This window comes from Microbacterium ginsengisoli, from assembly GCF_000956535.1.
Lineage (GTDB): Bacteria > Actinomycetota > Actinomycetes > Actinomycetales > Microbacteriaceae > Microbacterium > Microbacterium ginsengisoli.
Genome location: NZ_JYIY01000079.1, coordinates 110161 through 222861, shown reverse-complemented (window position 1 = coordinate 222861; position 112701 = coordinate 110161). Strand labels below are relative to the sequence as shown.

The window sequence follows — 112701 nt, the reverse complement described above, 5'->3', positions numbered from 1 at the left end:
GACGTTGTGTTTGCTGAAGAGCCCGGATTCCTTGCGTTCGAAGATCGCCGGCCCGGCTTTGTGTCCGATGAGGTAGCCGACTTCACCGCCGATGAACGCCGCGAGGGCGATGAGCAGGGACACCACCCAGATGTTGAGCCCGAAGATGTCGTGGGTGTTGGTGAGCACACCCGCGATGATCAGCAGGGTGTCGCCGGGCAGCAGGAACCCGACGAGCAGGCCCGTCTCGGCGAACACGATGAAGCAGACGACGGCGAGAGCCCACGGACCTGCCTGGTTGATGATGTGGACAGGGTCGAGCCAGGGGATGAGCGCTGCGTGGTGCACGGGAAACCCGATCTAGACAGGGGACCTGCCGACGACAACGGCCGCCGGTCGTGCGGAAGGTGGGACTTGAACCCACACGCCCTCAGGCACAGGAACCTAAATCCTGCGTGTCTGCCAATTTCACCACTCCCGCGAGTGCGATCAGTCTAGTGAGCGGCATCCGCGCGGGAGCGGTGATCGGGAACGGTTCCCGGCGGTCTCGCGGCTAGCCGTCACGGGAGTCGTTCGTGGCTGGCGCGATCGGGTGCGGGCTGGGTCCGCGATGCGGCACGCGCCCCTACCTGGTCTCCTCCCCACGAGGGCGACTGTGGAGAGCGCTCCGCGCGCAGACGGCGCTCGTTGCCAGGATGCGTCGCATGAACCCGCCTCCGATCGCGACGCCGCCCACCGGCCGCGCCGTCGTGGTCGAGCGGGTGCGTGAGCGGCTGCGTTCCGACCGCACGGACGCGTCGCGGCATCCGGAGATCGTCGCGGACGTCGTGCGCGCCGAAGTGCGGCGCTTCAACGATCAGGCGCTCGCGCGCGGCGCGGCTCCCCTCGACGACGAGCACGCCGCGGTGCGTGCCGTGCTCGCCGCGGTGAGCGGATTCGGGGTGCTGCAGACCTATGTCGATGACCCGACGGTCGAGGAGATCTGGATCAACGCGCCCGACCGAGTGTTCATCGCGCGGGGAGGCCGCAGCGAGCGCGTCGCGCTGACGCTCACCGACGAAGGGGTGCGCGACCTCGTCGAGCGGATGCTGCACACCACCGGCCGCCGCGTCGACCTCAGTCAGCCGTTCGTCGACGCGTCGTTGCCCGACGGCAGCCGTCTGCACGTCGTGATCCCCGACATCACGCGGCGTCACTGGTCGGTGAACATCCGCAAGTTCCTTCCTTCCTTCGGCGGGCTCGGCGACCTCGTGGCGGCGGGCTCCCTCGACGCGGAGTGTGCCGACCTGCTGCACACGGCCATGCGGGCGGGACGCAGCATCCTTGTCTCCGGTGCCACCCATGCCGGGAAGACGACGCTCCTCGGGGCGCTGATCGCCGCGTGCGCGCCGCATCAGCGCATCGTCACGGTGGAGGAGACGTTCGAGCTCGCCGCCGAGATGCCCGACCTCGTGGCGATGCAGAGCCGCCAGCCGAGTCTCGAAGGCGGGGGAGAGGTCACGCTGCGGCGGCTCGTAAAAGAGGCGCTGCGTATGCGACCCGACCGGCTCGTCATCGGCGAGGTGCGCGACGCCGAGGCCCTCGACCTCGTGCTCGCCCTGAACACGGGCGTGCCGGCGGCGGCGACGATCCACGCGAACTCGGCGCGCGACGCGCTCGTGAAGCTCGCCGCGCTCCCGCTGCTGGCCGGCCGCAACATCGACCGAGACTTCCTGCTGCCCGCGATCGCGAGCTCCGTCGACCTCGTCGTGCACTGCCGGCAGGATGCCGCGGGCACGCGTCGCGTCGCGGAGATCGTCGCTCCGACGGGCCGGGTGGTCGACGGGGTGATCGAGGTGCGCCCCGTCGCGACAGGGTTCATGCCGACGGGGAGGACGGCATGAGCATTCTTCTCGGCCTCCTGCTCGGCGCGGGCGCGCTGCTCGTCGTATCGCCGTGGCTCTGGCCCCGCACGTCGTCGACGCGACCGACGCGACCGCTGTCGGCTCCGGCGCTCGACCGTCTTCTCGCCGAGGCGGGGTTCGCCGCGCGTCGGCGCCGTGCTGTCGTGCTGTCGGCGCTCGCGCTCGCCGCCGTCGCCGCGTCGGCGGCGCTGCTCCTGACGGGAGTGCCGGTGGTGGCGGCGGTGGCGGCGCTCGCCGCGGCGGGTGCGCCGTTCGCGTGGCTCCGGTCGCGCGCCCGGGGCCTGGTGCGCGCCCGCCGAGCGCTGTGGCCCGACGTCTGCGATCTGCTCGTCGCCTCCGTGCGCGCAGGAGTCGCGCTCCCTGACGCCGTCGCCGCGCTCGCCGCATCCGCGCCGGCCGCGCTGCGCGGGGCTTTCGCGTCGTATGCACGGGATGTCGCGGCATCCGGTCATTTCGACAGTGCGATGGCCCGTCTCAAGGCCGCTCTCTCCGACCCTGTCGCCGATCGCCTGGTCGAGGCCTTGCGCATGGCCCGACAGGTCGGTGGCACCGAGCTCGTGCCGGTGCTGCAGGCGCTCTCGCAGTCGATCCGCGCCGACGCTGCGGCGCGAGCCGAAGCCGAGGCGAGGCAGTCCTGGGTGCGGGCGGCAGCGGTGCTGGGCGTCTCGGCGCCGTGGGTGATCCTCGTGCTGCTCTCGCTCCGCGCCGAAGGGGCGGCGGCGTACGCGTCGCCCGGCGGGGTGGCCCTCGTCGTATTCGGCGCGGCGGCCTCGGTGCTCGCGTTCTGGCTGATGTCTCGGCTCGGGCGTCTCCCGGAGCCGCGGCGGTGGTTCGGATGACCGCCGCGTTGCTCCCGACCATGGCCGTGTCCGTGCTGCTCGGCGGGGCATTCTCCGCCGGCGTTCTGCTGATGTTCGCGGCGCTGCCGCAATGGGGCGCACCGCGTCTCGCCGATCGCATCCAGCCGTACGTGCGCCACGTCGCAGATCCTCGCGGGCTCACACCGCTCGACCCGGTGGCGACGCTCGGGAACTCGTGGACGGTGTGGCGGGCACGGATCGTCGGGGCGCTGGGCGGCGGTGAGGCCGTCGCCGCGCGCCTGGCCGCCGCGCGATGGGAGATCGATGTCGCGCGTTTCCGTGCCCGCCAACTCGGCTGGGCGCTCGCGGGGGCCGGCGTCGGCGCCGCTGTCGCGGTGGGGATCGTCATCGCCCGCTCCGGCACGGCTCTGCTGGTGGTGCTCCCGGTGCTGGCGGCTGCCGCCGGCGCGGTGCTGTGCGATGTCACTCTGACGACGGCGGCACGGCGCCGCCAGCACCGCATCCGGGAGGAGCTTCCGACGGTGCTGGAGTTCCTCGCACTCTGCCTTTCCGCAGGAGAGAGCCTGCTCGATGCGCTTCGCCGGGTGAGTGCGGTCGGCTCGGGCGAGCTGACGGCCGAGTTCGGGCGCGTGGTGGTGATGGTCGCATCCGGGATGCCCCTGGCCGCCGCTCTGCGCGAGCTGTCACGCGACGCGGCGGTGCCCGCTCTGTCGCGCGCGGTCGATCAGCTGACGTCGGCGCTCGACCGCGGCACACCGCTCGCGGGAGTGCTGGAGGCTCAAGCCGGCGACGCCCGCGAGGATGCCAAGCGGTCGCTGCTCGAGGCCGCCGGCCGCAAGGAGATCGCGATGCTGCTGCCGCTCGTCTTCGTGATCCTGCCGCTGTCGGTGCTGTTCGCGATCTTTCCGGGCATCGTCATGCTCCGGTTCGGGATGGGGTGACCGTGCCCTCCACGGTCGATGACGCGCGGATGTGGGATCCGCGCGGAAGGAGTGAGAGAGATGACGCGCATGTGGCGCCGCCTGCGGGCGGCCTGGGCGGGTGCCGTTCACGACGACACGGGCGACGTGCCCGGATGGGTGCTGATCACCCTCATGACGGCGGGACTCGTCGTGGTGATCTGGGCGCTCGCCGGCCCCGCGCTCGCCGAGCTGTTCCAGAACGCGATCGCCCGCGTCTCCGGATTCTGAGGCGGCGGCGTGACGACGAGGGATCCGCGGCGGCCGAGTTCGTCATGGTCGGGGCCCTCCTCACGGTACTGACGCTGGCGGTGCTGCAGTTCGCGCTGGCGGTGTACGTACGCAACGTCGTGCAGGACGCGGCATCCGAAGGAGCACACGTCGCCGCCCTCGCCGATGCCACGCCGGGAGACGGCGAGGCGCGCACCCGCGACGCCATCACGCGGGCCGTGGGTGGCGGGCTGATCGACGAGATCCGCGTGGCGACGTCGGCGGAGGCGGGGTTCCCGACGGTGCGGGTCACCGTGAGCGCGACCTTTCCCGTGATCGGCCTCGTCGGCATCCCCGGGGCGATGGAGGTGACCGGCGATGCGCCGCTCGAATCCTTCGACTGACCCCGATGACGGCTCGGCATCGATCGAGTTCCTCGTCGCCGGGCTGCTGCTGCTCGTTCCCGTGGTCTACCTGGTCGTGACCCTCGGGCTCGTGCAGTCGCATGCGTTCGGCGCGGATGCCGCGGCCCGCCACCTCGCTCGATCGATCGCCGTGGCCGACGGCGATATCGACGGCCACATCGCGCGGGTGGTGCAGACCACCGCCGCCGACTACGGCATCGACCCCGCCGACATCTCGGTGCGGGTCCGTTGCGCCCCGGCGGACGACGGATGCCCCGCCCCCGGCGTCGTGCTCACCGCGACCGTGCAGACGCGCGTGGCGCTGCCGCTCGTACCGCCCGTGTTCGGGTGGGAGGATCTCGCGGCCGTGCCGATCGAGGCCTCGGCAGTGCAGCTCGTGTCGGCGGGACCGGGACGATGAGCGGGCGGCGCGAAACCGATGACGAGGGGTCGATCCTCCCGCTCGTGCTCGGCTACGGGATGCTCGCGATCGCCCTGGTGCTGGTGTGCGCCGAGGCGACGGGTCTGTTCCTCGCGCAGAAGCGCTTGGACGGTGTCGCCGACGCGGCGGCGGTGGCCGCGGCATCCTCGTATGACATCCGGTTGGAGGGCGAGGGGGCGGTGATCGTGCTGCGTGGGGAAGACATCACCTCGGGTGCCGAGCGTGCGCTGGCCGCGACGGGGGCCGACGCCGTGCTCGTCGACGCGGTGACCGACGACGGTCGCTCAGCGCGGGTGACAGTGACGTCGATCTGGCGGTCGGTGCTGCTCTCGCCGTTCGTGCCGGCGGGGGTCGATCTCACCTCGACCGCCACGAGCCGCGTCGCGCTGCGGTGACCCGGGATGCCGCGATCACGTGTGCCGCGGGGCGGTTACGTACGCCCCGAGTGCACGCGGCAACGGCCGGCCGCCCGAAGGCGACCGGCCGTGACCTATTGAGACGAGGTCAGTTGAACTCGAGCGGATGCGTGCCGACGCGGCCCGAGCCGTCACCCGTGTCGAGCGCGTCGATCGCGGCGACCTCGTCGGCGGTCAGCTCGAAACCGAACACCTCGAAGTTCTCGGCCATGCGCTCCTTGCGGGTCGACTTCGGGAAGACCACGAAGCCGCGCTGCAGGTGCCAGCGGATGACCGCCTGCGCCGGGCTCACACCGTGCGCCTCGGCCGCCGCGACGACGGCCGGGTTCTCGAACAGCGGGTACTTGCCCTGGCCGAGCGGACCCCACGACTCGATGATCGTGCCGTGGTCGGCCGCCCACGCGAGCTCGTCGCGCTGCTGGTAGGCGGGGTGAAGCTCGATCTGGTCGACCGCCGGCACCACGCCGGTCTCGGCGACGAGGCGATCGAGGTGCTCGGGCAGGTGGTTCGAGACGCCGATCGAGCGAGACAGGCCCGCATCGCGGATCGCGATGAGCTTCTCCCACGCGTTCACGTAGGTGTTCTTCTCGGGCGTCGGCCAGTGCGTGAGATACAGGTCGACGTGGTCGAGCTGCAGCTTGTCGAGGCTCTCACGGATCGCGGCGAGCGGCTCGTCACCGGCCTGCCGGTCGTTCCAGAGCTTCGTGGTGATGAAGAGCTCGTCGCGAGGGATGCCGCTCGCCGCGATCGCGGCGCCGACGCCCTCCTCGTTCTTGTAGATCGCGGCGGTGTCGATGTGGCGGTAGCCCACCTCGAGGGCTTCGCTCACCGCCTTCTCGGCCTCGGCCGGCGGCACGAGGAACACGCCGAAGCCGAGCTGGGGGATGTCATAACCGGAGTTGAGGGTCACAGAGGGAACGGTCATCCCTCCAGCCTAGGAGCCCGGCGCGACATCGAGGCCGAGGGGGCGGATGCCGCGGCATCCGCCCCCTCGCAGGTCACAGGCGCTGGCCGCCCGACGCCTCGATGCGCTGCCCCGTGACCCACGCCAGGCGCGGGTCGAGCACGGCGGCGATCGCCCGGCCGACGTCGTCGGGCTCGCCGATGCGGCCGAGCGCCACCGTCGGCAGGATCATGCCGCGGTAGCCCTCGTCGTCACGGATGCCGCCGCCCGCGAAGTCGGTCGCGGTCGCCCCCGGCGCCACCGTGTTGACGGTGATGCCGCGCCGGCCGAGGTCCTTCGCGAGATACAGCGTCCACGTCTCGATCGCGGTCTTCATCGCGGCGTACACCGAATACGCCGAGTTGGCGGGATTGCGGGTAAGGCCGCTGGAGATGTTGACGATGCGGCCGCCGTCGGTGAGCAGAGGCTCGAGCTGCTGCGTGAGCAGCACGACCCCGGTGAAATGCACGGCGACCAGCGCGTCGATCGTCTCGTGCTCGATGCCGCCGAACGGTGTGCTGCCGGCGAACCCGGCGTTGTTCACCAGCCCGTCGAACGTCTCGCGTCCCCAGGTCGCCGCGAGCGTGGCGCGCAGGGTGTCGGCGAACGCGGCGAACGTCTCGGGTGCGGTCGTGTCGAGTTCCAGCGCCACCGCGCGCCGCCCGAGCGCCGCGATGTCGGACACGACGGATGCCGCGTCGCCGGCGCCCGATCGATAGGTGACGACGACGTCGTCGCCGGCGGCCGCGACGGCGAGGGCGGTGGCGCGGCCCAGGCCACGGGAACCGCCGGTGATGAGGATGATGCGTGAATCGGTCATGTCTCGATCGTCGGGCGGGGCGCGGCATCCGGGAAGGACTCGTCGATCGGGGGATCGGCGATCCCTTGCTCGCGCGCCGGGTCGCGGCGACCATGGGGGAGTGGACCGTGAACAGCTGGGCGACTTCCTGCGCCGCCGACGCGAGGCGCTGCAACCCGAGGACGTCGGGCTCGCGCGCAGCCCGCGCCGCCGCACGCCGGGGCTGCGTCGTGAAGAGGTCGCCCAGCTCGCGACGATGTCGACCGACTATCTGAACCGGCTCGAGCAGGGCCGCAGCCCCCAGCCGTCGGAGCAGATGCTCACCGCCCTCGCCCGCGCCCTGCGGCTGAGCGACGACGAGCGCGGCCACCTGTTCCGCCTCGCCGGGCACCCCGCGCCCGAGCGCACCGGCGGCAGCTCGCACGTCGCGCCGGCGATGCTGCGCATCCTCGACCGGCTGCGCGACACCCCCGCGCAGGTCGTGAACGAGTTCGGTGAGACCCTCGTGCAGACCGCGCCCGCAAAGGCGCTGCTCGGCGACGCGACGGCCCTCACCGGCCTCGCGCGAGTCACCGTCTACCGGTGGTTCGCGCAGCCCGCCTCGCGCGACGTCTACGCCCGCGACGACCACGACGAGCGCGCCCGCGCCTTCGTGGCCGAGCTGCGCAGTGCCTACGTGCGCTACGGCGACGACTCGCTCGCCGGTCGGGTCGTGCGTGCGCTCGACGACGAGAGCCCGGAGTTCCGGGCGCTGTGGGCCGAGCACGAGGTGCGCGAGAAGCATCCCGCCACGAAGCGCTTCGTGCACCCCGAGATCGGCACCTTCACACTCGACTGCCAGACGCTGCTCGACACAGACACGGGACAGCGACTGCTCGTGTTCACGGCGACCCCGGGCACCCCCGACGCCGAGAAGCTGGCGCTGCTCACCGTCATCGGCACGCAGTCGTTCGTCGAGACCCGCTGACTCCGAGTCGCTAGCCGCGTCGGCTCGTCCGCGCGTGCGGCACGAACCGGGGCACGTATCGGACGAACGCGAGCGCGCCGGCGAGACCGATGAGGCCGACGGCGCCGGTCGCGATCGCGAGGCTGCCGGCCGCGGCGATGATGCTCACGAGCACGGGAGCGGTCGCCCCGCCCGCATCGCTCAGCGTGCGCCACGACCCGAGGAACGGCGCGGGATCCGCGCGCGGTGCGACATCGGCCCCGAGGGTCAGCAGGATGCCGCTCGAGAGCCCGTTGCCGAGCCCCAGCACGATGCCGACGGCAAGGTACCAGCCGAGGCGTCCCGACACGTCGTGGGTGAAGGCGAGCACGAGGAATCCGCCCGCCATGAGCAGCATGGCCGGCAAGGCTGCCCACAACCGCCCGAAGCGGTCCATCACCTGCCCACTCGCGTAGAACAGGGCGAAGTCGATCGCGCCCGACACGCCCACGACGAGCGCGATGGTGCTGGCGTCCAGCCCGATCGACACGCCCCACAGCGGCAGCACCACCTGGCGGGCGGCGCGCACCGCCGACAGGGATGCCGCGGCCACCCCGAGGCGCGACAGCACGCCGCGGTGGCGCCACATCGTGCGGAACACGCCCTCCCGCTCGAGCGCGACGACCGGCTCCCCTCCCGGCGGGGCGACACGCTCGGGGTCGGGACCGAACAGCACGAGAACGACGAGCACCGCGAGGCATCCGGCGAAGAACCAGAGCGCCGCATGCTCGGTGCCGAAGACCGCGAGGAGCCCGGCGGCGATGAACGGACCGACGAAGATGCCGAGCCGGAAGGAGCCGCCGAGCAGCGACAGCGCCCGCGCACGGAAGTGCAGCGGCACCCGCGTCGTCATGAACGAATGGCGGGCGAGCCCGAACGCGGCCGCGCAGAAGCCGATCACGAATACCGCCGCCGCGAACACCGGCAGGCTCGGCGCGAACACGGTGCCCAGCACGCCCAGCATCGCGACGCCGCCGGCGATCGCCATCGTCACGCGCTCACCGGCGCGGGCGACGAGCCAGCCGGCGGGGAGATTGCCGACGAGCTGCCCCACCACCAGCGCGCTCGCGATGAAACCGGCACCCGCGACATCCGCCCCGAGGTTCGTCGCGATGACCGGCACGAGGGGGATGACCGCGCCCTCGCCGAGGGAGAAGAGGATGGTCGGCCCGTAGATCATGGGTGCGAGTCGGCCCAGCACCAGGCCCGCACGATCATCCATCGCTTCCACGTTAGTCTGGACTGTCATGCTCGAGCTCGATCTGTCCGCCGATATCCAGGCCATCCGCTCCACGTTCGCCGACATCACCGCCGTCGTCGACGTCGATGCGCTGCGCGCCGACATCTCTCGCCTGAGCGAGGAGGCCGGTGCACCCGACCTCTGGGACGACCCCGAGAAGGCGCAGAAGGTGACGAGCGCGCTCAGCCACCGTCAGGCCGACCTCGCCCGCATCGACGCGGTCGCCCGCCGCCTCGACGACCTCGAGGTGCTCGTCGAGCTCGCCAACGAGCTCGAGGACCAGGACTCGGCCGACGAGGCCCGCCGCGAGCTGAAGGACCTCGGGGAGGTCATCAGCCAGCTGGAGGTGCAGACCCTCCTCGACGGTGAGTACGACTCACGGTCGGCGGTCGTCACCATCCGCTCCGGCGCCGGCGGCGACGACGCCACCGACTTCGCCGAGATGCTCATGCGCATGTACCTGCGCTGGGCCGAGCGCCACAAGTACCCCGTCAAGGTGATGGACACCTCCTACGCCGAAGGCGCCGGCATCAAGTCGGCCACCTTTGAGGTCGACGCGCCCTACGCCTACGGCACCCTCTCGGTCGAGGCCGGCACCCACCGTCTCGCGCGCATCAGCCCGTTCGGCGGCGCCGACAAGCGACAGACGAGCTTCGCCGCGGTCGAGGTCATCCCGGTCATGGAGGAGGCCGTCGAGGTCGACGTCCCCGAGGGTGACATCCGCGTCGACGTGTTCCGCTCCTCGGGCCCCGGCGGGCAGTCGGTCAACACCACCGACTCCGCCGTGCGCATCACCCACCTCCCGACCGGCATCGTCGTCTCGATGCAGAACGAGAAGTCGCAGATCCAGAACCGCGCGGCGGCCATGCGCGTGCTGCAGACCCGGCTGCTGCTGCTCAAGCGCGAGGAGGAGGCGGCGAAGAAGAAGGAGCTCGCCGGCACCATCACGGCGAGCTGGGGCGACCAGATGCGCTCCTACTTCCTCTACGGTCAGCAGCTCGTGAAGGACCTCCGCACCGGCCACGAGGTCGGCAACCCCGCCGTGGTCTTCGACGGCGACCTCGACGGCTTCATCGCCGCCGGAATCCGTTGGCGCAAGCGCAAGGACGACGACGACTGACATCCGGTGAACGGATGTCGCGCCCCCGGGTGTCGCACCCGGATGCCGCGAGAGCCGCGCTTAGGCTGACACAGCCATGATCCGGTTCGAGAACGTCACCAAGCGGTATCGCGGCACCTCCAAGCCCGCCCTCAACGGCGTCGACTTCGAGGTGCAACGCGGCGAGTTCGTCTTCCTCGTGGGGGCGTCGGGATCGGGGAAGTCCTCGTGCCTGCGTCTGATCCTCCGCGAGGACATCCCCAGTCAGGGCCGTGTGGTCGTGCTCGGCAGGGATCTGCGACGGGTGGCGAGCCGCAAGGTCCCCTACTTCCGCCGCAACATCGGCTCGGTGTTCCAGGACTTCCGGCTGCTGCCGACCAAGACCGTCTTCCAGAACGTCGCGTTCAGCCTGCAGGTGATCGGATCCTCACGCGGATTCATCCACCAGGCGGTGCCCGAGGCGCTCGCGCTCGTGGGCCTCGCCGGCAAGGAGAAGCGCCTTCCGCACGAGCTGTCCGGTGGTGAGCAGCAGCGCGTCGCGATCGCCCGCGCCCTCGTGAACCGTCCCCAGGTGCTGCTGGCCGACGAGCCGACCGGAAACCTCGACCCCGCGACATCCGTCGACATCATGCAGCTGCTCGCCCGCATCAACGCGAGCGGAACCACTGTGCTCATGGCGACCCACGAGGCCGCGTTCGTCGACCAGATGCAGCGCCGCGTGATCGAGCTGCGCGGCGGCGAGATGGTGCGCGACGAGCGTCACGGCGGCTATGGCGACACCTCGTCGATCCCGCGACTGCAGCCGCAGCAGGAGCGCGGCGCGGCCGCCGTCGCTGCGTTGACCGAGGTCATCGAGCTGCAGAAGGAGATCGCCGCGGACTCCCAGGCGCCGGTTCCGCCGGTCGCCGCGCAGCCCGCGGTGGCGCCGCAGCCGGCGGCGCCCGACGCGGCGCCGGTCACCCCGCCGCAGGCGCCCGCTCCGCAGGCCGCGCCGACCGCCGCGCCGGCACCGGCAGCACCCCGCCCCACGGAGGCGGATGATCTTTCGCTCGACGCGCTGGGCGTCGCCGACCGTCTCGGGCTCGAGGGCCCGGGCGAGGAAGTGGGACCCACGCGATGAGGCTCGGACTCGTTCTCGGCGAGGCGTTCGGCGGGCTGCGCCGCAACGCCTCGATGGTGATCTCGGTCATCCTCGTGACCTTCGTGTCGCTGACCTTTGTCGGCGCCGCCATGCTCATGCAGTCGCAGATCGGCAAGCTGCGCTCGTTCTGGGTCGACCGCGCACAGGTCGCCGTCTACATGTGCTCGACAGTGTCCCAGGCGAAGAACTGCGCCCCCGGCACCGCGGCCACCGATGACCAGATCGCCGCCGTGAAGGCGACGCTCGACGGATCGACGCTCGCGCCGCTCATCAAGAACTACACGTTCCAGACGAGTCAGGAGGCCTACCAGAGCGCCATCCAGCAGCTCGGATCGCAGTACGCCTCGGTGATCAGCCCCGACCAGATCAATGCGACGTTCTGGATCAACCTCAAGGACCAGTCGCAGTCCGACGTGCTCGCCGAGCAGTTCTCCTCGACCGCGGGCGTCGAAGAGGTCGCCGATCAGATGCAGTACCTGCAGCCGCTGTTCTCGGCGCTGACGGTCGCGACCTACATCGCCGTCGGCATCGCCGTGCTCATGCTCATCGCCGCGGTACTGCTGATCTCTACGACCATTCGGCTGTCGGCGTTCGCCAGACGCCGGGAGATCGGCATCATGCGCCTCGTGGGAGCGTCGAACCGGTTCATCCAGACCCCCTTCGTGCTCGAGGGCGTGATCTCGGCGGTCATCGGGTCGGCGCTCGCGAGCGTCACGGTGTGGGCGGGCGTGCAGTTCGGCGTCGGCAGCTACCTGCAGCCGAGGGTGACGTTCATCACCTCCTGGGTCACGACGGACGACCTCTGGTACGTCATCCCGGCGATGATCGTGATCGGCGTGGTGCTCGCCGCTCTGTCGGCGGGATTCGCGATCCGGCGGTGGCTTCGCGCCTGATCCCGGCTCCGATAGACTGGAGGGCTCGCGTCGATCGGCGCGAGTATCCCGGAGGAGCAGGTCATGGTCAAGGAACGCGGGGAGAAGGTCGTCGCGACCAATCGTCGCGCGCGCCACGAGTACTCGATCGAGAAGACGTACGAGGCGGGCCTGGTGCTCACCGGCACCGAGGTGAAGTCGCTACGCCAGGGGCGCGCGAACCTCTCCGACGGGTACGCGTTCATCGAGCGCGGTGAGGCGTTCCTCGACGCGGTGACGATTCCCGAGTACTCGCAGGGCACCTGGAACAACCACTCCGCGAAGCGCTTGCGCAAGCTGCTGCTGCACAAGGACGAGATCGTGAAGCTCAGCCATGCGATCTCCGCCGGCGGCTACACGCTTGTGCCGCTCAAGCTCTACTTCTCTGACGGCCGCGCCAAGGTCGAGATCGCGGTCGCGAAGGGCAAGGCCGAGTACGACAAGCGCCAGACGCTGCGCGAGCGCCAGGACCGCCGTGAGGCCGAGCGCGCGATGCGCACCCGCAACCGCCTCGGCGACTGATCCTCAGACCTGGGCGGATGCCTCGGCCACGTCGGCCGCGGCATCCGTGAACGCCTGCTTCGGCACGAACACCAGCAGCACGGCGGCGACGAGCGCGGTGACGCCGCAGACGATCCACACGGTGAGGTAACCCGAGAAGGATGCCGCGGTCTGCCCGCCGCCCTCGGCGCCAAGGCTGCCCTGGAACAGTGCGATGCCGAACGCGCATGACGCGATGGCGCCACCGACGGTCTTCACGGAGTTGGTGAGACCCGTCGCGACGCCGGTCTGGGTGGCCGGCGCAGCGGATGCCGCGGCGGCGGGGAGGGCGGCGACGAGCGCGCCCGATCCGAGTCCCACGACGACCATGTTCATGACGACGTTCGCGTAGGCCGAGTGGAAGGGCACGAACAGCAGGAAGCCGACACCCACCAGCACTGCGGCGCCGATCAGCGTCACCCGCGGGGTGACGAGGCGTGAGATCGCAGGGAAGAGGAGCGCGCCGATGATCATGGCGATCAGGTAGATGCCGATGATGAGGCTCGTCTGGAAGCCGGTCGTGCCGAGGCCGAACCCTGCGACGGTCGGGTCGGTGCGCGCGAAGGTCGACAGCGGTGCCTGTGACCCGAGCACGCTCACGCCGAACAGGCCCGCTGTCAGGAACACGGGACCGAGCGCGGGGGAGCGGAACATGCGCACGTCGATGAGCGGGTCGTGATGGCGCAGTTCCCACAGGGCGAACGGCACGACCAGCGCGACGCCGATGAGCGTGACCCCCCACGAGAACAGATCTGTCGGGCCGTTGATGCGCAGCAGGCTCAGCCCGCCCGTGAACGAGAGCAACGCCAGAGAGATCAGCACGAGTCCGACGGTGTCGAGGCGGCCGCCGGTGGTCTCGGGCGATTCGCGCACACCGAACAGGACGACGAAGAAGCAGGCGACCACCGCGACGGCGGGGATCGCGAGCACCAGCTGCAGGGGCAGCGCGTCCACGAGCGCACCGCCGATGAGTGCGCCGGAGATCGCGCCGATCTCGAGCGCCGCGACGAGCAGGCCGGCCGCACGCGCGGTGAGCACAGCGCGCCCCTCTCGGCCGCGCGTGCGCGACCAGATGAGGGCGATCTCCAGCGGCAGCCAGACCACGTAGAAGCCCTGCAGCGCCCACGCCGCAAGGAAGACCGGGAACGAGTCGGTGAACGGAAGCGCCGCCGACGCGGCTGCGGTCAGTGCGGTCGAGATGAGCAGCATCCGCTTGTGTCCGACCATGTCGCCGAGCTTGGCGAAGGCGGGCACGACCAGCGCCGAGAGCATCAGCTGGGTTCCCTCGAGCCAGTTCACGTCGGCGTCGGGAATGGACAGATGCCGGGCGATGTCGGTGAGCATCGGGGTGTAGTAGCCCTGCAGCACGCCGCTCGTGAACTCGACGAAGGCCAGGAATCCGACGACGCCCGCCAGGGCGCCCAAGCTCACGCGCGCAGACATCGCGCTCCTTCCACAGGTCCGGGTGGGTTCACTGTATCGGCGGGTGCGCCGCGCCGTGGGCGTCACACGCGCGCCGCGGTGACGGCGGGGAATGGCAGGGGCGCGGCATCCGTTGTATTCTGAAACGCTCGGATGCCTCGCGCCTCCGATCGCCCGCAAGGGCATGGCAACTCCACAGTGCGACAGCGGCCCCTCACCGAGGGAACATGGGGATGATCGGTTTCGACATCGCCTGCGAATCTGCGAGAAGCGGGCCGAGGATGCAGGGTTATCTCGTGAACGCCCCCTGCGAACCAATAACTGCCAACAAGTCGCAGTCCGACTTCGCCCTCGCTGCCTGAGCAGCGAGCCCGAGTCCGTCAGTCCGTATGTGATTCCGATACGGGTCCTGGCGTCATCTAGGAATCTTGCTTCGTAACCTCGCCTGAGGGTTGCGAGGGACTCTTTCAGGATGAGTCCGTCGACGCAGGTGTCTGTGACAAGCGTCGGGACTGAGAACACGTCTGCACAGACTGCGCCCGGAGAAGGCGCAGAGACCCAGCGATGGACGGGGGTTCGATTCCCCCCATCTCCACCATCGCCGCTGTCGCACTGGGAGTGGCCGCCACTCAGAGGTCGAATGCCGCGAGCTTGCGTAACCCGACCTTCGGCGTCGCTGCGGGCTGTCATCGTGCCGATCGGCACCGTTTCCTCGACTAGCGTGGACACCGTGGGAGCGGGGTGGGTGCGTCGCGTGCTGGTCGTGGAGGACCAGGCGGCGCTGCGCACGCTCGCGTGCGAGCTGCTCACCCGCAACGGCTGGGATGCGACCGGCGCGGCATCCGCCGATGAGGCCATGCGACTGTTCGCCGAGGTCGATCCCGACGCCCTCGTGACCGACATCGACCTGGGCAGTCGTCCCAATGGCATCGACCTCGCCCAGACGCTCCACCGACTCGCTCCGCACCTCGGCATCGTCTTCCTCTCCAGCTACCCGCGCGCCGCCGCGGGCGCCGAGCCGCTCGGAGTGGCGGGTGCCGTGTTCGTCAGCAAAGACGCGCTCACCTCGCCCGCGGTGCTCTTCGAGGCGCTCGAGACGGCGCTGTCGACCCACCCGACACCGGCGCCGACCGTCGCAGCGCCCGTCGCCGACAAGCTCGGTACCCTCACGCGGCACCAGATCGACGTACTCGCGATGATCGCGCGCGGCTGGTCGAACGAGCAGATCGCCGAGGCATCCGGAGCAACGGTCCGCGCCGTCGAACGGTCGATCAGCCGCATCTTCGAGCGGATGCGCCTCACCGGCGATCCTGCTGTCACTCCCCGCGTCGCCGCGGCTGCCGCCTACATCTCCGCCTTCGGACCCGTGCGATGAGACGACTGGCGTCGGCCGTCGTCCACGTGGTCGGCGGCGGCGCCTACGTCTCGATCTGGACGCTCGCGGTCGCCGTCGCGCTCTCGCTCACCGTCGTGAGCCCCGCCGGCGACCTGCCGCCGGATGAGGCGTTCGACGGGTTCGTCGTGTCGCTCATCGGCGCGCTGGTCTTCGGCCTCCTCCTCGGGCTCGTCGCCGTCCTCGAACGGAACATCCCGACGCCACGGGGTCGTGCCACCGCCGTGCTCGCCGGCGTGGCCGTCGCTGCCGCCGCGCGACCGCTCGTGCAGGACGCGGCGCTGCGTGCCGCGGGATTCCCGGGCGACTCGGTCGAGGTTCTCGCGTTCCGCGTCGCCACGAACCTCATCGTGTGGCTCGTGACGCTGTCCGTCACGGCGCTCGTCGTCGACGCGATCCGTTCCCGCCGGCGCGTCAACGCGCTGCTTCGCTCGGTGCGGGCCGAGCTCGCCGCAGCGCAGCAGAGCACGGAGGCCTACGATCGTGCGGCCCGGGCGCTCGTCGTGCGCGTCGTCGACGACGCCCGCACCCGCCTCGCCCAATGGAACGACCCGCCCACTGTCGAGCAGGTGCGCGCCTTCGCAGCCGACGCAGCCCGCGCGGAAAGTCATGAACTGGCCGATCTCGCGGCGGCGGAGCCGCCCCGGATGCCCGGTGAGCTCGACGTGCGTCGCGCGCGACTGTTCGGCCTGCGCCTGCCGCCGGTCGGCCTCGTCGGCCTCGTCTACCTGGTCTTCATGCTTCCCTATGCGGTCCGGGCGGCGACCCCCGCGGTACTCGTGGTCGGCGCCGTGTTCCTCGTGATCGGATCGCTCGCCACCGACTACCTGCCCCGCCGCCTGTCGGTGCTCAGTGGCGGCAGAGCGCGCGCCGGAGTCTTCCTCGGAGTCTCCGTCCTCACCGGCTTCGCGCTGTCGCTCGCCTCGGTGCTCGGTGGACTGACCGGCATACGGGTGCTGATCCCCGCCCTCGCGTTCCCGTTGATCGCGTTCGCGTTCGCGATGCTCGCCGCCGTCGTGCACGCGCTGCAGGTCGAGCAGCGCCGCCTCTCCCACGCCGTGGCCTCCCAGCAGCGGGCGCTGCGCCGCGGCACCGCCCCCGCTCGGGCGGCGTTGACGGATGCCGCCCAGATCCTCCATCGCGACGTGCAGGCCCGCTGCGTGCTGCAGCTGCAGACGCCGAGCGCAGGCATCGCGGCCGACATCGACGAGCTGCTCGCGCAGGCCGCCGACGTGTTCGCGCGCCCGGCGCCGCCCGTCGGGGCGGAGGCCGTCGACCAGGTCATCGCCACCTGGGCGCACGTGATCGCCGTCGACGTGCGCATCGACGACGACGCCCGCGCCGCGCTCGACGGCGATGGCACGCTCGCGCGGGACGCCTACGACATCGTCGCCGAAGGGCTTCTCAACGCGGTCAAGCACGCCGACGCGCGTCGGGTGGGGGTGAGCGTCGACCTCACATCCACGGGTGCCGGGCGGATGCTGCGCCTCGCCGTGCGCTGCGAGGGCATCCTGCCGCGGGGGGCCGCGCTGCGCCCGGCGTCCCACGTGCGCTCCCTCGGCGCCGAGCTCGTACAGGTGGCAGACAGCGTGGTACTGCGGGCGCTTCTCGTGGTCGATCCGGGCGGATCGCGGCATCCTGTCGTGTCAGCCGTACATCCCGCCTGAGCGCCCGGAGAGGGCGGATAGCTTCGGGCTATCGCACCCCAGACCAACGCTCAAGGAGACCCCGTCATGTTGGACGCCACCACCATCACCGCCCCCGCCGGAACCTTCCGCGGCGCCACCGCCGCGAAGGTCACGTCGTGGCGGGGCATCCGCTACGCGGAGGCGCCGATCGGCCCGCTGCGCTGGCGCGACCCGGTGCCGGCCGCCCCGGTCGAGGGCGTCCTGGACGCGCTCGCCTACGGCCCGGTCTGCCCGCAGCCGGTGAACCCGTCGATCCCCCTCGGCACCGACATCGTGCAGAACGAGGACTGCCTCTCGCTCAACGTGTGGGCGCCCGCCGACGCCGCCGGCCCGCTGCCGGTGATGGTCTGGCTGCACGGCGGTGCGTACACGTTCGGTTCGTCGAGCCAGCCGCTGTTCGACGCGACGTCGATCGTGACGAGCGGCCAGGTCGTGATCGTGACGGTGAACTACCGCATCGGCGCGCTCGGCTTCCTCGACCTCAGCGAACTGCTGCCCGAGGGCGGCTTCGACCGCAATCTCGCCCTCAAGGACGTGCTGACGGCCCTCCGCTGGGTGCAGACGAACATCTCCGCCTTCGGCGGTGACGCGTCCCGCGTGACCGTGTTCGGCGAGTCCGCGGGGGGCGGCCTCGTCACCACGCTCCTTGCCGTGCCGTCCGCCGAGGGTCTCTTCCACCGCGCGATCGCCCAGTCGTCGCCGGCATCGAGCATGTACGGTCCGGGACGCGCCCGTGCCGTCGCGGAGCGCTTCGTCACCGAGGCGGGCCTCGACGGTGCCGCAGTGACGGCACTGCGCGAGCTGCCCGTCGAGGATGTCGTGCGGGTCGGCCAGGCCGTCTACGCCGCCGTCCCCTCGACCGACCCGGGCACACTCGCCTTCGCCCCGATCGTCGACGGCGACCTGCTGCCCGAGGCTCCCGTCGACGTGCTCAGCGAGGGCCGCGGCATCCCGGTTCCGCTCATCATCGGGACGAACAAGGACGAGGCGTCGCTGTTCAAGTTCATGAAGTCGCCGCTGATCCCGATCACGGACGACCGCATCCAGCAGATGTTCACGGACATGGCCGCCGACGACCCGTCCATCGACATGCCGCCGATCGAGCAGGTGCGCGGAGCCTACGAGCACGCCCGCCAGGGCGCGATCGGTCTCGGCATCGCCCGCGACATCGGCTTCCGCATGCCGACGCTGTGGGTGGCCGAAGGTCACAGCCGCGTGGCACCGACCTACCTCTACCGCTTCGACCACAGTGCGCCCTTCCTGCGCCTGATCGGTCTCGGCGCGACACACGCGACCGAGCTGCCCTACCTGTGGGGCAACCTCACGAGCGGCCCGAAGGACCCGACGTTCAAGCTCGGCGGCAAGCGCGCCGCGATCGAGATCTCCCAGCGCATGCAGGAGCGGTGGACCCGGTTCGCCTACGGCCAGGAGCCCACGGCCGACGGCGCGGTCGACTGGCCGCGCTACGACGCCGCCGCGCGCGACACCCTCGTGATCGAGCACACCGACTCGGTCGTTCCCGACCTCGACGCGGCCCTGCGCAGCGCCTGGGGCGACGAGGTGCTCTCGTTCAGCTGACCTGCGACACCACCGGCCGCCGCACCCGCGCGACCACCGCGACGACACCCTCGCCTGCGGCGGAGAGCACGAGTGCGGCGGCCGCGGCCGCGGTGACGATGAGGAATCCGGATGCCGCGCCCTGCGCGTCGATCCATGCCCCCGCGATCATCGACCCGAGCGGGATGCCGATGCCCGAGCCGATCGAGGGATAGGCGAGCAGCTCCGTGACCCGGTCGCGATCGACACGCGACTCCAGCAGGGCGAAGCCGGCGACCAGGAGCGGACCGACAAGCAGCCCGAACAGCAGCACGACCCCGATCAGCACGAGCCCCCGGGCGGCCAGCGGCAGCATGACGGCCGCGGCCGCCACCAGCGCGGTGAGCGCGAGCCACCGGGCCCGTGCCGACGGGCGCAGCGTCAACGCGCCGTAGACGATCGCACCGACGGTGTTGCCGAGGGCGAACGCCGCCATCAGTACGCCCGTGAGCCATGCGCCGCCGAGCTCGGCGGCCCATGCGACGGCAGTGATGTCGAACGCGCCGAACATCGCGCCGACGCCGATCCAGGCGACGACGAGCGGCAGGATGCCGAGGGGCGGCACGAGACGCGCGCGGCGCTCCCGGCCGCGCGGGATGGGCTGTGAGCGGGTGAGAACGCCGAGCCAGGCGAGTCCGACGGCACCGATGACGACGATCACCGCCAGGCCCGACGCGGGAGCCGCGGCGACCGCGATCACCGTCACGAGCGGCGGCGCGAGCACGTAGAGGATCTCGTCGACGATCGTCTCGATGGCGAATCCGCTCTGTCGATCGTCGCCGGCCAGGAGCGCGGTCCACCGCGCACGCACCGCGGGACCGACATCGAGGCAGCACACCCCGGCGATCGCCGCGAGCCCGAACCACGTCCACACCGGCCACCGCCACAGCACCGCGCCGGTGAGGAGGGCGGTGGACACGATCAGAGCCGCCGCGGACGCCAGCAGTGGCAGGCGCTGTCCCACGCGATCCATCGCGCGCGCCCACACGGGTCCCGCGAGCGACAGTCCCACGACGAACGTCGCGGCGATCGCACCGCCGAGCGCGTAGCTTCCGCTCGCGCCCGACTCGAGCAGGATCGCGCCGAGCGAGAGCGCTCCTCGGGGAAAGCGGGCGAGCAGCCCCGCGAGGGAGAACCACGGAGCGCCGGGGGCGATGAGCGCACGGCGATAGCGATCGAGGTCGATTGCGGTCATGACGACCCGGCCTGTTCTGGCCGGTCGAACTCGGGAGACTCCCTCGGGACAATCGCCGGCGTCGTCAGTCTAGGCACGCGCGCGAGGCCGTCGAGCGGGCGGGGAGGCGGCGGCATCCGGGTTTTCGATCAGGGTTACAGCGGCGACACATGAGCGAAACACCCGATCCCTAACTTGAGCGTTGTTGAGCGCATCAACATTCGCCCCGAAGACGCGGCGTCGCCACCCCTCGAGCGAAAGCGAGTCCGTCGTGACCACGGTCGCACCTCCCACCGGCTCCACCCCCCTCCCGCAGACCCGGGATCTCGTGTCGTTCACCGACGTCGAGATGAAGTTCCCCAACGGCACCGTCGCCCTCCACGGTGTCGACCTCTCCGTGCGCACCGGCGAGTTCCTCACCGTCGTCGGACCCTCCGGCTGCGGCAAATCGACGCTGCTGCGCATCGCCTCCGGACTCGAGACCGCCAGCCGCGGCACCGTCGACGTCAGCACCGACCGCATCGGCTACGTCTTCCAGGACGCCACCCTCCTCGCGTGGCGCAACGTGCAGCAGAACGTGGAGCTGCTCGCCGAGCTGAACAACCAGCCCATCCGCGTCCGCCGCCCCAAGGCTGATGCCGCGATCGACCTCGTCGGCCTCAAGGGGTTCGAGAAGCACCTGCCCAAGCAGCTCTCCGGCGGCATGCGGATGCGCGCTTCGCTCGCACGCTCGCTCACCCTCGACCCCGAGCTCTTCCTCTTCGACGAGCCGTTCGGTGCACTCGACGAGATCACCCGCGAGCGCCTGAACGACGAGCTCATCCAGCTGTTCATCGCCAAGGGCTTCGCGGGGATGTTCATCACCCACTCGGTGTCCGAGGCCGTGTACCTCTCCACGAAGGTGATCGTCATGTCGGGCCGGCCCGGCACCATCGTGAAGAGCTTCGATGTGCCGTTCGCCATGGCCGACCGCAACCCCGACATCCGATACACCCCCGACTTCGCCGAGCTCGTCGGCGAGGTGTCGCACGCGCTCCGAGAAGGGCACCGCTGATGTCCACGCCGTCCACCGAGACCTCCGCCGTGACCCCCGAGGCAGCAGTCGAGCCCACGGTCGCCGCCGCGCACCTCGATTCCGCCGTCGAACCCGCCACCGTCGGCCCCAGCCGCAAGGCGAAGCGCACGTTCGGTCAGAAGGTCAGGCGCACGATCCTGACCCTGCTCCCGCCGCTCGGCGTGTTCGTGCTCGTGATCGCCGGGTGGTACCTCCTCAACGCCATGCAGACGCCCCAGCGGCGATTCCTGCTGCCGACGCCGGGGGAGGTGTTCGTGATGGCCTTCGACCCGTCGGTGTCGGCGGACATCATCACCGGGCTCGCCCGCACCACCGGCGTGGCGATCGTGGGACTGCTCATCGCCTCGGCGCTCGGCATCGCATGGGCTACCTGCATGGCCCTGTGGAAGTGGGTCTACAACTCGACCTACCCCTACGCCGTGGTGCTGCAGACGATCCCGATCCTCGCGCTCGTCTCGCTGATCGGCATCTGGTTCGGCCAGGAGTTCGGCGCCCGTGTCGTGGTGTGCGTGATGATCGCGCTCTTCCCGATGGTGTCGAACACCCTCTTCGGTCTGCAGTCGCTCGACAAGTCCTACCACGAGCTGTTCAAGCTGCAGAAGGCCTCCAAGTGGACCGTGCTCTCCAAGCTCATGTTCCCCGGCGCGCTGCCGTCGATCTTCGTGGGCCTTCGCACCTCCGCCGGCCTGTCGGTCGTCGGCGCCATCGTCGGCGACATGTTCTTCCAGCGCGGCGAACCGGGCCTCGGCGCCCTCATGCAGCGTTACGTGCGCCTGCTGAACATGCCCCAGCTGTTCGACGCGCTGATCGTCTCCGCGCTCCTCGGCGTCGCCATGTTCATCATCTTCGGCGCCCTCTCCAAGCTCGTCGTCGGCCGTTGGTACGAGCCGACCACCTGAGCCCCCTCAACCTGCACCACTCCCGCATCGCACCATCCGTCTCACCCGAAAGAGAGATCACATGCACACACGCACCGTTGTTCGTGCGGGCGCGATCCTGAGCGCCGTGGCCATGGCCGCGGTTCTCGCGGCGTGTTCGTCGAGCACCACCACCGGTTCCAGCGCCGCGGCCTCTGCGGAGGCCGGCACGGTCGACCTCGCCGCGGCCGGCTGCCCGTCGACCATCGTCGTCCAGACCGACTGGTGGCCCGAGTCGGAGCACGGTCACCTGTACCAGATGCTCGGCGACGACGCGACCGTCGAGGCCGACAAGAAGGCCGTCGTCGGAACGCTCTACGCCGGCGGCAAGTCGACCGGTGTGAAGCTCGAGATCCGCGCCGGTGGCGCGGCGATCAACTTCAACAACGTCGCCACCCAGATGTACACCGACGACTCGATCACCTTCGGCTACGTCACCACCGACGACCAGATCGCCAACTCGGGCAAGGTGCCCACGAAGGCCTTCTTCGCGCCCCTCGACCAGAGCCCGATCATGGTCATGTGGGACCCGGCGACCTACCCGAACGTGACCGGTGTCAAGGACATCGGCGCGGCGCTCAAGTCGACCGGCGGCTCGTGGCTGTACTTCAGCGGATCGGCCTACATGGACTACCTGATCTCGCAGGGCTACGTCGACAAGGCCAACACCGACTCGAGCTACTCGGGTGCGCCCGACCAGTTCGTGGCCGCCGAGGGCAAGAGCGTCCAGCAGGGCTTCGCCTCCGCTGAGCCGTACATCTACCAGAACGAGGTCTCGGCCTGGGACAAGCCGGTCAAGTACTCGCTCATCTCGTCGACCGGTTGGGACCCCTACCAGTCGGAGATGGTCGCCAAGACCGGTGACTTCGACAAGCTGACCCCGTGCCTCAAGGCGTTCACGCCGGTGCTGCAGCAGGCCGAGGTCGACTACTTCGCCGACCCGTCGAAGGCCAACGCCCTCATCCAGAAGGCGATCGCCGGCTACAACGCGAGCTGGAGCTACAGCCCCGGTGTCGCGGACTACGCGGTCAAGACGATGCTCGCCGACAAGATCGTCTCCAACGGAGACAACTCCACCATCGGTGACTTCAACGACGCCCGCATGGCGGACTTCTTCACCAAGGCCTCCAAGATCTACACCGATCTGGGCACGAACATCGCGCCCGGCCTGAAGGCGACCGATCTGTACACCAACGAGTTCATCGACACCTCGATCGGACTCAAGTAACACCACCCGATGCCCCCGGCCCCGCGCCGGGGGCATCGGCGTGCCCCACCCGGTCCCCCCGCCGCCGACACGCGCGACCCGCACACAGAAGGATGCCCCGTGACCACGCGCTTCCATGAACTCACCGGCCCCCAGACGGCGACCGTGCTCACTCCGGCCTCGGTGCTGCTGGTGCCGATCGGCGCGATCGAGCACCACGGGCCCCACCTCCCACTGGTGACCGATGCGCTGATGGCGGAGGCCGCCGTCGAAGCCCTCGTGCCCCGCGCACGCGAGGCCGGCATCGATGCCTGGCAGCTGCCGACCCTGCAGATCGCGAAGTCCGACGAGCACTGCTGGGCGCCGGGCACGCTGTGGCTGAGCGGAGAGACACTCATGGACGTGCTCGTCGAGATCGGTCGCTCGATCACGACGACGCCCGCGCGCAAGGTCGTCTTCGTCAACGGCCACGGGGGCAACGTCGCCCTCCTGCAGGTGGCGAACCGCGAGCTGCGCCGACGGTTCGGCCTCCAGACGTTCTCGATGCCGGCCCTCGGCACCGCCGGTCGAACCTCCGACGATCCGACGCTCCCCGACGAGCACGGCCTCGGCATCCACGGCGGGTGGGCGGAGACATCCATCGTCATGCACCTGCGTCCCGACCTCGTGCACCCCGAGCTGTTCGCCCGTAACGTGCCGGAGTGGTTCGACGACTACGAGATGCTCGGGTTCAACGGCAAGCCGGTCTCCTTCGGCTGGCTCTCCGACGACTTCGGCCCGGCGGGCATCATCGGCGACCCCACAGCGGCGACGGCGGCGGCCGGAAAGGCGCTGTTCGACGAGGCGATCGAACGAGGTCTCGTCGCGCTCGGCGAGATCGACCGCTTCACGCTGCCCGAGCGCACGACCCTCATCTGAGTCGCCGTCGCCCGCCGCGCTGCTCCGCTCAGCGCGCGGCGCGCTCGGCGAGCAGGTGCGACATCCGTGCCGTGATGTCGTGCTCATCGGCGGTGACGAGCCGGTAGTCGCGGACGACGACGCGGCCCGCGACCACCACGTGGCGGGGGCGGCGTCCGGGCGAGGCCCAGAGCAGCCCGGCGATCGGGTCGGCGACGCCCGCGTCGGCGACGCCGCTGACGTCCCACACGCAGAAGTCGGCGGCGGCCCCGGGGGCGAGGTGTCCGAGCTCGGGTCGGCCCAGCCCGCGGGCCGACCCGCGCGTGGCCATGTCGATGACGGATGCCGCGGCGAGCGGCCTGCCCGTAAGGCCCGACACCTGCAGGGCCAGACGGGCGTCGGCGAGCAGGTGTCCGGCGTCGTTGGAGCCGCCGCCGCTCGTGCCGAGTCCCGTGGCGATGCCCGCGTCGAGGAGATCAGCGACCCGCGCGACTCCCCAGCCCATCGGCACGTCGCATCCGGGGGCGTGGGTCGCGGTGACACCGGCGGCCGCGATCCGGCGGCGCTCGTCGTCGGTGATGTCGACGAGGTGGGCGATCGTGACGTCGTCGGCGAGCCAGCCCCACTCCTCGAGCAGGTCGATCGGGCGGCGTCCGTAGCGATCGAGGGCGATCGCGACATCCACCTGCTCGTTCGCCTGCGTGCGGCGCCGCAGTCCCCACCGCGCGGCGACCGCGCCAAGGGCGGCGAAGGTCGCCTCGCCGTCGCTGTGCACGCCGGCAGGTCCGACCGCGTACTGCAGCATGCCATCGGCCGTCACGCCCCCGTCGTGACCGTCGGCGAGCAGTGAGGCCGCGATCGCCTCGGCGGAAGCGCCCGCCCAGTCGGCGTCGTCACGGGCCGACCCGCGCACATAGACGAGGCGTCCGCCGAGGCGGGCAGCGGACGTCGCGATCGCTCGCGCGATGTCGACGGTCTCCTCGATCGGCGCGCCGTGCGGCCAGTTCAGGTGATGGTCGGCGACGGTGGTGACGCCGCTCAGCAAGCCCTCCGCGACGGCCACCTCGGCGCAGACGCCGAAGAGCTCCGCATCCATGCCTGCGGCGGAATACGCCGCAGCCATCGCGGGCAGCCAGGCGGCCATCGGCACCCCGCGGGTGCCCGGCAGCGTGCGGAATCCGCTCTGCAGCAGGTGATGGTGGGCGTTGACGAGCCCGGCCGTGATGATCCCGCCATCGGCGTCGAGCGTGTCGACGGTGCGCAGATCGGATGCCTCCGCCACCCGCGCTCCCTGGATGACGAGGTCGCCGGTGCGCACCGTGTCTGCGTCGACGACGATGGCGCGTGCGCCGTGCACGCGCAGGGACGGAGCGGGCGGGAGGGTGGTCATCGGCGGACTCCGGAGGACGGGTGACGGGTGGGACGACGGTGCCCGTGGGGCATCCGACTCAGTGCATGATCATGCCGCCGGTGACGTTCACCGACTGGCCCGTCATGTAGCGCGAGGCGTCGCCCGCGAGGAACGCCGCGACGTCGGCGACGTCGTCGGGCGCGGCGCAGCGGCCGAGGGGCGAGCGCGACGACCACGCCGCCACCATCTCGGGGGTGCGGGTGTCGGCGCCCATCTCGGTGAGCACGTATCCGGGGCACAGGGCGTTCGCGGTGATGCCGTCGGAGCCGAACTCCTGGGCCGTCGCGCGGGTGAGCGCCACGACGGCGGCCTTGGAGGCGGCGTAGGCGCCCTCGAAGCCGCCGCCCGACTTCGCAGCCATGCTCGCAAGGTTGATGATGCGGCCGCCGCCTCCCGCGCGCATCGCGGGCACCGCCTCCTGCGTCGTGACGAGCATGGAGCGGGTGTTGATGACCTGGACGCGGTCCCAGTCGGCCGGGTCGGTCTCGAGCAGTCCGCCGCTGAGGAACACGCCCGCGTTGTTCACGAGCACGTCGAGACCGCCGAGCAGATCGATCGCCGCGCGCATCGTGGTGCGGGTGGAGGCGACATCCACGAGGTCGACGGCGAGAGAGGCGACCCCGAGATCTGCCGCGGTCTGGGCGATCGCGTCGGCGTCGCGGTCGAGCAGCACGACCTTCGCGCCCTCGGCCGCGATGCGCGCCGCGATCGCACGCCCGATGCCGCGGGCCGCGCCCGTCACGATCACACGCTTGCCGTCGAGGGTGCCCATCAGTTCGTCTCCGTTCCGCCGCCGAGCGCGCGGCCGATCGCGGCCACCGCCCGGGCGTACTCGATCTCGGTGCCGTCGTCGACGCCGCCCGAGAGGTCCACGCCGACGACGCCGTCGATCTCGAGGAACTCCCTCCCGAGCTCAATCGCCGCTGCCACGCCCTCGGCGACAGGATCCGGTGCGGCGAGGATGCGTTCGATGTAGCCCGGTGGCAGGGCGAGCTCGGTGAACGAGCGGATGAGGGCCGCGCTCGCGTGACTGAGGATGATGGGGAGGCACGGGATGAAGCCCGTCGTCACTCCCAGGTCGCGCGCGCGGCCGATGAAGGCCGCGACAAGCTCGGCGCCGCCCGAATGGTTGACGAAGCAGATCTCCGCGCCGGCGTGCTGCTTCTCGAGCAGACGTCCGGCGCGCTCGGCGATCGGCGGCGCCATCGGCGACTCGGCGACCGACACGAGGTGGCCCGCTCGATGCGCGAGCGAGGCGAGCTCGGTCGAGTCGAGGTCGAAGACGGGTCGAGCTTCCGGCCGGGAGCCGGTGAGGGTGTGGTCACCGGTCACGCAGTGCACACCGCCGACGCCCGCGTGGGCGAGGGCAGCGAGCTCGCCTTCGAGCGCCACCCGGTTGCGATCCCGGGTGTTCACGCCCGCCCACGAGACGAGGCCCGCCTCCTGCACGAGCCGGGCGCGGTAGGCCGGCGGGAACTGCACGCGCATCTGCCCGGCGTCACCGTGCAGCACCGCGTCGACTCCGCCGACGAGCTCGTGTGCACAGTCGACGATGGATGCCGCATCCACCGGCCGCGCCGGGAAGTCCGCCACGACGATCGGGCGTGTGGCGAGCAGTGCGCGCATGCGCGCCGCGCCCGCAGACGGCACCGGGTCCGGGAGGGGGGCTGCGGCGACCGTCGGCGGGGCCGCGGCATCCGGCCGCACCCCGGACCACGGGATCACGCCCGTGTGCAGGAACACGCAGGGATGCGGTGCGACCTCGCAGCGCCCGTCGAGACCCACTCCGCCGCACGGGCCGTAGGTCATCGACTTGGGGCAGTCGGCGACGGCCGCGGGGGCGTTCATCCGGCGCGCACCTCGACGGTCCAGGACTCGTCGGGCTGACGACGGTACTCGACGCGGCGAGACGCCGTGTCGTCGCGGCCGGCCCAGAACGTCAGGCGCGTGGGGCGCACGCGCTTGCCGGCCCACGACACGGGCGGCTCGAAGCCGTCGGCGTGCTCCTCCTGGAACGCCGCCCATGCGGCCACGCGCTCGGGAAGCGGTCGTCGCGCGAACTCGTGGGTGTTCTGCCACGCGAGCTGCTGCAGGTAGACGTTGCGGCGGCGGTAGGCGGCATCCTCTTCGCCCGGCGGCGGCGTCTCGGCGACGCCCTGCACCGTGATCTGATGCTTGTCGTCGAGCAGCGCGATGACGAGGGCGACCCGCGGATCGTTCTCCAGCTGGGCGAACTTGCGTGAGTTGGCGTCGGCGTGGAAGTACAGCCCGCCCGCATCGAACTCGGTGAGCAGCTGGGTGCGTCCGTCGGGGGCTCCGGTCTCGTCGACGGTGATCACCGTCATGATCGGACGCGCCGGGTCGTCGTTCGCCGGCAGCCAGGCTGTCAGCAGTTCGAACGGGTCGGTGGGCCAGTCGTCTCGCTCCGCGAGGTCGAACCAGCCGGTCACCAGGCGCCCGCCTCGTCGTCCGTGGTGTCGTCTGTGAGGGCGACGGAGGGCTTCGTGCCCGTGTCGACGTCGGGCTTGACGAGCTTTCCGGGGTTGAGGAGACCCTGCGGGTCTGTCGTCGCGGCCATCTCGCGGGCACGGTCGGGGAAGTAGTCCACGAACCACTGGTGGGGGTTGTGGTAGCCGACGCCGAGCGCGGCGAGCCGGTCGAAGCCGGCCAGCAGGTCCTCGGCCGTCGTGTACTTCGCGGCGAGCATGCCGATGGGCTTCGTCGCCTGCGCTTCGATGTGCAGCCAGCTCTCGCCGGGGTACACCTCATGCACCTCATCGATCCGGTCGACGAGCGCGTCACCGTTGACCTCGACGTGGAACCACGTGTTCGGGTAGCTCTTCTGCAGCCACTCGATCGCGTGGTTGTAGCTGGTCATCGACACCTTCATGGTGTGGTTGATGCCCTCTCGCACCGCTTCGACGGTGCCGCCGGCCGCCTCGACGAGACGGGTCGCCTCCTCGATCGAACGCACATCGAGGATGCCTCGCAGGCTCGCCTTCCCGGCGGGCAGCGCCTCGTCGGCCGGCAGCGCGTCGGCGAGCAGCGGCACGTCGCCGGAGACGAGTCGGGGAGTGGGCTCGAGGTCGCGGAACTCACGCACCAGCTGGAAGGCCGTGTGGTAGTCGTCGAAGCTCGCGTAGAACGCGCGCCACTCCTGCAGAGGCTCGAGCACCACTTCGGCGCGGGCGATGATCGCGACGACGCCGTAGTTGTGCAGGTACTTCTCGGCCTCGACGCCCTCGAAATGCACGAGCTCCGGCTCGGGGCTCGCGAACACGACGTCGATGGCGCGCACGAAGCCGTGCATGAGCACCCCGTGGGCGATCGAGCCGGTGCCGCCCGAGCCGCCCGAGAGGAAGCCGCCGAGGGTCGACTGCACCGTGGAGGGGTACATGAGCAGCTGCTGGCCGGCGCGGTTGGCGGCCTGCTCGATCTGGATCATCGGCGCGCCCGCTTCGGCGACGATGAAGCCATCGCCGACCTCGACGACCGCGCGGGCCTTGGTGGTGTCGAGCACGAGACCGCCGGCCATCGGGATGCCCTGGCCGTAGTTGCCGGTGCCCTTGCCGCGAGGCGTGATCGGCACCCTGTGGCGCACGGCGGCGGCGACGGTCTCGGCGATCTGCTGGGCCGATGCCGGGAACGCCACGAGCTGCGCGCGGCCGAGGGGGAGCTGCTCGCTGATCAGCGGCGAGAGATACGAGCCGTCGAGCGACGAGCGCTCGAGCACCTGCTCCTCGCGGGTGACGCCGGCGGCGCCGAGGATCTCGGCGAGCTCGGCCGCGAGGGCGTCGATGCGGGCCGCGTCGACAGCGGCGAGGGTGGTGGCAGACATGCGGTCAGCTTTCTCTTCTGATCAGCGGGTGAGAGAGGGGGATGCCGCGGCGACGCCTGCCGGCGCGATGTCGCGGTGGATCGTGGTGCGAGCGACGAGTCGCCCGGCGTGGATGACGAGACGGTCGGGGGAGCCCGAGGCGATCGCCTCGCCGAGGCTGTCGGCGCGCACGGCGAGCAGTTCGGCGCGTGCGCCGACGACGGGGCCCGCCTCGGGAAGCCACATCGCAGCGCGTGCCCCGGAGGTGATGGCGGTGAGGGCTTCGTCGAGGCTCAGGTGCCCGGCGGTGACGAGCAACGAGGCGGTCTCGAGCGCGTCGCCGCGGCCGACCGGGTTGAAGGGATCCCGCACGTTGTCGGCACCCGCTCCGAGCACGACTCCGGCGTCGAGGAGGGCCCGTGCGGCGGTGAGCCCGCGCGGGGTCGATACCGGGTGCTCCCAGCCCTGCAGGTAGAGGTTCGTGATCGGCAGCGTGATGATGCGCAGGTCCGCGGCGGCGACCGCGGCGACCACCTCGGCGAGCTCGTCGGCGGGGAGCGTGCCCAGTCGCACGCAGTGCCCGGCAGAACGCGGCTGCGACCATGCGGCCACCCGGTTGGCGTACGACACGATCGTGAGCGGGCCGTCGAGGGACTCGTCGGTGTGCAGATCGACCGGGGCGCCGCGCCGCTCGGCGATGTCGAGCGCGCGATGCAGCTCCGCATGCGGGTCGGTGGCGAGGTGGGGGGCTCCGCCGACGATGTCGACGCCGAGGTCGAGGGCGCCTTCGTACACGTCGTCGGGCACCCACTCGCCGCCGAGGGCGACGAGCTGGATGTCGATGAGTGCGGCGAGCTCGTCGCGCACCCGCACGAGTGCACGCACGCCCCGCAGCGGATCGTGGTCGGCGAACAGATCGACGTGAGTGCGGATGGCCGTCGTCCCCGCGGCGAGGTTCTCGAGCGCCTGGGCGCGGGCGCGGGCGGCGATGTCGTCCTCGGTCTGGCCGGCGGCGAACGCGCGCCATGACTCGATCGCGCGGACGAGATCGCCGGCGGGTGGCCGCGCGGCATCCCAGCTGCGGGCCTTGTCGAGGTGCGCGTGCGGTTCGGCGGGCGCCGTGACGACGAGATACCCCCGCAGGTCGAGGTCGGATGCCTCGTCGATCTCCGCGGCCGGATCGGCGGGGGTGACGGCGGCGACGAGCTCGCCGTCGAGGGTGATGTCGACGAGCGATCCGTCGGCGAGACGGGCCGAGCGCAGCACGCGCAGCGGACGCGGGAGTGACGACATGATTCCCCTCGGGAGAGGCCGATCGGGCAGGGCGGGATGTTGGTCCCACTTACAATCGGCACTGTAGGGAGGGCGCGTTTCGCGCATGTGACGCGTCCGTTTCTGCTCGCGAAACCGGCGCGGGCCCGCTCGCCGGGTGTGGTGTACTTTCTGGCGGAGCGGCACCCGCGCGGGTGCCGCTTGCTGTTCGGAGGTGTCAGTCATGGCGAAGAATGTCGCGGCCCCCACCTCGTCGCCGGTCGACGAGGTGACCGTGGCCTTGGGGGAGCGGATCCGCGCGATGCGGCATGCCCGGAGGCTCACTCTCGTCGAGCTCGCCTCGGCGTCGGAGCTCTCCCACCCGTTCCTCTCGCAGCTCGAGCGCGGACTCACCAGGCCCAGCATGGGCTCGCTCGAGCGCATCGCGCGGGCGCTCGGCACCAGCCAGGTCGAGCTGCTGTCGGTCGACCGGCCGGCGACGACGGGCGACGAGGTCGATGTCGTGCGGGCCGATGAGGGGTCGTCGGGCGCGTACGCCGAGGGCATCGCGCGCATGCTCGTCTCGGACCCTCGATCGTTCCACCCGATGGAGTTCCGTGCCGAGAACGTCGAGTTCGGCGACTTCTTCGACCACGACGAGGACGAATGGATGTTCGTTCTCGACGGCACGGTCGAGATCGACCTCGACCGGGAGGGGCGGCCCGATGTGCTCGCCCCGGGGGATTCGGTCTTCTACGCCGGCGGAACCCGGCACCGGTGGCGGTCGGCCGACGGCCGTGCCTACCGGCTCATCATCGTCAAGGAGCATCCCGCACGCCTATGAACCCGATCGCTTCCGATGTGGATGTCCGTGTCGTCTCCCGCACCGCGGTGAGCGACGATCTCGTCGTGCTCGAACTCGCCCCCCAGGGTGACGAGCCGCTTCCCGCCTGGGAGCCGGGAGCGCACGTCGACGTGCTGCAGCCGGGCGGCCTGGTGCGGCAGTACTCCCTCGTGGGTCCGGCCGGTGCGCAGCGGTGGCGGCTGGGAGTGCTGCGTGAGCCCGACAGTCGGGGCGGGTCGACCTGGATGCTCGACCAGGTCGCCGAGGGAACGGTTCTGCGCCTCGCCGGGCCTCGCAACCACTTCCGCTTCGATGCCGCCGCTCATCCGCGTGCGGTGTTCCTGGCGGGCGGCATCGGCATCACGCCGATCGCGGCGATGGCGGATGCCGCGGCATCCGCCGGCATCGACTACGAACTGCACTACGCGGGTCACGAGGGCCGCATGATCCTCGTCGACGAGCTGCGGGAACGGCACGGCGACCGGCTCGTGCTGCACGTGTCGGAGCGGGGCGGACGTCTGGATCTCGAGGTGCTCTTCGGAGCTCTCCGGGCAGACACCGGGGTGTGGTGCTGCGGACCGCTGCGCCTCGTGGATGCGGCAGAGCAGATCGCGGGCGCCCACGGGGTGGCGTTCGCAGCCGAGCGCTTCGAACCCGAGCCCTTGACGGCGCCGGTCTGGGACGGGCCGTTCGAGGTGGAGCTGGAGTACAGCGGGATGACCGTCGAGGTCGCGCCCGATCGGAGCGTCCTCGACGTTCTCGAGGAGTCGGGCGTGTTCGTGCTCTCGAGCTGCCGCGAGGGCACGTGCGGCACCTGCGAGACGCCGGTGATCTCCGGCGAGATCGATCATCGCGACTCGATCCTGTCGCCGTCCGAGCGCGAGCGAAGCGACGTCATGTACGTGTGCGTGTCGCGGGCCGCGTGCCCGCGCATCGTGCTCGGCCTCTGAGGGCGCCGGTGCGGGCCCGTGGTCAGGCGGTGGGGCGCTCGATGAGGAGCAGTCCCTGTTTGGTGTCCGAGAGGGTGATCCAGCCGTCGCCGAACTGGTAGGTGGTGCCGTACCCGTCCGCATCCGTCGCGATGGCGGTGTTCGCGTTCTCGGTGAGGTACGAGCCGCGGCTGTCCTCGACGGCGCGGAAGCCCTGGGCGAGCAGGTCGGTGCGCACGCTCGCCGCTTGCTCGGCGGAGATCGGCGCCCAACCGTAGATCTGCACGTGATCGCTGGCGATCGAGTAGTCGCCCCAGACGCACTGCAGGCCACCGGTGAGCACTGTGGACCCTGCGCGGAACGACTCCTGGCGGAAGGTCCAGCCCTGATCGGACAGGCTCTTCACGACGCTCGGGTCGAGGATGCCGTCACATGTTGCCGCGGCGGCGGTGGCGGTACCCGTCGGCACGGGGGTTGCGCTGGCCGTGCCGGTCGCGGCAGGGGTCGAGGCGACAGGATTCGACGGCGCGGGGCTCGCGGTCGCGGTGCATCCCGTGAGGGCGACGAGCGCGAGCGTCGTCGCGGTCAGCATCGTGGCACGTCGGGTCACGGAGCGGTCCCTTCGGCTCGGGCGACGGCGCCGAGGAACGCGTCGTGCAGTGCACCGTTGGTGGCCAGCACCGATCGGTCCGCGAGCGACGCGCTGCCGTCGATCGCGGTGACGCGTCCGCCGGCCTCGGCGATGATCGGGAACATCGGGGCGATGTCGTACTCCTTCACTCCGAACTCGGCGACGAACTCGAGCCGGCCCTCGGCGAGCAGCATGTACGGCCACGCGTCGCCGTAGCCTCGGTCACGCCACACGGTGCGGGTGAGGGCGACGAGCTGGTCGAGGCGCCCGACCTCGTCCCACTGCTGAATGCTCTGGAAGCTGATGCTCGCCTCGGCGAGCGTGTCGACCGACGAGACGCCGAGGCGACGCGGTCCGGCGTCGGTCGCCGTCCACGCGCCCGATCCGGTCGCGCCCCACCAGCGGCGCCCGAGGGCGGGCTGGCTGACGACGCCGACCTGCGGCACGCCGTCGACGGCCAGGGCGATGAGCGTCGCCCACATCGGGATTCCCTTGAGGTAGTTCGCGGTGCCGTCGATGGGGTCGATGATCCATTGGCGGTGGGTCGATCCTTCGGCGCCGTACTCCTCGCCGAAGATGCCGTCGTCGGGACGCTCACTGCCGAGGATCGCCCGGATCGCCCGCTCGGTCGCGAGGTCGGCCTCCGTCACGTGCGTCGCATCGGGCTTCACGTCGATCTCGAGGTCGGCGGCGTCGAAGCGCGCCATCGTGACGGCGTCGGCCGCGTCCGCGAGGCGCAGCGCGAGCGCCAGATCGGCGGCGAAGAGACCGGATGCCGCGGCATCCCGGGCGTCGGCGGCGTCGGGAGTCACGGGCGCGGCGGTCATGGCTCCAGCCTATCCGGCGGTTCTCGGCCCGATTCGCGGCGCGGGACGCGGGATGATAACGTTGACCCTCGGTTCGACCGCGAGCTTTCGCAGCGCGAACCATGCACCTCTAGCTCAATCGGCAGAGCAACTGACTCTTAATCAGTGGGTTCTGGGTTCGAGTCCCAGGGGGTGCACCGCAGAAGGGCCTCGGCACGCGACAGCGTCGCCGAGGCCCTTCGTCATTGCCCCTGTGGAGTGAGTCGGCACTGCGCACATCTGTCGGAAACACGAGGGAAACGGCCGTGTCTCCCGGGCGCGGAATGCTGGCGGCATGCCCGACTCTGCTGCATCCGCTCCCCGCCCGCTGCTCACGATCACCGATGCCGTCATCCTCTCGATGGTCGACGGCGAGGACTGGTTCCGCGGCTGGATCTCGGTGGGTGCCGACGGGCGCATCTCCGGCCTCGGGGTGGGTGACGCCCCGGCAGACGCCCTCACCGCCGCCGAGGTGGTGGATGCCGCCGGCGCCTTCGTCGCTCCCGGTTTCGTGTCGGCACACAGCCACATCTTCACGTCCGGCATGCGGGGAATGACCCCCGGTGATCCGCTCTACGGCTGGGTCGGCGTGCAGGCGCAGTTCATGTCGGGAACCGACGCCGACGACGTGTACTGGATGACGCTCCACGGTAGCCTCGACTTCCTCGTCAACGGCGTCACCTCGGCCTACAACTTCCTCTCGTCGCGGTTCCACAGCCGCTACGACGCGGCGAGCGACAGCCGCGTCATCCTCGCCGAGCTCGGCCCCGAGTACGTCTACCGGCAGGTGGATGCCGGCGCCGACGCGAACCTGCGCCTGGTCAACGCGGTGCGCATCGACTCCGAGCTGCAGAGCGCCGATCGTGCGCACGGGGTGTTCGCCGATGCGATGGACTACGTGCGCACCGCCATCCCGCGCGAGCTCGACCTCGGCGGCTCGGTGTTCGGCGCGCAGCAATGGAGTGACAGTCCCGAGACGGCCGCGCACGAGGCGGCGATGATGGACGCCCACGGGGTGAGCAACCAGGCGCACTTCCTCGAGACGAGCGAGGCGCTCGACCAGCAGCGCGAGAAGTTCGACTGGTACGAGCGCTCGGGAGCGCTGCGTCCCGGCTTCCTGTTCGGCCACTTCGTGCACCCCGACGAGCACATGTCCCGCACCGCCGCGGAGCGCGGCGCCGGCATGGTGTGGCAGCCCGCCTCCAACGGCCGGCTCGCCTCGGGCTTCGCCGACATCCCGCGCTACCGCGAACTGGGCATGCCGATCGGAGTGGGCCTCGACGACCAGTCGTGCACCGACATCTCCGACCCCTTCCAGAACATGCGCATCGGCATGTACGCGCAGCGTGCCCTGCACCGGGATGCCGCGATCATCATGCCGCGCGAGATGATCCGCATGCACACGCTCGGCGGTGCCGAGGCGCTGGGTGTGGGGGACCGCATCGGATCTCTCGCGGTGGGGAAGTTCGCCGACCTCGTGATCGTCGACCCGCGGCATCCCGACACCGGACCCGTCTGGGACCCGTTCGCCCACTACGCGTTCGCGTGCGGACTGCGAAACCTCACCCACGTGTACGTCGGTGGGCGGCTCGTCGCCCGTGACGGGGTGAGCACCCACCCGCTCGCGGCGACCGCGTCGCTCGAACTGCACGACCGCGTGCGGTCGGCCGCCGCCCGTGCGGGGCTGGCGGCCGACCTGGCGTGGTGATCGGGGGGATCAGGCGGCGTCGCCGATGAGCACCGCGGCGCCCTCTTCGGCCTCGTCCGCCTCGCGCACGTCGATGCGTGCGAGCTTCGGGCGTCCGACGAGGATCGCCCCGGCGGAGATCAGCACCGCGAGCGCGGCGACCCAGTAGGGCACCGACGCGTTCGCCGCGTGCCACAGGAACGCGGCGAGCGGCGGAGCGGCCGCGCCACCCAGGAACCGCACCGCGGAGTACGCCGACGACGCCACCGCGCGCGGCAGGTCGGTCGCCTCCATCACCGACTCGGTGAGCACGGTGTTCATGATGCCGAGCATCAGACCGCCCACGATGATGCACACGACCAGAGCGGTGGGGGAGGTCACGAGCACACCCGCGACGACCAGGTCGATCGCCAGGAGCGGCAGTGTGATGAGCATGGCGGTGCTGCGGGTCATCCGCTTGAGCATCAGGGGTGCGACCCAGACGCTCGTGATCGCGACGGCGATGCCCCACCCGAAGAAGGTGAACCCGATGCCCATCGCGCCGAACCCCAAGGGGAAGGGCGAGAAGGCGAGCAGCGTGAAGAACCCGATGTTGTAGAAGAGCGCCGCGACCGCGAGGATCGCCAGCGACGGGTTGCCGAGCGCCCGGAACGGCGCCGAGAACGCCACCGGCGTGCGCTTCTCACCCTTGGTGCGCAGCAGGATCGCGATCGCGACGAACGCCACCGCCATCAGCACCGAGACGCCGAAGAAGGGCCACTTCCAGCTCACCTCGCCGAGCAGGCCGCCGAGCAGCGGGCCGACAGCGATGCCGATGCCGAGCGCCGCCTCGTAGAGCATGATGGCCGCCCCCGAGCCGCCGGCCGCAGCGCCCACGATCGTGGCGAGGGCGGTCGAGATGAAGAGCGCGTTGCCGAGGCCCCAGCCCGCCCGGAAGCCGATGACCGCCTCGACCGACCCGCTGAGACCGGCGAAAAGGGCGAACACCACGATGAGCGCGAGACCGATCAGCAGGGTCGCCTTCGCTCCGATGCGGCTCGAGATCCAGCTCGTGACGAGCATCGCGAGAGCGGTCACGAGCAGATAGCTCGTGAACAGCAGCTCGGTCTGCACCGGTGTCGCCTGCAGCGACTCGGCGATCGCCGGGAGGATGGGGTCGACCAGGCCGATACCCATGAACGCGACCACGCAGGCGAAGGCGACCGCCCACACCTGCAGCGGCTGACGCAGAACGGATGCCCCGGTGCGCCCGCCGCTCATCGGGCCACCGCCAGCGAGACGGCCGTGCGATCGGCGAGGATCTGCGAGGCGCGACGGAGGGTCTCCCACTCGTCGTCGGCGAGGTCGGTGAACAGCGGTTCGATCGCCGCGACGAGGTCGGTACGCCAGCGATCGAGCGCCTCACGGCCGTCGGCGGTGAGGTCGACGACGGTCGCGCGCGAGTCCTCCGGGTCGCCGGCGCGGGTCACGAGGCCCTCGTCGACCAGCTGGCCGACGAGGCGGGTGACGACGGGCTGCGGCGTGCGCGCGAACTGCGCGAGCGCGCCGACGCGGAGCGCGCCCTCGCCGTTCAGCGCACTGAGCATGCGCCACTGCGCGGCCGGCACCTCGCTGCCGGTGCGGACGGCGGCGATGCGCGTGAGCGCGTGGGCGGCCGTCACGATCCTCTCGATATCCTTCGTGCGAGTCATACCGGAAGTATATACCCCGAGTATGTAATGCGGTTGACCCCCGAGGGGATCGGCGGAGCTTCACGCGCACCGCCTTGACATCGCGGCATCCGACTTCTTAGTCTCGCAATACCTGAATCAGCTTTCAGGAAGTCCTTCCAAGGGTGAAAGGCAATCACATGCGAGTTACGAAGAAGTTGCTCCTCGGGGCGGTGATCGCGAGCGCCGCCATCGGCCTCAGCGCATGCGCCCCCGGAACCGGCGCCGGGGCAGGCAGCACCGCCTCGGGTCCGTCGGAGGTCACCGTCGGCGTGATCACGAGCGAGACCGGAGCCCTCGCGGGCTACGGCAAGCAGTACCTGGACGGCTTCAAGGCCGGCCTGAACTACGCGACCGGCGGCACGAACACGATCGACGGCACCAAGATCACCGTCGACTACCGGGATGACGCGGGCAACCCCGACACCGCCGTCACCGCGGCGAAGGATCTGATCGGTCAAGGCGTCAACATCCTCGCGGGCTCGGCCTCGTCGGGCGTGGCGCTCAAGCTCGCCGACCAAGCCGCACAGAACAAGGTGCTGTTCATCTCGGGTCCCGCGGCCACCGATGCCATCACCGGCGCCAACAAGTACACGTTCCGCTCCGGCCGTGAGAGCGCGCAGGACGTCGCCACCGCCGGCACGTTCCTGCCCGACATCAGCGGCAAGAACGTCGTCGTCTTCGCTCAGAACAACGCGTTCGGGCAGGGCAACGTCGCCGCCGTCAAGGCGATCCTCGGGGCCAAGGGCGCGACCGTGACGCCCGTGCTCGTCGCCGAGGACGTGACCGAGTTCACCCCGTTCGCCCAACAGGTGCTCAGTGCCAAGCCCGACCTCGTCTTCGTCGCGTGGGCCGGCGCCACCACCGGCGCGATGTGGCAGTCGCTCAGCCAGCAGGGCGTGCTCGACCAGATCCCGGTCGTCACCGGGCTCGGCGATTCGTCCACGTTCAACGCCTACGGCGATGCGTCCACGAAGATCAAGTTCCTGAACCACTACTTCCCGGGCGCCCCGTCGAACGACGTGAACACCAAGATGATCGACCTCATCACGCAGGCCGGCGGCACGCCCGATCTGTTCAGCCCCGACGGCTTCAACGCGGCGCTGATGATCGTGCACGCCATCCAGCAGGGCAAGGGGGACGTCGATCAGATGATCTCGTCGCTCGAGGGCTACACCTTCGACGGTCCGAAGGGGAGCAACACCGTGCGCGCCGCCGACCACGCCCTGATCCAGGACATGTACCAGGTGAAGCTCGTCGCGAACGGCTCGTCGTTCACGCCCCAGCTGGTCGACACGGTCAAGGGCGCGGATGTCGCCCCCGCACCCGTGACGATGAAGTAGCCGGAGGCCGCATGTCCAGCTCCACCCCGCCCGCCCTCGAGATCGCCGGCCTCGGCCTGCAGATCGGTGGCGCGACGATCCTGAAGGACGTGGACCTCACGGTCCCGGCCGGCTCCTCCGTCGGGGTCATCGGCCCCAACGGAGCAGGGAAGACCACCCTGTTCAACGCCGTGTCCGGACTCGTCAAGCCCACGTCCGGCTCCATCCGCCTCCACGGCTCCGACGTCACGCGCACGTCGGTCCCGCGCCGAGCGCGGGCGGGGCTGGGGCGCACCTTCCAGACCTCGAGTCTGTTCCCGCGGCTGAGCGTTCTCGAGAACGTGCGCCTGGCCGCCCAGGCTCAGCTCGGCGGCAGCTACTCGCTGCTGCGCTTCCCCGGGCGAGCGGATGCCGCGACCCGCCGCGCACACGCCGCGCTCGAGGAGGTCGGTCTCGACCACAAGCTCGACGCCTTCGCCGGCGACATCTCGCACGGCGACAAGCGCAAACTCGAGATCGCCGTGCTGCTCGCGACCGACGCCGACGTGGTGCTCCTCGACGAGCCCATGGCCGGCGTCGGGTCCGGTGACGTGCCGGGCCTCGTCGACACCATCCGCCGCATGCAGAGCGAGAAGAACTGCACCGTGCTCATGGTCGAGCACCACATCGACGTGCTCCTCGGCTTCGTCGACAAGGTCGCCGTCATGTACTTCGGCAGCATCATCGCCTTCGACGACCCCGCCGAGATCATGGCGAACCCGGTCGTGCAGCAGGCCTACCTGGGGACGGCGGCATGAGCGCGGCATCCGAATCGATCCTCGAGGTCGCGAACCTGCGGGCGACGATCGGCGGCCAGCAGGTCGTCGAGGATGTCTCGTTCTCGGTGCCCGCGACCGGCATCACCGCGGTACTCGGCCGCAACGGCGTCGGCAAGACCTCGACGCTGCGTGCGATCCTCGGGCTGATCTCCCGCCGTGGGCAGGTGACGCTCGCGGGGGAGCGGATCGACGGGCTCTCCACCCATCGCATCGTGCAGCGGGGTGTGGGGTACGTGCCCGAGGACCGAGAGGTCTTCGCCGGCCTCACGGTGGCCGAGAACCTCGCCCTTGCAGAGCGGCAGCGCAACCCGCGCCGCGAATTCGTCGCCGAGCTGTTCCCCGACCTCGTCGCCCGCCGCAATCAGGCCGCCGGCACGCTCTCGGGCGGACAGCAGCAGATGGTCTCGGTCGCCCGGGCCCTGCTCAACGACAACCGCATCCTGCTGGTCGACGAGCCGACCAAGGGGCTCGCGCCGAAGATCGTGACAGAAGTGGCGGATGCCCTCGCAGAGGCGGCGCGCACGGTGCCCATCCTGCTCGTCGAGCAGAACCTCGAGGTGGTGCGCCGGCTCGCCGGACCCGCGATCGTCATCAGTGGCGGGCGCGTGGTGCACACCGGCACCGCCGCCGGCATCCTCGACGACCCCGACCTCACGCGACGGCTGCTCGGAGTGCATGCGGAGGTGACCGCATGAGCTCCCTCGTGCTCGTCCTGATCACGGGCGTCGGCCTCGGCGCCCTCTACTTCCTCATCGCCTCGGGCCTCAGCCTCATCTACGGGCTCATGCACGTGCTGAACTTCGCCCACGGAGCCTTCCTGACGCTCAGCGCGCTGGTCGGCTGGGAGGTCGCGCGCCGCATGGACACCTCGTCCTGGGGTGGCTTCCTGCTCTCGATCCTGGCGGGCGCTGTCGTCGGCGCCGTGTTCGCGGCGGTCACCGAGTTGGCGCTGATCCGCCCCCTCTACGAACGTCACATCGAACAGGTGCTGGTGACCGTCGGGCTCTCGTTCGCCGCCGTCGCCCTGTTCGAGGGCATCTGGGGAACCGATCCGATCTACATCAAGGGTCCCGAGTGGCTCGTGCAGACGACCGACGTGCTGGGAGCGCGCATCCCGAACACCTACTGGGTGCTGATGCTCGCCGCCGCGCTCGTGCTCGCCGCACTCGTCGTGTTCCTGCGGCGCACGCGGTACGGCATGATCATCCGCGCCGGCGTCGAGAACCGGCAGATGGTGACCGCGCTCGGCATCGACGTCCGTCACTCGTTCACGCTCGTCTTCGCCATCGGCGGGGCGGCTGCCGGCATCGGCGGCGTGCTCGCGGCGCAGTACACCGGATATGTCTCGGCTCAGCTCGGGCAGACTCTGCTCATCTTCGCGTTCATCGTCACGGTCATCGGCGGCCTCGGCTCGCTCGCGGGCGCGGCGATCGCGTCGGTGATCGTCGCTGTGCTGCAGCAGTTCGCGAACTTCTTCCTCGGCGGCACCGGCGACTTCATCGTGGTCGTGCTGCTCGCGGTCGTGCTGCTGGTGCGCCCGCGCGGACTCCTCGGGAGGGCGGCATGACCGCGGCATCCATCTCGCAGCCCCGCCCGGTGCGGCGCGCACTCGTGCCGGCGATCGTCGGCGTCGTCCTCGTCGCTGTGCTCGCCGTGCTGCCCCTGCTCGACCTGTCGATCCCCGGCATCCTCCCCGGGCCCACCTACACGGCGGGCAGTCTGCAGCTCATGGCCCTGTGCATGGTCTTCGCCGCTCTCGCGCTGTCGTACAACATGCTGCTCGGCACCGCGGGACTGCTCTCCTTCGGGCACGCCCTCTACTTCGGGGCGGGGGCGTACGGCCTCGGCATCGTGCTGCAGTACGCCGGTGTGCCGCTGTGGCCGGGCGTGCTGATCGCCCTGATCGGCGGCCTCGCGATCGCGGCGCTCACCGGCGCGATCAGCATGCGGGTGACGGGCATCCCGTTCGCGATGGTGACGCTGGCATTCGCCCAGGCAGGCTCCGTGCTCGTGCGCCGCAACCAGGAGGTCACCGGAGGCGAAGAGGGACTCGCCCTCCCGACCGGCTCGGTTCCGGATGCACTGCTCGGGGTCGCGAACACCCGAAACCTCTACTGGATCGCCCTCGTGGTGGTCGTGCTCGTCTATCTCGTCGCGCTCTGGGTCGACAGTTCGCGCCTCGGGCACCTCGCGCGAGCGGCGCGCGAGAACGACCAGAGGGTGCAGATCCTCGGACTGCGCCCCTACACCGCGAAACTCCTGGTGTTCGTCGTCGCCGCCGGATGCGCCGCGGCCGCCGGTGTCGCCTACATGCTCCTGCAGTCGGGCACTCAGCCGCGGGCGGTGTCGGCCGACCTCACGATCACGATCCTCGTGATGGTCGTGCTCGGCGGTGTCGGGTTCCGCTGGGGAGCGGTGATCGGTGGGGTGGTCTACACGCTCCTCGACCAGCGCCTCACAGTGCTCGCCCGCACCGACGCGATCGCCGGCCTTCCCGACGTGCTGCGCGTGCCGCTCTCCGAACCGCTGTTCCTGCTGGGCGTACTGTTCATCATCGTGGTGATGTTCCTGCCCGGTGGGATCGCCGGCACCGTCGACCAGCTCGCGCGGCGGCGACGTTCGGGGCGTCGCGCGACGCCCCTGACCGAGCTGGATGCCGCGGAGGACCGCGTCGAGGCGCGGGTATGAACGCCCTCGACCTGACGCCGCTCGTCGACGAGCCGCACACCGTCGCGCGCTGGGTGCGCGACCGGGCGCGGCTGTCGCCGGCGTCCACCGCGATCGATGACCGAGGGGTTCGCATCGACTACGCGACGCTCGCCGAGCGCGTCGCGGGGTTCGTCGAGGCGTTGCGTGCGGCGGGCTACGGTGCGGGCGACCGCGTCGCCACCGTGTCGGGCAACTCGATCGACCACGTCGTGGCGTTCTTCGGCTGCGCGTCGGTCGGCGCGGCATTCGTTCCGCTGTCGTGGCGGGCAGCCGCCGGTGAACTCGCCGCCCTGATCGCACGCGCGCGGCCGCAGCTGCTCCTCGTCGACGATGAGTACGCGGGGCTCGTCGCCGAGGCACGCACGCACCTGGACACGGTGCCGCCCGTCGCCGTGCTCGGCGGTCACACCTCCGAGCGGGTGTTGCCGCCGCGGCATCCCGACCACGGCGCGGCACCGCGCCCCCGCGGGGTGCGCGACGACGATCCGCTACTGGTCATCTTCACCTCCGGAAGCGAGGCGAGCCCGAAGGGGGTCGTGCTCACCCACGCCAACTGCTTCTGGAACAACCTCGCCCTCGCCGGCGCGATCGAGATCGCCGCCCACGACGTCGTGCTCACGATGCTCCCGCAGTTCCACATCGCGGCATGGAACGTGCAGCCGCTGCTCGCGTGGTGGGCGGGCGCGACCGTCGTGCTCGAGCGGTCCTTCCAGCCCTCGCGTGTGCTGCCGCTCATCGCCGACCGGGGTGTGACCGTCATGATGGGCGTGCCCACGCAGTACCGACTGCTCGCCGACGACCCGAGATTCGCGGCATCCGATCTGTCGTCCCTGCGCGTCGCGCAGGTCGGCGGCGCGACGATGCCCGCCGACCTCCACGCCACGTGGCGCGCGCGGGGGGTGCGTCTCGCCCAGGGCTACGGCCTCACCGAGGCCGGCCCCAACGTGCTCACCGTGCCGGGGGAGACAGACGACCTCGTCGGCACGGTCGGACGCCCCTATCGCCACGTCGACGTCGCTCTCATCGATCCCGAGACCGGCGACCTGCTCGACGGCGCCGCCACCGGCGAGCTGGTCGTGCAGGGGCCGAGCGTGACGCCCGGCTACCTCGATGACCCCGACGCGACGGCGCGGGCCTTCGTGGGTGGCTGGCTGCGCACCGGCGACCTCGCCGAGCGCGACGCGCGCGGCGTCTACCGCATCGTCGACCGGCGTAAGGAGATCTTCATCTCCGGTGGCGAGAACGTCGCCCCCGCGGAGGTCGAGGCGGCGCTGCGCACGCATCCGCTCGTCGTCGACGCGGCGGTGGTCCCCGTGCCCGACCGGGTGTGGGGAGAGCGCGGTGTCGCGTTCGTCACGCTCGCTCAGCGGGCAGTGGTCGGTGAGGACGAGCTCGACGCGCACGCCCGCGGCATCCTCTCCTCCGTCAAGGTTCCGGTGCGATTCGTCGTGGTCGACGAGCTGCCCCGGTCCGCGGTCGACAAGATCGCCCGTCGGCGGCTGCGCGAACGCGCCGCCGCCCTCGTCCTCGAGCCCCGGAGGATCGATGAACACTCCCGATGACGCCCTGACGGATGCCGCGGCCTCCCCGGTCTCCCAGGCGACCGGCCGGCCTCTCACCAAGCGCGGTGAGGCGACCCGGCGACGCATCCTCGAGGCCGCCGAGCAGGTGTTCGCCGACCTCGGCTACCACGAGGCATCCATCGTGAAGATCACCGAGCGCGCCGGAGTGGGCCTCGGTACCTTCTACCTCTACTTCGACTCGAAGCAGTCGATCTTCGAGGCGCTCGTGCTCGACCTCAACCAGCGGGTGCGCCACGCGATGGGGGAGGCGATGGTCGGGGCGCGGTCACGGCTCGAGGCGGAACACGCCGGGTTCGCGGGGTTCTTCCGCTTCACGGCCGACCACCCGGCGCTCTACCGGGTCGTGCGCGAGGCCGAGTTCGTCTCACCCGCGCTGCTGCGCCTGCACTACACGCGCATCGTCGACGGCTACGAGGCGGGCCTTCGCGCCGCCCAGCAGGACGGAGATGTCGATGCCGGGCTCGATCCGGCCGTGGCTGCCTGGGCGCTCATGGGCGCGGGAGAGCTGATCGGCATGCGGTACCTGCTGTGGGAGAGGGATGCCACGGGCGCGATGCCCGCGCAGATCCCGTCGGACGTGTTCGCGGCGATGACGCGGTTCATCGACAACGCTCTCGCGCCCCGCCCGTCGACCATCGGCGCGCCGGTCGTGCGCGCCACCGAGGAAGGAATCGAATCGTGAGCACCGATCTGGCAGGCAGACGCGCCGTCGTGACGGGAGGGGCGAGCGGCATCGGGTTCGCCTGCGCCTCGCAGTTCGCGGCCCGCGGCGCCACCGTCGTCATCGCGGACCTCAACGCCGAGGCCGCCGAGAAGGCGGCGGCGGCGATCGGGGGCGAGACGTGGGTCGTCGACCTCGGTGACACCGCGGCGCTCGACGCGCTCACCCTCGACGCCGACATCCTCGTGAACAACGCGGGAATCCAGCGCGTCGCCTCGATCGTCGATTTCGACCCTGACGCCTTCCGCCTCATCCAGCGCATCATGCTCGAGGCGCCGTTCCTCCTGATCCGCGCGGCGCTCCCCGGCATGTACGAGCGCGGCTGGGGCCGCATCGTCAACATCTCGAGCGTGCATGGGCTTCGTGCGAGCGCATTCAAGTCGGCGTACGTCGCCGCCAAGCACGGCCTCGAGGGTCTCTCGAAGGTGACGGCGCTCGAAGGGGCCGAGCACGGCGTCACCAGCAACTGCATCAATCCCGGATACGTGCGCACGCCGCTGGTCGAGAAGCAGATCGCCGACCAGGCGAAGGTGCACGGCATCCCCGAGGACGAGGTGGTCGAGAAGGTCATGCTGACCGAGGCCGCGATCAAGCAGCTCGTCGAGGCGGATGATGTCGCGTCGCTCGTGGGCTGGTTGGTCTCGGATGCCGCGGCGATGGTCACCGGTGCGTCGTACACCATGGACGGCGGATGGTCCGCACGATGAGCGCCCATGTCGCTCATCCCCTCGACGTGGCCGTCGAGGGCGGCACCCTTCACGCGATCGTCTGGGAGCCGGTGGACGAGGTTCTCGGCGAGGTCGTGCTCGTGCACGGCGTCACCTCGTCCCTGCACGCCTGGGACGATGTCGTGCCGCTGCTTCCCGGCTACCGGCTGATCGCCCCCGACCTGCGCGGACGCGGGGCGAGCAACGGCATCACGCATCCCGCCGGGATGGCGGCCCATGCCGCCGACCTGGCTGCGCTCCTCGACGCCGCCAACGTGACGAGCTCCGTGGTGATCGGCCACTCGATGGGCGCGTTCGTGTCGCTCGCGTTCGCCTACCTCTGCCCGGAGCGCGTGAGTCGCCTGCTGCTCATCGACGGCGGGCTGCCGCTCGACGTGCCCGCGGGGCTCGACACCGACACGCTCGTCGCGGCGATCCTGGGGCCGACGGCCGAACGGCTCTCCCGCCGCTTCGCGAGCGTCGACGACTATCTCGACTTCTGGCGGGTGCATCCCGCGTTCCGGGACGACTGGTCGGCGACCCTCGAGGACTACCTCGCCTACGACCTCGTCGATGACGGCGCCGGGATGCTGCGTCCCGCCACGAGCTACGAGATCACCGCCGCGGACACGCTCGACATGAACACCGGTGATGTGCTGCCGGCGGCTCTCGCCGCGCTCGCACATCCGACGCGGTTCCTGACGGTGCCGCGCGGCCTGCAGAACGAGGAGCCGGGGCTCTACGCCCCCGACTACCTGGAACGCCTGCTCCCGACCGTTCCCGGTGTCGTGCATTCCCGTGTCCCCGGTTTCAATCACTACACGATCGTGCTGTCCGGGGGCGGCGCGGCGATCGTCGCCGCCGAGATCCGCGAGCAGGTGGCCGCGGCATCCGACTCGGTCTGACGCCCGGGCTCAGTTCCCCCCGGCGCGGTGCCCCGCGATGCGGGTCGTCAGCTGGTGGGCGTGCGCGAGCAGGATGCGTCCGAGCTCGGCGCGGCGCTCGGGGGCGAAGCGGAAGTCGACGCCGGTGAGGCTCAGCGCCCACTGCGGGTGACCGTCGCGGGTGAAGACGGCCGCGCCCATGCCGTAGCTGCCCTCGACGATGAGGCCGGGATTGACGGCGTAGCCGCGCTCGACGGTCTCGGCCATGCGGGCGCGCAGGCGGTCCTGTCGGTGAGCCGCTCCCCAGGCGCGGGGGAGGTCGGGATGCCGCTCGAAGTAGGCGTCCACATCGTGGTCGGGGAGGAACGAGAGGATGGCGAGCCCCGCCGAGGCGACACCGAGGGGGAACCGCACGCCCTCCGACAGCACCCGCGAGCGGATCGGGAACGACCCCTCCTCTTCGAGCAGGCACACCGTCTCGTCGCCACGCCGCACCGACAGGAACGCGCTCTCCTCGGTGCGCACCGCGAGTGAGCGCACGATGTCGCGGGCGACACCGGTCACGTCGTAGCGAGCGGCGGCTACCGTGCCCATGAGATACAGCTCGGGGCCTGGGCGCCAGCTGGCGGCGGACTCGTCGAGGTCGACCAGGCCCTCGTGCCGCAGCGCCGTGAGCAGACGGTGCGCGGTGGGCCGGGTGAGTCCCGTGGCCCGCGCGGCATCCGTCACGCTGACGCCGTCGGCGCCGGCGCGGGTCACGACCCGCAGGAGGGCGGCGGCGCGGGCGACGGCCTGCGCTCCCGGAACCGTCGTCGTGCTGTCCATGATGTGGACACTATGCGCCTATTCGCCCACATCGCAAGCACGTGATGGGCAGGATGCCGCACCCCGGCGAGACTCGGGGAGGACTCACCGACGACCACCCACGATCCGCTCGACGAAGGAGTGACCCGTGATCGACAAAGAAGTCGCGACGCCTGCCGAGGCCGTCGCCGACATCCCCGACGGCGCCAGCCTGGCGGTCGGAGGCTTCGGCCTCTCCGGCAACCCGATGGCCCTCATCGACGCCCTGCTCGCGCAGGGCACGACCGACCTCTCGATCGTCTCGAACAACTGCGGCGTCGACGACTGGGGTCTCGGGGTGCTGCTGAACGCCCGCCGCATCCGCAAGATGACGTCGTCGTACGTGGGGGAGAACAAGGAGTTCGAGCGGCAGTTCCTCTCGGGCGAGCTCGAGCTCGAGCTCACCCCGCAGGGAACCCTCGCCGAGAAGCTGCGCGCCGGCGGATCGGGTATCGCCGCGTTCTACACGCAGTCGGGCGTCGGCACGCAGGTCTCGGAGGGCGGGCTTCCCCGCCGCTACGACGGCTCCGGCGGCGTCGCCGTCGCGTCGCCCGCCAAGGACGTGCGCTCGTTCGACGTCTCGGGTCGAGCCCGCGACTACGTGCTCGAGGAGGCGATCGTCACCGACTTCGCGCTCGTGCACGCGTGGCGGGGGGACCGCCACGGCAACCTCGTGTTCCACAAGGCGGCGCGCAACTTCAACCCGCTCGCCGCGATGGCCGGGCGCATCTGCATCGTGCAGGTCGAGGAGCTCGTCGAGCCCGGGGTGCTCGACCCCGACGCCGTGCACCTGCCCGGCGTCTACGTGCACCGCATCGTCGAGGTCGGCACCGGCATCGAGAAGCGCATCGAGAAGCGCACCGTCACGGCGCGCGGGGAGGCATGACCATGGCGCTCACACGCACCGAGATGGCCGCGCGCGCGGCTCAGGAGCTCGCCGACGGCTCGTACGTCAACCTGGGGATCGGCCTGCCGACCCTCGTGCCGAACTACGTGCCCGCGGGCGTGACGGTGGTGCTGCAGTCCGAGAACGGCATTCTCGGCGTCGGCCCGTACCCTTTCGAGGAGGACGTCGATCCCGATCTCGTCAACGCCGGCAAGGAGACCGTGACCGTGCTTCCGGGTGCCGCGTTCTTCGACTCGGCGACGAGCTTCGGCATGATCCGCGGCGGCAAGATCGACGCCGCGATCCTCGGGGCCATGCAGGTCTCGGCCACGGGTGACCTCGCGAACTGGATGATCCCCGGGAAGATGGTCAAGGGCCCGGGCGGCGCGATGGACCTCGTGCACGGAGCGGCGAAGGTCGTCGTCCTCATGGAGCACGTCGCGAAGGACGGCACCCCGAAGATCGTCGACGCGTGCAGCCTGCCGCTCACGGGCCGCGGGGTCGTCGACCGGATCATCACCGACCTCGCCGTGATCGACGTGACTCCCGACGGACTCGTGCTGACCGAGCTCGCGCCGGGTGTGACGATCGACGAGGTCGTCGCCGCGACCGAGCCCGCGCTCGTCATCGCCGACACGCTTAAGGTGGACGCATGATCTCCGACGACGTCGTCATCGTTGCCGCCGCGCGCACCCCGCAGGGGCGGCTGCTCGGCCAGCTCGCGCCCTTCACCGCGGTGCAGCTCGGATCCTTCGCCGTCACCGGCGCGCTCACCCAGGGGGGCATCCCCGCCGGCGCCGTCGATGCGGTGATCGTCGGGCAGGTCCTTCCGGCGGGGTCGGGTCAGAACCCGGCGCGACAGGTCGCGATCGGCGCGGGGATCGGGTGGGATGTCCCGGCCCACAGCGTGAACAAGGTGTGCCTCTCGGGCCTCACGGCCGTCATCGACGCGGCGCGCATGATCCGGCTCGGCGATGCGCGCGTCGTCGTGGCCGCGGGCATGGAGTCCATGACCCGGGCGCCGCACCTGATGATGAACTCCCGGTCGGGCTGGAAGTACGGCTCGGTCGAGGTGCTCGACCACATGGCCCTCGACGGGCTCACCGACGCCTACGAGCACGACAGCATGGGAGCCTCCACCGAACGGTTGAACCCGACCTATCAGCTCACCCGCACGCAGCAGGACCACGTCGCCGCCCTGTCGCATCAGCGAGCGGCTGCCGCGCAGGCGGCGGGGGTCTTCGACGGCGAGATCGTGCCGATCGAGGTGCCCCAGCGCAAGGGCGAGCCGCTGCGGCTAACCGCCGACGAGGGGGTGCGCCCGGAGACCACCATCGAGACGCTCGCGGCGCTTCGTCCGGCTTTCGCCGAGGGCGGCACCATCACCGCCGGCAACTCGTCGCCGATCTCCGACGGTGCCTCCGCGGTCGTGCTCACGACGCGGGCGCACGCCGACGACCAGGGCTGGACGGTGCTCGCCGCGGTCGGTGCCTCCGGCCAGGTGGCCGGCCCCGACAACTCGCTCCACGCGCAGCCCGCCCACGCCATCGAAGTGGCCGTGCAGAAGCACGGCATCACGGTCGGCGACCTCGACCTCATCGAGATCAACGAGGCGTTCGGGGCGGTGGTGGCGGCGTCCACCGCTCGTCTCGGCGTCTCGGAGGAGATCGTCAACATCCACGGCGGGGGCATCGCGATCGGGCACCCGATCGGGGCATCCGGCAACCGGCTCGTCGTGCACGTGGTGCACGAGTTGGTGCGCCGGGGATCGGGCACCGCGGCCGTCGCGCTGTGCGGCGGCGGCGGTCAGGGCGATGCGCTGATCATCACGCGCTGATCATCACCCGCTGACAGCACGACGCCCGCCCTCGTCTGGAGGGCGGGCGTCGTCGTGTGTCGGGGGCGCTCAGCGGCGCAGGCGCTTGGCGAGCAGCTTCGCCTGCTTGTCGGCGACGGGGGAGTCGTTGCCGATCACGTGTCCGTGGCCGGCGCGGAAGGTGTCGACGATCGCACCGATCGCGAGCGCAAGGGTGATGCCCCAGCTCAGCCACGCGAGCGCGGTGCGCCAGGTGAACGGCTCGTCGCTCCCGCGCAGGCCGCGCAGCAGGGTGAATCCGCTCGTGATGGCGCCGATGATGCCCGTGCCGAAGAGGTACTTGCGCATGTGTCAACCGTAGTCGGCCCGCCGACGGGTGCGGATAGCCTGGACGGACCGAATCAGAGAGCAGGGCCCTTGTGACTCAGGCCGACTTCGTGGTCGTGGCAAACAGACTCCCGGTGGATCGCGACGACGAGGGCGGCTGGCGGCATTCGCCCGGTGGTCTCGTCACCGCGCTCGAGCCGGTCATGCGCAAGCGTGACGGCGCGTGGGTCGGATGGCCCGGCAAAGCCGACCTGGAGCTCGACCCGCTCGAGGTCGACGGCATCTTCATCGTGCCGGTCGCGTTGTCGGCCGCAGAGGTCGAGAACTACTACGAGGGCTTCTCGAACGACACGATCTGGCCGCTCTACCACGACGTCATCGCCGCGCCGCGGTACAAGCGCATCTGGTGGGACACGTACGTGGCGGTGAACCGTCGTTTCGCGAAGGCGGCGGCGGATGTCGCGGCCCCCGGCGCGACCGTCTGGGTGCAGGACTACCAGCTGCAGCTCGTTCCGGCGCTGCTGCGGGAGCTGCGGCCCGACCTGACGATCGGCTACTTCCACCACATTCCGTTCCCGGCATACGGGATCTTCGCCCAGCTGCCCTGGCGTCGTCAGGTGCTGGAGGGTCTCCTCGGCGCCGACGTCATCGGCTTCCAGCGAGTGGCCGACGCCGGCAACTTCGCCCGCGCCGTGCGCCGCCAGTTCCACTACGAGACGCGCGCTAGCGGCATCCGGGTGCCGACGCCCGACGGTGGCACGCGCCTCGCGCTCGCCAAGGCGTTCCCGATCTCGATCGACGCCGACTCCTACGTCGAGCTCGCGCAACGGGAGGACGTGCGCGCGCGGGCGGCGGAGATCCGCGCGAGCCTCGGGAATCCCCGGAAGATCCTGCTGGGAGTCGATCGACTCGACTACACCAAGGGCATCCGCCACCGGCTGAAGGCGTTCGGTGAACTGCTGGGCGACGGCTCCCTCTCGGTCGAGGACGTCACCCTCGTGCAGGTCGCGAGCCCCAGCCGGGAGCGCGTCGAGGCGTACATGCAGCTGCGCGACGAGATCGAACTGACGGTGGGGCGCATCAACGGCGACCACGACACGATGGGGCACACGGCGATCCGCTACCTGCACCAGGCATACCCGCGCGAGGAGATGGTGGCGCTCTACCTTGCGGCCGACGTCATGCTCGTGACGGCGCTGCGCGACGGCATGAACCTCGTCGCGAAGGAGTACGTCGCCACCCGCACCGACAACCGCGGCGTGCTCGTGCTGAGCGAGTTCGCGGGAGCCGCCGACGAGCTGGGCAGCGCGCTGCTGATCAATCCCCACGACATCGACGGCGTGAAGGACGCCATCCGGCGCGCGATCGACATGCCCGCGGCGGAGCAGGGGCGACGGATGCGGGCGCTGCGCCGCCGCGTGATCGAGCACGACGTCGAGGACTGGTCGCGCTCGTTCCTGACGGCGCTCGACGCGACCCGCCCGGACGCCCGATGACCGCGGTGGCGCCGGAGGCGGCGACCGAGCGCATCGCTCGGGTCGCGGCATCCGACGTTCTTCTGGTGGCGCTCGACTTCGACGGCACCCTGTCGCACACGGTCGACGAGCCGATGTCGGCGCGCATGATCCCCGCCGCCCGCGCGGCGCTCGGTGCGCTGGCGGCTGCGCCCCGCACCCACGTCGCGCTCGTGTCGGGGCGCTCGCTCGCCGACCTGCGGGTGATCGCCGAGCACGACGACGCGTCGCCGTGGCACCTGGCGGGCTCGCACGGCATCGAGTACTGGCATCCGGGGGAGTCGGGCGTCGAGGGAGCGCCGACCTCCGAGGAGACGGCGACTCTTGACCAGCTGGCGGACACCGCCGAGGGTCTCGTCGCCGACCTCGACGGCGCCTGGATCGAACGCAAGAGCTTCGGCTTCGGTGTGCACACCCGGCTGAGCGAGCCGGATGCCGCAGCCGCCGCCCAGCAGCGGGTCGATGACCTGGTCGCGCGCGAGGCGCCCGACTGGCGGCGGCGAACCGGGCACGACATCGTCGAGTACGCGTTCCGCGAGGGCGGGAAGGACGACGCGGTGCGCCGCCTCGCCGATCGCGTCGGTGCGACTGCCGTCGTGTTCGCCGGCGACGACGTCACCGACGAAGACGCGCTGCGCGCCCTGGGACCGGCGGACCTCGGCGTGCGGGTCGGTGCGGGGGAGACCGCCGCGGCCGTGCGGGTGGGCTCGCCCGAGGAGCTCGCGGCCCTGCTGCAGCACCTCGCCGACGCCCGCGGCTGAGCGACCGCGCGCGCGGTCCGCGCGTGCGCCGGCGGGAATGCGGCCCGGGCCTACACTCTGTTACATGCCTGAAACCCCCGCTGCAACCGGCGCGCCCGCCGTCGACATCAAGCCCCGCAGCCGCGTCGTCACCGATGGCATCGAAGCCACCACGTCGCGCGGAATGCTCCGTGCCGTCGGCATGGGCGACGAGGACTGGGACAAGCCCCAGATCGGCATCGCGTCGAGCTGGAACGAGATCACCCCGTGCAACCTGAGCCTCGACCGGCTCGCGCAGGGCGCGAAGGAGGGTGTGCACTCCGGCGGCGGCTACCCGCTGCAGTTCGGCACCATCTCCGTCTCCGACGGCATCTCGATGGGCCATGAGGGCATGCACTTCTCGCTGGTCTCCCGCGAGGTCATCGCCGACTCCGTCGAGACGGTCATCATGGCCGAGCGCCTCGACGGCTCCGTGCTTCTCGCCGGCTGCGACAAGTCGATCCCCGGCATGCTGATGGCCTCCGCCCGCCTCGACCTCTCCAGCGTGTTCCTCTACGCGGGGTCGATCGCTCCCGGCTGGGTCAAGCTCAGCGACGGCACCGAGAAGGATGTCACGATCATCGACTCGTTCGAGGCGGTCGGCGCCTGCCTCGCGGGCAAGATGAGCGAGGCCGACCTCAAGCGCATCGAGTGCGCGATCGCCCCCGGTGAGGGCGCGTGCGGCGGCATGTACACCGCCAACACCATGGCTTCGGTCGCCGAGGCCCTCGGGCTCAGCCTCCCGGGCTCGGCGGCGCCGCCCTCGGCGGACCGTCGCCGCGACTACTTCGCCCATCGCTCGGGCGAGGCCGTCGTGAACCTGCTGCGCCAGGGCATCACGACCCGCGACATCCTCACCAAGGAGGCCTTCGAGAACGCGATCGCCCTCGCGATGGCCCTCGGCGGTTCGACCAACGTCGTGCTGCACCTGCTCGCGATCGCCCGCGAGGCGGACGTCGAGCTGAGCCTGCACGACTTCAACCGCATCGGCGACAAGGTTCCCCACGTCGCCGACATGAAGCCGTTCGGCAAGTACGTCATGAACGACGTCGACCGCCACGGCGGCATCCCGGTGATCATGAAGGCGATGCTCGACGAGGGTCTGCTGCACGGCGACGCGCTCACCGTGACCGGCAAGACGCTCGCGGAGAACCTGGCCGATCTCGACCCCGACCCGGTCGACGGCACAGTCATCCACACGTTCGACAACCCCATCCACGCCACCGGCGGCCTGACGATCCTGCACGGCTCGCTCGCCCCCGAGGGTGCCGTGGTGAAGACCGCGGGCTTCGACGCCGCCGTCTTCGAGGGTCCCGCCCGTGTGTTCGAGCGCGAGCGTGCCGCGATCGACGCTCTCGCCGAGGGATCGATCGAGGCGGGCAGCGTGGTCGTCATCCGCTACGAGGGCCCCAAGGGCGGCCCCGGCATGCGCGAGATGCTCGCGATCACGGCCGCCATCAAGGGCGCCGGGCTCGGCAAGGATGTACTACTCTTGACGGACGGTCGATTCTCCGGCGGCACAACCGGCCTCTGCATCGGCCACATAGCACCCGAAGCGGTGGACGCAGGTCCCATCGCCTTCGTGCGCGATGGTGATCTGATACGGGTCGATATCGCGGCTCGCACTCTCGACCTACTCGTCGATGATGCAGAGCTCGACTCCCGCCGCTCTGGCTGGGAGCCGCTTCCCCCGCGCTACACCCGAGGCGTTCTGGCCAAGTACTCCAAGCTCGTGCGCTCCGCCGCGGAGGGCGCGACCACGGGGTGACCCCGCCGCATCCCATTCACCCACTCCTGTCGAGGTACTCATCATGTCCGCCGACACCGCACCGGCTGTGCCGCGCCCGCCGGCACGTACTGCGTCCGCTCCCGTGATCACCGGGGCCGAGTCCGTCGTCCGCACCCTCGAGCTTCTCGGGGTCACCGACGTCTTCGGTCTTCCCGGCGGCGCGATCCTGCCGGTCTACGACCCACTCATGGACTCGTCGAAGATCCGCCACATCCTCGTCCGCCACGAGCAGGGGGCCGGTCACGCCGCCCAGGGCTACGCGGCGGCGACCGGCAAGACGGGGGTTGCGATCGCGACGTCCGGGCCCGGTGCCACGAACCTCGTCACCGCGATCGCCGACGCCTACATGGACTCGGTGCCGATCGTCTGCATCACCGGGCAGGTGTTCTCGACCCTCATGGGTACGGACGCCTTCCAGGAGGCCGACATCGTCGGCATCACGATGCCGATCACGAAGCACTCGTTCCTCGTGAAGGATGCCTCGGAGATCCCCGGAGCGATCACCGCGGCCTTCGAGATCGCCAGCACCGGCCGTCCCGGACCCGTGCTCGTCGACATCACGAAGGACGCGCAGCAGGCCGAGGTGCCGTTCGTGTGGCCGGCGAAGATCGACCTGCCCGGCTACCGTCCGGTGACGAAGGCGCACGGCAAGCAGATCCAGGCGGCCGCGCAGCTGATCGCCGAGTCGTCGAAGCCGGTGCTGTACGTCGGCGGCGGTGTGGTGCGCTCGCAGGCCTCGGCCGAGCTGCGCACCCTGGCCGAGGCGACCGGCGCTCCCGTGGTGACGACGCTCATGGCGCGTGGCGCGTTCCCGGACTCGCACCCGCAGCAGCTGGGGATGCCGGGCATGCACGGCACGGTGCCGGCGGTGCTCGCCCTGCAGGAGGCCGACCTGATCGTCGCCCTCGGTGCCCGCTTCGACGACCGCGTGACGGGCAAGGCCTCGCTGTTCGCCCCGAACGCGAAGGTCGTGCACGTCGACATCGACCCTGCGGAGATCTCGAAGATCCGCATCGCCGACGTACCGATCGTGGGCGACCTGCGCGACGTGCTGGTCGACCTCGACACGGCGTACGCGCAGGCGGTCGCCGCGCAGGACGGTCGCGCCGACCTCACCGAGTGGTGGTCGTTCCTCGACGGCCTGCGTGCCGAGTTCCCGCTCGGCTACGCGCCCACGAGCGACGGTCTCCTCGCGCCGCAGCAGATCATCAGCCGCATCGGCGAGCTGACCGGCCCGGAGGGCATCTACGCCGCCGGCGTCGGTCAGCACCAGATGTGGGCGGCGCAGTTCATCGGCTATGAGCGTCCGAACGCGTGGCTCAACTCCGGCGGCGCCGGAACCATGGGCTACGCGGTGCCCGCCGCGATGGGCGCGAAGGTCGCCGAGCCCGACCGTGTCGTATGGGCGATCGACGGCGACGGCTGCTTCCAGATGACCAATCAGGAGCTCGCCACCTGCACGATCAACCAGATCCCGATCAAGGTCGCGATCATCAACAACTCGTCGCTGGGCATGGTGCGCCAGTGGCAGACCCTCTTCTACGACGGTCGCTACTCGAACACCGACCTGAATACGGGCCACGACACCATCCGGGTGCCCGACTTCCTCAAGCTCGCCGAAGCCTACGGATGCCTCGGCATCCGCGTGGAGCGCGAGGACGAGATCGACGCGGCCATCGAGCTGGCGCTCGCCACCAACGACCGCCCGGTCGTGATCGACTTCGTCGTGAGCCGCGACGCCATGGTGTGGCCGATGGTGCCGCAGGGCGTCAGCAACAGCTATGTCCAGTACGCGCGTGACCACGCGCCCGCGTTCGAGCAGGAGGACTGACCATGACCAGTCACGTGCTGAGCCTCCTCGTCGAGAACAAGCCCGGTCTGCTGACCCGCGTCGCGGGCCTGTTCGCCCGTCGCGGCTTCAACATCGAGTCCCTCGCGGTGGGTGTCACCGAGGTGCCGGGTCTGTCCCGCATCACCGTGGTGGTCGACGTCGATGACCTCCCGCTCGAGCAGGTCACCAAGCAGCTGAACAAGCTGATCAACGTGATCAAGATCGTCGAGCTGGATGCCGCGGCATCCGTGCAGCGCGAGCACGTGCTCGTGAAGGTGCGCACCGACAACAGCAACCGCTCGAGCGTGCTGGAGGTCGTGAACCTCTTCCGCGCCTCGGTGGTCGACTACGCCCCGGACGCACTCGTGGTCGAGGTGACCGGCGACCGCGGCAAGGTGGATGCGCTGCTGCGCGCTCTCGAGCCGTTCGGCATCAAGGAGCTCGCCCAGTCGGGCCTCCTCGCCATCGGCCGCGGGCCGAAGAGCATCACCGAGCGGGTCCTCCGCGCCTGACCGTACGCACTCGGGAGGGTGCGACATCCCGTTTCATCACAGCTTTAACAGAAGGAGAAAGACAAGTGGCAGAGATCTTCTACGACGACGACGCCGACCTCGCGCTCATCCAGGCGAAGAAGGTCGCGGTCGTCGGCTACGGCTCGCAGGGACACGCGCACGCGCAGAACCTCCGCGACTCGGGCGTCGAGGTCGTCATCGCCCTCAAGGAGGGCTCGAAGTCGACCGCGAAGGCTCAGGAGGACGGCTTCGAGGTCAAGACCGTGGCCGAGGCGGCCGAGTGGGCGGACCTCATCATGATCCTCGCGCCCGACCAGCACCAGCGGTCGATCTACAACGACGAGATCAAGCCCCACCTCGCGGCGGGCAAGACCCTCGCGTTCGCGCACGGCTTCAACATCCGCTTCGGCTACATCGAGGCGCCCGAGGGCGTCGACGTGATCCTCGTGGCCCCCAAGGCCCCGGGTCACACGGTGCGTCGCGAATTCGTCGCCGGTCGCGGCATCCCGGACATCATCGCTGTCGAGAAGGATGCCTCGGGTCAGGCGTGGGACGTCGCGAAGGCGTACGCCAAGGCCATCGGGGGAACCCGTGCCGGTGTGATCAAGACCACCTTCACCGAGGAGACCGAGACCGACCTGTTCGGCGAGCAGGCGGTTCTCTGCGGCGGCGTGTCGCAGCTGATCCAGTACGGCTTCGAGACCCTCACCGAGGCCGGCTACCAGCCGCAGATCGCCTACTTCGAGGTGCTGCACGAGCTCAAGCTCATCGTCGACCTCATGTGGGAGGGCGGCATCGCCAAGCAGCGCTGGAGCGTGTCCGACACCGCCGAGTACGGCGACTACGTCTCGGGCCCCCGCGTGATCGACCCGCGCGTCAAGGAGAACATGCAGGGCGTGCTCGCCGACATCCAGTCGGGTGCGTTCGCAGAGCGCTTCATCGGCGACCAGGACGCCGGAGCCCCCGAATTCCACGCGCTGCGTGAGAAGGCGGCTCAGCACCCCATCGAGGCCGTGGGTCGCGACCTGCGCGCGCTCTTCGCGTGGAAGCAGCAGGACGCGGACTACGTCGAGGGCAGCGCCGCGCGCTGATCCTCTCGATCCTCCGACGTCGGAGCCTCCCGCGACCGTCGCGGCGACCTGTGGTCGCCCGGCCGTCGCCGGGAGGCTCCGGCGTTTCGCGCCCGGGGCAGGGCGCGCAACGCGGGGGAGTGCGACGGCGTGAGAGGGTGGAGTTATGGCCAGACCCGACGACGACGATGCGCTGCGCTGGGACGGTGACGACGATCCGACGCTGACGCCGTCGGGTGTTGCGCAGTCCGCTCCTCGTGCGGCATCCGCTCCGTCCCCCGCCGCGCCCGCGAAGGCGACCCTCCCCGAGGGGTTCGCCGCGGTCGGCAAGGGGAGCGACGAGGTCGAGACGGTGGATGCCGCCGGCGACCCCGTCGCGACGGGTCCCGCGCCCATGGGCAACGTGATGCTCGTGACGGTGGGTGTGCTCGGCGGCGTGTACGCGCTCTGGACGATCGGCTGGATCGTCGGGGGCCTGCGCCTGCGCACAGTGGCGGAGGTGCTGGTCGATCCCGTCGCCTACACGGTCGCGATGTGGCTCGCGGTGGCGACGCCCGCGATCTGGTTCTTCGTCACGTCCTGGCTGACGGCGCGCTCGCGCACCTGGGTGCGGCTGGTGCTGCTCATCGCGGGTGCGGCGCTGCTCGTGCCGTGGCCGTTCGTGATGGTCGGGGCGGTGGGGTCATGACGACGGATGCCGCTCCTCGCCGCCGTGCGGCGCTGCCGGTGTGGCTCGTGGCCACGGTCTCGGCGTTCTTCGGCCTGTTCTATGCGTACGCCGTGTGGGCGGCGGTCGGATTCCTCGTCTCGCAGGCGTCGGGTCCGCTCGGTCTGAACGGCTACGGCTGGTTCGTGCTGATCCTCGCGGTCGTGTTCCCGGCGATCACGTTCGCGGTGGCGTTCGCGATCGGATGGCGTCGGCGCCTGCTGCCGTTCGCGGCGATCCTGCTCACCGGGCTCGGCGTGACGGCGGTGTTCTGGGTGAACGTGCTCGGCTACGCAGCCGCCTACGGCGCTCAGCTGCTCGGCTCGTGACGCTCTGCGAGCCCGTCACACGGTCGGAGCGGCATCGCTCGGCGCGATAGGCTGGCGCTCACTGCGCCGTGCGACCTGCGGAGCCGCTGCGCGCTCGTCCTGCGCCGTGTGCGCTCCCGGAAACGCCGAAGGATCCACCCCGTGACGAAGCCCGTCGTGCTCATCGCCGAAGAACTCTCTCCCGCCACGATCGAGGCTCTCGGCCCCGACTTCGAGGTGCGCCACGTCGACGGCGCCGACCGCTCGGCGCTGCTGCCCGCCCTCGCCGACGTCGACGCCGTGCTCGTGCGCTCGGCGACGAAGCTCGACGCCGAGGCGATCGCCGCGGCCCCTCAGCTCAAGGTCATCGCCCGCGCGGGTGTCGGTCTCGACAACGTCGACATCAAGGCGGCCACGACGGCGGGCGTCATGGTCGTGAACGCGCCGACCTCGAACATCATCTCCGCCGCCGAGCTCACGATCGGTCACATCCTCTCGCTCGCCCGCCGCATCCCGGCCGCGCACGCGTCCCTCGCCGCCGGTGCGTGGAAGCGCTCGTCGTACACGGGTGTCGAGCTCTACGAGAAGACCCTCGGCATCATCGGGCTCGGCCGCATCGGCGCGCTGATCGCGGCGCGCGTGCAGGCGTTCGGTGTGAACGTCGTGGCGTACGACCCGTACGTGACGAGCGCGCGGGCCCAGCAGCTCGGTGTGACCCTCGTGACCCTCGACGAGCTGCTCGAGCAGAGCGACTTCGTCACCATCCACATGCCGAAGACGCCCGAGACGACCGGCATGATCGGCGTCGAGCAGCTGCGTCGCATGAAGCCGACGGCCTATGTCGTCAACGTCGCGCGCGGCGGACTCATCGACGAGCAGGCGCTGTTCGACGCGCTGTCGACCGGGGAGATCGCCGGCGCCGGCCTCGACGTCTTCACGGCCGAGCCGCCGAAGGAGGGCTCCGTGGCGGCCGCGCTCACGGCGCTCCCGAACGTCGTCGTGACGCCCCACCTCGGCGCGTCGACCGATGAGGCCCAGGAGAAGGCGGGCGTCTCGGTCGCGAAGTCGGTCAAGCTCGCCCTCGAGGGCGACCTCGTGCCCGACGCGGTGAACGTCGCCGGCGGCGTGATCGACCCGTTCGTGCGCCCCGGCATCGCGCTCGTCGAGAAGCTCGGACAGATCCTCGCCGGGCTCGCGACCGGCGCCGTCACGCGCATCGACCTCGACGTGCGCGGCGAGCTCGCCGCCTACGACGTGAAGGTCTACGAGCTGGCGGCACTGAAGGGCTACTTCTCGCGCATCGTGAGCGACAACGTCTCGTACGTCAACGCTCCGCTTCTCGCGCAGCAGCGCGGGGTGGAGATCTCGCTGACGACCTCGCCCGACTCGAAGGACTACCGCAACACCACGACGCTGCGCGCCGCGCTGGCCGACGGCTCGACCCTGACGGTCGCCGGCACCCTCTCGGGCACGAAGATGGTCGAGAAGATCATCGGCATCAACGACTACGACATCGAGGTGCCGATCGCCGAGCACCACATCGTGATGCTCTACACCGACCGCCCCGGCATCGTCGCTGTCTACGGGCAGAAGTTCGGCGAGGCGGGCATCAACATCGCGGGCATGCAGATCGCACGTCGTTCGGCGGGTGGCCAGGCGCTCGCGGTGCTGACGGTCGACTCTCCGGTTCCCGACGAGATCCTCGCCGAGGTCAGCGGTGCGATCCAGGCCGACCTCTTCCGCGAGCTCTCGCTGACCGAGGTCTGAGCGCGTCGGCTCAGGCGGCGCTGCGCTCGACGAGGGCGATGAGCGCCGCGAGGGCGTCGTCGTCGAGGTCGGGTCCGGGCACGGAGCCGGTCGAGAGCGCGTTGTTGAAGTAGAGCCCGTCGCTGACGAGCATCACGAGCTGCAGCGCGGTCTCGTCGCGCGTGTGGGGGCGGAGGGTCTCCTCCCACACGTCGCGCAGGCGTCGGAGAGCGTCGGATGCCACGGCGTCGCCGTTCTGCGCGAGGCGCGACACGGTGACGATCGTGCGGTCGAACGGCGTGTTGTGCATGATCGATGACCGCATGAACGCGGCGATCGCGCCGACGGGGGAGGCGGCGACATCCGCCATCTCGGCCACGCCGCGGGAGGACATCCGCTCGATCACGGCGGACTGCAGGGCGTCCTTCGACGCGAAGTGGTAGAGCAGGCCCCCCTTCGAGACGCCGGCGGCGCGGGCGACGGCGTCCATCGTGGCGGCGGCCGGGCCGTCGGCGATCACGACGTCTTCGTAAGCGTCGAGCACGCTCTCGCGGGCGCGGGGAGGGCGACTCATGCGTTCCAGGGTAGTGAGGAGGCATCCGGCACTCTGTTACTATACCAACTGGACGGTATAGAAATGATGACACTGACTGAAGAGATCCGCCTGGCCGACGAGCAGGGGAAGCGGGTGGGATGGCGCGGCTGGGCCGCGCTCGTCGTGCTGATGCTGCCCGTGCTGCTCATCTCGGTCGACAACACCGTGCTGAGCTTCGCGCTGCCCGACATCTCCCTGCAGCTCGGCCCCACGGCCGTGCAGCAGCTGTGGATCGTCGACGTGTACCCGCTGGTGCTCGCCGGCTTCCTCGTGACGATGGGCACGCTCGGCGACCGGCTCGGCCGGCGACGGATGCTGCTCATCGGCGCCACCGGCTTCGCCGCCGTCTCCGCCGTGACCGCGTTCGCGCCGTCGGCGGAGCTGCTGATCGCCGGCCGCGCCCTGATGGGCGTGTTCGGGGCCATGCTGATGCCCTCGACGCTGTCGCTGCTGCGCAGCATCTTCACTCACCGCGACCAGCGGCGCCTCGCGATCGCGGTGTGGGCGTCGATGTTCTCCGCGGGTGCCGCGCTCGGGCCGATCGTCGGCGGCGTGCTGCTGTCGCACTTCGCCTGGGGCTCGGTCTTCCTGATGGCCGTTCCCGTGCTCATCCCGCTGCTGGTGTTCGCGCCGCTGCTCGTGCCCGAGAGCCGCGACCCGCGGCCCGGTCGCATCGACCCGGTGAGCATCGTGCTGTCGATGGCGACGACCGTGCCGATCGTGTGGGCCATCAAGGAGACCGCCGTTCACGGCGTGGGCACTGTCCCGCTCGTGCTCGTCGTCGTCGGGCTCACGGCCGGCACGCTGTTCGTGCGCCGGCAGCTGCGCGCGGAGCGCCCCATGCTCGACATGCGACTGTTCCGCTCGGGAACCTTCTCGGGCGCGCTCATCGTGAACCTCCTCAGTGTCGTCGCCCTCGTCGGATTCCTGTTCTTCGTCGCTCAGCACCTGCAGCTGATCGTGGGGCTCTCGCCGATCGAGGCGGGCCTCGCGCTCGTGCCCGGACTCGCCGTGATGATCGCGGCGGGGCTCATCGTCGTGCCGATCGCGATGCGCGCCCCCGCCCGGGTGGTCGTGCCGGTCGCGCTCGTCTTCGCGTTCGCGGGCTACGTGGCCGTCGCGTTCGCTACGGAGTCCGGGTCGCTCGCGGTGCTCATCGGCGCGTTCGCGAGCCTCGGTGCCGGCATCGGCGCGGCCGAGACCGTCTCGAACGAGCTCATCCTCTCGAGTGCCCCGGTCGCCAAGGCGGGTGCCGCGAGTGCCGTCTCCGAGACGGCCTACGAGCTGGGCGCCGTGCTCGGCACCGCGGTGCTCGGCGGCGTGCTCACGGCGCTCTACCGCGCGCACCTGGTGGTGCCGGTCGGCGTGCCCGACGACGTCGCCGTCGCCGCACGCGAGACGCTCGCCGGGGCCGTGCACGCGGCGGGGGAGCTGCCCGCCGCGGTCGGTCAGGCGCTGCAGGATGCCGCGGCATCCGCCTTCGACCAGGGAGCCTTCGTGACGGCGCTCATCGGGGCCGCGCTCGTCGTCGTGGCCGCCGTCGTGGCGGCCACTACGCTGGGATCGACCCGCAGCGCGGGACGGTCGGATCACTGACGAGCCGCAGCGCTGCCCTACCCGCGAGGAGAGCAATGTCGCGCGTCGTGAAGCTGGCCGTCATCCCCGGTGACGGCATCGGCCCCGAGGTCGTCGCCGAGGCCGAGAAGGTGCTCGACGCCGTCACGGCCGGCAGCGAGGTCGTCTTCGACAAGACGCGCTTCTCGCTCGGGGCGGCGCGCTACCTCGAGACCGGCGACACCCTCACCGACGCCGACCTCGCCGCCATCGCGGGGCACGACGCCATTCTGCTCGGAGCTGTCGGCGGTGTTCCCGGCGACCCTCGCCTGAAGGACGCGAACATCGAGCGAGGGCTGCTGCTGAAGCTGCGGTTCGAGCTCGACCACTACGTGAACCTGCGCCCGTCGACGCTCTACCCGAGCGTGCCGGGGCCGCTGCGCGACCCGGGCGAGGTCGACTTCGTCGTGGTGCGTGAAGGCACCGAAGGCCCCTACGTCGGCAACGGCGGGGCGATCCGCCGCGGCACGCCGCACGAGGTCGCGAACGAGACATCCGTGAACACCGCCTACGGTGTCGAACGGGTCGTCCGCTACGCGTTCGACCTCGCCGAACGACGGGGCAAGAAGCTCACCCTCGTGCACAAGACCAACGTGCTCGTCAACGCCGGGTCCCTCTGGCACCGGCTCGTGCTCGCGGTCGGCGCGGAGCACCCCGAGGTCGCCGTAGACTACATGCACGTCGATGCGGCCACGATCCACCTGGTCACGAACCCGTCCCGTTTCGACGTCATCGTCACCGACAACCTCTTCGGCGACATTCTGACCGACTTGGCCGGGGCCATCACCGGCGGCATCGGTCTCGCCGCCTCGGGGAACATCAACCCCGACGGTGCGTTCCCGTCGATGTTCGAGCCCGTTCACGGTTCGGCCCCCGACATCGCCGGCACCCAGCAGGCCGACCCCACGGCCGCGATCCTCTCCGTCGCGCTGCTGCTCGATCACCTCGGGCTCACCACGGAGGCCACCCGCGTCACCCGCGCCGTCGAGGCCGACATCGCCTCGCGCTCCGACGCCCCTCGCACGACTTCCGCCATCGGCGACGCGATCGCCGCGCGCCTGCAGGCGTAACCTGACAGCACCGCGCGCTTCGCGCCGAGCATTCCAGGATGTGACATGACTCTCACCGACACGAACGACACCGCTCTCGCCCCCCTCGACTTCGCCGTCACGAAGAACCTCGCCGCCGCCTCTCCCGCGGCCCGCGAGGAGATCCTCGCGAACCCCGGATTCGGCCAGAAGTTCACCGACCACATGGTCGACATCTGCTGGTCGGCCGGCGGCGGCTGGCACCGCCCCCGCGTGCAGCCGTACGGTCCGATCTCGCTCGACCCCGCGGCATCCGTGCTGCACTACGGGCAGGAGATCTTCGAGGGGCTGAAGGCCTACCGCTGGGCCGACGGATCGATCCGCACGTTCCGCCCCGATCGCAACGCGGCGCGGCTGCGCGCGTCGGCCCGTCGGCTGGCCCTGCCGGAGCTTCCTACGGAGTATTTCGTGCAGTCGCTGCGTGAGCTCATCGCGGTCGACGGCGACTGGGTGCCGTCGGCTCCCGAGACGAGCCTGTACCTGCGCCCCTTCATGTTCGCGAAGGAGGCCTTCCTGGGCGTGCGCGCGGCGAAGAAGGTCGCGTACTACGTGATCGCGAGCCCCGCGGGCGCCTACTTCCACGGTGGCATCGCGCCGGTGAAGATCTGGCTCGAGACCGAGTTCTCCCGTGCGGGAAACGGTGGTCTCGGCGCGGCGAAGACCGGCGGCAACTATGCCGCGAGCCTCCTCCCGCACGAGAAGGCGGCCGCCCACGGCTGCGCGCAGGAGCTCTACCTGGATGCCGCGGAGGGCCGCTACATCGAGGAGCTCGGCGGCATGAACGTCGTGTTCGTGCGACGCGACGGCAGCCTGCTGGTGCCGGATTCCGACTCGATCCTGCCCTCGATCACCCGTGACTCGGTGCTCACCGTCGCGCGCGATCTCGGTCACGAGGCGGAGATCCGCCAGGTCGCGATCGACGAGTGGCGCGAGGGCGTCGACTCGGGCGAGATCGTCGAGGCGTTCGCGTGCGGCACGGCTGCCGTCATCACGCCGATCGGCCAGCTCATCGGCGAGGAGTACACCATCGGCGACCCCGACGCGCCGGCGGGCGCGCTCACGATGGAGATCCGCCAGGTGCTCACCGACATCCAGTACGGACGTCGCGAGGACACGCACGGCTGGATGCTGCGCCTCGACGACTGAGCATCTCTCACCGTCACGACGGCGGGCCGCGGCATCCACCGCGCGCCCGCCGTCGGCGTTCGTGCGCTGACTAGGCTGACGGGGTGAAGATCGCCCGTTTCAGCCACCAGGACGCCATCCGCTACGGCATCGTCGACGAGGGCGAGCTCGTCGTGCTCGCCGCCGACCCGCTGTTCGCCGGGTTCGAGACGACGGGGGAGCGTGTGCCGCTCGCCGACGCGGCGCTGCTGGCTCCGGTGATCCCGCGGTCGAAGGTCGTGTGCGTGGGGAAGAACTATCACGACCACGCGGCGGAGATGGGCGGTGAGGCGCCGGCGGCGCCCTTGCTGTTCCTGAAGCCCAACACCGCGGTCATCGGCCCGGGGGATTCGATCGTTCGTCCGCCGCAGTCCGAGCGCACTGACTTCGAGGGCGAGCTGGCCGTCGTGATCGGCCGCATCGCGAAGAACGTCCCCGCCGAGCGGGCGCTCGACTACGTGTTCGGGTACACGGTCGGCAACGACGTCACCGCGCGGGACATCCAGTACTCCGACGGCCAGTGGACGCGCGGGAAGGGCTTCGACACGTTCTGCCCGCTCGGTCCGGCGATCGAGACCGAGTTCGACATCGCCTCGGCGCGGGTGCAGACCCGGCTCAACGGCGAGGTGGCGCAGGATGCCCCGCTGACCGACATGATCCACTCGGTGCCGGACATCATCGCGTACGCGTCGGCGGCGTTCACGCTGCTGCCGGGCGATGTGATCCTCACCGGCACGCCGGCGGGCGTCGGTCCGTTCAACGCGGGCGACACCGTCGAGGTCGAGATCACCGGTCTCGGCGTGCTGCGCAACACCGCACGCAACGCCTGAGGTCGGCGAGGGCGCGTCGTTCGACGGCTCGACGCGCCGCCCGACGTGCGTCGCCGCCGGAGCTCGGCGAGCAGGTCAGCGACCGAGCGCGCGCGCGGCGAGCTCGACGTCGTCGGCGTCGTTGAACACGTGGAACGCGACCCGGGCGCGACCGGCGCGTCCCGAGGCCGTGATGCCGGCTGCATTCAGGCGTGCGAGGTCGCACCCGGTCGGGTCGGCCCACGTGACGATCGCGCTGCCGGTCGCGGGAAGCTCGAGGCGGGCGCGGAACGCGTCGGCGAGCGTGCGGGTGTGCGCGTGGAGAGCCGCCGGGTCGACTCCGGCGAACAGGGCGAGCGCCGGCGCGGCGCCGATGAACGCCTGCCAGGCGGGGGAGACGTCGAAGCGCGACGCGTCGGCGGCGAGGGCCACCTGGCTGCCGTAGCACGAGGTCCACGGGTCCTCGCCGGCGCACCATCCCGCCTGGCGGGCGGGGATGTGCGGCTGGAACCCGGCGGAGACGGCGAGCACCGCGACACCGCGCGGTGCGCACAGCCACTTGTAGGTATGGCAGATCACGGCGTCGAACGCGCCGCCGTCGACGGGCAGCCAGCCGAGCGCCTGTGTCGCATCGCAGAGCGTGCGCGCGCCGTGGCGGCGGGCCGCGGCGGTGATCGCGGCGGCATCCGCGATCTCTCCCGTGGCCGACTGCACGAGCGAGAACGCGACGAGAGCGGTGTCACCGCGCACCTCGTCGGCGAGGCGCGCGAGCGGGACCGAGCGCACGCGGATGCCGCGCCCGGCGTGCACGAACGGCATCACGATGGATGAGAAGTCACCCTCGACGCACAGCACCTCGGCGCCGTCGGGCACCGCGGCGGCGATGAGCGCCGCGAGCACCGACGTCTGCGACCCGAGGGCGATGCGGTCGGCGCCGACGCCGAGCAGCGTCGCGGCGTGGCGTCGGGTCTCGGTGACCGCGAGCTCGTAGCGGGCGAGGTCGGGCTGTCCGGAATACGCGGCGTCGAGGTCGGCGCGCAGCGCATCGCGCGACGCCCAGGGCGGCAGCCCGGTGGTGCACGCAGCGAGGTAGCCGCGACCGCCCGCGAACTCCGCGCGCGCGTCGGCGATCGTCGGCGCGGGGGAGAGCGTCGCAGGTGCCATGTCTCCAGCGTGACGGGGAGGCATCCATTCGTCTAGGACAGGTTGTGGATCGAAAACATGCGATTCGTTTATGATTCGAGGATGTCGCTTCCCACCCCCGATCCCGGCTTCGACGCGCACTCGCTGCGCCTCGTGAAGGCGATCGCCGACACCGGATCGATCACCGCGGCCGCCGCCGCGCTGGGCTACAGCCAGCCCGCGGTCAGCCAGCACCTCAAGGCGCTCGAATCCCGGCTGGGCGTGCCGCTGGTCGAGCGGGTGGGGCGGCGTGTGCGACTGTCGGAGGCGGGGCGCGTGCTCGCCCGGCACGCGCCGACCGTGACGACAGCGCTCGAGGCGGCGGCGGGGGAGCTGGCGGAGCTGCGGGGGCTGAAGTCGGGACGCGTGCGCCTGGTCGGTTTCCCGTCGGCGTCGCCGACGGTCGTGCCGCGGCTGCTCGCCCGGCTCGCCGAGACGGTCGCGGGCGTGACGGTCACCTACGTCGAGGCCGAGCCGCCCGCGGCGGTCGAGGCCGTGCGCGACGACCGTGCCGACATCGCGCTCACGTTCAGCTACCCGGGTGACCGCGATGATCCGCATCGGGCGAGCGCCCAGGGGCTGTCGGTGCGGGAGATCGCGGTCGAGCCGATGATCGCGGTGCTGCCCGCGACCCACCCCGCTGCCGCGCACACGACGGTCGATGTCGCGTCCCTCGCGTCCGAGGACTGGATCGCCGGCTGCCCGCAGTGCCGCGGACACCTGCTCGAGCTCTGCGACCGTGCGGGGTTCGTGCCGCGTATCACGTTCGAGACCGACAACTTCGTGGCCGTGGAGAGTCTCGTCGCGCAGGGGATCGGGGTGGCGACGCTGCCGCGGCTGGCCGTGGCATCCTTCCCGGCGCTGCCGGGCATCGTGACCGTGCCGTTGCCCGCAACCGAGCAGCGCACGCTGCACACCGTCACCGCGCACGGGGCGGAGCGGGTGCCGGCGGTCGCCGCCGTGCTCGCCGCGATCGCCGAGGTGACGGCGGCAGTGGCCTCGGGCGGCGACGGCCCGGCGAACTAGACTGGACGGCGATGTCTTCCGCACCGCACCCCGCCACCACGACCGCCGCCGGACCCGACGTTCGGGTGCGGTTCTGCCCCTCGCCGACCGGCCTTCCGCACGTCGGCATGGTGCGCACGGCCCTCTACAACTGGGGCTATGCGCGTCACACGGGCGGCAAGCTCATCTTCCGCGTCGAGGACACGGATGCCGCGCGCGACAGCGAGGAGAGCTACCGTCAGCTCGTCGACGCGCTCACCTGGCTCAAGATCGACTGGGACGAGGGTGTCGAGGTCGGCGGCCCGCACGCGCCGTATCGGCAGTCTGAGCGCACCGCGATCTACGAGGACGTGCTGACGAAGCTCGTCGCCACCGGGCTCGTGTACGAGAGCTACTCGACTCCCGAGGAGATCGACGCGCGCAACGAGGCGGCCGGCCGCGCGAAGCAGCTCGGTTACGACAACCACGACCGTGACCTCACCGACGCGCAGCGCGAGGCGTTCCGCGCGGAAGGGCGCGAGCCGGCGTTCCGGCTGCGGGTGCCCGACACCGACCTGACCTACGTCGACCTGATCCGCGGCGAGGTGACGTTCCCGGCCGGATCCTTCCCCGACTTCGTCATCGTGCGCGCGGGCGGCAAGTTCCTCTACCCGTTCACGAACCCGGTCGACGACGCGCTCATGGGCATCACCCACGTCATCCGCGGCGAGGACATCATGCCGTCGACCGCGCGCCAGCTCGCGCTGTACGACGCGCTCATCCAGGCGGGCGTCACCAACTTCGTGCCCCGCTTCGGCCACATGCCGCTGGTGCTGGGGGAGACGGGCACCAAGAAGCTCTCCAAGCGCGACCCGCAGGCGGATCTGTTCCTGCAGCGCGAGCGCGGCTTCATACACGAGGGCCTGCTGAACTATCTGGCGCTCCTCGGCTGGTCGATCGCCGCCGACCGCGACGTGTTCTCGCTCGAGGAGTTCACCGCCGCGTTCGACATCGCCGATGTGAACCCGAATCCGGCCCGCTTCGACCAGAAGAAGGCCGAGTCGATCAACGGCGACCACATCCGCCTGCTCGCCCCCGACGACTTCGCCGCCCGCATCGTGCCGTACCTGCAGCACGCCGGTGTCATCTCGGATGCCCCGACCCCCGCGGAGACCGCGCTGATCGCCGCCGCGGCACCCCTCGTACAGGAGCGCGTGCAGGTGCTCGGCGACGTGCCGGGCCTCCTCGGCTTCCTGTTCACCGGCACCGTCACCTACGAAGACGACGCCCTCGCGGGGCTTCCGGCGAACGCCGGCGAGGTGCTGGTTGCGTCGGTCGGTGCACTCGAGGAGGTCGCCGAGCAGGGGTTCGACGCGGCATCCGTGCAGGACGCCCTGCAGACCGCGCTCGTCGACGGCCTCGGCCTCAAGCCGCGGGTCGCCTACGGCCCGCTGCGCGTCGCGCTGAGCGGTCGCCGGGTGTCGCCGCCGCTGTTCGAGTCGATGGAGCTGCTCGGCAAGCAGGCCACCATCGCGCGCCTCGACGCGCTCGTGCAGCGGATCGGCTGACCGCCACCGGCGTGCCGGGAATTGGCGCGCGGGGAGGGCGTCGGGTAGACTCGACCCTCGGTGCGACTGAGGTCGTTCACCCCCTTGGGGTATGGTGTAATTGGCAACACGGCTGATTCTGGTTCAGTTGTTCTTGGTTCGAGTCCAGGTACCCCAGCAAGACGAAGAAGCCCGGAAGTCCGCATCTCGCGGAGCATCCGGGCTTCTTGCTGTGTGCGGCGAGGCTCAGCCGCGGTCGTGCAGCGTGACGTGGTACCCGTCGGGGTCGGCGAACGTGAACGTGCGGCCGAAGGGTCCGTCGAACGGTGCGGTGACGATGGGGTGGCCGGCGGCTGCCAGGGCGTCATGGATCTCCTGCACGCCAATCGCGTGCAACCAGAGGGCGACGCCGAGACCCGGCTGCACGACGCTGTCGAGATCGGTGCCGGCGACCAGGTCGCGCAGGGCGAAGGCGATGGGGGTCGTCGTGAAGACGACGGCGTGCGGCGGACCTGCGGGGGAGCGTTCGAGGCCGAGGAAGTCTTCGTAGAACGCCTGCGATGCGTCGAGGTCGCGCACCTGCAGCGAGACGAAATCGGGGCCGGTGACGGGCATGGGTGCTCCTTCGATCTGGTGTCAGATTTCTGACATGCCCGAGAGTATGTCAGAATACTGACATGAGTCAAGCTGGTGAGGCGATCGACCTCGACACATCGCTGGGATACCTGCTCAAACAGGCGGCCAGCGCGCTGCGCGCCGCCATGGAGGACGCACTTCGCCCGCACGACATGACCGTCACCCACTACTCCTGCCTTGAACTGCTCGCGCAGCGGCCCGGACTCTCGAACTCGGAGCTCGCCCGCGGCGCGTTCATCACGCGTCAGTCGATGAACGTGCTGCTGCAGGCTCTCGAACGCGACGGGTCGGTGGTGCGGCCGGCTGAGGCCGCAGTGGGCAAGGCGCTGCCGGCGCAACTGACCGAGCTCGGCCGCGAGCGGCTGGCTGCGGCATCCATCGCGGTGAGAGGCGTCGAGAAGCGGATGCTGGTGGGCATGACCGACCCCGAACAGGTCGCGGCCTTCGGCGCCCTGCAGAGCATGGTGCGCGCGCTTCGCTCCTAGGGGCGGGCGCTGACGCGGATCTCCTGCAGCGACCAGGAGTTGCCGTCGGGATCGCGGAAGTGCGCGTACAGCACCCCGCCCATGTCGTCGATGCCGCTCACGGTCGCCCCTCGCGCGACAAGTTCGTCGCGGGCCGCAGCGACGTCGTCGACGACGAGGTGAAGGCCCGTGATCACCGACTCATCGGGCGTGGGGAGCCCGAAGCCGGTGCCGAACGCGATGGAGCACGCCGAACCCGGCGGGGTGAGCTGCACGATGCGCATGCCCTCCCGCGGGCTCACATCGTGGTCGAGGTGGAAGCCGATGACATCCCGGTAGAAGGCGATGCTGCGAGCGACGTCGGAGACCGGGATCGGGACGAGTTCGAGCTTCATGTCCATCGGATGCCTCCTTCGCGGGTCGGCTCGAGGTGCGGGCCGCGCGGCCCACACTACTCACGCCGAACCCACGACGATGCCCCATCGGTCGCGCGGCGGAGCCGCAGCGACCGATGGGGCATCGGTGTTCGAGATCAGTGCGCGGCGACCGGCAGCGCGTCCGGGTCGGCGACCGTCGCGACCGACGTGCCGCGGCCCTTGCGACGGAACAGCAGCACCGAGAGCACCGCGCCGACCGCGAAGAAGATCGCGCCCGACACGTAGGCCGCCTGGTAGCCCGCGATCGCCGCCGACTCGCCGAGCGTGGGCGTGCGCACCGTCTGCGCGGCGATGTAGTTCGTCACGGCAGTGGCCGCGATCGTGTTCAGGAGCGCCGTACCGATCGATCCGCCGACCTGCTGGCTCGTGTTCACCATCGCCGAGGCGACGCCCGCGAAGTGGCGGTCGACGCCCAGCGTCGCTGTCTGCATCGAGGCGGGCATGATCGAGCCCATCGCGAACCCGAGAACGAGCAGCGCCGGCAGCACGTCGGCCGCATAGGTGCTGTCGAGCGAGAGGCGGGTGAGCAGCAGCATCCCGATCACTCCCAGGACCATGCCGAACGGCACCATCACCTTCGCGCCGAGGCGGGGCAGCAGCAGGTTGGTCGACAGCTGCGCGGCGATCACCAGCATCACGACCATCGGCAGGAAGCCGAGGCCGGTCTGGATGGGAGTGAACTTCAGCGAACCCTGCAGGAAGTAGGTCAGGAACAGGAAGATCCCGAACATGCCCGCACCCGCGATGAGGATCGAGAGGTAGGCGGCTGCGCGGTTGCGGTCGAGCACGATCGTCAGGGGCAGGAGGGGGTGCGACGCGCGGCGCTGCCACAGCACGAACGCGATCAGGAAGACACCCGCGGCGGTGAGCACGCCCCACGCGAGCGGCGAGTCCCAGCCGTCGGTCTCGGCGTTGGCGAAGCCGTAGACGATGCCGAACAGACCCGCCGACACCAGGATGGTGCCCGGCACATCGAGCTTCGGACGCGGACCGTGACGCTCGATGCGGCCGACGAAGACGATGACGCCCACGATCGCGACGATGGCGATGAACACGTTGATGTAGAGGTTCCAGCGCCAGTCGAGCTTCTCGGTGAGGAACCCGCCGAGGAGCAGGCCCACGGCGCCCCCGGCGCCGGCGATCGCACCGAACACTCCGAACGCGCGCGCCCGCTCGCGCGGGATCGTGAAGGTCGTGGTGAGCACGGCCAGCGCCGTCGGGGCGAGCAGTGCGCCGAACGCGCCCTGCAGGGCGCGCGAGGCGACCAGCACCTCGAAGGTGGGAGCTGCGCCACCGAGAGCGGATGCCGCGGCGAACCCGACCAGGCCGATGATGAACGCCGGCTTGCGGCCGATCAGGTCGGAGATGCGACCGCCGAACAGCAGCAGTGCACCGAAGGCGAGCGAGTAGGCCGTGATGACCCACTGGCGGTCGCCGTCGGAGAAGCCGAGGTCGGCCTGGGCGGAGGGGAGGGCGATGTTCACGACCGTCGAGTCGAGCACCACCATGAGCTGCGCGAGGCCGACGATGACGAGAGTCAGCCAGCGGCGCGACGAGGGAGCCGAGGGAGTGGAGGCGGCCGGGGCGGTCGCGGTGGGGGAAGTCATGACGGTCACTCTATACGGAACTGCGGCGTTCCGGAAATGAAAAGTTCTAGAACTCTTTCGTACCGATTCGACGTACACTGTGAGGACACCCCCGCGAAAGGAGACCGCTGCGATGACGCCGCTGGATCTCGTCGACCCCCTCCTCGCCGAGCCCGACCTGTCCGATGTCGAGGGCGTGAAGCCCGGCCGCAAGCGCGATCACACGCGCGACCCGGAGATCCTCGACGCCGCCCTCGAGGTGCTCGCCGAGACCGGCTACGACGGCATGACGGTCGACATGGTCGCCACGCGGGCCCGCGCGGGCAAGGCCACGCTCTATCGCCGCTGGCCCTCGAAGGCCGAGCTCGTCATCGACGCCGTCGCCTGCATGAAGCGCGGCGCGTACGACCAGGACTCACTGCCCGACACCGGCACGCTGCGCGGTGACCTCGTCGCCATGATCAAGGCTCCGTCGATCGAAGACGGCGAACGCAAGCTGCAGATCATGGCGGGCATCGTCTCGATGCTCTCGCGCTCTCCCGAGCTCGCCGACGCCGCGCACGACGCACTGGTCGAGCCGCGCGCGGCCGCGAACCGCTTCCTCTATCAGCGCGCGAAGGACCGTGGGGAGATCCCCGACGGGCGCGACCTCGAGCTTGTCGCGACCGTCAGTTCGGCGATGGTCGCCCACCGTGTGCTCATGGAGCGTAAGCCGGTCACGCGCGAGTTCCTCATCTCGGTCATCGACCACGTGGTGCTGCCGGCGCTCGGCATCCCGCGCGACTGACCCGCAGACGCACGAGCGGGCGCCGGATCCCTCCGGCGCCCGCTCGCTGTGTCGGCGCTCAGGCGTGCGGAACGATGACCGCGCGCGCGGACAGCTTGCCGTCCTGCAGCAGGTGGTACGCCTCGAGGGCGTCGTCGAGCGAGAAGCGCTGCACATCCGGGGTGATCTGACCCGCCCGGTACATCTCGACGACGTCGTGAAGGTCGGCCACCGTGCCCCAGTACGAGTTCGTGATGACCGACTCGTAGGGCGTCGTGAAGAAGTTCCACGACACGGTGCCGCCGGCGATGCCGACGACCTGGATGCGGCCTCCGACCGCGACGCTCTGCTGTGCGAGCGCGATCGTGGGAGTCGCGCCCACGAAGTCGAACACGGCGTCGACACCGCGCCCGCCGGTGAGCTCGCGGATGCGCGCGGCCTGGCCCTCGCCGCCCGCGACGGTGACGGCACCACGCTCGGCGGCGAGCGTCATCGCGTCCTCCTTGGTGTCGGTCGCGATGATCGTCGCACCGGTGAGAGCCCGCAGGATCTGCACCGCGATCTGCCCGAGTCCGCCCAGGCCGATGACGAGGGCGAACGCGCCGCCCTTGTTCAACTGCGGCAGCGCGAGCCGGATCGCGTGATAGGGCGTGAGGGCGGCGTCTGCGAGGGGCGCGGCCGCGACCGGATCGGCGTCGCCGAGCGGCACGAGGTGCGCGGCCGGAACCGTCACATACTCGGCCATGCCGCCGTCGCGACCGAGGCCGATTCCCTGATACGGCAGCGTCGCCGCGTTCTCGCAGTAGGTCTCCGCGCCCTGCACGCACGCGCGGCAGTGGCCGCATCCGGTGGGTCCGTAGACGAGATACGCGTCACCCGGGGTGAAGCCGGTGACCCCGGCGCCGACCGCCTCCACCCAGCCCGAGGTCTCGTGGCCCAGGGTGTACGGCGGGGTGAGGCCCGACACGCCGGTGCTCTCGTCGAAGTCGTGGAACAGCGACACATCGCTGTGGCAGGCGCCGGAGCCGGCGACCTTCAGCAGCACCTCCCCGGGACCGGGCTCGGGGCGCTCGACCTCCTCGAGAGTGGGGAAGGTCTTCCAAGCCGTCAGGCGTACAGCACGCATCGTCACGTCCTCCAAGGCGTCACAGTCCGAAGGCCCGCGCGCGGGTGCACGACGGGCCGGCGCCCGCGTCGCCGGTGCGGCTCGCGCGTCGTAACTACACTACGCCTGTCGAACAGTTCGGATGCCGCGGCCCGGGGCTGCGGCATCCGTCACATCGCGGCGCCGATGTAGCTGTACTTGACGAACACCTCGGGTGCGATGCCGGCCTCGAGCAGCACGTCCTGCACGGCACGCAGCATGTAGGTCGAGTCCCAGCCCATGTAGAGGTGGTGGGTCGCGTCGATCGTGTCCCACTGGCCGTTCCATGCCCGCTCGGAGAAGATCGGACCGCCGTTGCGCTCGGTGAACCGCACGACCGCGGCACGGTCATCGGCCCAGAGTCGCGTGATGATGCGATGGAAGAGGTAACGCACGTCGTACACCTCCCAGTGCTCGCCGCGGTACTCGACATAGGAGAACTCGCGCTCCCAGCCGTGCGGCCAGCCGCGCCGAGGCTTCGCATCGAGGATCGGGGTGAGTCCGTCGTCGTCGATCTCACCCGTCGCCGCGCGCGGCCAGGTAGCGACGAGCGCCGCGGTGAGCTCTGCCGTGCGCTGCGCGATCGCGGCCGTCGACCATTCGGCGATCTCGGCGACCGCCCGCGTCTGCGGGATGGCGCTCGACCCGAGCAGGCGGCGCTTTGTCGGATAGGGAGCGTCGATCGCATCGATCGCCAGCTCGTCCTCGAGGAGCACCACGTTTCCGAGACTCTGGGCGAGGGCGCGATAGGCGTTCTGCTCGTCGTCGCTCAGGTCGCCCCAGAGGCGCACGCCGTCGGGCGTCCAGTCGTCGCCCGGCGCGAGCGGTGCGATGTGGTCGACGATCACGTCCGGATCTTCGTCGCGCGAGGCGAGCCGCCCGAGCACGTAGCCGGGATGCGGCACATCGCCGAACTTGAGCGCGACGCGCACCCGCTCGTTCGAGGGGGTGATGCGGGCGACCGCGTGGATGAGCGACGACTCGCCCTCGCTGTGCGCACGGCACAGCCGCGCCACGATGCGGTCGTTCGGCACCCCGACGATCTCGCGGCGCAGCAGCAGGGACTCCACGCTCTGCAGGGTCGTCAGCAGTTCGGCGTGGGTGCGGTGACCCGACCCGTGGTCGGCGATCGCCCGCATCGCGAGGGGGAACGCCACCCGGCCGAACGTGCCGATGCCCGCCGTGTGCGTGCGTACCGCAGGGTCCGGCTCGAGCGACGGGTCGAGCAGGCGACGATAGATCTCGGCGAACGCGCGCCACTCTGTTGCGTGGCGACGCAGGGCTGCGGCATCCAGTCTCGGGAATCGCTGCCGGAACGCGTCGTAGACCGAGCGATGACCGGATGCCGCCAGCTCCCGCCCGGTCGTCATGATCAGGTAGTGGCGCCAGAACGCCGCGATCGCCTCGCCGGTGGCCCGCTCGATGGGCAGCCAGTAGTCGTCTTCGATCTCGGTCTGCTGCTCGCGCGTGAGACCCATGAGCACGTAGTTGTGAATCAGCTCGTGGTCGCGCAGCGGCTCGCCCGTGGAATTGAGGCTCTCGAAGGTCTGCTGCGCATTCGCCTCGGCGCCGAGCGCGATCGCCACGTGCTCGAGCCGGGTGAGACCCCGCCACACCGCAGCGGCGTCGTGCACGCCGATGCGGCTGCGGAAGAACGCGTAGTTGTCGTCGAAGCGCGACGCCCGCTCAGCGTCGTCGGGCGAACGGCGGTCGAGCACGACCTCCTCGAACAACTCCGCCCACGCGCGGTGGGGGCGCAGCTTCGTGCGGGACGGATCATCCGCCCGCACCAGCACGCGGCGCAGCTGGGCCGCGAGCGGAGGGTCGGTGTCACGCACGGTGTGCGCGAGTGCCGCCACCAGCAGCATGAGGGTCGTGATGCGCTGCTGCCCGTCGATCAGCACGAGCTCGGTGTCGGCGGCGTCGGTCGACGCAGTGGAGAGCACGGAGCCGATGAAGTGGGTCTGCCCGGGTTCGGCCTCGGCGACCGCGCGCACATCGGCGAGCAACTGCTCGCACCCGCCGATGTCCCACCGGTACTGCCGCTGGTACACCGGAACCACGATGTTGGTGCCGGGAGATGACAGCCAGTCGATGGTGTTGACCGCGGATGCCTCGATGTTTCTGGCTGCTCCCATGATGGGGGATTTTACCGGCCCGCCCCCGGGGCCGTGGGAGGAGGCAAGGGTAGGCTAACCCGCGCCGGGCCTGTTAAAACTTCGCTGGCCCCTGGACGAAAGGCTGACCACCTCATGGGTTACATCACCTCCGCCGCGCTCGAAGAGACCGGCTACGTCGTTCTCGACAGCTACAACAAGCCGCTCGACCCCAAGGAGTGGCTCGACATCGAGTACGTCGACTGGAAGTCGTCGGGCGACACGCGCTTCGCACCGCTTGCAAGCGCCTTCGGCGAGATCGAATGCAACGGCTTCTGGAACCACAAGCCGCCGCGCACCGACAAGGACGGCGTGTGGATCCCCGCCCAGACGGAGCTCGCCCCGACTCTCACCGAGCGTGCGCTCGAGCCGGGCGCGAACGTCGGCCGCTGCCGCATCATCGAGCTGCAGCCCAACAGCTACGGCGACTGCCTCTACAACCTGCACCAGGACGACAACAACCGCCTCAACCCCGACGGCACCGGCTGGGTCGTGCGCGGGTTCTTCAACCTCACCGACGACACCGAGAGCTACTTCGTGCTGCGTCACAACCGCACCGATCCCGAAGGCGAGGTGCGCATCGCGCTGCCGGCCGGCGCGCAGCTGATCATCGACACGCAGCGCCTGTGGCACGCCGCCACCCACCTCGGCACCGAGCCCCGCTACTGCCTCATCACCTCGTGGGAGTCCGGCCCCGAGCTCGACGCGTACATCGAGAAGTACCACGGCGTGAACCACGTCGAGAGCGTGCCGATCTCGCAGGAGACCCTCGACGCAGGCCAGGCCGAGCAGGCCCGCCGTGACGCGGCCCGCGCCGCCTACTACGCCGCCAAGGGTCAGGCCGAGCTCGCGGCGCAGACCGCGATGAGCGAGGCCTGAGCCGCGGCATCCGTCAGACGCCCCGTTCCGCAGCGGCGGAGCGGGGCGTCGTCTTTCGTGCGGGCAGCGTCCCGTGCGTGGAGACAGGTGATCTGGCGAGAACAGGACGGATGCCGCGGCGTTCTCCTGCGCTCGTGTGATCGCCTGCGTTCGGTACAGCGCCACGGCGAGAGGTCTCTCCGCGGCGGCGCCGGGCGAGGCGGGCAGATCTCGCGCGCCGGCACGGCGAGCCGGGCAGATCTAGCGCGCCAAGTCGGCGAGGGCCGCGCGCGCCTCAGCGGCGTAGCGCGGGTTGTCGTCGCTCGCACACAGCAGCACGGCGATGAACGCCGCCGCCCAGCCGCGCGCCCGGAGGGCGAGCGGGCTCCCCTCGTCGACACCCGCCTCCGCCAGGAACCGGGCACGATCGACGGGCGAGAACGCGAGCCATCCGACGGCGATGTCGTAGCAGGGGTCGCCCGCGGTGAGGTCGCCGAAATCGATCAGCGCGACCAGGCGCCCGCCCCGCACCACGACATTGCCAGGGTGCAGGTCGCCGTGGAGCCACACCGGCGGCCCGATGTGCGGTTCTGCCGCGAGGGCGTCGTGCCACGCGGCATCCAGAAGTGCGTGCTCGGCAGCCGACACCGGAGCCTCGCGCAGCCGCGCCCGAATCGACGCGTCCCGGGCCGCGAGAGGCACTCCGCGGAACGGATTCTCTGGGAAGGATGCCGCGGGCACGTGCAGCGCGGCGATGCCTGCGGCGAGCGGGCCGGCCCACGCTCCGCGCTCCGCGCGCGGCACGTCGATCGCCGCCTCGCCGTCGAACCACGGCACGAGACTCCACGGGAACGGTGTCGCCTCGTTCGCGTGCACCGCGACCAGGGGAGCGGGGGCGCCGACTCCGGCGGTCGCCAGCCGGCGGGCGATCGCCGGCAGGAACTCCTGCTCGTGCCGCACCAGCGCATCGGCGACCTCGCGCCGCGGCAACCGGGCGGCGTGGTGCTCGCCCACCCGCCAGAGTGCGCAGTCCCAGCCCTCCGCGGCGAACGCGAGCGGAGCCTCGGCGAACTCGGGCGTGGCGGCCCGCAGCAGCCCACGCACGAGCAGCTCATCGATCACGCGGTCGGCCGCGGGGGAGTCCGGCATCCGATCACCTTAGGCCGACACAGACGGATGCCCCGGCTCGAGGGGAGAGCCGGGGCATCCGTCGTCTGAGGCCGCGCCCCTCAGGACCCGGTGCTCGATGCCGAGCAGGAGTAGAGGTTCGAGCTCGGCGAGTCGCTCACGCTCGAGCAGTTCTGCTCGACCCACGACTGGATCTCGCTCGATGTGCCCGACGACGATCCGCCCATGCCGCCGCCGCCCCCGCCCGCTCCGCTCAGCAGCACGTAGGTGAGCTTGCCGCTGGAGACCAGGGCCTGGAACTCGGCGAGCGTCGGCACCGGGTCGCTGCCGCTGAAACCGCCGATCGGGAGCACCGAGCCGCCGTCCGAACCGATGATCAGCCCGGCCGCCTGCTGCGCGCCGAACGTCGCGACCAGGTACTCGGTGCTCGACGTCGCGTGCTGCTCGAGCCAGGTCATCAGCTCGGCGTCCGACGACGACGAGCTCGACATGCCCGCGATGCCCTGGCCGCCGAGACCGCCCTGCGCGGAGCCGCTGCTGGATCCGCCGAAACCGCCCTGCGTGCCGGTGCCGCCCTGCGCGCTCGATCCGCCGGGGCCGCCCGCGCCACCCGGGCCGCCGGATCCGAACCCGCCCTGGCTGCTCGACGAACCGCTCTGCGAGCCGAACCCGCCGGGGCCGCCCTGGGCCGAGGACGAGCCGCCTTGGGTCTGACCGCCGAAGCCGCCTTGACCGCCGGGACCGCCTTGTCCGCCGCCGGGACCACCCATGCCGCCGCTCATGTCCGCCACGCCGCCCGCGACCGGGTTGATCGAACTCGGGTGCGACATGGTCACGACCGACCAGACCGTCGGGGTGAGCAGCAGGCCCACTCCGGCGACGAGCGCGGTCACGAACCGCAGGGGGCGGGTGCGCGCGCGCTCCCAGTAGATGAGGCCGATGGCGACCGCCGCGGCGACCAGCTGCAGGATCGAGACGACGATCGAGTAGCCGCCGTACGAGATGCCGATGATCAACGCCGTGAGTGCGGCGACGCCGACGAGGGATGCCTGCGCCCACCGGATGTTCGCCTTCCGGGCTGCGCCGAACGCGAGGCCGACCGCGAGCGCCATCGGCACCGCGAGCGACGCCGTGTAGAACTGGTGCATGCCGGCCACGACCGAGAACATCGCGGCGTACGTCAGGAACCAGACACCGATCAGCACGGTGATGGTGCGCGGCACCTTGGCGATCCAGAGCACGACGAGGGCGAGCAGCGTCACCGGCACGAGCCAGCCGATCTGCCCGGCGAGCTGCGTGTTGAACAGGCGGAAGATGCCGGCGCTGCCCGAGAACGGCGGAGTGAACGAGTTGTAGGCACTGCTGTCGGCGGTGCTCGAACCGAACCGGCCGAGACCGTTGTAGCCGAACACCATCTCCCAGGCGCTGTTGTGCAGCGTGCTGCCGATGTAGGGCCGCGAGGACGCCGGCACGAGCGAGACGATCACGATCCACGCGACGGATGCCGCGGCGCTGACGACGCCGGCGACCAGGAGCGTCCAGATCTTGCGCACCCACGGCTTCCGGCTGCACAGGTACGCGATGCCGAGCGCCGGCCACGCGGCCCAAGCCTCGAGCATGTAGCACTGGAAGGCAGCCGCGATGAACAGGCCGGCGGCCACGAGCCATCCGAAGCTCGCCTTCTGCACCGCGTGGACGGCGGCCCAGGCGGCCGCGGCGATCGCCAGCACGAAGAAGGACTCCGGCTGGTTCGAGCGCGAGACGGCCACGAGGATCGGCGTGGTCGCGACGACGGCGCCCGCGAGCAGACCCGCTGTGGTGCCGGCGACCCGCTTGGCGGTCACCGCGGTGATGAGCGCGGCGCCGACGGCGGCGAGGGCGTTCGGCAGGATGATCGCCCAGGTCGAGAACCCGAACACTCTCACGAACAGCGCGGGCACCCAGAACGAGCCGGGGATCTTGTCGAGCGTCACGGTGCCGGCGGGGTCGAACGCACCGAAGAAGAAGTTCGACCAGCTCTTGCTCATCGACAGCGCGATGGATGCGTAGTAGTCGGACTGCGATCCGTTCCAGACGCCCCACGCCGTGAGAACGGCGGCGCCGAGACCGAGGAGGACCAATCCGAGGGGCCAGACACCCCAGCGCCGACGAGCGGCGACCGAGGCCGGGGGAGAGACGGGTACGGCCTGAGAAGGCGGGGCTATGGATGTCACGTCGGCGACGCTATGCGGCGACTCGATGTCCGGTCTCGGCGAAGTCTATGAGGTGTCTGTGGACGGCGAGGGGTGGCTGTGTGGGGCAATGTTGCTTTGGATGTTGTTTTGTGTGTATTGCTGTTGTACTTTGTGGATGTCCAAGGAGGGTCCATGTACGCGACGGAGCGCCACGCGCTGATCGAACAGCTCGTCACCAGTGACGGGCGCGTGTCGGTCATCGACCTCGCCGAGCGGTTCCAGGTCACTACCGAGACGGTGCGTCGCGACCTCGCCGTGCTCGAAGACGCCGGCCTTCTGCGTCGGGTGCACGGGGGAGCGGTCTCCACCGACCGCATCAGCACGATCGAGCCGACCGTGCGCGAACGACGCACGCAGCACGAGGCCGCCAAGATCGCGATCGCCCGCCGCGCGCTCGAGGCCATCCCGGCCGGCTTCACCGGCTCGATCTTCCTCGACTCCGGCACCACGACCGCCGCCGTCGCCGACGCGCTCTCCGAGCGCCTCGCGCGCGTCGACGCGACAGCCGACGTCATCACCAACTCCATCGCCCTCGCACCTGCCCTCGCCGACGCCCCCCGCGTCTCCCTGACTGTCATCGGCGGACGGGTGCGATCGGCGACGGCCGCGGCCGTCGGCGCGACGACCGTCGCCACCATCGCCCAGCTGCGTCCCGACATCGCCTTCGTCGGCACCAACGCGATCTCCGCCGACTTCGGCCTCAGCACCCCTGACATGGAGGAGGCCGCCGTCAAGGCGGCCATCGTGCGGGCGGCGCGCCGCGTCATCCTGGTCGTCGACGGCTCGAAGTTCCAGCGCGAGTCGCTGCGCCGGTTCGCCGGGGTCGAGGACATCGATGTGCTCGTCAGCGAAGCCGACCCGACCGGCGAGCTCGCCGCGGTACTCGCCTTCGCCGACGTGGAGGTGTGGCGCGCATGATCGTCACGCTCACCGCCAACCCCTCGCTCGACCGCACCGTCACCCTCGCAGGCCCGCTCGCACCGGGAGAGGTGCAGGCCGCCGTCTCCGCACGCGAGGATGCCGGAGGGAAGGGCATCAACGTCGCCCGCGTCGCCGCCGCCGCGGGCGAACGCGCCGTCGCCGTGCTGCCGCTGTCCCCGGAGGATCCGTTCCACACCGTGCTGCGCGCGACAGGCATCCCCGCTCGTGCGGTGCCGGTCGCCGGGCACGTGCGCTCGAACATCGCCATCACCGATCCCCGCGGCGAGACGACCAAGCTGAATCTGCCCGGCGCCGAGCTGAGCGCCGCCGAACGGGCTGCGCTCATCGAGGCCGTCGTGACCGCGTCGGCCGGGGCCCGCTGGCTCGTGCTCGCCGGGTCCGTGCCGCCGGGCGCCGGCGACGACCTCTACGTCGACGTGATCGCCGCGACCCGCGGGCGGTGGGGCGCGCACGCGCCGCGCATCGCCGTCGACACCTCGGGCCCCGCCCTCGCCGCGGTCGTCGCGGACGCCCACCCCGACCTCATCAAGCCCAACGACGACGAACTCGCCGCGCTGCTCGACGACGACGCGGTGCGCGACGCCGACCCCGCATCCCTCGTCGCCGCGGCACGCCGGTTCGTTCCGACCCGTGTCGGCGCGGCGCTCATCACCCTCGGCAGCGCCGGCGCGCTCCTCGTCACCGCGGACGGCGCCTGGATCGGGCGTCCCCCGCGCATCCGCCCGGTCAGCACCGTCGGCGCGGGCGATTCCTCCCTCGCCGGCTACCTCCTCGCCGACCTCGACGGTGCCGACGAGTCGACCCGGCTCGCCACCGCCATCCGCTATGGCGCGGCCGCGGCATCCCTGCCCGGCACCCAGGCGCCCACCCACGCAGACCTACCTGTCGACGAGATCCCCATCTCGTCACTCCCCGAGCCGGCGAGCGTCCCGCTCACCGACCACTGAAACCCACCACCACCCACCCCACTGCGACCACGGAGGTCACTGTGTCAGACATCATCACGCCGGAGCTCGTCGTCCTCGACGCATCGCTCGGCGACGACAAGCAGGCGGTCATCCGCGCGCTCGCTGCGCGCGTGGTGGCGGCCGGCCGTGCGACGGACGCCGAGGCGCTGTTCGCCGACGCCTGGGCCCGCGAGGCCAAGGACGAGACCGGCCTTCCCGGCGGCATCGCGATCCCGCACGCCAAGAGCGCCGCCGTCACGACGGCCTCGCTCGCGTTCGCGCGCCTGCGGCCCGCGGTCGACTTCGGCGCTCCCGACGGCCCGGCCGACCTCGTGTTCCTCATCGCCGCTCCCGAGCACGCCGCCGAGGAGCACCTCGCCGTGCTCTCGAAGCTCGCGCGCAACCTGCTCAACGACGACTTCACCGCGCAGCTGCGCGGCGCCCGCGACGCAGCCTACGTCGTCTCCGTCGTCGACCGCGCCATCGCCGGCGAGACGGCACCGGCCGCCGCGGCGGCTCCCACCGGGGCCGCGCGCCACACCGTCGACGGCCGCCCCGCGCGCATCGTCGCGGTCACCGCATGCGCAACCGGGATCGCGCACACCTTCATGGCCGCCGATGCCCTCACCGCCGCAGGCACCGCGGACGGCATCGACCTCGTCGTCGAGCCGCAGGGATCGAGCGGCTACAAGCCGATCGCCCAGTCGGTCATCGACGCCGCCGACGCCGTCATCTTCGCGGTCGACGTCGACGTGCGCGAGCCCGGCCGCTTCGCCGGCAAGCCTCTCGTGCGTGCCTCCGTCAAGCGCGGCATCGAGGAGCCCGAGAAGCTCATCAGCGAGGCGACCGCCGCGGCATCCGACCCGTCGGCCCGTCGCGCCGGCGGCAGCGCCCCCGTCGCCGCCGCCCCCGCCGCACGCAGTGGCCTCGGCAGCACCGTGAAGCGGGCCTTGCTCACGGGCGTCAGCTACATGATCCCGTTCGTGGCCGGCGGCGGTCTGCTCATCGCGCTCGGCTTCCTGCTCGGCGGCTACGAGATCGCCTTCAACGCCGACAAGGTGCTCGGCGCCTCGACTCTCTGGAACCTCGGCGCGAACCCGCTGAACGTCTACCTCGGTGCTGTCGCGTTCAAGATCGGCGCCCTGTCGTTCGGCTTCCTCGTGCCCGCCCTGGCCGGCTACATCGCCTTCGCGATCGCCGACCGCCCGGGTATCGCCCCCGGTTTCGTCGCCGGTGCGGTCGCGGCCTACATGGGCGCGGGCTTCCTCGGCGGCATCATCGGCGGTCTGCTCGCCGGTCTCGCCGCCTGGTGGCTCGGTCGTTTCGAGGTCGCGCGCTGGCTGCGCGGTCTCATGCCCGTGGTCATCATCCCGCTGCTCGCGTCGATCTTCGCGTCGGGGCTCATGCTCCTCGTCCTGGGCGGGCCGATCGCGTTCGTCGTGACCGCCCTGAACAACTGGCTCTCCAGCCTCAACGGCGTCGGCGTGATCGTGCTCGGCATCATCCTCGGCCTCATGATGTGCTTCGACCTCGGCGGACCCGTCAACAAGGTGGCCTACGGCTTCGCGACCGCGAACCTCGCCGCCGGCATCGCCGGTGACAACCGCTACCTCGAGATCATGGCTGCGGTCATGGCCGCCGGCATGGTGCCCCCGCTCGCGATGGCCCTCGCCTCGACCGTGCTCGGGCGCAAGCTCTTCAGCCCCGCCGAGCGTGAGAACGGCAAGGCGGCATGGCTGCTCGGCCTCTCGTTCATCTCAGAGGGTGCGATTCCGTTCGCCGCCGCAGACATCTTCCGGGTCATCCCCGCGGCGATGGTCGGAGGTGCCGTGACCGGTGCCCTGTCGATGGCCTTCGGCGTCACCTCGAAGGCACCCCACGGCGGCATCTTCGTCTTCTTCGCCATCGACAGCTTCCCGCTGTGGATTCTCTCGATCGCGGTGGGTACGGTCGTTACGGCGGTGCTCGTGATCCTGCTCAAGCGCTTCGCGCGTCGTCGCCCCCTCGAGATCGTCGCCGACGAGCCTGAGCCGGCCGCGGTGCCGCAGGCCGTCGCCGCACACTGAACAACACCGTTACGAAGGAGAAACACCATGGCCGAACGCCAGGCGACCATCGCCAGCGCCTCCGGACTCCACGCCCGCCCCGCGAAGCTGTTCGTGCAGGCGGTTCAGGAGAAGAAGATCCCCGTGACGATCGCGGTGGCCGGCGGCCCCGATCTGAATGCGGGCAGCATCCTCTCCCTGATGGGGCTCGGCGCCGCGCACGGCACCGTCGTCACGCTGAAGGCCGATGGTGACGGAGCCGAGCAGGCGCTCGACGAACTCGTCGCCCTGCTCGAGACCGATCTCGACGCGGAGTAATCCGGGCCATTGCGCGTCTGATCGGCACGCAGAAGCGGGATGTCGCACCTCGGTGCGGCATCCCGCTTCGTCGTTGACGCGGCCCGGTCAGATCTCGACCGACTGATCCGGGTCGAGATCATGGAACGCACCGCCGTGCTGCTCGGTCGCCCAGCGCAGCCGCGCGCGCCCCATGTCGCGGCCGGCCACGGAGAGTGTCATGTCGTGGGTCGCGAAGGCGTGGCGCGGCGCGACGGCGAGCACGAAGTCCATCGCGTCGCCGATCTTCAGCCAGGGCGCGCCGACTGGCGCCGCGAGCAGCTCCACGTCGACTCCCTTCGGCACCGCGTACGAGTCGCCGGGGTAGTAGAGCCTGTCGTCGACGAGCACCCCGAGGTTGTCGACGATCGGGATGCTCGAGTGGATCTCGTTGTGGCGGCCGCCGAAGAACCGCAGCGTGAACCCGCCGGCGTCGACCGTGTCGCCCGCCTCGACGACGGTGATGTCGAAGCCGGCGGCCGCGGCGGCGACGCCCGCGGGTGCGTAGATCGGAACGTCGCCGTGGTCGCGGCGCAGCCGGGTGAGGTGCTCGGGGGTCCAGTGGTCGGGATGCTCGTGCGTGACCACGATCGCCACGACATGGCGCAGCCCCTCGAGCGGGGTGGTGAACGAGCCGGGGTCGACCACGAGGGTCTTCCCCTCGTTCTCGACGGTCAGCGCGGCGTGCAGATGCTTGGTCACTCGCATGAAGCGAGTCAACAACGATGCGGATGCCGCGGCAACTCCGCGCCGCGTCAGGCGGAGTGTGACGCGTATGACGGTTGCGTCCGGGCTGACCTCGCCGCGTCCCGAATAATCGACGGGTGGTGGTCACCGTCGTGCTCGCGCTGCTCACCGCAGCGGCGTACGGCATCGACGGACATTTCGGCGCGATGGCCGCTCGACGGCTCGGTGCCGTCGGCACCACGATCCTCGCCTACGCGTCCGGCGCGGCCGTACTCGGCGTGATCGTGATCGTCGTCGGGGGACAGTGGAGCGGGCCGGCCGTCGGATGGGGCGTGGTCGCGGCGGTGACGGCGACGGCGGGGTCGATCGCGTTCTACGCGGCGGCGGTGTCCGGCTCGGTCAGTCTCGTGGCCCCACTCGTGGGCGTGCTGCAGTCCGCGGTGCCGGTCGCCGTCGCTGTCGGTCGCGGGGAGCGGTTCGGCGGTTTCGGCTGGGTCGCTGTGCTGCTCGCCATCTGCGCGGCGGTGCTCGCATCGTCTCGCCGGGCGGAGGGGCATCCGCGACTCACGCAGCGTTCGGGCGTGCTGACCGTAATGTCGGGGCTCCTCCTCGGTGCTTCGATCCTCGCCGTCGATTCGGCTCCCGTCGCCGCCGAGCAGATTCCCGTCTTCCTCGAGCTCACGTTCGGCGTCGCGATGCTCGGGATGTTCCTGCTGGCGCGTGCGCGGCGAGTGCGGGTACGGGCGGCACGTGAACCCGTGATCGCGGACGGGACGGCGAGGCGGGTCGCGATCATCCAGGCACTCGTCGCCGGCGTTCTGCTCGGCGTCGCGAACGTCTTCCTCGTGCTCGCGCTGCACCGCGGCCCGTTGGCTGTCGTAGGGGTGCTGGTGAACCTGTACCCGGTGTTCACGGTCGTCGCCGCCTGGCTGCTCGACAGGCAGCGACTCGCGGCGCCGCAGCTCGCCGGCGTCGCCCTCGCGGTGATCGCATCCGTGCTGTTCGGCGTCGCGTGATCCGAACCGGCGGATCGTCGCGACCCGAGCCGTGGCCGCCTCCGTCGTCGCGGCGGAAGGGATCAGTGGAGTGTGGGCGCCGATTTGTCGGGCACCACGAAGGCATGGCATAATCGAACGGTTGCCTAACGGCCCCATCGTATAGCGGCCTAGTACGCCGCCCTCTCACGGCGGTAACGCGGGTTCGAATCCCGCTGGGGTCACCAACACGTCGAAAGCCCGGTGTTCGCACCGGGCTTTCGACGTTTCCGCATCTGCCCCGCACCGCGCGACGCGCGGTTCCGCCCGGAGTAGAGTTCCGGATGCGAGGGGGAGTATCCCGATCTCGCGCATCCGTCATCACGGGCGCAACGTCGTCGCCCCGGGTGCGCGCCGCACTGTGCGGGGGAGAGACCGTCGACGTTCGTCGCACCCTCCCGAAAGGCACCGCCCGTGGCATCCGCTCTGCCCGCCTGGTTCGAGATCACCGCACTCGTGGTTCTCGTGCTGATCCTCGTCGCCGACCTCCTGCTCATCCTGCGCCGGCCGCACGTGCCGTCGATGAAGGAAGCCGGGCTCTGGGTCGGGTTCTACGTCTCGCTCGCACTCGTCTTCGCCGGCGTGCTGTGGGCCGTCAGCGGAGGGTTCGACGTGCCCAGCCAGTTCCTCGCGGGCTGGCTGACCGAGTACAGCCTGTCGGTCGACAACCTGTTCGTGTTCGTGCTGCTGATGGCGCAATTCGCCGTGCCGCGCCGCTACCAGCAGGAGGTGCTGATGGTCGGCATCATCATCGCGCTCGTGCTGCGCGGAATCTTCATCCTGCTGGGGGCGGCGATCATCGAGCACTTCAGCGCCGTGTTCTACCTGTTCGGCATCTTCCTCGTCTACACCGCCTATCGGCAGGCGTTCGGCGGCGACGACCACGACGACGATCAGAAGCGCGAGGGGGTGATCGTGCGCACGCTGCGACGCATCTTCCCGATCAGCGAGTCCTTCGACGGCGCGAAGCTGCGCACGACCGTCGACGGCCGACGCCTCTTCACCCCGATGCTGCTCGTGTTCGTCGCGATCGGCTTCACCGATCTGGTGTTCGCGATCGACTCGATCCCGGCGATCTTCGGCATCACCGCCGATCCGTTCCTCGTGTTCACGGCGAACCTGTTCGCGCTGATGGGACTTCGCCAGCTCTACTTCCTGCTCGGCGGACTGCTCGACTCGCTCCGCTACCTGCACTACGGCATCGCGTTCATCCTCGCGTTCATCGGCGTGAAGCTCGTCTTCCACGCGCTGCACGAGAACGAGCTGCCGTTCATCAACGGAGGTCATGGGGTGGAATGGGCGCCCGAGATCTCCACGCTCGCCTCGCTCGGCGTCATCGTGGCCTCGATGGCGGTCGCCACGGTGGCGAGTCTCATGGCCTCGCGTCGCGACCGCGACGGGGCGGATGCCGCGGGCCCCGCGGCATCCGCCTGATCGGGGTCAGAACGCGGCGAGGTTCGCGCGCAGTCCGCCCGGCGCGTACTCGCGGCGGAGGATGCCGCGGCGGCGCAGGATCGGCACGAGCTCGTCGAGCACGCGGTGCACCGTGACGGGGTGCAGGTCGCCCCAGAGCAGCACGCCGTCGTTGCCCCACTCGCCGAGCTCCTCGATGCGGTCGGCGAACTCGTCGGCGGTGCCGACGAAGCCGGACCCGTCGGTGAGGCGTCCGAGCCGCGCATGCGCCGCGAGGATCTGCCGCAGCGGCGTGGTGGCGGCGTCGTTCCTCCCGATGAGGCGACGGATGCTGCCTTCCGAGACGTGGTTCGCGAACGTGCCCGCCGGGATCGGCGCGTCGAGGTCGAGCGCCGTGAGGTCGGTCTCGAGATCGCTCGACTGCTTGCGCGCGATCTGCACGAGGGCGGCCTCATCGGGGTTCGCCGACGCGGCGACGAGTCGGTCCGCCTCTGCCGCTGATGAGACGAGCGCGGGCTGGATCGCGAAGAGGATCGTGATGTCCTCCGGGCGACGACCACGCTCGACCGCCGCCGCGTGGATCTTCGCTCGATAGGCGGTGATGCTGTCGCGATCGAGCGGGGCGAGCGCGAGCTGTATGTCACTGTTCGCGCCCGCGAAGCCGAGTCCGCGTCCGCTGCCGCCCGGCGACGCGATCACCGGCTCGCCCTCGCGGAAAGGCACCGCGTTGAGCGGGCCGTCGAAGGCGAAGTACTCGCCCCGATGCGCGGCGTGGTCGAGCCGGGTGCCGTCCGCGTAGACGCCCGAGACGGGGTCGACGACGAGGGCCTCGGGCGACCAACTGCGCCACAGCAGCCGCAGGCTCTCCAGCCACTCCTCGGCGCGGTCGTAGGCGGCGTCGTGGCCGAGCGGCGCGGCGGTGCCGAAGTGGCGGGCGCTGCCGGTGTCGGTGACGACGTTCAGGCCGAGACGGTCGCCACTCAGGTGCTGGAGGGTCGCGAACTGACGTGCCGCTGTGTAGGGCACGTACGCCGCGGGGTTGACCGTCGGGATCACGCCGAGATGCTCGGTCGCGTCGAAGAGGTACGGCGCGAGGAGGAGCGGATCGTGCTTCGGGCCGCCAAAGGCATGCCGGATCCGCAGATCTATCGTCTCCGGGCTGCCGAGGGACGGTGCGTCCTCGATGATGACGAGGTCGAACCCGGCCTGCTCGAGGGTGCGCGCCGACTGCTGGTAGAGGCCGGGCTTCGTCCAGTCGTAGTCCCAGTCGAGGGAGGGGTATCCCCAGCCGTGCGGGCCGAAGCCGCGGGCGAGGAACCAGCCGAAGTGCTGCAGGCGGGTCATGCGAGGATCTCCTCCGTGGAACGGTCGCCGGACCCGGCGACGGCGGCGGGGGATCCGCTGGCGGCGCCCGCGGCGGCGAGGGCCCGGGCGAGGTCGCGACGCAGGTCGTCGACGTCTTCGATGCCGATGGACAGACGCAGGGTGCCGGGGAGAACTCCGCGCCGTACCCGCTCTGACTCCGCGTGGCCGGAGTGGCTCGTCGAGGCGGGGTGCAGAACGAGCGTGCGCACGTCGCCGAGATGCGTCATATGCGTGACGAGCTGAACCGCTTCGACGAACGCGCGGGCGGCGGGCTCGCCGCCGTTCAGCGTGAACGCGAACACCGAGCCGAAGCCGCCCTGCAGCTGACGCACCGCGAGGTCGTGATCGGGGTGCGTGGGAAGACCGGCGTAGTCGACGGAGGCGACCTCGGGCTGCTCCTCGAGCCAGGTCGCGAGAGCGAGGGCGCCCGCGGACTGGTGCCGCACGCGCAAGCCGAGGGTCTCCGCCCCCTGGCCGACCAGGAAGGCGTTGAACGGCGACGGAGTCGCACCGAAGCGGGGGGCGACCGTCTCCCGTGCGTAGGCGATGCGCGCGCGTCCGCCGTGGCGCTCCCACGGGCTCGGCGCACCGCTCGCGTTGCGTTCGACGAGGTGCGGGAACAGGCGGCCCGCCGTGACGCCATCGAAGCGGCCGTCGTCGACGATCACGCCGCCGAGCGCGGCCCCGTGACCGCCGAGGAACTTGCTCGCCGAGTGCACGACGATCGCCGCGCCGTGTTCGATCGGTCGCAGCAGCGCCGGCGTCGCGAACGTGTTGTCCACGACCAGCGGGATGCCGAACTCGTCGGCGACGCCGGCGACGAGAGCGACGTCGAGGATGTCGTTGCGCGCGTTCGCGATCGACTCGGCGAAGTAGGCGCGCGTCTCGCGGCGGGTGGCGCGCCGCCACGCATCGGGGTCGGAGATCTCGTCGACCAGCGTGGCCGTGATGCCGAGCCGCGACAGGTTGTCGAAGACGAGGCCGCGGGTGCCCTCGTAGATGTGGGCGGAGAGAACGATGTGGTCGCCGGCGGAGAGCAGCGTGAGCAGGGCGGTCGTGACGGCCGCCTGGCCGCTCGCGAGGAAAACGGCCTCCGCGCCGGACTCGAGGGTGGCGAGCTTCTGCTCGAGGGCCGAGACGGTCGGGTTTCCGGTGCGGGTGTAGCCGAAGCCGGCGCCCGTGGCGAAGTGCTCGGCGGCGGTGTCGAAGGCGTCGAAGCGGAACCCGGCGGTGAGGTAGAGCGGCACGGTGCGGGATGCGGCATCCGACCACTCGGCACCGGCGTGCGCGGCACGGGTGTCGAAGGATGCCTCGGTGTGCGCTGCGTGCTCGGTCACGACTCTCCTCGGGTAGGGCGGGGGTCAAAGGGGAATCGTCGCACGGCGCGCCGCCGCCGCCATCATCGGGCGCAATACGACGTCACGCCGTCGAGCCCTGCGCCGAGGCGCCGGTGGTACTGTGACGAGGTGCGGATCGCTCGCCTCCTCCTTAGCGGCCGCGACGAGACCTTGTTCTAGGCCGTCCTCGTCGCGGAGTTCGTCGCGGGCCTCCACACCCACTCGAGGAGTACGTCAGAGCCATGACCGACATCACGTCCGATTCGCCCACCATTCCCGACCGTCCGCGCACGCTCGCGGAGAAGGTCTGGGACAACCACCTCGTCGTCAAGGGTGAGAACGGCGAACCCGACCTCATCTACATCGACCTGCACCTGGTGCACGAGGTGACGAGCCCGCAGGCCTTCGACGGCCTCCGCGCCGAGGGGCGCCCGGTGCGCCGTCTCGACCTCACGATCGCCACCGAGGACCACAACACTCCGACGCTCGACATCGACAAGCCGATCGCCGACCTCACGAGCCGCACGCAGATCGAGACGCTGCGTCGCAACGCGGCCGAGTTCGGGGTGCGCCTGCACTCGCTCGGCGACCGCGAGCAGGGCATCGTGCACGTCGTGGGTCCCCAGCTCGGTCTCACGATGCCCGGTATCACGGTCGTGTGCGGCGACAGCCACACGTCCACCCATGGCGCGTTCGGGGCCATGGCGTTCGGCATCGGCACGAGCGAGGTCGAGCACGTGCTCGCGACCCAGACGCTGCCGCTGAAGCCCTTCAAGACGATGGCGATCACCGTCGAGGGCGAGCTGAAGCCCGGGGTGACCGCGAAGGACATCATCCTGGCTGTCATCGCCAAGATCGGCACGAACGGCGGCCAGGGCTACGTGCTGGAGTTCCGCGGCTCGGCGATCCGGTCCCTCTCGATGGAGGGCCGCATGACGATGTGCAACATGTCGATCGAGGCGGGGGCGCGCGCCGGTATGGTCGCCCCCGACGACACGACCTTCGCCTACCTCGAGGGCCGTGCGCACGCGCCGCGAGGCGCGGACTGGGACGACGCCGTCGCCTACTGGCGCACGCTGCCGAGCGACGAGGGTGCGGTCTACGACGCGGAGGTCTACCTGGATGCCGCGGCCCTCGAGCCGTTCGTCACGTGGGGCACGAACCCGGGCCAGGGTGTGTCGCTCGGCGACGTCGTGCCGACGCCGTCCGATTTCTCGGACCCGAACGAGCGGGCCGCCGCCGAGCGGGCGCTCGAGTACATGGACCTCGCGGCCGGCACCCCGCTGAAGGATGTCGCGGTCGACGCCGTATTCATGGGCTCGTGCACCAACAGCCGTATCGAGGACCTGCGCGCGTTCGCGGATGTCGTGCGCGGTCGCACGAAGGCGCCGGGCGTGCGCGTCATGGTGGTTCCCGGCTCCGCCCGGGTTCGCCTGGAGGCCGAGGCCGAGGGACTCGACAAGGTGTTCACCGACTTCGGCGCCGAATGGCGGTTCGCGGGATGCTCGATGTGCCTAGGAATGAACCCCGACCAGCTCGCGCCGGGGGAGCGCTGCGCGTCGACGTCGAACCGCAATTTCGAGGGACGTCAGGGCAAGGGCGGGCGGACGCATCTGGTGTCGCCCCTCGTGGCCGCCGCCACCGCTGTGCGAGGCACCCTCTCGAGCCCCGCGGATCTCGAACCGCTCGTCGCCGTGGCGACCGGCGCCGGACAGGAGGCCTGACCGTGGAGAAGTTCACCGCCCACACCGGCGTCGCCGTCCCGCTGCATCGATCGGCCGTCGACACCGACCAGATTATCCCGGCCGTCTACCTCAAGCGGGTGACCAAGACGGGATTCGAGGACGCGCTGTTCGCCAACTGGCGCCAGGACCCGGAGTTCATCCTCAACCAGCCCGCCTACGCGGGCGCGTCAGTGCTCGTCGCCGGTCCCGATTTCGGCACCGGCTCGAGTCGTGAACACGCTGTCTGGGCGCTGCGCGACTACGGATTCCGTGTGGTGCTGAGCCCCCGGTTCGCCGACATCTTCCGCGGCAACGCCGGGAAGCAGGGCCTGGTGGCCGGGGTCATCTCCGAGCCCGACCTCGAGTCGATCTGGGCGGTTCTCGATGCCGACCCCGGTGCGCAGCTCACCGTCGACCTCGAGACCCGAACCGCCGTCATCGGCGACCTTCGTGTCGGTTTCGACATCGACGATTACACTAGGTGGCGGCTTCTGGAGGGTCTCGACGACATCGGGCTCACCCTTCGAAACGAAGATCGCATCGCCGCCTACGAGGCGCGACGCGAGTCCTGGAAGCCCCGGACGCTCCCCGTTCCGGACGCTCCCACGAAGTGAGGCCGCACCGTATGACTCTCCTAGGCGACGCATCCATCGCAGGCGGACGCAAAGAGGAGGAGGGCGAGATCATCTCGATCCGGGGCGGCCGTCCGCTCTCCGGTCGCGTCGAGGTGAAGGGCGCCAAGAACCTCGTCACCAAGGCGATGGTGGCGTCTCTTCTCGGTGAGAGCCCGAGCATCCTGCGCGACGTGCCCGAGATCAGCGACGTCGCCGTCGTGCGCTCTCTTCTCGAGGTGCATGGCGTGCGCGTCGAAGACGGTGTCGAGCCGGGCTCGCTCGTGCTCGATCCCCGTGACGTCGAGTCTGCGCACTTCGAGGAGATCGACGCCCACGCCGGCGCGTCGCGTATCCCGATCCTGTTCTGCGGCCCCCTGCTGCACCGCCTGGGGCAGGCGTTCATCCCCGATCTCGGCGGATGCCGCATCGGCGACCGGCCGATCGACTTCCACCTCGACGCGCTGCGCAAGTTCGGCGCAGTGGTCGAGAAGCTGCCGAGCGGCATCCGACTCTCGGCGCCGCAGGGCCTGCGCGGTGCCAGCATCCACCTGCCCTACCCGAGCGTCGGCGCCACGGAGCAGGTACTGCTGACGGCAGTGCGCGCGAAGGGCGTCACGGAGCTGCGCAACGCCGCGATCGAGCCCGAGATCATGGACCTGATCGCCGTGCTGCAGAAGATGGGCGCGATCATCTCCTACGAGCCCAACCGGGTCATCTTCATCGAGGGCGTCGATCGGCTCAAGGGCTACGACCACCGCGCGATCTTCGATCGCAACGAGGCCGCGAGCTGGGCCAGCGCGGCGATCGCGACCGACGGCGAGATCTTCGTCGCCGGTGCACGCCAGCAGGAGATGCTGACCTTCCTCAACGTGCTGCGGAAGGTCGGCGCCGATTTCGACGTGCAGGAGGACGGGATCCTCTTCCGGCGAGACGGCGAGCTCCGGCCCGTTGTCGTCGAGACCGATGTGCACCCCGGCTTCATGACCGACTGGCAGCAGCCCCTGATCGTCGCACTCACCCAGGCGTCGGGCCGCTCGGTCGTGCACGAGACGGTGTACGAGAACCGCTTCGGCTTCACTCAGGCGCTCGTGAAGATGGGCGCCGACATCGTCGTGCACCCCCACGGACTGCAGGAGGGCGTGCGTCGCGTGGCGCGCCGCGCGCTCGAGCAGGCCGCCGTCATCACCGGTCCGACCGCATTGCGAGGTGCCGACATCACCGTCCCTGATCTGCGAGGCGGGTACAGCCATGTGATCGCGGCGCTGACCGCCGAAGGGGAGTCGATCGTGCGCAACGTCGGGATCATCCGGCGTGGATACCCCGACTTCTTCGCCAAGCTGCGCGCACTCGGCGCCGACTTCGACGTCATCGGCTGAGCCGTGTCGACCACGTCCCGCAAGAGACGCGCATCGCCCGAGAAGTCGCGGCCCAGCGTCTGGTGGCTGCTCGCCGCGATCATCGTGCCCATCGTCGGCCTCATCGCGCGCATCGAGATCGAGGGCGAGGAGAACCTTCCGGAGGAGGGCTCCTACGTCGTCGCGCCGAACCACATGAGCGAGATCGATCCCTTGATCGTCGCAGTCGCCGTGTGGCGCATCGGACGCGCCCCGCGCTTCCTCGCCAAGGAGAGTCTGTTCCGCGTGCCGGTTCTCGGCTGGGCGTTGCGTGTCACCGGCATGGTGCCCGTCGCACGTGAGTCGACGGCCGCCGCGGCGAGTTCGACGGTGGCCTCCGCACGACGCCTCGTTGCTTCAGGTCACGGCGTGATCGTGTACCCCGAGGGAACCCTCACCCGCGACCCCGACTTGTGGCCGATGCGGGGCAAGACCGGGGCCGCGCGCCTCGCGCTCGCGGGGGACATCCCGCTGATCCCGGTCGCGCACTGGGGCTCGCAGCGCATCCTCCCGCGATACGGGAAGCTCTCGCTCTGGCCGCCGAGAAAGAGCGTGCGCATCGTGTTCGGACCGGCACTGGACCTCTCCGCTCATATCGGTCACGGCAAGGAGCAGAGCACGCTTGTAGCGGTGACGGCCGCGGTGATGCAGGGAATCACCTCGCTGGAGGAGACGCTGCGCGGTGAGAAGGCTCCGGCCGAGCGCTGGAACCCCTCCGCGCACGGCCAGAAGGAGACGGGTCGCCTTGACTCGTAGAGGCGAGCCCGAGCTCCCTCGCGTCGCCGTCATCGGCGCCGGCAGCTGGGGGACCACGTTCGGCAAGATTCTGGCCGACGGCGGGGCACAGGTCGGCATGTGGGCTCGTCGGCGCGAACTTGCCGATGAGATCACGAGGGCCAAGCGCAACAGTCAGTACCTGCCCGGCATCAATCTGCCGCGCACGATGTGGGCGTCCGATGACCTCCATGCGGTTCTCGACGGTGCCGAGCTCGTGTTCCTCTCGGTTCCCAGCCAGGCCCTCCGCCACAACCTCAAGGGTCTGCGACCCATCCTCTCCCGCACCGACCAGCCGGTCATCTCCCTCATGAAGGGTGTCGAGAAGCGCACGAATCTGCGCATGAGCGAGGTGATCGAGCAGGAGCTGCGCTGCGATCCCGACCGAATCGCCGTCGCATCGGGCCCCAATCTCGCGCTCGAGATCGCTCGTGAGCAGCCGACCGCGGCGGTCATCTCCTCGACGAGTCAGGAGACGGCGGAGCTGGTGGCCCGCCGCGCGCGCAATCACTACTTCCGCACATTCGTGAACACCGATGTGATCGGCACCGAGTTCGGTGGTGTGCTCAAGAACCTCATCGCCGTCGCGATCGGCATCGTCGACGGCGTCGGCTACGGCGAGAACACCAAGGCGTCGATCATCACGCGAGGTCTCGTCGAGATGACCGACTTCGCCGTCGCCATGGGCGCGCGCGCCGAGACACTGCAGGGGCTCGCCGGACTCGGCGACCTGATAGCCACATGTCAGTCGCCGCTGAGTCGCAACAACACGGCGGGGCGCCTGCTGGGGCAGGGCTACAGCTTCCAGGATGTCGTCAAGCAGATGCAGCAGACCGCGGAGGGCCTCGCCTCGGTGACGCCCGTGCTCACCCTCGCACGCGAGCACGACGTGCAGATGCCGATCGTGGAGCAGGTCAAGATGGTGCTCGACGGCGACCTCGATCCCCGTCAGATCGCTCCGCACCTGACCACCGACGACGACACCCCCCAAGGGGAGAGGACGCAGAATGGACAAGCCAGTCGTAGTGGTTCTGTTTGGGGGAAGATCCAGCGAGCACTCGATCAGCTCCGCAACAGCGGGGGGAGTGCTGGGAGCGATTGATCGCGACCGGTTCGCGGTGATCCCTGTCGGCATCACCCGCACGGGTGCGTTCGTGCTCGAGGACGACGATCCCGGCAAATTCGCGCTCGATCCCGCGCACCTGCCCGAGGTGGTCGACAACGGCACCCGCATTCTGTGGCCCGAGCCCGCGGGACGCCGGTCGCTGCGGGTGCGTCGCGCGGACGGCGAGATCGCGGACCTCGGCGAGGTGGATGTGATCCTGCCGATCCTCCACGGCGCGCACGGTGAGGACGGCACGATCCAGGGCTTCTTCGACACGCTCGAGATCCCCTACGCGGGCGGCGGCGTGCTCGACTCCGCGGTCTGCATGGACAAGCACTTCATGAAGGTGGCGCTCGCGGCAGCCGGGGTGCCGGTATCCCCGGGAATCACCGTGCGCGAGTCGGAGTGGCGCGCCGACCCGGGCGTGGTCGCCACACGGCTGACCGAGGCATCCTTTCCGTGGTTCGTGAAGCCCGCTCGAGCCGGCTCGAGCGTCGGTGTGTCCAAGGTGCACGGGCTCGACGAGCTCGACGCCGCCCTGCGGGTCGCGTTCGCCGAAGACGACAAGGTGCTCGTCGAGCAGGGCATCGTCGGGCGCGAGGTCGAGGTGGGGGTGCTCGAAGGGCGAGCGGATGTCGCCCCTCGCGCGTCGCTCGTCGGGGAGATCGTGCTGCGCGACCGCGAGTTCTACGACTTCGAGGGGAAGTATCTCGGCGGCGACGGCGTCGACGTGGTCTGCCCGGCTGATCTCACGGCCGAGGAGGTGTCCTCGCTCCAGGAGATGGCGCTGCGCGCGTTCGCCGCGGTCGACGGGCGTGGTCTCGCCCGGGTCGACTTCTTCTTGACCGACCATGGCCCGGTGGTCAACGAGCTCAACACGATGCCCGGATTCACACCGATCTCGATGTTCCCGAAGTGCTGGATCGCGTCGGGCCTGAGCTACGCGGACCTGATCTCGGAGCTCGTCGACACCGCTCTGGAGCGGGTCGTCCGCGCCTGAGTCTCAGGGGGTCGGCGCCGCGGTCGCTCCGCCGTGAGCGGTGCACTCGGATGTCACCGTCGTGTACGCCGAGATGAGCGGGCCGAGCGCAGTGAGGGCGTCGATGCTCGACACTCCGCCCGTGGGGTCGGTGTCGATGTAGAGCTGCACCGCGGGCACCCGCCCGAAGGTCGTGACGAGTGTGCGCGGTGCGTCGGTGTCATCGACGAGCCAGTCGACGCCGTCGACCGTGCGGCAGGGCATCGTTGTCGCGCCGGGCGGGGTCACACCGCACGTGAAGAGCACAGCGGCGGGGTCCCCCCATGCTGCGGTGGCCTGCGCGGTGGTCCACCGGCGCTCCTTGCCGACGAGGTCGGACGGCAGACGCACCGAGATGTCGGCGCAGGCTGACGCGCCGGAGTTCGGAGCGGGCTGCAGCGCGACGGTGCTGGCGCAGCCGGTGAGCACGAGGCATCCGGCCGCCGTCGCGGCGAGGAGGGCGCGCGACATCCGACTCATCCGTCCAGGCTAGCGACTCGCACCTGTCCCGCCGCCGAGTAGCGTGGGGGGATGCCGCAGCACGACGCCGATCCGACGGTCGCCGCCCTGTCGGAGGGCGAGGTGCTCGCAGCGATCCTCGCGGAGGTGGGCGCGTCGCGCGCGGAGGTCGGCCCCGGCGACGATGCCGCCGTGATCGCGGCTCCCTCGGGTCGGATGGTCGCCACTGTCGACACGCTGGTGCACGGACCCGACTTCCGGCTCGCATGGACGAGCGGGTTCGACCTGGGCTGGAAGGCGGCGGCCGTCAATCTCGCGGATGTCGCGGCGATGGGAGCGACCCCGACGGCCCTGCTCGTGGCGCTCGCGATGCCCGACCACACTCGCCTGTCGTTCGTGACCGACGTGGCCCGGGGGTTGCGTGCGGCGTGTGATGCGCTGGCGCCCGACTGCTCGGTGGAGGGCGGGGATCTGACCGTCTCCGACACGCTGACCGTGGCGGTGACCGCTCTCGGCATACCGGTGACGAAGCCGGTGACCCGTGCCGGGGCGAGGGTCGGCGACGTCGTGGCGATCGCCGGGGAGCTCGGCCGTGCGGCGGCGGGGCTCGACATCCTGTTCACCCGGTTCCGTGACGACGCCGGGCAGCCGGTTCCGGTGATGGGCGCGCGCCTCTCGCCCGAGGATCACGAGCTCGTCGTCGCGCAGCTGCGCCCCTCGCCGCCCATCGGGGCGGGGGTGATCGCCGCGCGCGCCGGAGCAACGGCGATGATGGACGTCTCCGACGGGCTCGCCCTCGATGCATCGCGACTGGCCCGCGCATCCGGCGTCACGATCGATCTGGATGCCGCGGCCCTCGGCCCGGACAGAGAGCGCGCGCTCGGCGGCGGCGAGGACCACGCGCTGCTGGCGACGTATCCCGCGGGCGCTGCGGTGCCGGCTCCGTTCCGTCCCATCGGAGTCGTGCGACCGGCCGGTGATATCGCCCTTCGGCTCGACGGCGAGCCCGTCACCCGGCCTCCCGGCTGGGATCCCTACCGCGACTGGGATTCCGCGCGGGGCTAGGCGGTGCCTGTCTCGTCGCCGTCGTCGGGTTCGATCCACCACAGGGTCGTGTCGCCGTAGCGCCGATCGCGGAACACGCGCAGGCCCGGCGGCAGGAGGGGCTCGGGGGAGCGGGCGTCCCGCTCGACGACGACGACGGCGTGCGTCGCGAGGTGCGGGACCAGCAGCGTCAGCACCCGGGTGATCTCCTGCTCGTCGACCGCGTAGGGCGGGTCGATCAGGGCGAGGTCGATGTCGTCCGAGAACCCGCGCAGGAACGCCTCGACGGCAGCGCGGTGCACGCGCACGGTCGCGGCGGGCACGGCTCGGCGTACCCGCGCGGCGTTGCGCTCGGCGACCACAGCGGCCCGCGGCGCCTTCTCGACGAGATCGGCGCGGTCGGCACCGCGACTGATCGCTTCGAGGCCGAGCGCACCGGAGCCTGCGTAGAGGTCGAGCACGCGCGCGCCACGCAGGGCGTCGGCCGACTCCAGCGCGCCGAACAGCGATTCGCGCACACGGTCGCTCGTCGGCCGCGTGCCGGCGTCGGGCACCTCGAGGGTGAGGGAGCCGGCCGCTCCCGCGATGATCCGGGTCACCGTCCCACGATAGCGACGGGCCTGTCGGCGGCCCGCCCTAGACTCGCAGCATGCCGCCGCTGCGTCTCGATTCGCCGCTCGGCGATGTGCTCGATGACAAGGTCGCGAAGGCGCTGACGAAGGCCTTCGGCATGGCCCGCGTCGGTGATCTGCTGGCGCATTACCCGCGGCGCTACGCGCTGCGGGGCGAACTGACGCCCATCGCCTCGTTGACGGTCGGTGAGCAGGTGTCGATCGTCGCGGAGATCGTTTCGGTCTCCGAGAGGCGGATGCACAACCGACGCGGCTCGCTGCTCGAGGTCGTGATCTCCGATGGCGAGGGACAGCTCTCCCTCACGTTCTTCAATCAGTCCTGGCGGATGGGTGAGCTGCGACGTGGCCGGCGGGGGATGTTCTCGGGCAAGGTGGGGGAGTTCCGCGGCGGCAAGCAGTTCGCGCACCCCGACTACCAGCTCTTCGACGATCTGGAGACCGCGGCCCAGACCGCGCAGGCGCTGGCGAGCCGTCCGATCCCGGTGTACCCGGCGACGGCCGCCGTGGCGACGTGGACGATCGCCAAGGCCGTCGAAGGGGCGCTCGACGGTCTCGGTGAGGTCGACGACCCGCTCCCCGACGACCTGCGGCGCCGTCACGCCCTGCTCCCCGCTCGCACGGCGCTCGAGCACATCCATCGGCCGTCGGTGATCGACGATGTCGCCCCCGCGCAGCAGACGCTGCGGATGCAAGAGGCCCTCGTGCTCCAAGCGGGGCTCCTTCAGCAACGAGCGGCGGTGGCGGCGTTGCACGCACGACCACGCCCCGCCGGCGAGCTGCGGGAATCCTTCGACGCCCGGCTCACCTTTGCGCTCACCGACGATCAGGCCTCGGTCGGAGAGCAGATCGCCGCAGACCTCGTCGCCGAGCGTCCGATGAACCGGCTCGTGCAGGGCGAGGTCGGGTCCGGGAAGACCCTCGTCGCGCTGCGCGCGATGCTGCAGGTCGCCGAGTCTGGCGGGCAGGCGGCGCTCATCGCGCCGACCGAGGTGCTCGCCGCCCAGCATCTGCGATCGATCGCCGCGATGCTCGGACCCGACCTGTCCGCGAAGCTCATCCCGACGCTGCTGACCGGTCAGATGCCGGCGGCCGACCGTCGCCGGGCGGCGCTGCGGGTGGCATCCGGTCAGTCGCTCATCGTCGTGGGCACGCACGCCCTGTTGAGCGCCACGACGACGTTCGCCGACCTCGCCCTCGTCGTCGTCGACGAGCAGCACCGGTTCGGGGTCGAGCAGCGCGACGCCCTGCGCGCGAAGGGCACCGCCCCGCACGTGCTCGTGCTCACCGCCACCCCGATCCCGCGCACCGTCGCGATGACGGTCTTCGGAGACCTCGACGTCTCAACGATCCGCACCCTGCCTCCCGGCCGCGCCGGCATCGAGAGCTTCGTCGCGCCGCTCGCCGAGAAGCCGAGCTGGTTCGGCCGGGTGTGGGATCGCGCTGCCGAGGAGGTCGCGGCCGGCCGCCAGGTGTTCGTCGTGTGTGCCGCGATCGACGTGGACGTCGACGAACCGGGCGACGCGCCGTCGGCGACGGATGCCGCAGCCTCGCGACCGACCTGGGGAGTCGCCCAGGTGGCGACCCTCCTGTCGCAGCTCCCGCGATTCGCTCAGGTGCGCATCGAGATCTTGCACGGGCGCATGCCGAGCGACGAGAAGGATGCCGTCATGCGCCGCGTCGCCGCGGGCGAGGTCGACCTGCTCATCGCGACGACGGTGATCGAGGTCGGGGTCGACGTGCCGAACGCGTCGACGATGATCGTGCTCGATGCCGACCGTTTCGGCGTGTCGCAGCTGCACCAGCTGCGAGGCCGGGTCGGTCGCGGTTCGGTGCCGGGTCTGTGCCTCCTCGTCACGGAGGCGGCTGTCGGCAGCCCGGCGCGCGAGCGGGTGGAGGCGGTGGCCGCCACCCTCGACGGGTTCGCCCTCGCCGAGGTCGACCTCGAGCTGCGGGGCGAGGGAGATGTGCTCGGCGCAGCGCAGTCCGGCGCGCGCAGCTCGCTGCGCCTGCTGCGGGTCGTCGCCGACGCCGATCTGATCGCGGAGGCGCGGGACGAGGCATCCGTACTGCTGGCGGACGATCCGCAGCTGACGGCGCACCCTGGTCTGCGGGATGCGATCGAGCGGCGGCTCGACGACGACACGCGCGCGGCCCTCGGCAAGAACTGACTCCGGGCCGGCTCGCGTGACGCGCCCGACTAGGCTGGCCGCGTGAGCAATCGGATCGCCGTCGTTCCCGGATCGTTCGATCCGCCCACCCTCGGTCACCTCGACGTCATCCGTCGGGCCGCCGCGCTGTACGACGAGATCCACGTGCTGGTGGTGCACAACCCCGGCAAAGAGGCAATGCTCCCCATCGCTCAGCGTTTGAGCCTCCTCGAGCAGTCGATCGCCGAGGCCGAGGTGCCGGGCAAGATCACCGTCGCGTCGTGGAGTGTCGGGCTCCTCGTCGACTACGCCACCGACGTGGGCGCGGGAGTGCTCGTCAAGGGCATCCGCTCCCAGGTGGATGTCGCCTACGAGACGCCCATGGCGATCGTGAACCGTCACCTCGCCGGTATCGAAACCGTCTTCCTCCTCCCCGACCCCTCCCATGCGCTCGTGTCGAGTTCTCTGGTGCGTCAGGTCGCGGGGCTCGGCGGCGATGTCTCGCCGTACGTTCCGGCCCCGGTCGCGCGGTTCCTCGACACCGGCGCGCGCGGCATCTGACCGGCCCCGCGCGTTCCCTGCCGGGCTAGGATTCCGGGGTGAGGAACTCCCGACCCGGCCCCTTCAGCCTGAACGTCCGCGACATCGTGCGCCGTCCCGGCGAGATGCGCGAGCACTCGATCGACGTGCCGCTCGCCGAGAAGTGGGGCGAGGGTCTCGTGGCCGTCCCGTCGGGTTCGGCCGTCGAGCTCGATGTGCGGCTGGAGTCGGTGCACGAGGGGATTCTCGCCACCGGCGACGTGCACGCCGACTACGAAGGCATCTGCGGCAGATGCCTCACCGAGATCGCCGCGCCCGTCGATGTCGAGTTCCAGGAGCTTTTCGCGTATCCTGGAGAGGAAGCGAACGACTTCGAGGTTCAAGACGACCACGTGGATCTTGAAACTGTGGTCAGGGATGCCATCGTCCTCTCGCTTCCGTTCCAGCCGGTGTGCCGGCCAGAGTGCCCCGGTCTCGACCCCGAGACCGGCGAGCTTCTGGACGAGCAGAGCGGCGCGACATCCGGTGAGGCCCTCGATCCACGCTGGGCGGCACTGGAGAAGTTCGCAGCGGAACAGAACGATGAGTCCGGCGAGTCCGGGCGGACACCCCAGAACTCCTAGAACGAAAAGGAAGACCCATGGCAGGTAACCCTCCGAAGCGCAAGGTCTCGCGCTCGAACACCCGCTCGCGCCGCGCGCAGTGGAAGGCCGAAGCGCCCGCGCTGGTCAAGACCATCGAGAACGGCAAGGTCGTCTACAGCCGCCCCCACCAGGCGAAGGTCGTCACCGACTCGCAGGGCACCGAGCTGTTCCTCGAGTACAAGGGCCGCAAGGTCGCAGACATCTGAGACCCGCTCGGTGAGCGACGTCTCCGCGGACACCTCCGCACTCCTCCGCAAGCTCGGGGTCGACATCGACCCCGAGCTTGCGGCATTGGCCCTGACGCATCGGTCGTACGCGTACGAGCACGGGCAGATCCCGCACAACGAGCGCCTCGAGTTCCTCGGCGACTCGGTGCTGGGGCAGGCCGTGACGGTGAAGCTCTATCGCGAGAATCCCGATCTCGACGAAGGGGCGCTCGCCAAGCGGCGCGCGAGCGTCGTCTCCACGGTTGCCCTGGCCGAGACCGCGAGGCGGGTCGGCATCGGCGAATATGTGCGCCTCGGCCGAGGCGAAGAGCTCACCGGCGGGCGGGACAAGGACTCCATCCTCGCGGACACGACGGAGGCGCTCATCGGCGCCACCTATCTCTCGGCGGGAGCCGACGCGGCGACCGGCCTCGTGCTGCGGCTCATCGAGCCGCTCCTGGCCGACCCCGACCGCTACGGCGCGGCGATCGACCCGAAGACGAGCCTGCAAGAGCTCGCCGCACGGCTCGGTCGCCCGGCACCGACCTACTCGGTGGCTTCCGACGGACCCGACCATGCGCGGGTGTTCACCGCGCGTGTCGCCGTCGGTGACGTCGCCGGCAGCGGGTCGGGCACGAGCAAGAAGCACGCGGAGATGGCCGCCGCCCTCGCCGCGTGGAACACGCTGTCCGGGCGTGCCTGAGCTTCCCGAGGTCGAGGTCGTGCGCGCGGGTCTCGCGCCCGCCGTCACCGGTGCCCGCGTAGTCAGCGTCACGGTGCTCGACGACCGTGCCCTGACGCGCCACCGGGGCGCGGCATCCGATTTCGAGAGCGCCCTCACCGGTCGTGTGCTCACCGGTGCGGTGCGCCGAGGCAAGTTCCTCTGGCTGCCGATCGAGACGGATGCCGCAGCCCGGGCGGTCGTCGGTCATCTCGGTATGAGCGGCCAGCTGCTGCTGCGAGCGCCCGGCGCGCCGGCGGAGCGTCACGAACGCGTGCGCATCGAGCTCGCCCACCCGCGGCACGGAGAGCTCGCGGTGGTGTTCGCCGACCAGCGCACATTCGGGTCGCTCGCGATCGACGATCTCGTGCCGACGATCGACGGCGCCGCGGGCGGATTCGGCTCGGACGTGGCGCTGGTACCGGTGCAGGCCGCGCACATCGCGCGCGATCCGCTCGACCCCGCGTTCGACGAGGCGTTGTTCCGGCGTCGGGTGGGGGCATCCGCGTCGGCCGTGAAGCGCGTACTGCTCGACCAGACGACCGTCAGTGGGATCGGCAACATCTACGCCGACGAGTCGCTGTGGGCGGCGCGCGTGCACCCCGAGACGCCGTCCCGGGCCCTAGCGACCCGCACCGTGACCCGCCTGCTCGACGAGGTGCGCGTGGTGCTCGAGCGCGCGCTCGCGGAAGGCGGCACGAGCTTCGATGCGCAATACGTGAACGTCAACGGGCAGGCCGGCTACTTCGCCCACTCGCTGCGGGCCTATGGCCGCACGGGCCAGCCGTGCCCGCGCTGCGGCACGCCGATTCTGCGGGTGAGCTTCACCAACCGGTCGAGCCACTTCTGCCCGCGGTGCCAGCGGCGCCGCGGCGCACGCTGACACCGCGTCCGGTCACTCCAGGTCCCGCCGCCACGCGCCGATGTAGGCCGCCGGCGCAAATCCGAGGGTCTCGTTGATCGAGAGCATCGGTCGGTTCTCCTCCGCATTGAAGGTGAGGAGACGGGGCGAGTCGGGCACGAGCTCCCTCCAGCGTCGCAGTCCTGCGCACTTCACGAGCATGCCGAGCCGATGTCCCCGGTGCTCCGAGAGCACGAGCGTGTCCATCTGGGAAGAGGCGAGCGTGGGATCGGTGCGGCTGGCGAGCTCGTTGAAGGCGCAGAGTCGTCCGGATGCGACATGGCGGGCGGCCGTCACGAGCACGCGCTCACCGCTATCGAGGTAGCGCTGTTCCATACGGCGCACGCGGTCCGCGTCCCACACCTCCTCGTCGACCTCCATGTCACCGACGGGCGTGTCCGTCGACATGCGCGACTTCATCCAGGCGTAGTCGAGCGTGAACTCCTCAGGCGTCGGATACTCCCACTGCACGACCTCGTAGCCGACAGCGAACTCGGCCGCCGCCTCGCCCGCGGCGACCACCACGGAGGCGTCGGCGTGCAGGTCGAACACGCTCTTGCGTTCGACCTGGCCGAGCACATAGCCGCGGCCCTCGAGGAAACGAGCGGTGTGATCACGGGGGATGCGGCCGAACCCGGTGGGTGACGCGAGGTGTTCGCCGGATGCCGCGGGGTGCTCGGCGAACGTCTGCATCACCGTGCGGCCCAGTTCGCGCGCGGTGCGTTCGGCGAGGTCGAACCCCGCCGTTCCGATGCCGCGCCCCCAGACCTCCCGCAGAAGCTCGACCAGCAGGTAGGCGGATCGGGCACCGGGGGTGTGGAAGGCGTCGACCGTCACTCGACCGATGGGAGCGCCCTCGTCGCGCACGAGCCAGACAAGGCGGGTGCGATCGGGGTCGTCCTGGTAGTGGGGGAGAAGCTCGGCAGGCGTCTGGTCCTCGTCGGCATTGCCGGAGATCTCGAGGTAGATGCGGTTGCGCACCTCGACCATGTCGATGAAGTCGGTGGCGTCCGCGTCGTCGATGCGCGCGGGGATCGTGAGCGGGACGAAGCTCACGGGAGGGGTGTCCATGGGGGATTCCTTCTGCAGGGGTGAGAGGTCGGGGGTCCGCAGAGGTCCCCCGACCGGTGCCGTCAGCGACGGATGTCAAGGAGCGCGGCGCGCTCCCACTCCGCCTCGCGGCGGCGGCGAGCGGACTCGACATCGTCGCGGAGGCGGTGCGATTCGCGCTCGGCGGTGAGACGCGACATCCGCTGACCCCAGAGGATCAGCCGGAGGCCGAGATGCATCGCCCAGCGATCGAGCAGGCCGGTATGGGGCGGGTGGGACCGCTCGATCTCGGCGTGGTGCGTGGCAGCGGGGCGCTGCGGCGCGGGGGTAACAGGGTGTTCATGGGGGTTCCTTCGAGGGGAGACTCGTCGACCGGACGGTCGACGGCGTGCGCGCCGCAGCGCGGACGAGGGGATGCCGCGGACGAAACCGTCGCAGGCGGCGAGGCGGACCCGGAGGTCGAGAGGCACCCTGGGGGCGCGGCCGTCGGTGACGGCGGGAGGGCGGCGGACGACGCGTGGCGTCGGCCGGACCTACGCGGTGCGCAGTCCGGTGCCGGCGAGTCCCATGACAGCGGGGACGGTTGCCGACACGGCGCGAGTGCGCGGGAATCCGGTGGTGTGGATGGTGATCATGGCAACCTCCTCTCGATGTCGTGGTGCGGTTGTGCACGCTATCGGCTGACGTACAGACGAGTCAAGCGCCCGGGCGTGTCGCGGCGTGTCGCGTCCCGCGGTGAGCTGGGGCATCCGCTCGCGTGGGGTGCCTGATCGGCGGCCCCGCTCCGGTACCGTGGGGGTTTACCCGAACGAGCCCGGAGGATGAACGGATGCACCTGAAGAGCCTGACGCTCAAAGGGTTCAAGTCGTTCGCCCAGCCGACGACCTTCGCGTTCGAACCGGGAGTGACGGCCATCGTCGGTCCGAACGGCTCGGGCAAGTCGAACGTCGTCGACGCGCTCGCCTGGGTGATGGGGGAGCAGGGTGCGAAGACCCTGCGCGGCGCGAAGATGGAAGACGTCATCTTCGCGGGCACATCGACGCGTGGACCCCTCGGCCGCGCAGAGGTCACACTGACCATCGACAACTCCGACGGCGCACTGCCGATCGAATACGCCGAGGTGACGATCAGTCGCACGCTGTTCCGCAACGGCACCAGCGAGTACGCGATCAACGGCGAAGGATGCCGCCTCCTCGACGTGCAGGAGCTGCTCAGCGACTCCGGGCTCGGCCGGGAGATGCACGTGATCGTCGGACAGGGGCGTCTGGACACGGTGCTGCAGGCCACGCCGGAGGATCGCCGCGGTTTCATCGAGGAGGCCGCGGGCATTCTGAAGCACCGCCGCCGCAAGGAGAAGACGCTGCGCAAGCTCGAGGCGATGGAGGCGAACCTGCTTCGCCTGTCCGACCTCGCCGGCGAGGTGCGTCGCCAGCTCAAGCCGCTCGGCCGGCAGGCCGAGATCGCGCGTGAAGCCGCCACGATCGCCGCCGTGGTGCGCGACGCGAAGGCACGGCTCTACGCTGACGAGCTCGTGCGGCTGCGGGCCGAGCTCACCCTCGCGACGCAGAACGAACAGACCCGACACGCCGAGCGGATCGCTCTGCAGGATCAGGTCGAGACCCTGCGGCTGCGGGTGCAGGCGCTCGAGGCGCAGCAGCGCTCCGAGCTGGTTGACGACGCCCGACGCACCGCGTTCGGGCTCGAACAGGTGCAGGAGCGCCTTCGCGCGCTCTACGCCCTCGCGGGCCAGCGTCTCGCCCTGCTGAGCGAGGACGACGAGGCCGGCGCCGCGGTCGCCACCGTCACGCAGGGAATGATCGACGAGGCCCGCGAGGAGGTCGACCGCATCGCGGGCGGTCGGGGTGACGCCGAGGATGCTGCGGCCGCCGCGGCGCGCGCCGTGATCCGGGCCCGCGCCGAGCTCGACGCCCTCGACGCGGACATCGCGGCGCAGAGCGCACTCGTGTCCGAGCACGACATGCGCCTCACCGCGCTACGCGGGTCGGCGGAGGCCGCCGAGTCTGCGCTCGCGGCCGTGCAAGCCGCGGTCGACCGTCAGCAGCGCGCACTCGACGCGGCCGTGCAGCGCCGGGAGGAGGCCGCCACCGTTCTCGCCGGCCTCGATCCCGATCTTGCGCCGGAGCGCTCCGCGGGCGAGTTCGCGACGGCCTACGAGCAGTCGCAGCGCCGTGCGAACGAGCTCGAGTCGGATGTCGCGGGCATCCGCGAACGCCTGCACGCCGCCGAGCGCGAAGCAGAGGCGCTGACGGCCGAGGCCGCCGCGCTCGCCCGCGCGCTCGACGTGCGAAACGGGGCCGCCGCGCTCGTCGCCGAGGGTGGGGCCGGGGTGCGGGGGCTCGTCTCCGACGCCGTGAAGGTCACCGCCGGATACGAGGCGGCGATCGCGGCCGCTCTGGGCGCGGTGGCAGAGGGCGTGCTGGTCGACTCCGCGGAGACCGGCTTCGTCGCGGCGGACGCGGTCCGCCGCAACGACGACGGCGTTGTCGACATCGTCTTCGCCGCGCCGTACACCGATGTCGATGAGCCGGTCATCCCGGATGCCGTCGCGGCCGTCTCCGTCGTGAATGCCCCGGACGGCATACAACGGCTGCTCGCCCAGGTGGTCGTGGTCGACGACCTGGAGAGCGCGCACCGTGTCGCGCGATCGCACCCGTCGATCGTCTGCGTCACACGGGCCGGGGAGCACGTGACGTCCCAGACGATCCGCGCGGGCTCCGGGGCCGGCCGTTCGCGCCTCGAGCTCGCCGCGCAGCGGGATGCCGCGGCATCCCGAGTGTCAGAGATCACCGTCGTCGCCGACTCGCTGCGCGAGGCTCTGGCCGAGCGCACCGCCGAGCTCGCCGAGATGCGCCACGCGGCACGGCGAGCGCTCGACGACCTGCGCGCGAATGACGCCGCCGTCGCCGCACACGCCGAGCAGGTCAACCGGGCGACCGTGCGACACGAGTCGGCCAGTGCGGAGTGCGACCGACTGACGACCACCCTCGGGCAGGCGCAGAGCGCCGTCGACGAAGCGGTCGATGCGGCCAAGGTGTCCCGTGACCGCCTCGACACGGCGCTCGAGGCGCCGCGGCCCATCCTCGACGCGTCCGCGCGCGACGGACTGCTCGCGACGCTCGACGGTGCGCGAGAGTCGGAGATGCAGACGCGCCTGGAGGTCGAGACGCTCAAGGAGCGTGTGCGCGCGCAGGAGGCGCGGGTCGACGCCCTCGAACGACAGCGGGAGCGCGAACGCGCCGCAGCGGAGGAATCCGCCCGGCGCACGGTGCTCCGGCGGGCGCAGCGTCAGATCGCCGCGGACGTCGCCGGTCGCCTTCCCGCCGTGCTCGACTCGGTCGATCGTTCGGTCAGTGAGGCGCGTGTCGCCCTCGCTGCCGCCGAGGCGGCGCGTACACAGGTGACCGCCGAGCTCGCCGAGCTGCGACGGCAGGAGGGGACGGCCCGGGAACGGCTGGCCGCCACGACCGAGAGCGTGCACAGCATCGAGCTGCAGATGCACGAGAAGCGTCTGCACGTCACGAGCCTGCTCGAACGCGTCGCGAGTGAGCTCGCCCTCGAGGAGGACATTCTCGTCGCGGAATACGGGCCGGAGGTCGCGATCCCGCCGGACCCCGTGCTGGTCGACTCCGAGGCGGCAGACGAGTCCGTGTCCGACGAGGATCCGGCTCCGGTGCCCTTCGACCGCGCCACGCAGCGCAAGCGGCTCGCGGAGGCCGAGCGCAAGCTCGCCCAGCTCGGCCGTGTGAATCCTCTCGCGCTCGAGGAGTTCGCCGCACTCGAGCAGCGACACGTCTTCCTCACCGAGCAGCTCGCCGACTTGACCCAGACCCGCGCCGACCTGCTCACGATCATCGGCGAGCTCGACGAGCGCATGCAGACGATCTTCCTCGCCGCGTTCGAGGACACCCGCGAAGCCTTCACCGAGGTGTTCCCGATGCTCTTCCCCGGCGGCACGGGCAGCATCTCGCTCACCCACCCCGAGGAGCCCCTCATCACGGGAATCGAGGTCTCGGTGCGGCCGGTCGGCAAGAAGGTGGAGCGGCTCTCGCTGCTTTCGGGGGGAGAGCGCTCCCTCGCGGCGGTCGCGCTGCTCGTCGCGATCTTCACCGCACGGCCAAGCCCCTTCTACATCCTCGACGAGGTCGAGGCGGCCCTCGACGACGCGAACCTCGGTCGCCTGCTCTCGGTGTTCGAGCGCCTGCGCGCCTCGAGTCAGCTCATCGTCATCACGCACCAGAAGCGGACGATGGAGATCGCGGACGCCCTGTACGGCGTCTCGATGCGGCAGGACGGCGTGTCGGCGGTCGTCGGGCAGCGCGTGCGGGAGGCGGCCACGGCGGCGCCGTAGGCTGGAGTCATGGCGGAAAGATCCTGGTCGCTGGGGCGTGCTCTGAGGGGCATGTTCGTCAAACCGGTCATCGACGAGACGACCTGGGACGACCTCGAGACGGCGCTCATCACGGCCGACTTCGGGCCCGACATCTCCGAGCGCATCGTGGACGAGCTGCGCGAGAAGGTCGACCGGTTCCGCACGACGGATCCGAAGGACCTCCAACGGATGCTGCGGGAGACCCTCGAGGAGCACTTCGCGAAGTTCGACACGACGCTGCGCCTCACCGAGCGCCCGGCGATCGTGCTGGTCGTCGGTGTGAACGGCGTGGGGAAGACCACGACGATCGGCAAGTTCGCGCACTATCTGCAGCGGTTCGACCGCTCGGTGGTGGTCGGAGCGGCCGACACGTTCCGCGCCGCGGCCGTCGAGCAGCTCGCGACGTGGGCGGAGCGCGGCGGCGCGGAGATCGTGCGGCCGCAGCAGGAGGGCCAGGATCCGGCATCGGTCGCGTTCCAGACCATCCAATATGCGAAGGACCACGACACGCAGATCGTGCTGGTCGACACCGCGGGGCGTCTGCACACCAAGGGCGGCCTGATGGACGAGCTCGGCAAGATCACGCGCGTGATCGAGAAGCTCGCACCGATCAGCGAAGTGCTCCTGGTGCTCGACGCCACGACCGGGCAGAACGGCGTCCTGCAGGCGCAGGCGTTCCTCGAGCACGCGGGAGTCACCGGGCTCGTCATCACGAAGCTCGACGGCTCGGCGAAGGGCGGCTTCGTGCTCGCCGTGCAGGAGCGCACCGGCATCCCGGTGAAGCTCCTCGGGCAGGGCGAGGGGATCGGCGATCTCACCGGCTTCACCCCGCACGTGTTCGTCGAGGCTCTCGTCGGCTGAGCGCGTCGGGCTACCGCCCGGGCAGTCCTGCTGGTTTCATGGGGACATGGCGATCGAGCACGACTTCTTCGGACTCCTCGAGTCCGGCCCCGACGGATCGATCTTCTGGTCGGAGACGGTCGAGTTCGGCGACCAGTCGGTGACGGTCGATCTCACGGCGCCCGATCAGGAGGATGTCACCACCGCGGCGCTCGACACGGCGGCGGCCCTCATCTCTGCCCTCGAGCGGGTCGACCTCATGGCCCGCAATGCGATGGTCGGCGAACTCGACGACCGCACGAGCGAGGTCACCGAGTACGTGCTGCAGCAGCAGGAACGCCTCGGCGACGAGCTGGAGGACTTCCTCGTGGATGTCTCGGGCGACGACCACATCGACATCATCCGCGCTCTCACACTCACGAGTCTCACGATCCTCGCGGACGAGCACGACGGCACCGAGCCGTTCGCGGTTCTCGAGTACGCGCTCGATCCCGAAGGCGCCGACGACGCGCTGCTCGTGAACCTCGACTCCGACGGTCAGGTCTCGTCGGTCAGTTCGGCCGACTGAGATCTGTCACACCGCCTGCGCGAAGGTGGTGTCGCCGGCTTGGATGTCGCGGGCGAGGTGCTGCAGGTCCTCAGGGATGTCGCGGCCCTTGGCGAGCATCGACTGCGCCCAGAGGCGCCCGGCCCGGTACGACGAGCGCACGAGCGGCCCCGCGAGCACGCCCAGGAACCCGATGCGCTCGGCCTCCTGCTTGAATTCGACGAACTCCTCGGGCTTCACCCAGCGCGCCACAGGGAGGTGGCGCGGGGTCGGCCGCAGGTACTGGGTGATCGTGATGATGTCGGTGCCGGCATCGTGGAGGTCCTGCAGCGCCTGTACGACTTCTGCGGGCTCCTCGCCCATGCCGAGGATCAGGTTCGACTTCGTGATGAGGCCTGCCGCGCGGGCCTGGGTCAGCACGCCCAGCGATCGCTCGTAGCGGAAGGCGGGACGGATGCGCTTGAAGATGCGCGGCACGGTCTCGACGTTGTGGGCGAACACCTCGGGGCGCGCCGCGAACACCTCGCCGAGCAGGTCGGGGTTTCCGGAGAAGTCCGTCGCGAGGATCTCGACTCCGGTGCCGGGGTTCTGCGCGTGGATCTGACGCACGGTCTCGGCGTGGAGCCATGCGCCCTCATCGGGGAGGTCGTCGCGAGCGACGCCGGTGACGGTGGCGTAGCGCAGCTGCATCCGGGTGACGCTCTCCGCCACCCGGCGCGGCTCGTCGGTGTCGTAATCGGCGGGCTTGCCGGTGTCGATCTGGCAGAAGTCGCAGCGGCGGGTGCACTGCGAGCCGCCGATGAGGAAGGTGGCCTCGCGGTCCTCCCAGCACTCGAAGATGTTGGGGCATCCCGCCTCCTGGCACACGGTGTGCAGGTCTTCGTTCTTCACGAGAGCGTGAAGCTCCCGGTACTCGGGGCCGAGCTTCGCCTTGGTCTTGATCCACTCGGGCTTGCGTTCGATGGGGGTCTCCGCGTTGCGCACCTCGAGGCGCAGCAGCTTGCGGCCCTCCGGCCCGGCGCTCACGCGACGGCCCCCGCGTACTCGCCGGCGAAGACCTCGGCGACCGACGCGATGATGTCGCGGGGCGCGACATCCTGCCCGACGACCTCGCTGACCGTGGTGACCCCCGCGTCGGTGATACCGCAGGGGATGATGCCGCCGAAGCCGCTGAGGGTGTTGTCGCAGTTGACCGCGAATCCGTGCATGGTGACGCCCTTCTCGACGCGCACGCCGATGGCGGCGACCTTGTCCTCCGACAGCGGACGGCGCACCCAGACGCCGCTGCGTCCCTCG

The 112701-nt window shown here is 70.6% G+C and carries 109 protein-coding genes, 4 tRNA genes and 1 other RNA gene (2 of these 114 cut by a window edge); 78 read left to right on the top strand and 36 right to left on the bottom strand.

All coding sequences use genetic code 11. The features are described 5' to 3' along the window. On the bottom strand, positions 1–327 hold the 5' portion of the coding sequence (locus RR49_RS13200) for a DedA family protein (protein ID WP_045248536.1). 363 nt of this gene lie to the left of the window's left edge; 327 of the gene's 690 nt are visible here — the first part of the coding sequence; it begins with the start codon at positions 325–327; its stop codon lies beyond the left edge, outside the window. 51 nt (positions 328–378) lie between these two features. Beyond that, positions 379–460, bottom strand: a tRNA-Leu gene (locus tag RR49_RS13195). 223 nt (positions 461–683) lie between these two features. Between RR49_RS13195 and RR49_RS13190 the strand changes: the two genes are divergently transcribed. From RR49_RS13190 to RR49_RS13160, 7 genes are all read left to right on the top strand, one after another. Next, entirely contained in the window at positions 684–1862 is a 1179-nt protein-coding gene (locus RR49_RS13190) for a TadA family conjugal transfer-associated ATPase (protein ID WP_045248535.1), read from the top strand. Continuing rightward, positions 1859–2722: a type II secretion system F family protein gene (locus RR49_RS13185; RefSeq protein WP_045248534.1), complete on the top strand. Its 864-nt coding sequence runs from the start codon at positions 1859–1861 to the stop codon at positions 2720–2722. Before RR49_RS13190 ends, RR49_RS13185 begins: the two co-directional genes overlap by 4 nt. Further along, complete coding sequence (locus tag RR49_RS13180; RefSeq protein WP_045248533.1) at positions 2719–3645, top strand: type II secretion system F family protein; 927 nt, start codon at positions 2719–2721, stop codon at positions 3643–3645. Before RR49_RS13185 ends, RR49_RS13180 begins: the two co-directional genes overlap by 4 nt. A 69-nt stretch (positions 3646–3714) precedes the next feature. Further along, entirely contained in the window at positions 3715–3894 is a 180-nt protein-coding gene (locus RR49_RS15720; protein WP_137877446.1) for a hypothetical protein, read from the top strand. Further along, positions 3888–4277 carry a TadE/TadG family type IV pilus assembly protein gene (locus tag RR49_RS13170; RefSeq protein WP_342666963.1) on the top strand — a complete coding sequence of 130 codons (390 nt, stop codon included), beginning with the start codon at positions 3888–3890 and terminating at the stop codon, positions 4275–4277. The genes RR49_RS15720 and RR49_RS13170 overlap by 7 nt, the downstream gene beginning before the upstream one ends. Continuing rightward, positions 4252–4698 carry a hypothetical protein gene (locus tag RR49_RS13165; RefSeq protein WP_045248531.1) on the top strand — a complete coding sequence of 149 codons (447 nt, stop codon included), beginning with the start codon at positions 4252–4254 and terminating at the stop codon, positions 4696–4698. Before RR49_RS13170 ends, RR49_RS13165 begins: the two co-directional genes overlap by 26 nt. Continuing rightward, positions 4695–5114, top strand: coding sequence for a pilus assembly protein TadG-related protein (locus tag RR49_RS13160; RefSeq protein WP_045248530.1), 420 nt, complete (start codon positions 4695–4697; stop codon positions 5112–5114). Before RR49_RS13165 ends, RR49_RS13160 begins: the two co-directional genes overlap by 4 nt. Positions 5115–5223: 109 nt before the next feature. Here RR49_RS13160 and RR49_RS13155 read toward each other — a convergent pair whose 3' ends face one another. Continuing rightward, complete coding sequence (locus RR49_RS13155; RefSeq protein WP_045248529.1) at positions 5224–6060, bottom strand: aldo/keto reductase; 837 nt, start codon at positions 6058–6060, stop codon at positions 5224–5226. Positions 6061–6133: 73 nt separating this feature from the next. After that, positions 6134–6898 (bottom strand): SDR family NAD(P)-dependent oxidoreductase, encoded by a 765-nt coding sequence (locus tag RR49_RS13150; protein WP_045248528.1) that lies wholly within the window; start codon positions 6896–6898, stop codon positions 6134–6136. A 100-nt stretch (positions 6899–6998) separates the two neighbouring features. On the opposite strand from RR49_RS13150, the gene RR49_RS13145 reads away from it, so the two are divergent. Then, on the top strand, positions 6999–7844 hold the full coding sequence (locus RR49_RS13145; protein ID WP_045248527.1) for a helix-turn-helix transcriptional regulator: 846 nt from the start codon (positions 6999–7001) through the stop codon (positions 7842–7844). 10 nt (positions 7845–7854) lie between these two features. On the opposite strand, the gene RR49_RS13140 is transcribed toward RR49_RS13145, so the two are convergent. Next, positions 7855–9084 (bottom strand): MFS transporter, encoded by a 1230-nt coding sequence (locus RR49_RS13140; RefSeq protein ID WP_045248526.1) that lies wholly within the window; start codon positions 9082–9084, stop codon positions 7855–7857. 25 nt (positions 9085–9109) lie between these two features. Between RR49_RS13140 and prfB the strand changes: the two genes are divergently transcribed. The 4 genes from prfB to smpB all read left to right on the top strand — a co-directional run bounded on the left by prfB (position 9110) and on the right by smpB (position 12775). Beyond that, positions 9110–10222: a peptide chain release factor 2 gene (prfB, locus tag RR49_RS13135; RefSeq protein WP_045248525.1), complete on the top strand. Its 1113-nt coding sequence runs from the start codon at positions 9110–9112 to the stop codon at positions 10220–10222. 76 nt (positions 10223–10298) lie between these two features. Further along, on the top strand, positions 10299–11321 hold the full coding sequence (ftsE, locus tag RR49_RS13130) for a cell division ATP-binding protein FtsE (RefSeq protein ID WP_045248524.1): 1023 nt from the start codon (positions 10299–10301) through the stop codon (positions 11319–11321). Then, positions 11318–12235, top strand: coding sequence for a permease-like cell division protein FtsX (gene ftsX / locus RR49_RS13125; RefSeq protein ID WP_045248523.1), 918 nt, complete (start codon positions 11318–11320; stop codon positions 12233–12235). Before ftsE ends, ftsX begins: the two co-directional genes overlap by 4 nt. Positions 12236–12298: 63 nt before the next feature. After that, complete coding sequence (gene smpB / locus RR49_RS13120; protein WP_045248522.1) at positions 12299–12775, top strand: SsrA-binding protein SmpB; 477 nt, start codon at positions 12299–12301, stop codon at positions 12773–12775. A 3-nt stretch (positions 12776–12778) separates the two neighbouring features. On the opposite strand, the gene RR49_RS13115 is transcribed toward smpB, so the two are convergent. Next, positions 12779–14236 (bottom strand): MFS transporter, encoded by a 1458-nt coding sequence (locus RR49_RS13115; RefSeq protein WP_045248521.1) that lies wholly within the window; start codon positions 14234–14236, stop codon positions 12779–12781. A gap of 208 nt (positions 14237–14444) precedes the next feature. Between RR49_RS13115 and ssrA the strand changes: the two genes are divergently transcribed. From ssrA to RR49_RS13100, 4 genes are all read left to right on the top strand, one after another. After that, positions 14445–14813: a transfer-messenger RNA gene (ssrA, locus tag RR49_RS15510) on the top strand. Between the two features lie 123 nt (positions 14814–14936). Then, positions 14937–15590 (top strand): response regulator transcription factor, encoded by a 654-nt coding sequence (locus RR49_RS13110; RefSeq protein ID WP_245610989.1) that lies wholly within the window; start codon positions 14937–14939, stop codon positions 15588–15590. Next, complete coding sequence (locus RR49_RS13105; protein ID WP_045248520.1) at positions 15587–17275, top strand: ATP-binding protein; 1689 nt, start codon at positions 15587–15589, stop codon at positions 17273–17275. Before RR49_RS13110 ends, RR49_RS13105 begins: the two co-directional genes overlap by 4 nt. A gap of 66 nt (positions 17276–17341) precedes the next feature. Then, positions 17342–18874: a carboxylesterase/lipase family protein gene (locus tag RR49_RS13100; RefSeq protein WP_048808886.1), complete on the top strand. Its 1533-nt coding sequence runs from the start codon at positions 17342–17344 to the stop codon at positions 18872–18874. Here RR49_RS13100 and RR49_RS13095 read toward each other — a convergent pair. Next, positions 18867–20087, bottom strand: coding sequence for an MFS transporter (locus RR49_RS13095; protein ID WP_048808885.1), 1221 nt, complete (start codon positions 20085–20087; stop codon positions 18867–18869). The two genes, RR49_RS13100 and RR49_RS13095, sit on opposite strands and share 8 nt — an antisense overlap. Before the next feature lie 250 nt (positions 20088–20337). On the opposite strand from RR49_RS13095, the gene RR49_RS13090 reads away from it, so the two are divergent. The 4 genes from RR49_RS13090 to RR49_RS13075 all read left to right on the top strand — a co-directional run bounded on the left by RR49_RS13090 (position 20338) and on the right by RR49_RS13075 (position 24183). Next, positions 20338–21120 (top strand): ABC transporter ATP-binding protein, encoded by a 783-nt coding sequence (locus tag RR49_RS13090; RefSeq protein ID WP_045248519.1) that lies wholly within the window; start codon positions 20338–20340, stop codon positions 21118–21120. Then, entirely contained in the window at positions 21120–22040 is a 921-nt protein-coding gene (locus tag RR49_RS13085; protein WP_045248518.1) for an ABC transporter permease, read from the top strand. The genes RR49_RS13090 and RR49_RS13085 overlap by 1 nt, the downstream gene beginning before the upstream one ends. A gap of 61 nt (positions 22041–22101) precedes the next feature. Next, positions 22102–23286 carry a nitrate ABC transporter substrate-binding protein gene (locus RR49_RS13080; RefSeq protein ID WP_045248517.1) on the top strand — a complete coding sequence of 395 codons (1185 nt, stop codon included), beginning with the start codon at positions 22102–22104 and terminating at the stop codon, positions 23284–23286. A 99-nt stretch (positions 23287–23385) separates the two neighbouring features. Then, positions 23386–24183: a creatininase family protein gene (locus RR49_RS13075; RefSeq protein WP_045248516.1), complete on the top strand. Its 798-nt coding sequence runs from the start codon at positions 23386–23388 to the stop codon at positions 24181–24183. A gap of 28 nt (positions 24184–24211) precedes the next feature. On the opposite strand, the gene RR49_RS13070 is transcribed toward RR49_RS13075, so the two are convergent. From RR49_RS13070 to RR49_RS13045, 6 genes are read right to left on the bottom strand one after another with little or no spacing between them, the layout of a single operon-like run. Beyond that, a complete protein-coding gene (locus RR49_RS13070) occupies positions 24212–25552 on the bottom strand; it encodes an amidohydrolase family protein (RefSeq protein WP_045248515.1) in 1341 nt (446 codons plus the stop codon). Between the two features lie 58 nt (positions 25553–25610). After that, entirely contained in the window at positions 25611–26345 is a 735-nt protein-coding gene (locus RR49_RS13065) for an SDR family NAD(P)-dependent oxidoreductase (protein WP_045248514.1), read from the bottom strand. After that, positions 26345–27421 (bottom strand): methylenetetrahydrofolate reductase C-terminal domain-containing protein, encoded by a 1077-nt coding sequence (locus RR49_RS13060; protein WP_045248513.1) that lies wholly within the window; start codon positions 27419–27421, stop codon positions 26345–26347. Before RR49_RS13060 ends, RR49_RS13065 begins: the two co-directional genes overlap by 1 nt. Further along, positions 27418–28023 carry a pyridoxamine 5'-phosphate oxidase family protein gene (locus tag RR49_RS13055; RefSeq protein WP_048808884.1) on the bottom strand — a complete coding sequence of 202 codons (606 nt, stop codon included), beginning with the start codon at positions 28021–28023 and terminating at the stop codon, positions 27418–27420. The genes RR49_RS13060 and RR49_RS13055 overlap by 4 nt, the downstream gene beginning before the upstream one ends. Continuing rightward, a complete protein-coding gene (locus RR49_RS13050) occupies positions 28020–29411 on the bottom strand; it encodes an FAD-binding oxidoreductase (protein ID WP_045248512.1) in 1392 nt (463 codons plus the stop codon). Before RR49_RS13050 ends, RR49_RS13055 begins: the two co-directional genes overlap by 4 nt. A gap of 21 nt (positions 29412–29432) precedes the next feature. Further along, positions 29433–30683, bottom strand: coding sequence for an amidohydrolase family protein (locus RR49_RS13045; RefSeq protein ID WP_048808883.1), 1251 nt, complete (start codon positions 30681–30683; stop codon positions 29433–29435). A 202-nt stretch (positions 30684–30885) separates the two neighbouring features. On the opposite strand from RR49_RS13045, the gene RR49_RS13040 reads away from it, so the two are divergent. Further along, entirely contained in the window at positions 30886–31485 is a 600-nt protein-coding gene (locus RR49_RS13040; protein ID WP_045248511.1) for a helix-turn-helix domain-containing protein, read from the top strand. Further along, a complete protein-coding gene (locus tag RR49_RS13035; protein ID WP_045248510.1) occupies positions 31482–32435 on the top strand; it encodes a PDR/VanB family oxidoreductase in 954 nt (317 codons plus the stop codon). The genes RR49_RS13040 and RR49_RS13035 overlap by 4 nt, the downstream gene beginning before the upstream one ends. A gap of 22 nt (positions 32436–32457) precedes the next feature. On the opposite strand, the gene RR49_RS13030 is transcribed toward RR49_RS13035, so the two are convergent. Both RR49_RS13030 and RR49_RS13025 read right to left on the bottom strand, forming a co-directional pair. After that, positions 32458–33024, bottom strand: a complete 567-nt coding sequence (locus RR49_RS13030; protein WP_052672053.1) for a DUF3558 domain-containing protein — start codon at positions 33022–33024, stop codon at positions 32458–32460. Then, positions 33021–33872 (bottom strand): inositol monophosphatase family protein, encoded by an 852-nt coding sequence (locus RR49_RS13025; protein ID WP_048808882.1) that lies wholly within the window; start codon positions 33870–33872, stop codon positions 33021–33023. Before RR49_RS13025 ends, RR49_RS13030 begins: the two co-directional genes overlap by 4 nt. 103 nt (positions 33873–33975) lie before the next feature. On the opposite strand from RR49_RS13025, the gene RR49_RS13020 reads away from it, so the two are divergent. Both RR49_RS13020 and RR49_RS13015 read left to right on the top strand, forming a co-directional pair. After that, positions 33976–34048 (top strand) — tRNA-Lys (locus RR49_RS13020). Between the two features lie 137 nt (positions 34049–34185). After that, complete coding sequence (locus RR49_RS13015) at positions 34186–35598, top strand: amidohydrolase family protein (protein WP_045248509.1); 1413 nt, start codon at positions 34186–34188, stop codon at positions 35596–35598. A gap of 9 nt (positions 35599–35607) precedes the next feature. On the opposite strand, the gene RR49_RS13010 is transcribed toward RR49_RS13015, so the two are convergent. Both RR49_RS13010 and RR49_RS13005 read right to left on the bottom strand, forming a co-directional pair. Beyond that, positions 35608–36837 (bottom strand): MFS transporter, encoded by a 1230-nt coding sequence (locus RR49_RS13010; RefSeq protein ID WP_045248508.1) that lies wholly within the window; start codon positions 36835–36837, stop codon positions 35608–35610. Then, the gene (locus RR49_RS13005) at positions 36834–37268 is read right to left on the bottom strand and encodes a MarR family winged helix-turn-helix transcriptional regulator (protein WP_045248507.1); all 435 of its coding nucleotides are present in this window, start codon (positions 37266–37268) and stop codon (positions 36834–36836) included. The genes RR49_RS13010 and RR49_RS13005 overlap by 4 nt, the downstream gene beginning before the upstream one ends. A 158-nt stretch (positions 37269–37426) precedes the next feature. Here RR49_RS13005 and RR49_RS13000 point away from each other — a divergent pair, with 158 nt between their 5' ends. From RR49_RS13000 to RR49_RS12960, 9 genes are read left to right on the top strand one after another with little or no spacing between them, the layout of a single operon-like run. Beyond that, on the top strand, positions 37427–38629 hold the full coding sequence (locus RR49_RS13000; RefSeq protein ID WP_045248506.1) for a substrate-binding domain-containing protein: 1203 nt from the start codon (positions 37427–37429) through the stop codon (positions 38627–38629). Positions 38630–38640: 11 nt separating this feature from the next. Continuing rightward, positions 38641–39405, top strand: a complete 765-nt coding sequence (locus RR49_RS12995) for an ABC transporter ATP-binding protein (RefSeq protein WP_045248505.1) — start codon at positions 38641–38643, stop codon at positions 39403–39405. Continuing rightward, positions 39402–40121, top strand: coding sequence for an ABC transporter ATP-binding protein (locus RR49_RS12990; RefSeq protein WP_045248504.1), 720 nt, complete (start codon positions 39402–39404; stop codon positions 40119–40121). Before RR49_RS12995 ends, RR49_RS12990 begins: the two co-directional genes overlap by 4 nt. Next, positions 40118–40993, top strand: a complete 876-nt coding sequence (locus RR49_RS12985) for a branched-chain amino acid ABC transporter permease (protein ID WP_045248503.1) — start codon at positions 40118–40120, stop codon at positions 40991–40993. Before RR49_RS12990 ends, RR49_RS12985 begins: the two co-directional genes overlap by 4 nt. Then, entirely contained in the window at positions 40990–42114 is a 1125-nt protein-coding gene (locus RR49_RS12980) for a branched-chain amino acid ABC transporter permease (RefSeq protein ID WP_045248502.1), read from the top strand. The genes RR49_RS12985 and RR49_RS12980 overlap by 4 nt, the downstream gene beginning before the upstream one ends. Continuing rightward, the gene (locus RR49_RS12975) at positions 42111–43697 is read left to right on the top strand and encodes a class I adenylate-forming enzyme family protein (protein ID WP_045248501.1); all 1587 of its coding nucleotides are present in this window, start codon (positions 42111–42113) and stop codon (positions 43695–43697) included. The genes RR49_RS12980 and RR49_RS12975 overlap by 4 nt, the downstream gene beginning before the upstream one ends. Further along, the gene (locus RR49_RS12970) at positions 43681–44400 is read left to right on the top strand and encodes a TetR/AcrR family transcriptional regulator (RefSeq protein WP_048808881.1); all 720 of its coding nucleotides are present in this window, start codon (positions 43681–43683) and stop codon (positions 44398–44400) included. Before RR49_RS12975 ends, RR49_RS12970 begins: the two co-directional genes overlap by 17 nt. Beyond that, the gene (locus tag RR49_RS12965) at positions 44394–45146 is read left to right on the top strand and encodes a 3-hydroxybutyrate dehydrogenase (protein ID WP_156454823.1); all 753 of its coding nucleotides are present in this window, start codon (positions 44394–44396) and stop codon (positions 45144–45146) included. Before RR49_RS12970 ends, RR49_RS12965 begins: the two co-directional genes overlap by 7 nt. Next, positions 45143–46051 carry an alpha/beta fold hydrolase gene (locus RR49_RS12960; RefSeq protein WP_045248499.1) on the top strand — a complete coding sequence of 303 codons (909 nt, stop codon included), beginning with the start codon at positions 45143–45145 and terminating at the stop codon, positions 46049–46051. Before RR49_RS12965 ends, RR49_RS12960 begins: the two co-directional genes overlap by 4 nt. Positions 46052–46060: 9 nt before the next feature. Here the strand turns inward: RR49_RS12960 and RR49_RS12955 are convergent, their stop codons facing one another. Further along, complete coding sequence (locus RR49_RS12955) at positions 46061–46855, bottom strand: IclR family transcriptional regulator (protein WP_045248498.1); 795 nt, start codon at positions 46853–46855, stop codon at positions 46061–46063. A gap of 127 nt (positions 46856–46982) precedes the next feature. Between RR49_RS12955 and RR49_RS12950 the strand changes: the two genes are divergently transcribed. Genes RR49_RS12950 through RR49_RS12940 form a run of 3 tightly spaced genes read left to right on the top strand, consistent with a single transcriptional unit; the run spans position 46983 to position 49596 of the window. After that, positions 46983–47759, top strand: coding sequence for a CoA transferase subunit A (locus RR49_RS12950; protein ID WP_045248497.1), 777 nt, complete (start codon positions 46983–46985; stop codon positions 47757–47759). A gap of 2 nt (positions 47760–47761) precedes the next feature. Then, a complete protein-coding gene (locus RR49_RS12945) occupies positions 47762–48415 on the top strand; it encodes a CoA transferase subunit B (protein ID WP_048808879.1) in 654 nt (217 codons plus the stop codon). Further along, on the top strand, positions 48412–49596 hold the full coding sequence (locus tag RR49_RS12940; RefSeq protein WP_045248496.1) for an acetyl-CoA C-acetyltransferase: 1185 nt from the start codon (positions 48412–48414) through the stop codon (positions 49594–49596). The genes RR49_RS12945 and RR49_RS12940 overlap by 4 nt, the downstream gene beginning before the upstream one ends. Positions 49597–49665: 69 nt before the next feature. Here RR49_RS12940 and RR49_RS12935 read toward each other — a convergent pair whose 3' ends face one another. Beyond that, positions 49666–49923: a hypothetical protein gene (locus RR49_RS12935; RefSeq protein WP_045248495.1), complete on the bottom strand. Its 258-nt coding sequence runs from the start codon at positions 49921–49923 to the stop codon at positions 49666–49668. A 71-nt stretch (positions 49924–49994) separates the two neighbouring features. Between RR49_RS12935 and otsA the strand changes: the two genes are divergently transcribed. The 9 genes from otsA (at position 49995) to serA (ending at position 60178) form a co-directional block, all read left to right on the top strand. Then, entirely contained in the window at positions 49995–51398 is a 1404-nt protein-coding gene (otsA, locus tag RR49_RS12930) for an alpha,alpha-trehalose-phosphate synthase (UDP-forming) (RefSeq protein WP_048808878.1), read from the top strand. Beyond that, entirely contained in the window at positions 51395–52177 is a 783-nt protein-coding gene (gene otsB, locus RR49_RS12925) for a trehalose-phosphatase (RefSeq protein WP_045248494.1), read from the top strand. The genes otsA and otsB overlap by 4 nt, the downstream gene beginning before the upstream one ends. A 64-nt stretch (positions 52178–52241) precedes the next feature. Beyond that, positions 52242–53963, top strand: coding sequence for a dihydroxy-acid dehydratase (ilvD, locus tag RR49_RS12920; RefSeq protein WP_045248493.1), 1722 nt, complete (start codon positions 52242–52244; stop codon positions 53961–53963). A gap of 43 nt (positions 53964–54006) precedes the next feature. Further along, positions 54007–55815: an acetolactate synthase large subunit gene (locus tag RR49_RS12915; protein ID WP_045248492.1), complete on the top strand. Its 1809-nt coding sequence runs from the start codon at positions 54007–54009 to the stop codon at positions 55813–55815. Between the two features lie 2 nt (positions 55816–55817). After that, entirely contained in the window at positions 55818–56327 is a 510-nt protein-coding gene (gene ilvN / locus RR49_RS12910; protein WP_045248491.1) for an acetolactate synthase small subunit, read from the top strand. 65 nt (positions 56328–56392) lie between these two features. Next, positions 56393–57418, top strand: coding sequence for a ketol-acid reductoisomerase (ilvC, locus tag RR49_RS12905; protein ID WP_045248490.1), 1026 nt, complete (start codon positions 56393–56395; stop codon positions 57416–57418). Positions 57419–57563: 145 nt separating this feature from the next. Beyond that, entirely contained in the window at positions 57564–58085 is a 522-nt protein-coding gene (locus RR49_RS12900) for a hypothetical protein (protein ID WP_045248489.1), read from the top strand. Beyond that, positions 58082–58432, top strand: coding sequence for a hypothetical protein (locus RR49_RS12895; protein WP_045248488.1), 351 nt, complete (start codon positions 58082–58084; stop codon positions 58430–58432). Before RR49_RS12900 ends, RR49_RS12895 begins: the two co-directional genes overlap by 4 nt. Before the next feature lie 141 nt (positions 58433–58573). Beyond that, positions 58574–60178, top strand: coding sequence for a phosphoglycerate dehydrogenase (gene serA, locus RR49_RS12890; protein ID WP_045248487.1), 1605 nt, complete (start codon positions 58574–58576; stop codon positions 60176–60178). A 10-nt stretch (positions 60179–60188) separates the two neighbouring features. Here the strand turns inward: serA and RR49_RS12885 are convergent, their stop codons facing one another. Further along, positions 60189–60731 carry a TetR/AcrR family transcriptional regulator gene (locus tag RR49_RS12885; RefSeq protein WP_045248486.1) on the bottom strand — a complete coding sequence of 181 codons (543 nt, stop codon included), beginning with the start codon at positions 60729–60731 and terminating at the stop codon, positions 60189–60191. A 66-nt stretch (positions 60732–60797) separates the two neighbouring features. Between RR49_RS12885 and RR49_RS12880 the strand changes: the two genes are divergently transcribed. The 4 genes from RR49_RS12880 to RR49_RS12865 all read left to right on the top strand — a co-directional run bounded on the left by RR49_RS12880 (position 60798) and on the right by RR49_RS12865 (position 65448). Beyond that, positions 60798–62348, top strand: a complete 1551-nt coding sequence (locus tag RR49_RS12880) for an MFS transporter (protein ID WP_045248485.1) — start codon at positions 60798–60800, stop codon at positions 62346–62348. 35 nt (positions 62349–62383) lie between these two features. Next, positions 62384–63436 (top strand): 3-isopropylmalate dehydrogenase, encoded by a 1053-nt coding sequence (locus RR49_RS12875; protein WP_045248484.1) that lies wholly within the window; start codon positions 62384–62386, stop codon positions 63434–63436. A gap of 45 nt (positions 63437–63481) precedes the next feature. Further along, complete coding sequence (locus RR49_RS12870; protein WP_045248483.1) at positions 63482–64600, top strand: branched-chain amino acid aminotransferase; 1119 nt, start codon at positions 63482–63484, stop codon at positions 64598–64600. A gap of 83 nt (positions 64601–64683) precedes the next feature. Continuing rightward, the gene (locus tag RR49_RS12865) at positions 64684–65448 is read left to right on the top strand and encodes a fumarylacetoacetate hydrolase family protein (RefSeq protein ID WP_045248482.1); all 765 of its coding nucleotides are present in this window, start codon (positions 64684–64686) and stop codon (positions 65446–65448) included. A 75-nt stretch (positions 65449–65523) separates the two neighbouring features. Here the strand turns inward: RR49_RS12865 and RR49_RS12860 are convergent, their stop codons facing one another. Further along, positions 65524–66591 (bottom strand): aminotransferase class V-fold PLP-dependent enzyme, encoded by a 1068-nt coding sequence (locus RR49_RS12860; protein WP_045248481.1) that lies wholly within the window; start codon positions 66589–66591, stop codon positions 65524–65526. 81 nt (positions 66592–66672) lie between these two features. Here RR49_RS12860 and RR49_RS12855 point away from each other — a divergent pair, with 81 nt between their 5' ends. From RR49_RS12855 to RR49_RS12845, 3 genes are all read left to right on the top strand, one after another. Further along, positions 66673–67635: a LysR family transcriptional regulator gene (locus tag RR49_RS12855; protein ID WP_045248480.1), complete on the top strand. Its 963-nt coding sequence runs from the start codon at positions 66673–66675 to the stop codon at positions 67633–67635. Positions 67636–67646: 11 nt separating this feature from the next. Continuing rightward, positions 67647–69161, top strand: coding sequence for a glutamate--tRNA ligase (gltX, locus tag RR49_RS12850; protein ID WP_045248479.1), 1515 nt, complete (start codon positions 67647–67649; stop codon positions 69159–69161). Positions 69162–69246: 85 nt separating this feature from the next. Next, positions 69247–69318, top strand: a tRNA-Gln gene (locus RR49_RS12845). A gap of 68 nt (positions 69319–69386) precedes the next feature. Here the strand turns inward: RR49_RS12845 and RR49_RS12840 are convergent. Then, the gene (locus tag RR49_RS12840) at positions 69387–69755 is read right to left on the bottom strand and encodes a VOC family protein (RefSeq protein WP_045248478.1); all 369 of its coding nucleotides are present in this window, start codon (positions 69753–69755) and stop codon (positions 69387–69389) included. 62 nt (positions 69756–69817) lie between these two features. On the opposite strand from RR49_RS12840, the gene RR49_RS12835 reads away from it, so the two are divergent. Then, positions 69818–70261 carry a MarR family winged helix-turn-helix transcriptional regulator gene (locus RR49_RS12835; RefSeq protein ID WP_045248477.1) on the top strand — a complete coding sequence of 148 codons (444 nt, stop codon included), beginning with the start codon at positions 69818–69820 and terminating at the stop codon, positions 70259–70261. On the opposite strand, the gene RR49_RS12830 is transcribed toward RR49_RS12835, so the two are convergent. Together RR49_RS12830 and RR49_RS12825 are read right to left on the bottom strand one after the other, a co-directional pair. Then, positions 70258–70641: a VOC family protein gene (locus RR49_RS12830; protein WP_045248476.1), complete on the bottom strand. Its 384-nt coding sequence runs from the start codon at positions 70639–70641 to the stop codon at positions 70258–70260. The two genes, RR49_RS12835 and RR49_RS12830, sit on opposite strands and share 4 nt — an antisense overlap. 131 nt (positions 70642–70772) lie before the next feature. Continuing rightward, positions 70773–72284 carry an MFS transporter gene (locus RR49_RS12825; protein WP_045248475.1) on the bottom strand — a complete coding sequence of 504 codons (1512 nt, stop codon included), beginning with the start codon at positions 72282–72284 and terminating at the stop codon, positions 70773–70775. A 112-nt stretch (positions 72285–72396) separates the two neighbouring features. On the opposite strand from RR49_RS12825, the gene RR49_RS12820 reads away from it, so the two are divergent. Further along, positions 72397–73050, top strand: a complete 654-nt coding sequence (locus tag RR49_RS12820) for a TetR/AcrR family transcriptional regulator (RefSeq protein ID WP_048808875.1) — start codon at positions 72397–72399, stop codon at positions 73048–73050. Positions 73051–73108: 58 nt separating this feature from the next. Here the strand turns inward: RR49_RS12820 and RR49_RS12815 are convergent, their stop codons facing one another. Then, the gene (locus RR49_RS12815; RefSeq protein WP_045248564.1) at positions 73109–74155 is read right to left on the bottom strand and encodes an NAD(P)-dependent alcohol dehydrogenase; all 1047 of its coding nucleotides are present in this window, start codon (positions 74153–74155) and stop codon (positions 73109–73111) included. Between the two features lie 149 nt (positions 74156–74304). After that, positions 74305–76311, bottom strand: a complete 2007-nt coding sequence (locus RR49_RS12810; RefSeq protein WP_045248474.1) for a DUF262 domain-containing protein — start codon at positions 76309–76311, stop codon at positions 74305–74307. Between the two features lie 114 nt (positions 76312–76425). Between RR49_RS12810 and RR49_RS12805 the strand changes: the two genes are divergently transcribed. After that, complete coding sequence (locus RR49_RS12805; RefSeq protein WP_045248473.1) at positions 76426–77208, top strand: hypothetical protein; 783 nt, start codon at positions 76426–76428, stop codon at positions 77206–77208. Positions 77209–77448: 240 nt separating this feature from the next. Here the strand turns inward: RR49_RS12805 and RR49_RS12800 are convergent, their stop codons facing one another. Further along, positions 77449–78336, bottom strand: a complete 888-nt coding sequence (locus tag RR49_RS12800; RefSeq protein ID WP_045248472.1) for an aminoglycoside phosphotransferase family protein — start codon at positions 78334–78336, stop codon at positions 77449–77451. An 80-nt stretch (positions 78337–78416) separates the two neighbouring features. Further along, positions 78417–80528, bottom strand: coding sequence for an ArnT family glycosyltransferase (locus RR49_RS16190; RefSeq protein ID WP_045248471.1), 2112 nt, complete (start codon positions 80526–80528; stop codon positions 78417–78419). Between the two features lie 153 nt (positions 80529–80681). Here RR49_RS16190 and RR49_RS12790 point away from each other — a divergent pair, with 153 nt between their 5' ends. The 4 genes from RR49_RS12790 to RR49_RS12775 are packed head-to-tail and all read left to right on the top strand — an operon-like array spanning position 80682 to position 84801. Further along, complete coding sequence (locus RR49_RS12790) at positions 80682–81467, top strand: DeoR/GlpR family DNA-binding transcription regulator (RefSeq protein ID WP_045248470.1); 786 nt, start codon at positions 80682–80684, stop codon at positions 81465–81467. Then, a complete protein-coding gene (locus RR49_RS12785) occupies positions 81464–82438 on the top strand; it encodes a 1-phosphofructokinase family hexose kinase (protein WP_045248563.1) in 975 nt (324 codons plus the stop codon). Before RR49_RS12790 ends, RR49_RS12785 begins: the two co-directional genes overlap by 4 nt. Positions 82439–82479: 41 nt before the next feature. After that, positions 82480–84504, top strand: a complete 2025-nt coding sequence (locus tag RR49_RS12780) for a PTS fructose transporter subunit IIABC (protein WP_045248469.1) — start codon at positions 82480–82482, stop codon at positions 84502–84504. 27 nt (positions 84505–84531) lie between these two features. Continuing rightward, the gene (locus RR49_RS12775) at positions 84532–84801 is read left to right on the top strand and encodes an HPr family phosphocarrier protein (protein ID WP_045248468.1); all 270 of its coding nucleotides are present in this window, start codon (positions 84532–84534) and stop codon (positions 84799–84801) included. 87 nt (positions 84802–84888) lie between these two features. Here the strand turns inward: RR49_RS12775 and RR49_RS12770 are convergent, their stop codons facing one another. Next, positions 84889–85527, bottom strand: coding sequence for an MBL fold metallo-hydrolase (locus RR49_RS12770; protein ID WP_045248467.1), 639 nt, complete (start codon positions 85525–85527; stop codon positions 84889–84891). Positions 85528–85643: 116 nt separating this feature from the next. Here RR49_RS12770 and RR49_RS12765 point away from each other — a divergent pair, with 116 nt between their 5' ends. The 3 genes from RR49_RS12765 to RR49_RS12755 all read left to right on the top strand — a co-directional run bounded on the left by RR49_RS12765 (position 85644) and on the right by RR49_RS12755 (position 87974). Next, positions 85644–86522, top strand: coding sequence for an EamA family transporter (locus tag RR49_RS12765; protein ID WP_045248466.1), 879 nt, complete (start codon positions 85644–85646; stop codon positions 86520–86522). 130 nt (positions 86523–86652) lie between these two features. Next, positions 86653–86728: transfer RNA gene (locus RR49_RS12760), tRNA-Glu, on the top strand. 226 nt (positions 86729–86954) lie between these two features. Next, complete coding sequence (locus tag RR49_RS12755; protein ID WP_045248465.1) at positions 86955–87974, top strand: TerC family protein; 1020 nt, start codon at positions 86955–86957, stop codon at positions 87972–87974. A gap of 6 nt (positions 87975–87980) precedes the next feature. Here RR49_RS12755 and RR49_RS12750 read toward each other — a convergent pair whose 3' ends face one another. Both RR49_RS12750 and RR49_RS12745 read right to left on the bottom strand, forming a co-directional pair. Further along, positions 87981–89297, bottom strand: coding sequence for an LLM class flavin-dependent oxidoreductase (locus RR49_RS12750; RefSeq protein WP_045248464.1), 1317 nt, complete (start codon positions 89295–89297; stop codon positions 87981–87983). Then, positions 89294–90655 (bottom strand): O-acetylhomoserine aminocarboxypropyltransferase/cysteine synthase family protein, encoded by a 1362-nt coding sequence (locus tag RR49_RS12745; protein WP_045248463.1) that lies wholly within the window; start codon positions 90653–90655, stop codon positions 89294–89296. The genes RR49_RS12750 and RR49_RS12745 overlap by 4 nt, the downstream gene beginning before the upstream one ends. Positions 90656–90897: 242 nt before the next feature. Here RR49_RS12745 and leuC point away from each other — a divergent pair, with 242 nt between their 5' ends. Genes leuC through RR49_RS12715 form a run of 6 tightly spaced genes read left to right on the top strand, consistent with a single transcriptional unit; the run spans position 90898 to position 97266 of the window. Then, complete coding sequence (gene leuC, locus RR49_RS12740; protein ID WP_045248462.1) at positions 90898–92379, top strand: 3-isopropylmalate dehydratase large subunit; 1482 nt, start codon at positions 90898–90900, stop codon at positions 92377–92379. A 2-nt stretch (positions 92380–92381) separates the two neighbouring features. Continuing rightward, a complete protein-coding gene (leuD, locus tag RR49_RS12735) occupies positions 92382–92993 on the top strand; it encodes a 3-isopropylmalate dehydratase small subunit (protein WP_045248461.1) in 612 nt (203 codons plus the stop codon). Between the two features lie 11 nt (positions 92994–93004). Then, on the top strand, positions 93005–94369 hold the full coding sequence (gene murA, locus RR49_RS12730) for a UDP-N-acetylglucosamine 1-carboxyvinyltransferase (protein ID WP_045248460.1): 1365 nt from the start codon (positions 93005–93007) through the stop codon (positions 94367–94369). A 3-nt stretch (positions 94370–94372) separates the two neighbouring features. Continuing rightward, on the top strand, positions 94373–95143 hold the full coding sequence (locus RR49_RS12725) for a lysophospholipid acyltransferase family protein (protein ID WP_045248459.1): 771 nt from the start codon (positions 94373–94375) through the stop codon (positions 95141–95143). Beyond that, entirely contained in the window at positions 95133–96263 is a 1131-nt protein-coding gene (locus RR49_RS12720; protein ID WP_045248458.1) for an NAD(P)H-dependent glycerol-3-phosphate dehydrogenase, read from the top strand. Before RR49_RS12725 ends, RR49_RS12720 begins: the two co-directional genes overlap by 11 nt. Continuing rightward, entirely contained in the window at positions 96169–97266 is a 1098-nt protein-coding gene (locus RR49_RS12715; RefSeq protein WP_045248457.1) for a D-alanine--D-alanine ligase family protein, read from the top strand. Before RR49_RS12720 ends, RR49_RS12715 begins: the two co-directional genes overlap by 95 nt. A gap of 3 nt (positions 97267–97269) precedes the next feature. On the opposite strand, the gene RR49_RS12710 is transcribed toward RR49_RS12715, so the two are convergent. Further along, positions 97270–97764, bottom strand: a complete 495-nt coding sequence (locus RR49_RS12710) for a DUF3515 family protein (protein WP_045248456.1) — start codon at positions 97762–97764, stop codon at positions 97270–97272. A 51-nt stretch (positions 97765–97815) separates the two neighbouring features. On the opposite strand from RR49_RS12710, the gene thiL reads away from it, so the two are divergent. Then, entirely contained in the window at positions 97816–98808 is a 993-nt protein-coding gene (thiL, locus tag RR49_RS12705) for a thiamine-phosphate kinase (protein WP_045248455.1), read from the top strand. On the opposite strand, the gene RR49_RS12700 is transcribed toward thiL, so the two are convergent. Further along, positions 98805–99386 carry an RsmD family RNA methyltransferase gene (locus tag RR49_RS12700; protein WP_045248454.1) on the bottom strand — a complete coding sequence of 194 codons (582 nt, stop codon included), beginning with the start codon at positions 99384–99386 and terminating at the stop codon, positions 98805–98807. The genes thiL and RR49_RS12700 overlap by 4 nt on opposite strands. Before the next feature lie 50 nt (positions 99387–99436). Here RR49_RS12700 and RR49_RS12695 point away from each other — a divergent pair, with 50 nt between their 5' ends. The 6 genes from RR49_RS12695 (at position 99437) to mutM (ending at position 104560) form a co-directional block, all read left to right on the top strand. Then, a complete protein-coding gene (locus RR49_RS12695) occupies positions 99437–101587 on the top strand; it encodes an ATP-dependent DNA helicase RecG (protein ID WP_045248453.1) in 2151 nt (716 codons plus the stop codon). A gap of 42 nt (positions 101588–101629) precedes the next feature. Next, positions 101630–102127, top strand: coding sequence for a pantetheine-phosphate adenylyltransferase (coaD, locus tag RR49_RS12690; protein ID WP_045248452.1), 498 nt, complete (start codon positions 101630–101632; stop codon positions 102125–102127). A 104-nt stretch (positions 102128–102231) separates the two neighbouring features. Further along, positions 102232–102729, top strand: a complete 498-nt coding sequence (locus tag RR49_RS12685; protein WP_045248562.1) for a YceD family protein — start codon at positions 102232–102234, stop codon at positions 102727–102729. Between the two features lie 17 nt (positions 102730–102746). Then, on the top strand, positions 102747–102956 hold the full coding sequence (gene rpmF, locus RR49_RS12680; RefSeq protein ID WP_045248451.1) for a 50S ribosomal protein L32: 210 nt from the start codon (positions 102747–102749) through the stop codon (positions 102954–102956). Positions 102957–102966: 10 nt separating this feature from the next. Next, entirely contained in the window at positions 102967–103659 is a 693-nt protein-coding gene (gene rnc / locus RR49_RS12675) for a ribonuclease III (protein WP_045248450.1), read from the top strand. Then, positions 103652–104560 (top strand): bifunctional DNA-formamidopyrimidine glycosylase/DNA-(apurinic or apyrimidinic site) lyase, encoded by a 909-nt coding sequence (gene mutM, locus RR49_RS12670; RefSeq protein ID WP_045248449.1) that lies wholly within the window; start codon positions 103652–103654, stop codon positions 104558–104560. The genes rnc and mutM overlap by 8 nt, the downstream gene beginning before the upstream one ends. A gap of 12 nt (positions 104561–104572) precedes the next feature. On the opposite strand, the gene RR49_RS12665 is transcribed toward mutM, so the two are convergent. Further along, positions 104573–105649 (bottom strand): GNAT family N-acetyltransferase, encoded by a 1077-nt coding sequence (locus RR49_RS12665; RefSeq protein WP_045248448.1) that lies wholly within the window; start codon positions 105647–105649, stop codon positions 104573–104575. A gap of 808 nt (positions 105650–106457) precedes the next feature. Here RR49_RS12665 and smc point away from each other — a divergent pair. The 3 genes from smc to RR49_RS12645 are packed head-to-tail and all read left to right on the top strand — an operon-like array spanning position 106458 to position 111426. Next, positions 106458–109997: a chromosome segregation protein SMC gene (gene smc, locus RR49_RS12655; RefSeq protein WP_045248446.1), complete on the top strand. Its 3540-nt coding sequence runs from the start codon at positions 106458–106460 to the stop codon at positions 109995–109997. A 9-nt stretch (positions 109998–110006) separates the two neighbouring features. Beyond that, positions 110007–110879, top strand: coding sequence for a signal recognition particle-docking protein FtsY (gene ftsY, locus RR49_RS12650; protein ID WP_045248445.1), 873 nt, complete (start codon positions 110007–110009; stop codon positions 110877–110879). 46 nt (positions 110880–110925) lie between these two features. Continuing rightward, the gene (locus RR49_RS12645; RefSeq protein WP_045248444.1) at positions 110926–111426 is read left to right on the top strand and encodes a DUF2004 domain-containing protein; all 501 of its coding nucleotides are present in this window, start codon (positions 110926–110928) and stop codon (positions 111424–111426) included. Between the two features lie 6 nt (positions 111427–111432). Here the strand turns inward: RR49_RS12645 and lipA are convergent, their stop codons facing one another. Together lipA and lipB are read right to left on the bottom strand one after the other, a co-directional pair. Then, entirely contained in the window at positions 111433–112431 is a 999-nt protein-coding gene (gene lipA / locus RR49_RS12640; protein ID WP_045248443.1) for a lipoyl synthase, read from the bottom strand. Further along, positions 112428–112701, bottom strand: partial view of a lipoyl(octanoyl) transferase LipB gene (lipB, locus tag RR49_RS12635; protein ID WP_045248442.1) — the final stretch only. Its footprint extends 365 nt past the window's final position; the window shows 274 of its 639 coding nt (coding positions 366–639); the start codon falls outside the window, past its right edge; the stop codon is at positions 112428–112430. The genes lipA and lipB overlap by 4 nt, the downstream gene beginning before the upstream one ends.

Coding starts and splice junctions, on each gene's coding strand:
- RR49_RS13190 (WP_045248535.1), top strand. CDS start 684: ATGAACCCGCCTCCGATCGCGACGCCGCCCACCGGCCGCGCCGTCGTG.
- RR49_RS13185 (WP_045248534.1), top strand. CDS start 1,859: ATGAGCATTCTTCTCGGCCTCCTGCTCGGCGCGGGCGCGCTGCTCGTC.
- RR49_RS13180 (WP_045248533.1), top strand. CDS start 2,719: ATGACCGCCGCGTTGCTCCCGACCATGGCCGTGTCCGTGCTGCTCGGC.
- RR49_RS15720 (WP_137877446.1), top strand. CDS start 3,715: ATGTGGCGCCGCCTGCGGGCGGCCTGGGCGGGTGCCGTTCACGACGAC.
- RR49_RS13165 (WP_045248531.1), top strand. CDS start 4,252: ATGCGCCGCTCGAATCCTTCGACTGACCCCGATGACGGCTCGGCATCG.
- RR49_RS13160 (WP_045248530.1), top strand. CDS start 4,695: ATGAGCGGGCGGCGCGAAACCGATGACGAGGGGTCGATCCTCCCGCTC.
- RR49_RS13155 (WP_045248529.1), bottom strand. CDS start 6,060: ATGACCGTTCCCTCTGTGACCCTCAACTCCGGTTATGACATCCCCCAG.
- RR49_RS13150 (WP_045248528.1), bottom strand. CDS start 6,898: ATGACCGATTCACGCATCATCCTCATCACCGGCGGTTCCCGTGGCCTG.
- RR49_RS13140 (WP_045248526.1), bottom strand. CDS start 9,084: ATGGATGATCGTGCGGGCCTGGTGCTGGGCCGACTCGCACCCATGATC.
- prfB (WP_045248525.1), top strand. CDS start 9,110: ATGCTCGAGCTCGATCTGTCCGCCGATATCCAGGCCATCCGCTCCACG.
- ftsE (WP_045248524.1), top strand. CDS start 10,299: ATGATCCGGTTCGAGAACGTCACCAAGCGGTATCGCGGCACCTCCAAG.
- ftsX (WP_045248523.1), top strand. CDS start 11,318: ATGAGGCTCGGACTCGTTCTCGGCGAGGCGTTCGGCGGGCTGCGCCGC.
- smpB (WP_045248522.1), top strand. CDS start 12,299: ATGGTCAAGGAACGCGGGGAGAAGGTCGTCGCGACCAATCGTCGCGCG.
- RR49_RS13115 (WP_045248521.1), bottom strand. CDS start 14,236: ATGTCTGCGCGCGTGAGCTTGGGCGCCCTGGCGGGCGTCGTCGGATTC.
- RR49_RS13105 (WP_045248520.1), top strand. CDS start 15,587: ATGAGACGACTGGCGTCGGCCGTCGTCCACGTGGTCGGCGGCGGCGCC.
- RR49_RS13100 (WP_048808886.1), top strand. CDS start 17,342: ATGTTGGACGCCACCACCATCACCGCCCCCGCCGGAACCTTCCGCGGC.
- RR49_RS13095 (WP_048808885.1), bottom strand. CDS start 20,087: ATGACCGCAATCGACCTCGATCGCTATCGCCGTGCGCTCATCGCCCCC.
- RR49_RS13085 (WP_045248518.1), top strand. CDS start 21,120: ATGTCCACGCCGTCCACCGAGACCTCCGCCGTGACCCCCGAGGCAGCA.
- RR49_RS13080 (WP_045248517.1), top strand. CDS start 22,102: ATGCACACACGCACCGTTGTTCGTGCGGGCGCGATCCTGAGCGCCGTG.
- RR49_RS13070 (WP_045248515.1), bottom strand. CDS start 25,552: ATGACCACCCTCCCGCCCGCTCCGTCCCTGCGCGTGCACGGCGCACGC.
- RR49_RS13065 (WP_045248514.1), bottom strand. CDS start 26,345: ATGGGCACCCTCGACGGCAAGCGTGTGATCGTGACGGGCGCGGCCCGC.
- RR49_RS13060 (WP_045248513.1), bottom strand. CDS start 27,421: ATGAACGCCCCCGCGGCCGTCGCCGACTGCCCCAAGTCGATGACCTAC.
- RR49_RS13050 (WP_045248512.1), bottom strand. CDS start 29,411: ATGTCTGCCACCACCCTCGCCGCTGTCGACGCGGCCCGCATCGACGCC.
- RR49_RS13045 (WP_048808883.1), bottom strand. CDS start 30,683: ATGTCGTCACTCCCGCGTCCGCTGCGCGTGCTGCGCTCGGCCCGTCTC.
- RR49_RS13040 (WP_045248511.1), top strand. CDS start 30,886: ATGGCGAAGAATGTCGCGGCCCCCACCTCGTCGCCGGTCGACGAGGTG.
- RR49_RS13035 (WP_045248510.1), top strand. CDS start 31,482: ATGAACCCGATCGCTTCCGATGTGGATGTCCGTGTCGTCTCCCGCACC.
- RR49_RS13025 (WP_048808882.1), bottom strand. CDS start 33,872: ATGACCGCCGCGCCCGTGACTCCCGACGCCGCCGACGCCCGGGATGCC.
- RR49_RS13015 (WP_045248509.1), top strand. CDS start 34,186: ATGCCCGACTCTGCTGCATCCGCTCCCCGCCCGCTGCTCACGATCACC.
- RR49_RS13010 (WP_045248508.1), bottom strand. CDS start 36,837: ATGAGCGGCGGGCGCACCGGGGCATCCGTTCTGCGTCAGCCGCTGCAG.
- RR49_RS13005 (WP_045248507.1), bottom strand. CDS start 37,268: ATGACTCGCACGAAGGATATCGAGAGGATCGTGACGGCCGCCCACGCG.
- RR49_RS13000 (WP_045248506.1), top strand. CDS start 37,427: ATGCGAGTTACGAAGAAGTTGCTCCTCGGGGCGGTGATCGCGAGCGCC.
- RR49_RS12995 (WP_045248505.1), top strand. CDS start 38,641: ATGTCCAGCTCCACCCCGCCCGCCCTCGAGATCGCCGGCCTCGGCCTG.
- RR49_RS12990 (WP_045248504.1), top strand. CDS start 39,402: ATGAGCGCGGCATCCGAATCGATCCTCGAGGTCGCGAACCTGCGGGCG.
- RR49_RS12985 (WP_045248503.1), top strand. CDS start 40,118: ATGAGCTCCCTCGTGCTCGTCCTGATCACGGGCGTCGGCCTCGGCGCC.
- RR49_RS12980 (WP_045248502.1), top strand. CDS start 40,990: ATGACCGCGGCATCCATCTCGCAGCCCCGCCCGGTGCGGCGCGCACTC.
- RR49_RS12975 (WP_045248501.1), top strand. CDS start 42,111: ATGAACGCCCTCGACCTGACGCCGCTCGTCGACGAGCCGCACACCGTC.
- RR49_RS12970 (WP_048808881.1), top strand. CDS start 43,681: ATGAACACTCCCGATGACGCCCTGACGGATGCCGCGGCCTCCCCGGTC.
- RR49_RS12960 (WP_045248499.1), top strand. CDS start 45,143: ATGAGCGCCCATGTCGCTCATCCCCTCGACGTGGCCGTCGAGGGCGGC.
- RR49_RS12955 (WP_045248498.1), bottom strand. CDS start 46,855: ATGGACAGCACGACGACGGTTCCGGGAGCGCAGGCCGTCGCCCGCGCC.
- RR49_RS12945 (WP_048808879.1), top strand. CDS start 47,762: ATGGCGCTCACACGCACCGAGATGGCCGCGCGCGCGGCTCAGGAGCTC.
- RR49_RS12940 (WP_045248496.1), top strand. CDS start 48,412: ATGATCTCCGACGACGTCGTCATCGTTGCCGCCGCGCGCACCCCGCAG.
- RR49_RS12935 (WP_045248495.1), bottom strand. CDS start 49,923: ATGCGCAAGTACCTCTTCGGCACGGGCATCATCGGCGCCATCACGAGC.
- otsB (WP_045248494.1), top strand. CDS start 51,395: ATGACCGCGGTGGCGCCGGAGGCGGCGACCGAGCGCATCGCTCGGGTC.
- ilvD (WP_045248493.1), top strand. CDS start 52,242: ATGCCTGAAACCCCCGCTGCAACCGGCGCGCCCGCCGTCGACATCAAG.
- RR49_RS12915 (WP_045248492.1), top strand. CDS start 54,007: ATGTCCGCCGACACCGCACCGGCTGTGCCGCGCCCGCCGGCACGTACT.
- ilvN (WP_045248491.1), top strand. CDS start 55,818: ATGACCAGTCACGTGCTGAGCCTCCTCGTCGAGAACAAGCCCGGTCTG.
- RR49_RS12900 (WP_045248489.1), top strand. CDS start 57,564: ATGGCCAGACCCGACGACGACGATGCGCTGCGCTGGGACGGTGACGAC.
- RR49_RS12895 (WP_045248488.1), top strand. CDS start 58,082: ATGACGACGGATGCCGCTCCTCGCCGCCGTGCGGCGCTGCCGGTGTGG.
- RR49_RS12885 (WP_045248486.1), bottom strand. CDS start 60,731: ATGAGTCGCCCTCCCCGCGCCCGCGAGAGCGTGCTCGACGCTTACGAA.
- RR49_RS12880 (WP_045248485.1), top strand. CDS start 60,798: ATGACACTGACTGAAGAGATCCGCCTGGCCGACGAGCAGGGGAAGCGG.
- RR49_RS12875 (WP_045248484.1), top strand. CDS start 62,384: ATGTCGCGCGTCGTGAAGCTGGCCGTCATCCCCGGTGACGGCATCGGC.
- RR49_RS12870 (WP_045248483.1), top strand. CDS start 63,482: ATGACTCTCACCGACACGAACGACACCGCTCTCGCCCCCCTCGACTTC.
- RR49_RS12860 (WP_045248481.1), bottom strand. CDS start 66,591: ATGGCACCTGCGACGCTCTCCCCCGCGCCGACGATCGCCGACGCGCGC.
- RR49_RS12855 (WP_045248480.1), top strand. CDS start 66,673: ATGTCGCTTCCCACCCCCGATCCCGGCTTCGACGCGCACTCGCTGCGC.
- gltX (WP_045248479.1), top strand. CDS start 67,647: ATGTCTTCCGCACCGCACCCCGCCACCACGACCGCCGCCGGACCCGAC.
- RR49_RS12840 (WP_045248478.1), bottom strand. CDS start 69,755: ATGCCCGTCACCGGCCCCGATTTCGTCTCGCTGCAGGTGCGCGACCTC.
- RR49_RS12835 (WP_045248477.1), top strand. CDS start 69,818: ATGAGTCAAGCTGGTGAGGCGATCGACCTCGACACATCGCTGGGATAC.
- RR49_RS12830 (WP_045248476.1), bottom strand. CDS start 70,641: ATGGACATGAAGCTCGAACTCGTCCCGATCCCGGTCTCCGACGTCGCT.
- RR49_RS12825 (WP_045248475.1), bottom strand. CDS start 72,284: ATGACTTCCCCCACCGCGACCGCCCCGGCCGCCTCCACTCCCTCGGCT.
- RR49_RS12820 (WP_048808875.1), top strand. CDS start 72,397: ATGACGCCGCTGGATCTCGTCGACCCCCTCCTCGCCGAGCCCGACCTG.
- RR49_RS12815 (WP_045248564.1), bottom strand. CDS start 74,155: ATGCGTGCTGTACGCCTGACGGCTTGGAAGACCTTCCCCACTCTCGAG.
- RR49_RS12810 (WP_045248474.1), bottom strand. CDS start 76,311: ATGGGAGCAGCCAGAAACATCGAGGCATCCGCGGTCAACACCATCGAC.
- RR49_RS12805 (WP_045248473.1), top strand. CDS start 76,426: ATGGGTTACATCACCTCCGCCGCGCTCGAAGAGACCGGCTACGTCGTT.
- RR49_RS12800 (WP_045248472.1), bottom strand. CDS start 78,336: ATGCCGGACTCCCCCGCGGCCGACCGCGTGATCGATGAGCTGCTCGTG.
- RR49_RS12790 (WP_045248470.1), top strand. CDS start 80,682: ATGTACGCGACGGAGCGCCACGCGCTGATCGAACAGCTCGTCACCAGT.
- RR49_RS12785 (WP_045248563.1), top strand. CDS start 81,464: ATGATCGTCACGCTCACCGCCAACCCCTCGCTCGACCGCACCGTCACC.
- RR49_RS12775 (WP_045248468.1), top strand. CDS start 84,532: ATGGCCGAACGCCAGGCGACCATCGCCAGCGCCTCCGGACTCCACGCC.
- RR49_RS12770 (WP_045248467.1), bottom strand. CDS start 85,527: ATGCGAGTGACCAAGCATCTGCACGCCGCGCTGACCGTCGAGAACGAG.
- RR49_RS12750 (WP_045248464.1), bottom strand. CDS start 89,297: ATGACCCGCCTGCAGCACTTCGGCTGGTTCCTCGCCCGCGGCTTCGGC.
- leuC (WP_045248462.1), top strand. CDS start 90,898: ATGACCGACATCACGTCCGATTCGCCCACCATTCCCGACCGTCCGCGC.
- murA (WP_045248460.1), top strand. CDS start 93,005: ATGACTCTCCTAGGCGACGCATCCATCGCAGGCGGACGCAAAGAGGAG.
- RR49_RS12715 (WP_045248457.1), top strand. CDS start 96,169: ATGGACAAGCCAGTCGTAGTGGTTCTGTTTGGGGGAAGATCCAGCGAG.
- RR49_RS12710 (WP_045248456.1), bottom strand. CDS start 97,764: ATGAGTCGGATGTCGCGCGCCCTCCTCGCCGCGACGGCGGCCGGATGC.
- thiL (WP_045248455.1), top strand. CDS start 97,816: ATGCCGCAGCACGACGCCGATCCGACGGTCGCCGCCCTGTCGGAGGGC.
- RR49_RS12695 (WP_045248453.1), top strand. CDS start 99,437: ATGCCGCCGCTGCGTCTCGATTCGCCGCTCGGCGATGTGCTCGATGAC.
- RR49_RS12685 (WP_045248562.1), top strand. CDS start 102,232: ATGCGCGAGCACTCGATCGACGTGCCGCTCGCCGAGAAGTGGGGCGAG.
- rpmF (WP_045248451.1), top strand. CDS start 102,747: ATGGCAGGTAACCCTCCGAAGCGCAAGGTCTCGCGCTCGAACACCCGC.
- RR49_RS12665 (WP_045248448.1), bottom strand. CDS start 105,649: ATGGACACCCCTCCCGTGAGCTTCGTCCCGCTCACGATCCCCGCGCGC.
- smc (WP_045248446.1), top strand. CDS start 106,458: ATGCACCTGAAGAGCCTGACGCTCAAAGGGTTCAAGTCGTTCGCCCAG.
- ftsY (WP_045248445.1), top strand. CDS start 110,007: ATGGCGGAAAGATCCTGGTCGCTGGGGCGTGCTCTGAGGGGCATGTTC.
- RR49_RS12645 (WP_045248444.1), top strand. CDS start 110,926: ATGGCGATCGAGCACGACTTCTTCGGACTCCTCGAGTCCGGCCCCGAC.